100 protein-coding genes and 1 tRNA gene (1 of these 101 only partly in view) are annotated in these 114,882 nt (G+C 67.0%); 42 read left to right on the top strand and 59 right to left on the bottom strand.

Translation table 11 applies throughout. The features are described from left to right. A protein-coding gene (dnaK, locus tag P6144_RS17175) for a molecular chaperone DnaK (protein ID WP_277769038.1) crosses the window boundary here: on the bottom strand, positions 1-1,626 show its 5' portion. Its footprint begins 285 nt before the window's first position; 1,626 of the gene's 1,911 nt are visible here — the first part of the coding sequence; it begins with the start codon at positions 1,624-1,626; its stop codon lies off the left edge, out of view. Positions 1,627-1,786: 160 nt separating this feature from the next. On the opposite strand from dnaK, the gene P6144_RS17170 reads away from it, so the two are divergent. The 5 genes from P6144_RS17170 (at position 1,787) to P6144_RS17150 (ending at position 6,130) form a co-directional block, all read left to right on the top strand. Then, entirely contained in the window at positions 1,787-2,227 is a 441-nt protein-coding gene (locus tag P6144_RS17170; RefSeq protein WP_277769037.1) for a copper chaperone PCu(A)C, read from the top strand. Positions 2,228-2,335: 108 nt separating this feature from the next. After that, entirely contained in the window at positions 2,336-4,093 is a 1,758-nt protein-coding gene (locus P6144_RS17165; protein ID WP_277769036.1) for a TadE/TadG family type IV pilus assembly protein, read from the top strand. Next, the gene (locus P6144_RS17160) at positions 4,090-4,686 is read left to right on the top strand and encodes a TadE/TadG family type IV pilus assembly protein (protein ID WP_277769035.1); all 597 of its coding nucleotides are present in this window, start codon (positions 4,090-4,092) and stop codon (positions 4,684-4,686) included. Before P6144_RS17165 ends, P6144_RS17160 begins: the two co-directional genes overlap by 4 nt. Continuing rightward, positions 4,683-5,402: a hypothetical protein gene (locus tag P6144_RS17155; protein WP_277769034.1), complete on the top strand. Its 720-nt coding sequence runs from the start codon at positions 4,683-4,685 to the stop codon at positions 5,400-5,402. The genes P6144_RS17160 and P6144_RS17155 overlap by 4 nt, the downstream gene beginning before the upstream one ends. A gap of 191 nt (positions 5,403-5,593) precedes the next feature. Further along, positions 5,594-6,130: a PH domain-containing protein gene (locus P6144_RS17150; protein ID WP_277769033.1), complete on the top strand. Its 537-nt coding sequence runs from the start codon at positions 5,594-5,596 to the stop codon at positions 6,128-6,130. 4 nt (positions 6,131-6,134) lie between these two features. Here the strand turns inward: P6144_RS17150 and P6144_RS17145 are convergent, their stop codons facing one another. Continuing rightward, positions 6,135-6,812, bottom strand: a complete 678-nt coding sequence (locus tag P6144_RS17145; protein WP_277769032.1) for a CDP-alcohol phosphatidyltransferase family protein — start codon at positions 6,810-6,812, stop codon at positions 6,135-6,137. 97 nt (positions 6,813-6,909) lie between these two features. Then, positions 6,910-7,218, bottom strand: a complete 309-nt coding sequence (locus P6144_RS17140; protein ID WP_277769031.1) for a hypothetical protein — start codon at positions 7,216-7,218, stop codon at positions 6,910-6,912. A 135-nt stretch (positions 7,219-7,353) separates the two neighbouring features. Here P6144_RS17140 and P6144_RS17135 point away from each other — a divergent pair, with 135 nt between their 5' ends. After that, positions 7,354-7,821, top strand: a complete 468-nt coding sequence (locus tag P6144_RS17135; protein WP_277769030.1) for a vgr related protein — start codon at positions 7,354-7,356, stop codon at positions 7,819-7,821. Between the two features lie 194 nt (positions 7,822-8,015). Here P6144_RS17135 and P6144_RS17130 read toward each other — a convergent pair whose 3' ends face one another. The 4 genes from P6144_RS17130 to P6144_RS17115 form a co-directional block, all read right to left on the bottom strand. After that, entirely contained in the window at positions 8,016-9,563 is a 1,548-nt protein-coding gene (locus tag P6144_RS17130) for a hypothetical protein (RefSeq protein WP_277769029.1), read from the bottom strand. 91 nt (positions 9,564-9,654) lie between these two features. Then, positions 9,655-12,513, bottom strand: coding sequence for a M10 family metallopeptidase C-terminal domain-containing protein (locus P6144_RS17125; RefSeq protein WP_277769028.1), 2,859 nt, complete (start codon positions 12,511-12,513; stop codon positions 9,655-9,657). Positions 12,514-12,589: 76 nt separating this feature from the next. After that, positions 12,590-12,925 carry a hypothetical protein gene (locus P6144_RS17120; RefSeq protein WP_277769027.1) on the bottom strand — a complete coding sequence of 112 codons (336 nt, stop codon included), beginning with the start codon at positions 12,923-12,925 and terminating at the stop codon, positions 12,590-12,592. Positions 12,926-12,969: 44 nt separating this feature from the next. Next, the gene (locus P6144_RS17115) at positions 12,970-17,421 is read right to left on the bottom strand and encodes a calcium-binding protein (protein ID WP_277769026.1); all 4,452 of its coding nucleotides are present in this window, start codon (positions 17,419-17,421) and stop codon (positions 12,970-12,972) included. A gap of 227 nt (positions 17,422-17,648) precedes the next feature. Between P6144_RS17115 and uvrA the strand changes: the two genes are divergently transcribed. After that, the gene (gene uvrA, locus P6144_RS17110) at positions 17,649-20,693 is read left to right on the top strand and encodes an excinuclease ABC subunit UvrA (RefSeq protein ID WP_277769025.1); all 3,045 of its coding nucleotides are present in this window, start codon (positions 17,649-17,651) and stop codon (positions 20,691-20,693) included. A gap of 52 nt (positions 20,694-20,745) precedes the next feature. Here uvrA and P6144_RS17105 read toward each other — a convergent pair whose 3' ends face one another. Further along, positions 20,746-21,390 (bottom strand): hypothetical protein, encoded by a 645-nt coding sequence (locus P6144_RS17105; protein ID WP_277769024.1) that lies wholly within the window; start codon positions 21,388-21,390, stop codon positions 20,746-20,748. Further along, on the bottom strand, positions 21,387-22,352 hold the full coding sequence (locus P6144_RS17100) for a hypothetical protein (RefSeq protein ID WP_277769023.1): 966 nt from the start codon (positions 22,350-22,352) through the stop codon (positions 21,387-21,389). The genes P6144_RS17105 and P6144_RS17100 overlap by 4 nt, the downstream gene beginning before the upstream one ends. Before the next feature lie 236 nt (positions 22,353-22,588). Between P6144_RS17100 and P6144_RS17095 the strand changes: the two genes are divergently transcribed. The 7 genes from P6144_RS17095 to P6144_RS17065 all read left to right on the top strand — a co-directional run bounded on the left by P6144_RS17095 (position 22,589) and on the right by P6144_RS17065 (position 26,677). Then, a complete protein-coding gene (locus P6144_RS17095; RefSeq protein WP_277769022.1) occupies positions 22,589-22,765 on the top strand; it encodes a stability determinant in 177 nt (58 codons plus the stop codon). Positions 22,766-23,047: 282 nt separating this feature from the next. Beyond that, on the top strand, positions 23,048-24,109 hold the full coding sequence (locus tag P6144_RS17090) for a hypothetical protein (RefSeq protein WP_277769021.1): 1,062 nt from the start codon (positions 23,048-23,050) through the stop codon (positions 24,107-24,109). 207 nt (positions 24,110-24,316) lie between these two features. After that, the gene (locus P6144_RS17085) at positions 24,317-24,475 is read left to right on the top strand and encodes a hypothetical protein (RefSeq protein WP_277769020.1); all 159 of its coding nucleotides are present in this window, start codon (positions 24,317-24,319) and stop codon (positions 24,473-24,475) included. A 194-nt stretch (positions 24,476-24,669) separates the two neighbouring features. Then, positions 24,670-25,206 (top strand): DUF3617 domain-containing protein, encoded by a 537-nt coding sequence (locus P6144_RS17080; protein WP_277769019.1) that lies wholly within the window; start codon positions 24,670-24,672, stop codon positions 25,204-25,206. Between the two features lie 85 nt (positions 25,207-25,291). Continuing rightward, the gene (locus P6144_RS17075; RefSeq protein WP_277769018.1) at positions 25,292-25,702 is read left to right on the top strand and encodes a hypothetical protein; all 411 of its coding nucleotides are present in this window, start codon (positions 25,292-25,294) and stop codon (positions 25,700-25,702) included. 68 nt (positions 25,703-25,770) lie between these two features. Then, positions 25,771-26,178: a glycine zipper 2TM domain-containing protein gene (locus tag P6144_RS17070; RefSeq protein ID WP_277769017.1), complete on the top strand. Its 408-nt coding sequence runs from the start codon at positions 25,771-25,773 to the stop codon at positions 26,176-26,178. 73 nt (positions 26,179-26,251) lie between these two features. Further along, positions 26,252-26,677, top strand: a complete 426-nt coding sequence (locus tag P6144_RS17065; RefSeq protein ID WP_277769016.1) for an OsmC family protein — start codon at positions 26,252-26,254, stop codon at positions 26,675-26,677. Positions 26,678-27,727: 1,050 nt separating this feature from the next. On the opposite strand, the gene P6144_RS17060 is transcribed toward P6144_RS17065, so the two are convergent. Then, a complete protein-coding gene (locus P6144_RS17060) occupies positions 27,728-28,165 on the bottom strand; it encodes a cupin domain-containing protein (protein ID WP_277769015.1) in 438 nt (145 codons plus the stop codon). 104 nt (positions 28,166-28,269) lie between these two features. On the opposite strand from P6144_RS17060, the gene P6144_RS17055 reads away from it, so the two are divergent. From P6144_RS17055 to P6144_RS17035, 5 genes are all read left to right on the top strand, one after another. Further along, positions 28,270-28,629 carry a glycine zipper 2TM domain-containing protein gene (locus tag P6144_RS17055; protein WP_277769014.1) on the top strand — a complete coding sequence of 120 codons (360 nt, stop codon included), beginning with the start codon at positions 28,270-28,272 and terminating at the stop codon, positions 28,627-28,629. 105 nt (positions 28,630-28,734) lie between these two features. Next, positions 28,735-29,913, top strand: a complete 1,179-nt coding sequence (locus P6144_RS17050) for a glycosyltransferase (protein WP_277769013.1) — start codon at positions 28,735-28,737, stop codon at positions 29,911-29,913. Positions 29,914-29,967: 54 nt separating this feature from the next. Further along, a complete protein-coding gene (locus P6144_RS17045; RefSeq protein WP_277769012.1) occupies positions 29,968-30,117 on the top strand; it encodes a hypothetical protein in 150 nt (49 codons plus the stop codon). A gap of 77 nt (positions 30,118-30,194) precedes the next feature. Then, positions 30,195-30,878, top strand: a complete 684-nt coding sequence (locus tag P6144_RS17040) for a hypothetical protein (protein ID WP_277769011.1) — start codon at positions 30,195-30,197, stop codon at positions 30,876-30,878. Positions 30,879-30,920: 42 nt separating this feature from the next. Continuing rightward, entirely contained in the window at positions 30,921-31,547 is a 627-nt protein-coding gene (locus P6144_RS17035; RefSeq protein WP_277769010.1) for a TMEM175 family protein, read from the top strand. Positions 31,548-31,572: 25 nt separating this feature from the next. On the opposite strand, the gene P6144_RS17030 is transcribed toward P6144_RS17035, so the two are convergent. The 5 genes from P6144_RS17030 to yajC are packed head-to-tail and all read right to left on the bottom strand — an operon-like array spanning position 31,573 to position 36,010. After that, positions 31,573-32,694, bottom strand: a complete 1,122-nt coding sequence (locus P6144_RS17030) for a DUF3089 domain-containing protein (RefSeq protein ID WP_277769009.1) — start codon at positions 32,692-32,694, stop codon at positions 31,573-31,575. A 44-nt stretch (positions 32,695-32,738) separates the two neighbouring features. Beyond that, the gene (locus P6144_RS17025; protein ID WP_277769008.1) at positions 32,739-33,110 is read right to left on the bottom strand and encodes an Mth938-like domain-containing protein; all 372 of its coding nucleotides are present in this window, start codon (positions 33,108-33,110) and stop codon (positions 32,739-32,741) included. Positions 33,111-33,114: 4 nt separating this feature from the next. Beyond that, a complete protein-coding gene (gene secF / locus P6144_RS17020) occupies positions 33,115-34,065 on the bottom strand; it encodes a protein translocase subunit SecF (RefSeq protein ID WP_277769007.1) in 951 nt (316 codons plus the stop codon). A gap of 14 nt (positions 34,066-34,079) precedes the next feature. Beyond that, a complete protein-coding gene (gene secD / locus P6144_RS17015) occupies positions 34,080-35,672 on the bottom strand; it encodes a protein translocase subunit SecD (RefSeq protein ID WP_277769006.1) in 1,593 nt (530 codons plus the stop codon). Further along, positions 35,672-36,010 carry a preprotein translocase subunit YajC gene (yajC, locus tag P6144_RS17010; RefSeq protein WP_277769005.1) on the bottom strand — a complete coding sequence of 113 codons (339 nt, stop codon included), beginning with the start codon at positions 36,008-36,010 and terminating at the stop codon, positions 35,672-35,674. Before yajC ends, secD begins: the two co-directional genes overlap by 1 nt. A gap of 155 nt (positions 36,011-36,165) precedes the next feature. Between yajC and P6144_RS17005 the strand changes: the two genes are divergently transcribed. Next, positions 36,166-36,242 (top strand) — tRNA-Pro (locus P6144_RS17005). Between the two features lie 226 nt (positions 36,243-36,468). Here the strand turns inward: P6144_RS17005 and P6144_RS17000 are convergent. The 9 genes from P6144_RS17000 to P6144_RS16960 form a co-directional block, all read right to left on the bottom strand. Next, positions 36,469-39,189 (bottom strand): prolyl oligopeptidase family serine peptidase, encoded by a 2,721-nt coding sequence (locus P6144_RS17000; protein ID WP_277769004.1) that lies wholly within the window; start codon positions 39,187-39,189, stop codon positions 36,469-36,471. A gap of 105 nt (positions 39,190-39,294) precedes the next feature. Beyond that, positions 39,295-41,883 (bottom strand): TonB-dependent receptor, encoded by a 2,589-nt coding sequence (locus P6144_RS16995; RefSeq protein ID WP_277769003.1) that lies wholly within the window; start codon positions 41,881-41,883, stop codon positions 39,295-39,297. Between the two features lie 92 nt (positions 41,884-41,975). Continuing rightward, the gene (locus P6144_RS16990) at positions 41,976-43,004 is read right to left on the bottom strand and encodes a FecR domain-containing protein (RefSeq protein WP_277769002.1); all 1,029 of its coding nucleotides are present in this window, start codon (positions 43,002-43,004) and stop codon (positions 41,976-41,978) included. Next, positions 43,001-43,528: a sigma-70 family RNA polymerase sigma factor gene (locus tag P6144_RS16985; protein ID WP_277769001.1), complete on the bottom strand. Its 528-nt coding sequence runs from the start codon at positions 43,526-43,528 to the stop codon at positions 43,001-43,003. Before P6144_RS16985 ends, P6144_RS16990 begins: the two co-directional genes overlap by 4 nt. Before the next feature lie 104 nt (positions 43,529-43,632). Beyond that, on the bottom strand, positions 43,633-44,994 hold the full coding sequence (locus tag P6144_RS16980; RefSeq protein WP_277769000.1) for an ATP-binding protein: 1,362 nt from the start codon (positions 44,992-44,994) through the stop codon (positions 43,633-43,635). Next, on the bottom strand, positions 44,991-45,704 hold the full coding sequence (locus tag P6144_RS16975) for a response regulator transcription factor (RefSeq protein ID WP_277768999.1): 714 nt from the start codon (positions 45,702-45,704) through the stop codon (positions 44,991-44,993). The genes P6144_RS16980 and P6144_RS16975 overlap by 4 nt, the downstream gene beginning before the upstream one ends. Before the next feature lie 53 nt (positions 45,705-45,757). Continuing rightward, positions 45,758-47,158 (bottom strand): efflux transporter outer membrane subunit, encoded by a 1,401-nt coding sequence (locus P6144_RS16970; protein ID WP_277768998.1) that lies wholly within the window; start codon positions 47,156-47,158, stop codon positions 45,758-45,760. Then, on the bottom strand, positions 47,155-50,283 hold the full coding sequence (locus P6144_RS16965) for an efflux RND transporter permease subunit (protein WP_277768997.1): 3,129 nt from the start codon (positions 50,281-50,283) through the stop codon (positions 47,155-47,157). The genes P6144_RS16970 and P6144_RS16965 overlap by 4 nt, the downstream gene beginning before the upstream one ends. Before the next feature lies 1 nt (position 50,284). Beyond that, positions 50,285-51,331 carry an efflux RND transporter periplasmic adaptor subunit gene (locus P6144_RS16960; RefSeq protein ID WP_277768996.1) on the bottom strand — a complete coding sequence of 349 codons (1,047 nt, stop codon included), beginning with the start codon at positions 51,329-51,331 and terminating at the stop codon, positions 50,285-50,287. A gap of 267 nt (positions 51,332-51,598) precedes the next feature. Here P6144_RS16960 and P6144_RS16955 point away from each other — a divergent pair, with 267 nt between their 5' ends. Beyond that, positions 51,599-53,959, top strand: a complete 2,361-nt coding sequence (locus tag P6144_RS16955) for a TIM-barrel domain-containing protein (RefSeq protein ID WP_277768995.1) — start codon at positions 51,599-51,601, stop codon at positions 53,957-53,959. Between the two features lie 126 nt (positions 53,960-54,085). Further along, positions 54,086-55,435, top strand: coding sequence for a glycoside-pentoside-hexuronide (GPH):cation symporter (locus P6144_RS16950; protein WP_277768994.1), 1,350 nt, complete (start codon positions 54,086-54,088; stop codon positions 55,433-55,435). 138 nt (positions 55,436-55,573) lie between these two features. Here P6144_RS16950 and P6144_RS16945 read toward each other — a convergent pair whose 3' ends face one another. Continuing rightward, the gene (locus P6144_RS16945; RefSeq protein WP_277768993.1) at positions 55,574-57,859 is read right to left on the bottom strand and encodes a glycoside hydrolase family 3 N-terminal domain-containing protein; all 2,286 of its coding nucleotides are present in this window, start codon (positions 57,857-57,859) and stop codon (positions 55,574-55,576) included. 189 nt (positions 57,860-58,048) lie between these two features. Here P6144_RS16945 and P6144_RS16940 point away from each other — a divergent pair, with 189 nt between their 5' ends. Together P6144_RS16940 and P6144_RS16935 are read left to right on the top strand one after the other, a co-directional pair. Continuing rightward, positions 58,049-59,065 carry a LacI family DNA-binding transcriptional regulator gene (locus tag P6144_RS16940; protein ID WP_277768992.1) on the top strand — a complete coding sequence of 339 codons (1,017 nt, stop codon included), beginning with the start codon at positions 58,049-58,051 and terminating at the stop codon, positions 59,063-59,065. 170 nt (positions 59,066-59,235) lie between these two features. Beyond that, complete coding sequence (locus P6144_RS16935) at positions 59,236-60,678, top strand: glucoamylase family protein (RefSeq protein ID WP_277768991.1); 1,443 nt, start codon at positions 59,236-59,238, stop codon at positions 60,676-60,678. Positions 60,679-60,772: 94 nt separating this feature from the next. Here the strand turns inward: P6144_RS16935 and P6144_RS16930 are convergent, their stop codons facing one another. The 4 genes from P6144_RS16930 to P6144_RS16915 all read right to left on the bottom strand — a co-directional run bounded on the left by P6144_RS16930 (position 60,773) and on the right by P6144_RS16915 (position 68,218). After that, entirely contained in the window at positions 60,773-62,581 is a 1,809-nt protein-coding gene (locus tag P6144_RS16930) for a family 43 glycosylhydrolase (RefSeq protein ID WP_277768990.1), read from the bottom strand. After that, the gene (locus tag P6144_RS16925; RefSeq protein ID WP_277768989.1) at positions 62,581-63,252 is read right to left on the bottom strand and encodes a DUF6445 family protein; all 672 of its coding nucleotides are present in this window, start codon (positions 63,250-63,252) and stop codon (positions 62,581-62,583) included. Before P6144_RS16925 ends, P6144_RS16930 begins: the two co-directional genes overlap by 1 nt. 93 nt (positions 63,253-63,345) lie before the next feature. After that, positions 63,346-66,297, bottom strand: a complete 2,952-nt coding sequence (locus P6144_RS16920) for a carboxypeptidase regulatory-like domain-containing protein (RefSeq protein WP_277768988.1) — start codon at positions 66,295-66,297, stop codon at positions 63,346-63,348. Between the two features lie 397 nt (positions 66,298-66,694). Further along, complete coding sequence (locus tag P6144_RS16915; RefSeq protein WP_277768987.1) at positions 66,695-68,218, bottom strand: tryptophan halogenase family protein; 1,524 nt, start codon at positions 68,216-68,218, stop codon at positions 66,695-66,697. Between the two features lie 90 nt (positions 68,219-68,308). On the opposite strand from P6144_RS16915, the gene hslV reads away from it, so the two are divergent. The 4 genes from hslV to hslU all read left to right on the top strand — a co-directional run bounded on the left by hslV (position 68,309) and on the right by hslU (position 71,828). Continuing rightward, on the top strand, positions 68,309-68,860 hold the full coding sequence (gene hslV, locus P6144_RS16910; RefSeq protein ID WP_277768986.1) for an ATP-dependent protease subunit HslV: 552 nt from the start codon (positions 68,309-68,311) through the stop codon (positions 68,858-68,860). Positions 68,861-68,910: 50 nt separating this feature from the next. Beyond that, on the top strand, positions 68,911-69,282 hold the full coding sequence (locus P6144_RS16905; RefSeq protein WP_277768985.1) for a hypothetical protein: 372 nt from the start codon (positions 68,911-68,913) through the stop codon (positions 69,280-69,282). Between the two features lie 82 nt (positions 69,283-69,364). Continuing rightward, the gene (locus P6144_RS16900; RefSeq protein WP_277768984.1) at positions 69,365-70,474 is read left to right on the top strand and encodes an FAD-dependent oxidoreductase; all 1,110 of its coding nucleotides are present in this window, start codon (positions 69,365-69,367) and stop codon (positions 70,472-70,474) included. A gap of 61 nt (positions 70,475-70,535) precedes the next feature. Next, positions 70,536-71,828, top strand: coding sequence for an ATP-dependent protease ATPase subunit HslU (hslU, locus tag P6144_RS16895; protein WP_277768983.1), 1,293 nt, complete (start codon positions 70,536-70,538; stop codon positions 71,826-71,828). Between the two features lie 44 nt (positions 71,829-71,872). Here the strand turns inward: hslU and P6144_RS16890 are convergent, their stop codons facing one another. From P6144_RS16890 to P6144_RS16850, 9 genes are all read right to left on the bottom strand, one after another. After that, complete coding sequence (locus P6144_RS16890; protein WP_277768982.1) at positions 71,873-72,289, bottom strand: hypothetical protein; 417 nt, start codon at positions 72,287-72,289, stop codon at positions 71,873-71,875. Further along, positions 72,286-72,681 (bottom strand): hypothetical protein, encoded by a 396-nt coding sequence (locus P6144_RS16885; protein ID WP_277768981.1) that lies wholly within the window; start codon positions 72,679-72,681, stop codon positions 72,286-72,288. The genes P6144_RS16890 and P6144_RS16885 overlap by 4 nt, the downstream gene beginning before the upstream one ends. Before the next feature lie 51 nt (positions 72,682-72,732). Further along, positions 72,733-73,458 (bottom strand): hydroxyacylglutathione hydrolase, encoded by a 726-nt coding sequence (gene gloB / locus P6144_RS16880; RefSeq protein WP_277768980.1) that lies wholly within the window; start codon positions 73,456-73,458, stop codon positions 72,733-72,735. A gap of 72 nt (positions 73,459-73,530) precedes the next feature. Then, positions 73,531-73,863: a hypothetical protein gene (locus P6144_RS16875; protein WP_277768979.1), complete on the bottom strand. Its 333-nt coding sequence runs from the start codon at positions 73,861-73,863 to the stop codon at positions 73,531-73,533. A 44-nt stretch (positions 73,864-73,907) separates the two neighbouring features. Next, complete coding sequence (locus P6144_RS16870) at positions 73,908-74,936, bottom strand: nitronate monooxygenase (RefSeq protein ID WP_277768978.1); 1,029 nt, start codon at positions 74,934-74,936, stop codon at positions 73,908-73,910. Then, positions 74,930-75,385: a VOC family protein gene (locus P6144_RS16865; RefSeq protein WP_277768977.1), complete on the bottom strand. Its 456-nt coding sequence runs from the start codon at positions 75,383-75,385 to the stop codon at positions 74,930-74,932. The genes P6144_RS16870 and P6144_RS16865 overlap by 7 nt, the downstream gene beginning before the upstream one ends. A 156-nt stretch (positions 75,386-75,541) precedes the next feature. Beyond that, positions 75,542-76,300: a tetratricopeptide repeat protein gene (locus P6144_RS16860; RefSeq protein WP_277768976.1), complete on the bottom strand. Its 759-nt coding sequence runs from the start codon at positions 76,298-76,300 to the stop codon at positions 75,542-75,544. Then, positions 76,285-77,037 (bottom strand): alpha/beta hydrolase, encoded by a 753-nt coding sequence (locus tag P6144_RS16855; protein ID WP_277768975.1) that lies wholly within the window; start codon positions 77,035-77,037, stop codon positions 76,285-76,287. Before P6144_RS16855 ends, P6144_RS16860 begins: the two co-directional genes overlap by 16 nt. A gap of 108 nt (positions 77,038-77,145) precedes the next feature. Continuing rightward, positions 77,146-78,039, bottom strand: coding sequence for a neutral zinc metallopeptidase (locus tag P6144_RS16850; protein WP_277768974.1), 894 nt, complete (start codon positions 78,037-78,039; stop codon positions 77,146-77,148). Between the two features lie 119 nt (positions 78,040-78,158). Between P6144_RS16850 and P6144_RS16845 the strand changes: the two genes are divergently transcribed. From P6144_RS16845 to arr, 5 genes are all read left to right on the top strand, one after another. Beyond that, positions 78,159-79,298: a patatin-like phospholipase family protein gene (locus P6144_RS16845; RefSeq protein ID WP_277768973.1), complete on the top strand. Its 1,140-nt coding sequence runs from the start codon at positions 78,159-78,161 to the stop codon at positions 79,296-79,298. Between the two features lie 145 nt (positions 79,299-79,443). Further along, a complete protein-coding gene (locus P6144_RS16840) occupies positions 79,444-80,229 on the top strand; it encodes a 3-hydroxybutyrate dehydrogenase (RefSeq protein WP_277768972.1) in 786 nt (261 codons plus the stop codon). A 21-nt stretch (positions 80,230-80,250) separates the two neighbouring features. Beyond that, complete coding sequence (locus P6144_RS16835; RefSeq protein ID WP_277768971.1) at positions 80,251-80,877, top strand: DUF4893 domain-containing protein; 627 nt, start codon at positions 80,251-80,253, stop codon at positions 80,875-80,877. A 71-nt stretch (positions 80,878-80,948) separates the two neighbouring features. Next, the gene (locus P6144_RS16830; protein WP_277768970.1) at positions 80,949-82,256 is read left to right on the top strand and encodes an amidohydrolase; all 1,308 of its coding nucleotides are present in this window, start codon (positions 80,949-80,951) and stop codon (positions 82,254-82,256) included. Positions 82,257-82,387: 131 nt separating this feature from the next. Next, a complete protein-coding gene (gene arr / locus P6144_RS16825) occupies positions 82,388-82,774 on the top strand; it encodes an NAD(+)--rifampin ADP-ribosyltransferase (RefSeq protein WP_277768969.1) in 387 nt (128 codons plus the stop codon). 39 nt (positions 82,775-82,813) lie between these two features. Here the strand turns inward: arr and dmeF are convergent, their stop codons facing one another. From dmeF to blaOXA, 4 genes are read right to left on the bottom strand one after another with little or no spacing between them, the layout of a single operon-like run. Continuing rightward, entirely contained in the window at positions 82,814-83,731 is a 918-nt protein-coding gene (gene dmeF, locus P6144_RS16820; RefSeq protein WP_277768968.1) for a CDF family Co(II)/Ni(II) efflux transporter DmeF, read from the bottom strand. An 8-nt stretch (positions 83,732-83,739) separates the two neighbouring features. Continuing rightward, a complete protein-coding gene (locus tag P6144_RS16815) occupies positions 83,740-84,015 on the bottom strand; it encodes a metal/formaldehyde-sensitive transcriptional repressor (RefSeq protein WP_277768967.1) in 276 nt (91 codons plus the stop codon). A gap of 11 nt (positions 84,016-84,026) precedes the next feature. Continuing rightward, positions 84,027-84,311, bottom strand: coding sequence for a DUF1294 domain-containing protein (locus P6144_RS16810; protein WP_277768966.1), 285 nt, complete (start codon positions 84,309-84,311; stop codon positions 84,027-84,029). A gap of 30 nt (positions 84,312-84,341) precedes the next feature. Continuing rightward, on the bottom strand, positions 84,342-85,154 hold the full coding sequence (blaOXA, locus tag P6144_RS16805) for a class D beta-lactamase (protein WP_277768965.1): 813 nt from the start codon (positions 85,152-85,154) through the stop codon (positions 84,342-84,344). 108 nt (positions 85,155-85,262) lie between these two features. Between blaOXA and P6144_RS16800 the strand changes: the two genes are divergently transcribed. After that, on the top strand, positions 85,263-86,126 hold the full coding sequence (locus P6144_RS16800) for a LysR family transcriptional regulator (protein WP_277768964.1): 864 nt from the start codon (positions 85,263-85,265) through the stop codon (positions 86,124-86,126). Between the two features lie 174 nt (positions 86,127-86,300). On the opposite strand, the gene P6144_RS16795 is transcribed toward P6144_RS16800, so the two are convergent. The 3 genes from P6144_RS16795 to P6144_RS16785 form a co-directional block, all read right to left on the bottom strand. Next, positions 86,301-87,251, bottom strand: coding sequence for a cation diffusion facilitator family transporter (locus P6144_RS16795; protein ID WP_277768963.1), 951 nt, complete (start codon positions 87,249-87,251; stop codon positions 86,301-86,303). A 7-nt stretch (positions 87,252-87,258) separates the two neighbouring features. Continuing rightward, a complete protein-coding gene (locus P6144_RS16790) occupies positions 87,259-87,606 on the bottom strand; it encodes a hypothetical protein (RefSeq protein ID WP_277768962.1) in 348 nt (115 codons plus the stop codon). Positions 87,607-87,748: 142 nt separating this feature from the next. Continuing rightward, positions 87,749-88,507, bottom strand: a complete 759-nt coding sequence (locus P6144_RS16785; RefSeq protein WP_277768961.1) for a Bax inhibitor-1/YccA family protein — start codon at positions 88,505-88,507, stop codon at positions 87,749-87,751. 96 nt (positions 88,508-88,603) lie between these two features. Here P6144_RS16785 and thpR point away from each other — a divergent pair, with 96 nt between their 5' ends. Further along, positions 88,604-89,140: an RNA 2',3'-cyclic phosphodiesterase gene (gene thpR, locus P6144_RS16780; RefSeq protein ID WP_277768960.1), complete on the top strand. Its 537-nt coding sequence runs from the start codon at positions 88,604-88,606 to the stop codon at positions 89,138-89,140. On the opposite strand, the gene P6144_RS16775 is transcribed toward thpR, so the two are convergent. Next, positions 89,137-91,449, bottom strand: a complete 2,313-nt coding sequence (locus P6144_RS16775; RefSeq protein WP_277768959.1) for an ATP-binding protein — start codon at positions 91,447-91,449, stop codon at positions 89,137-89,139. The genes thpR and P6144_RS16775 overlap by 4 nt on opposite strands. A 106-nt stretch (positions 91,450-91,555) precedes the next feature. Then, positions 91,556-91,885: a YnfA family protein gene (locus P6144_RS16770; RefSeq protein WP_277768958.1), complete on the bottom strand. Its 330-nt coding sequence runs from the start codon at positions 91,883-91,885 to the stop codon at positions 91,556-91,558. Positions 91,886-92,118: 233 nt separating this feature from the next. On the opposite strand from P6144_RS16770, the gene P6144_RS16765 reads away from it, so the two are divergent. Further along, on the top strand, positions 92,119-92,964 hold the full coding sequence (locus tag P6144_RS16765; RefSeq protein ID WP_277768957.1) for a DUF2306 domain-containing protein: 846 nt from the start codon (positions 92,119-92,121) through the stop codon (positions 92,962-92,964). On the opposite strand, the gene P6144_RS16760 is transcribed toward P6144_RS16765, so the two are convergent. From P6144_RS16760 to P6144_RS16750, 3 genes are all read right to left on the bottom strand, one after another. Further along, on the bottom strand, positions 92,954-93,430 hold the full coding sequence (locus P6144_RS16760; protein ID WP_277768956.1) for a low molecular weight protein-tyrosine-phosphatase: 477 nt from the start codon (positions 93,428-93,430) through the stop codon (positions 92,954-92,956). The genes P6144_RS16765 and P6144_RS16760 overlap by 11 nt on opposite strands. Beyond that, the gene (locus tag P6144_RS16755; protein ID WP_277768955.1) at positions 93,427-93,876 is read right to left on the bottom strand and encodes a superoxide dismutase family protein; all 450 of its coding nucleotides are present in this window, start codon (positions 93,874-93,876) and stop codon (positions 93,427-93,429) included. The genes P6144_RS16760 and P6144_RS16755 overlap by 4 nt, the downstream gene beginning before the upstream one ends. A 139-nt stretch (positions 93,877-94,015) precedes the next feature. After that, positions 94,016-95,050, bottom strand: coding sequence for a hypothetical protein (locus tag P6144_RS16750; RefSeq protein WP_277768954.1), 1,035 nt, complete (start codon positions 95,048-95,050; stop codon positions 94,016-94,018). 140 nt (positions 95,051-95,190) lie between these two features. Here P6144_RS16750 and P6144_RS16745 point away from each other — a divergent pair, with 140 nt between their 5' ends. Both P6144_RS16745 and P6144_RS16740 read left to right on the top strand, forming a co-directional pair. Continuing rightward, on the top strand, positions 95,191-95,322 hold the full coding sequence (locus P6144_RS16745) for a hypothetical protein (RefSeq protein ID WP_277768953.1): 132 nt from the start codon (positions 95,191-95,193) through the stop codon (positions 95,320-95,322). Between the two features lie 180 nt (positions 95,323-95,502). After that, a complete protein-coding gene (locus P6144_RS16740) occupies positions 95,503-96,426 on the top strand; it encodes a hypothetical protein (RefSeq protein ID WP_277768952.1) in 924 nt (307 codons plus the stop codon). Between the two features lie 237 nt (positions 96,427-96,663). On the opposite strand, the gene P6144_RS16735 is transcribed toward P6144_RS16740, so the two are convergent. Both P6144_RS16735 and P6144_RS16730 read right to left on the bottom strand, forming a co-directional pair. Then, positions 96,664-98,379, bottom strand: a complete 1,716-nt coding sequence (locus P6144_RS16735) for a hypothetical protein (RefSeq protein WP_277768951.1) — start codon at positions 98,377-98,379, stop codon at positions 96,664-96,666. A gap of 289 nt (positions 98,380-98,668) precedes the next feature. Beyond that, the gene (locus P6144_RS16730; RefSeq protein WP_277768950.1) at positions 98,669-99,595 is read right to left on the bottom strand and encodes a hypothetical protein; all 927 of its coding nucleotides are present in this window, start codon (positions 99,593-99,595) and stop codon (positions 98,669-98,671) included. A 151-nt stretch (positions 99,596-99,746) separates the two neighbouring features. On the opposite strand from P6144_RS16730, the gene P6144_RS16725 reads away from it, so the two are divergent. From P6144_RS16725 to P6144_RS16715, 3 genes are all read left to right on the top strand, one after another. Then, positions 99,747-100,667, top strand: a complete 921-nt coding sequence (locus tag P6144_RS16725) for a hypothetical protein (RefSeq protein ID WP_277768949.1) — start codon at positions 99,747-99,749, stop codon at positions 100,665-100,667. A gap of 163 nt (positions 100,668-100,830) precedes the next feature. Then, positions 100,831-103,500, top strand: a complete 2,670-nt coding sequence (gene acnA, locus P6144_RS16720; RefSeq protein ID WP_277768948.1) for an aconitate hydratase AcnA — start codon at positions 100,831-100,833, stop codon at positions 103,498-103,500. A gap of 188 nt (positions 103,501-103,688) precedes the next feature. Next, the gene (locus P6144_RS16715) at positions 103,689-104,276 is read left to right on the top strand and encodes a porin family protein (protein WP_277768947.1); all 588 of its coding nucleotides are present in this window, start codon (positions 103,689-103,691) and stop codon (positions 104,274-104,276) included. A 59-nt stretch (positions 104,277-104,335) separates the two neighbouring features. Here P6144_RS16715 and P6144_RS16710 read toward each other — a convergent pair whose 3' ends face one another. From P6144_RS16710 to P6144_RS16695, 4 genes are all read right to left on the bottom strand, one after another. After that, entirely contained in the window at positions 104,336-107,392 is a 3,057-nt protein-coding gene (locus P6144_RS16710; protein WP_277768946.1) for a TonB-dependent receptor, read from the bottom strand. 280 nt (positions 107,393-107,672) lie between these two features. Next, positions 107,673-108,140 (bottom strand): FKBP-type peptidyl-prolyl cis-trans isomerase, encoded by a 468-nt coding sequence (locus P6144_RS16705; RefSeq protein WP_277768945.1) that lies wholly within the window; start codon positions 108,138-108,140, stop codon positions 107,673-107,675. Positions 108,141-108,149: 9 nt separating this feature from the next. After that, positions 108,150-109,019, bottom strand: coding sequence for an S-methyl-5'-thioadenosine phosphorylase (gene mtnP, locus P6144_RS16700; RefSeq protein ID WP_277768944.1), 870 nt, complete (start codon positions 109,017-109,019; stop codon positions 108,150-108,152). 3 nt (positions 109,020-109,022) lie between these two features. Next, a complete protein-coding gene (locus tag P6144_RS16695; protein WP_277768943.1) occupies positions 109,023-110,438 on the bottom strand; it encodes an amino acid permease in 1,416 nt (471 codons plus the stop codon). Positions 110,439-110,741: 303 nt separating this feature from the next. On the opposite strand from P6144_RS16695, the gene P6144_RS16690 reads away from it, so the two are divergent. Continuing rightward, positions 110,742-111,233, top strand: a complete 492-nt coding sequence (locus P6144_RS16690; protein ID WP_277768942.1) for a rhodanese-like domain-containing protein — start codon at positions 110,742-110,744, stop codon at positions 111,231-111,233. A gap of 113 nt (positions 111,234-111,346) precedes the next feature. On the opposite strand, the gene P6144_RS16685 is transcribed toward P6144_RS16690, so the two are convergent. From P6144_RS16685 to P6144_RS16675, 3 genes are all read right to left on the bottom strand, one after another. Beyond that, on the bottom strand, positions 111,347-113,401 hold the full coding sequence (locus tag P6144_RS16685; RefSeq protein ID WP_277768941.1) for a glycoside hydrolase family 97 protein: 2,055 nt from the start codon (positions 113,399-113,401) through the stop codon (positions 111,347-111,349). Between the two features lie 93 nt (positions 113,402-113,494). Continuing rightward, positions 113,495-114,310 (bottom strand): glutaminyl-peptide cyclotransferase, encoded by an 816-nt coding sequence (locus P6144_RS16680; RefSeq protein ID WP_277768940.1) that lies wholly within the window; start codon positions 114,308-114,310, stop codon positions 113,495-113,497. Between the two features lie 84 nt (positions 114,311-114,394). Further along, on the bottom strand, positions 114,395-114,595 hold the full coding sequence (locus P6144_RS16675; protein WP_277768939.1) for a hypothetical protein: 201 nt from the start codon (positions 114,593-114,595) through the stop codon (positions 114,395-114,397). Between the last annotated feature and the right edge of the window lie 287 nt (positions 114,596-114,882).

Genomic DNA, 114,882 nt, shown 5'->3' with positions numbered 1-114,882 from the left:
TTCGGTCGTGTGGACCAGGCTCTCGGCGTTGTTCTTCGCCTCGGCCGCGGCACGGCGCTTCTTGTCCTCTTCGGCGAAGCTCTCGGCGTCGCGGACCATCTGCTCGATGTCGCTGTCCGAAAGACCACCCGAGGCCTGGATGCGGATCTGCTGCTCCTTGCCGGTGCCCTTGTCCTTGGCCGACACGTTGACCAGGCCGTTGGCGTCGATGTCGAAGGTCACTTCGATCTGCGGCACGCCGCGCGGCGCCGGCGGGATGCCGACCAGGTCGAACTGGCCGAGCAGCTTGTTGTCCGCCGCCATCTCGCGCTCGCCCTGGAAGACGCGGATCGTCACCGCCTGCTGATTGTCATCGGCAGTCGAATAGACCTGGCTCTTCTTGGTCGGGATCGTCGTGTTGCGGTCGATCATGCGGGTGAACACGCCACCCAGCGTCTCGATGCCGAGCGATAGCGGAGTCACGTCGAGCAGCAGCACGTCCTTGACGTCGCCCTGGAGCACGCCGGCCTGGATCGCCGCGCCGATGGCGACGACTTCGTCCGGGTTCACGCCGGTGTGCGGCTCCTTGCCGAAGAACTCCTTCACGATCTGGCGGACCTTGGGCATGCGGGTCATACCGCCGACCAGCACCACTTCGTCGATCGCCGAACCCTTGACGCCGGCGTCAGCCAGCGCCTTGCGGCACGGCTCGAGCGTGCGCTGGATCAGGTCCTCGACGAGGCGCTCCAGCTCGGCGCGGTTGATCGTCTTCACCAGGTGCTTCGGCCCGTTGGCGTCGGCGGTGATGAAGGGCAGGTTCACTTCGGTGGTCTGCGCGCTCGAAAGCTCGATCTTCGCCTTCTCGGCCGCTTCCTTCAGACGCTGGAGTGCCAGCTTGTCCTTGGTGAGGTCGATGCCTTCGGCCTTCTTGAAGTCGTCGGCCAGGAACTGCACCAGCTTGGCGTCGAAGTCCTCGCCGCCCAGGAAGGTGTCGCCGTTGGTGGCCTTCACCTCGAACACGCCGTCGCCGATCTCGAGCACCGAGATGTCGAACGTGCCGCCGCCAAGGTCATAGACCGCGATCGTCTTGCCGTCGTTCTTCTCGAGGCCATAGGCGAGCGCCGCCGCCGTCGGCTCGTTGATGATGCGCAGCACTTCCAGGCCCGCGATCTTGCCGGCGTCCTTGGTCGCCTGGCGCTGCGCGTCGTTGAAGTACGCCGGAACCGTGATCACGGCCTGCGAGACGGTCTCGCCGAGATAGGCCTCGGCGGTTTCCTTCATCTTCTGCAGGATGAACGCGCTGATCTGCGAGGGCGAGTAGTCCTCGCCGCCGGCCTGCACCCAGGCGTCTCCGTTCGAGCCGCGCACGATGGTGTAGGGCACCAGCTCGGTGTCCTTCTTGGTCACCGGGTCGTCGAAGCGGCGGCCGATCAGGCGCTTCACCGCGAAAACCGTGTTGTCCGGATTGGTCACTGCCTGGCGCTTCGCCGGCTGACCGATCAGGCGCTCGCCGTCCTTTGCGAAGGCGACGATCGACGGCGTGGTACGCGCGCCTTCCACATTCTCGATGACCTTGGGCTTGCCGCCCTCCATCACTGCGACGCAGCTGTTGGTCGTACCCAGGTCGATACCGATAACTTTAGCCATGGTCCCTCGTTGGCCCCCAGTAAAATTCAAACACTTGGCCCCCACGCCCCTGCTTTGAGGCAGCGCGGAGAACCGATCACGTTGCCGGATATAGGTGCGCCTGCGCTTGCCGCAAGAAGCACGGCTTTCTACAGGCTTTCCCGAAATGGGAGTTACGCGGATGCGGCTGGTTCTCGCGATCGTTTCGGTATCGTTACTTTCGGCCTGTGCGCCCAAGGGGGAATTGGCGGCAGACGGCGGCTGGGTGCGCCTGCCGGCGGTCGCCGGACAGCCGGGCGCGGCCTATTTCACCGTCCATGGCGGGCCGGCGCAGGACACGCTGCTCGCAGTCTCCACCCCGGCGGCGATCCGGGCCGAGCTGCACGAGAGCATGAAGGGCGATCACGGCATGATGTCGATGGCGCCGCTCAAGGACGTCGCCGTCCCCGCCGGCGGCACGCTCGCCTTCGCGCCCGGTGGCCGCCACGTGATGCTCTTTTCGATCGGGCCGGCAGTGAAGCCCGGGCAGAAGATCCCGCTCAGCCTGTCGTTCGCCAGCGGCAAGACCTTGAAACTCGACGCGAAAGTCGTCGGCGCCGGCGATCCGGCACCGGGCGACTGAAGCCCTTAAGGGGCAACCCCTAGGGCGACGAAAACCCTCTCTTTATGTTTCCCGTATATTTCCGGAGTCCGGTAGGGCCTTTTTGGCCCGCCGAGTCCGGAGCGTTGGGTGAACGAGGATTTTCGGCCTTCGGGGTTCATGGCGCGGCTCGCGCGGGACCGCCGCGGCAATACCTTGGCGATGATGGCGGCGATGCTCGTCCCGCTGGCCGCCTTTTGCGGCTGCGCCCTCGATTCGGCGCGCATGTATGTGGTCAAGACGCGCCTCCAGCAGGCCTGTGACGCCGGCGTGCTCGCCGGCCGCAAGTTCATGACCGACAGCTCGCTGTCGAACACCACGCTGGACTCCACCGCCACCGCCCAGGCGCAGACCTTCTTCAACAACAATTTCCGCACCGGCTGGTTCAAGACCACCACCGCCAGCTTCACGCCGAGCAAGACCTCGAACGCCCAGGTCGCGGGCACCGCGACGGCGAACGTGCCGATGACCGTGATGTCGATGTTCGGCGTGCCGACCCAGGCGATCACCGTCACCTGCGAGGCGACCTATGACGTCGCCGACACCGATGTGATCTTCGTGCTCGACACCACCGGCTCGATGGCCTGCCTGCCGCAGGACGACGACACCGCGTGCAACAACTATGTCGGCTCGGCAGGCACGACGAGCTATTCTCGCCCGGCCGACGGCGCCGGCAGCGGCAACGACAGCGTCGCCGGCTATCCGGGCAGCACTGCCTATTATGTCCCCGAGAAGAGCGGCTCGCGCATCGCGGCGCTGCGCTCGGCGGTCATGAGCTTCTACGACACCATGGCCTCGGCCGCGGACCCGTCGACCCATATCCGCTACGGCTTCGTCACCTACACCTCGACGGTGAACGCCGGGAAGGCGATCGTCTCGATCTCGCCCGCCTATATGGTCGGCGGCTCGGGCAGCGCGAACACCCAGTGGAACTATGAGTCGCGCTACCAGACGGGCACGTCCTTCGGCACGCCCACCTGGCGCTACCAGCAGCTCGCCTTCGACGTGCGCAACTTCGTGGCGGGCAACGCCGTCACCGATCCCAGCAAGACCGGCAGCGCCACCAATCGCTGGACCGGCTGCATCGAGGAGCGCGCCACCACCGCGGGCACGACCAGCTTCAGCCAGTCTTCGCTGCCCTATGACCTCGATCCCGATCTGCCGCCCAATTCGAACATCGACACCCAGTGGAAGCCGATGTGGCCCGAGCTGTTCTACGCGCGCAACAACTACGGCAGCACCGCCACCGCCAATTCGACCGGCGACAGCTCGAGCCACCCCAATATCGGCACCACGCCCTATTACCAGGCGGGCTATGTCTCGTGCGGCAAGCCGGTCGCGCGGCTGGCAGTGATGTCGCGCACCCAGGTGTCGAACTATGTCAACGCCACCGATTTCCGGCCGATCGGCGGCACCTATCACGATACCGGGATGATCTGGGGCACGCGGCTGCTCTCGCCCACCGGCATCTTCGCCGCCGACACCGCCGCCTGGCCGGCGCGCCAGGCCCCCAACCGCGTCATCGTGTTCCTCACCGATGGCGACATGTCGCCCAACACCGGCGTCTATGGCATGTACGGCAACGAATTTTATGACCGCAGGGTCAGCGGCGGCGACTTCACCAACCTCAAGGCCTATCACAACGCCCGTTTCCTGGCCGAGTGCAGCGCCGCCAAGGCGCGCAACATCCAGGTGTGGACGGTGACGATCGACAGCTCGGCGACCACCGAGATGAAGAGCTGCGCCACCACCGCCAGCCAGGCGCTCGCCACCACCACCGGCTCGGGGCTCTCGACGGCCTTCGCCAACATCGCCAAGCAGGTGGCGATGCTCCGCGTGTCGCAGTGATCCGCCGGCGCCGCCTGGCCTCGCTCGCGCGCGACCGGCGCGGCGCCACGGTGATCGAGTTCGCGATCGTGCTGCCGGTGATGCTCGTGCTGATGATGGGGATGATGGAGCTCGGCTATCAGGCCTATGTCCAGTCGGTGGTCACCGGCGCGGTGCAGAAGGCCGGGCGCGACAGCGGCATCCAGGGCGCCACCCCGGCGACGATCGACGCGCGCGTGCTCACCCAGGTCAAGGCCGTCGCCCCCAGCGCCGTCTTCGCCAGCGGCTCGCCCACCCGGCTCAGCTACACCAGCTTCTCGGCCGTCGCGCCCGAGCCGTTCGTCGACAGCAACGGCAACGGCACCCGCGAGACCGGCGAATGCTATACCGACGTCAACGGCAACGGCCAGTGGGACGCCGATGCCGGCCGCGCCGGCCAGGGCGGCGCCAACGACGTCACCGTCTATACCGTCAAGATCACCTATTCGCGGCTGTTCCCGGTGGTGAAGCTGCTCGGCTGGGCGGGCACCGCGACGCTCAGCGCCGCCACCACGCTGATGAACCAGCCCTACGCCACCCAGAACACCCCCTCGCCCGCGACAGTCTGCACATGAAGCCCTTCCGCCTCCTCGCGCTCCTCCGCCGCGTCGCCGCCGATCGTTCGGGCCTGGCGCTGCTCGAATTCGCCTTCGCGCTGCCGGTGGTGCTTGTGCTCGGCTGCTACGGCGTCGAGACCGCGAACCTCGCCATCACCAATCTGCGCGTCAGCCAGCTTGCCTCGAACCTCGCCGACAACGGCTCGCGGCTCGGCCTGATGAGCAGCTCGAGCTCGGTGGTCCAGCTGCGCGAGATCGACATCAACAACGCGCTCCAGGCGACGCGCCTGCAGGGCAGTGCGATCAACATCGGCGCCAATGGCCGGGTGATCCTGTCGAGCCTCGAATATGTCCAGCAGAGCTACGATTCCGCGCCGGTCCAGCGCATCCACTGGCAGCGCTGCTTCGGCAGGAAGTCGGGCAGCGGCTATGACAGCAGCTACGGCACCACCAGCACCACCGCCGGCACCGATGCCACCCAGGGCAACGCCGGCACCGCAGTCCCCAATGGCATGGGCGATCCCGGCGCGATGGTCACCGCACCCAGCGGCTCGGGGCTGATCTTCGTCGAAGTGAACTATGATTATCAGCGGCTGTTCGGCTCCACCTTCATGGGACCGGCCAAGCTCCACTATGTCGCCTCGTTCATCGTCCGCGACCGCCGCGACTTCGCCCAGCTCTACAATCCCTCGCCCACCGCCACCCGCTCGACCTGCGACAAATATACGAGCTAGAAATCCTCCCCCGGAAGGGGAGGGGGACCAGCCGCAGGCTGGTGGAGGGGCTTGCCACAAGCGATGCCGCTGGCGGCGTTCCCTCTCAACCACCGGCCTCGCCGGCGGCCCGTCCCCGGCCAGGAAGGAATCCGCTTCACGCGCCGCCGATCCGCGCTATCCTCCGCTCGAATTCCCGACGGAGCGCTCGAATGCCGCAGATCCTGGACCGTTTCCGCTCTTCCACACTCGGCTGGCTGCTCGGCACGCTCGCCGGCTGGGGCACCTGCTTCCTGTTCCTCGCCGGGCTGATCGGCAGCTTCTACTTCCTCGCCCAGGGCACGCTGGTCGGCGCCGCCTGGGTTGCGCCACTGCTGCTCGCCGTCGCGATCGTGGTGCTGATCCTAAAATGGTTCGAAAATCTCGGCGTCGCCTATGAGATTACCGAGGACCGGCTGATCCTCCACAAGGGCATCCTCCAGAAGTCGATCGACGAGATCGAGCTCTACCGGGTGAAGGACGTCCGCATCGATTTCTCGATCATCAACCAGCTGGCCGACATCGGCACGATCAGCATCGCCTCGTCGGACGAGACCACGCGCGAGGCCCCGCTGGTGATCCGCGACGTCGCCAAGGCCCGCCTCCGCCGCGAGCGGCTGCGCGAGCTGGTCAACACCGCGCGCCGCAACCGCGGCGTCCGCGAGATCGACATGGTGCACGAGGACCTTGGCGAGCCCCCGCTGAGCTAGGGCCTCACCGCTTCTCGAGCAGTGCCAGCCGGCGCCCGATGATCGCGGTCTGCACCACGAACAGCGTGATCAGGATCGCGGCGATCGCGCCGACGAACGTGTCGAATGCCGGCACCGGCCCGATATGGTCGCGGCCCGGCCCGACGATCAGCATCGCCACGGTCATCGCGATCAGCATCAGGCGAAGCTCGGTCGGCCCGGCGGCGGCATAGGAAAGGCGCAGCTCGCCGGTCACCCGCGCCGAGAGGAAGGCGTGCACCGACATCAGCAGATATCCCGCCAGCGCGATCATCGCGATGTCCATCGTCACGAAGGGCGACAGCCCGATCCCCGCGACGATCATCAGATTGGCGAGCCCGTCGCAGCTATGGTCGATGAAATAGCCATAGGAGGGCCGCTCGATCTTGCGGAAGCGCGCCAGGCTGCCGTCCATCGAGTCGCCGAACCACTGCACCGCATAGCCGGCCAGCGACAGGATCAGCCAGGTCGAGGAAAGGTTGCTGGCGACATAGCCGGCAAAGACCATGAAGGCGCCGACCATCCCCAGCGCCGTCAGCCGGTCGGGCGTGACCGAGGGGGGCATCTTCGAGCAGAGCCAGATCAGCAGGCGGCGTTCGTGCCGTGCCAGCCAGTTTTCCTGAATCCGCGTCAACGCGGCACCGGTACGCGGGGTCGATGTCATGGCGCGCTATGGGGCATGCCGGGGTCTGCGGCAATCCGGCAGCGGTAACAAAAGCGTAATATGCCTCAAATGTGCGGCGATCCGTCGCGTGAAGGGCCTAGGTCAGGGCGAGCCAGGCGCACCCGCCCGCGGTCAGGCCATAGGCCAGGATAAGCCCCCAATATGTGAGGGGATCCTCGTCGCGCACGACAAAAGCCGCCTGCTGCGTCATCGTGGCGCTCGCCCAGACCTTCCCGGCCAGAAGGCCGTGCAGGCCAAAGGCTCCGAAGGCAAAGGCGAACAGCCCCGGCAGCAGGAAACCGTCGCGCGGATGCCCCATCGCCGCATCGCCGGCCATGGCGAGCCCGAACAGCGTCATGAAGCCCGCGAACAGCAGCAAACCCCAGAATACGGATCGACTCCACATGCGCGCAGACTAGGCGCCGGGTTCGAGGCAGGAAAGGCCGGGTCGGCAACCCGTCCGCCATGGTGCGAATAGCAGTGGCCGGAACCCGCGCCACACCCTAGCAATTTGACAGGTCGTAAGGGGGCGGGAGCGACGATGACCGAAAAGGGTGAAGCGCGGAAACTCACGGCCGGCGAGATCGCCATCGCCCGCTCGATCTATCACGACGCGATCGATCTGGACGGCGTCGAGATCCGCCGGCGGAAATGGTTTCCCTTCCAGCCGGTCAAGACGACCATGGCCCCCACAGGCCATATCCATTTCCACCCCGACAGCGACAAGTGGCGCGAGGACTACAGCAAGGAAGGCATCGGCTTTCACGGCCTGCTGCTCCACGAGCTCTGCCATATCTGGCAGACCCAGCAAGGCATCTACCTGCCGCTCAGGCGCCATCCCTTTTGCAGCTATTCCTATGCGCTCAAGCCCGGCCAGCCCTTCCGCAAATACGGGCTCGAGCAACAGGCCGAGATCGTCCGCCACGCCTATTTCCTGCGCAACGGCGTCGTCGTCGAAGGTGCGCCGGGCCGCGAAGCCTATGAGACGCTGATCGCCGTCTTCCGCTGAGGGCGCGCCCGGGGCCGGACTAACGCCTTCGCCTCGAATACCCATTCAACGTCGCGCCGCCCTTGTGCCGGGGTCCACCAGGCCGCCGGGGCTGCGCCTCGTGCGTCGCGGCCGTCGCTTGCCGCGCGAAGCCCCTCCCCCCCCTGGTGGGGGAGAGGCTCAGCGCAATCTCTGACTGCTGTTGCGTGCTCGCCCTAATCCACCTTGGTGGAGTCGTTCTGGATCTTGGGCGGCGGCGCCGGGCGCGAGGGCGGGCTCGGACGTGACGGCGGCGGCGAGGAGGCGCGCGGCGGCGGCGAATAGCTGGGCCGCGACGGCGCTGGGCTCGGCGTCGGCGGGCTGTAGCTCGGCCGTGACGGCGCCGCGCTCGGCGCGGGCGGCGTATAGCTCGGCCGCGGCGCGGGCGGGGTGAAGCCTGCCGGGGGCGTCGGCCGGGGGCGATATTGCGGCGTCGGCGCCGCATCGGGCGTCGGCGCACTGCTCGGTGCCGGGCGCGGGCGCCAGCCGCCTTCGGGCCGCGGACGCGGTGCCGGTGCGGGCGGCTCGGCCACCGTCGCCGGCGGCATCGGCGCAGCCCCGGTCACCGGCGGAGTCGGGGCCGGGCTCGGCCGCGGGCGCCAGCCGCCGTCGGGACGCGATCCACCTTCCGGGCGCGGGCGCGGCGGGCGCATGTCGGGGCGCGGCGCGGGAGCCGGGGCGGGCGCATCCGCCACGGGCACCGGCGCGTCGGTCACCGGCTGCTTCACCGGAGCGGGACCGCTCACCGGCACGGGCGGGCGGCCGCGGCGCCACTCGGGCGATCCGTCGGGCCGGCCCGGCACCGGGCGGGTATAGGGCGGCGGCGTCGGGCTGCCCCCGCCGGCCACCGGCGGGTTGCCCGGCCGCGGCGGCGGATTGGTGCCCGGGCCTCCCGGACGGCCCGGATTGCCGGGGCCGCCGGGTCGCCCCGGTCCACCCGGACGACCCGGCTGGTTCCAGCCCGATCCCGGCTGCGGCGGCCGGCCGGCGCCCGGCCGGTCGTAGCGGCCCGGCGGTGGGCCCTGGAAGCCGCCCTGGCGCCACTGGCTGAAACGCCATGCCTGGTCGCGCCGGCGGCGCTGCTCGGCCTCGAAGCGCCGGCGCCAGGCCGCCGCGTCGCTGCGCGCATGGTAGCGGCTCCAGCCCGGATAGCGGCTGCGCCCCTCGTCCCACAGCTGGATGAAGCCGAAGATATAGGGGCTGGCGTCGATCCAGGCATTGGTGTCGACCGGGCGATAGTCGCGCCCGGAAAGCGCCTCGAGAAGCCGCCGCCCGCGCCCGAACAGGTCGTGCGCGGCATCGTCATAATCGCCGAACTCGCTGCGCGGCGCCGCCTCGCCATCGGCGTCATAGACCATTGCCAGCCGCCCGCCCTGATAGGCGAAGCTCATCCCCGGCTCGACTGCGAGGAACGGGCTGGTCTCGCCCGGCGCGAAATAATAGCTGCGAATGCCCTCGGCGCCGGCATCCTCGACGATGATCGTATAGCCGTCCTGCGTCTGCCAGGCCCAGGGCTCCTGCCCCTCGAAGGCGAAGGCGAAGTCCGGCGGCGAGTCGCCGATCGCGTCCCACAGCGCATCGGCCTGGTCGATCCAGCGATAGTCGTCGGCGGATTGCGGCGAGGACTGGCCGGGCACCGCCACCGCTGCCGCCTGGGCAGCACCGGGCAAGGCCCAGGCCGCGCCCGTCAGCATCATCAGCCTGATCATCCGCTCGTACCGCATGGCCTTCCCCTCCTGTTCTGTCATCGCCGAATTTCCGCCCGCGTCGCTGAACGGCGCGTGAAACCGCGATGCAGCTTCCAGAAAGGAAAGCTCAGGCGAAGTGGAACGGGTTGCTCTCGAAGGGCGAATGGTGAGTCACGCCCGGGTCGAACGGGTCGAGGCCCTGCTGGTCGTTGGCGAACAACCCGGCCAGCTTGCCGCCCGTCACCGGCTCCGAATGCCATACCGCATCGGTATCGGGCAGCAGGATGGTCTCCGCCGCCACGCCCTTGCCGCCGCCATCGACTGCCATCACCGGCGCGCCCTTCACGCTCGCCTCGGGCGCCATCACGTCCTTGTCGGGCGCCTGCGCGGTGCTCGAAAGGATGAAGTCGCCCGCGCTCAGCTGCGCCTTGGCCACGCCGATCAGGATCACGTAATTCCCGCCACCCAGCGCGATGTTCATGATCCCGCCGCCCTGGTCGGTCATCGCCGCCTGCACCGCCGCGAAGCTGGCGAAGCCGTATGCCGAAAGGTCGATCTTGTCGGTGCCCGCCACGAAGTCGCCGATCGTGTCGATCCCGCTCGACGCACCGAACACGAAGGTGTCCGCACCGTCCTGGCCATAGAGCACGTCGTCGCCCTTGCCGCCGTCGATCCGGTCGTTGCCGGCGCCGCCCAGCAGCCAGTTGGTCGCGTCGCTGCCGGTGATCGTGTTCGCCAGCGCATTGCCCACGCCGTACAGCGTCGTTCCCTGCAGGATCAGGTTCTCGACATTGTCGAACAGGTAATAGGTCCCGCCGGCGATGTTGGCATACACCGTGTCGGTGCCGCCGTTCACGTCCTCGAAGGTGAAGTCGTTCTGCGCATCGACATAATAGCTGTCGTTGCCCGCCCAGCCGTACAGGAAGTCCTGCTCGCCATTGCCGTTCTCGCCGTGGAGCGTGTCATTGCCATTGTCGCCGACCAGATAGTCGGTGCCGCGGCCGCCCCAGAGGATGTCGTTGCCGTCCTCGCCCCAGATCCAGTCGTTGCCGGCGCCGCCAAAGACGGTGTCGTTGCCCAGCCCGCCGAGCAGGCGGTTGCCGCTGTCGTTGCCGGTGATGATGTTGTCGAGCTCGTTGCCCACGCCGATCGAGGCCAGCCCCGCGGCCGCCAGCGTCAGGTTCTCGACATTGGCGTAGAGCTGGAAATTGTCGGTGGCGAAGACGCTGTCGGTCCCCTCGCCCGCCGCCTCGTAGATCACGTCGCCCTGGCCGGTGACATAATAGGTGTCGTTGCCCAGCCCGCCGTTGAGCTTGTCGCTGCCCGCCCCGCCATCGAGGATGTCGTCGCCGGCCAGCCCGATCAGCGTGTCGTCGCCCAGCCCGCCGGTCAGCTTGTTGCCCACATCGTTGCCGATCATCAGGTCGACGCCGCTGCCGCCGATCGCATTCTCGATCACCGCGCCGCGCGCGATCGAGACATTGCCCGTCCGCCCGCCGACGCTGGAGAACTGCTCCTGGGTCAGGTTGATCGTCTGGTTCTGGCTGAATCCCGAATAGTCGAGCGTGTCGACGCCGCCATTGTCGAAGACCGTATAGGCAACCGTCGGATTCTTGGTCGCGTCATAGATGTCGCGCCCCGCGGTGCTGTTGAAGCCATAGACGGTGTCGCCGGTGCGGGTCAGCGTGTTGGTGCCGTAGAGCGCGGCGACCGCGATCCCGTCCGCCACCATCGGGCTCACCGTATATTGGCGGGTGAAGCCGAGGTTCTTGAAATAGGTGTTCTCGTTCTCGTCGAAATACGACATCACCGTCGTGATCCACGCATCGTTGAGATACGCGGCATCCTCCGGATAGTCGGCGGAGCCGTTGTACGGGCCGCCATGGCCCAGCCCCAGCGCGTGGCCGATCTCGTGGATGAAGGTCTGGAACGAATAGCTGTTCAGCCCGGTGCCATACTGGTCCACCCAGGCCTGCGAGACGTTGACCGTCGCGCTGGTGGTGATCCCGCCCGAATAGGCTGCGCTGGTCGAGGCGCCGTCGTCGGTGTTGGTGAACAGCAGCTGCCCGCCGGTGCTGACCTCGGCAAAGACGATCCCGGTCACGTCGGTCCACAGCAGCAGCGCCTGGCGCGCCAGGTTCGCCGCCGTGGTGCCAAGGCCGCTCATGTTGAAGGTCAGCGTGCCGCCCGGTGCCACGTTGAAATGGTGGCTGTTGCCGTTCCAGTAATCGGTGGTCAGCTGGTGGGCGATCTGGTCGTTGTTCCACACCTCGAGCGGCGGCGCAGTGACCATGTTGAGCTTGTAGGCGCCGGTCTCCTGGTCGTTCCAGCCGCCGACGTCGATATAATAGGTGCCGCTCGTCGTCGCGGTGAAGCGCACGCCCGAATAGGTGCCCGTGCGGTCGTCATTATAGGCAAGCTCGTTGCCGTTCGTGTCACGGATCGTGATCGTCGTGTCGACATCACCCGCGCCGCCGGTCGACAGCGTCTGGAACATGTAGCTCTGGCCGGCGGTCAGCGTCACGCGGTAGAAGTCGTGGTCGCCCGCCCGGTCGATGCTGCTGGTCTGGGTGCCGTCGAGCACGATCGTGCTCGTCGTCGTCGCATCGCCTGCGATCGTGTCGGGCGCCGTCGCCGCGGTGTCGGTCGCGCGGATCAGGAAGGTGCCGGTCGAGTCGTCGCTATAGGTGCCGCCGGCGATGTAATAGGTGCCGCTCGTCGTCGCGGTGAAGTGGATCTCGGAAAAGGTCCCCGCCCCGCCATCATCGTCCGACAGCAGCAGCGACCCGCCCGAATCGTAGAGTCGCAGATAGGTGTCGACGTCGTCGTTGTTCACCGAATTGGTGGCGAAGCTGTAATGATGCCCCGCGACCAGCGTCACGCGATACCAGTCGCGGTCGCCGGTAGTCTCGATCGTGGTGGTAACCGTGCTCCCTATATCGAGGACGGCAGTAGTCGAGCTGTCACCAGGAACCGTATCGGGCATGCGCTCTCACCAGAAAAAGGGCGTGAACTGACGGACTTGCTGCCATCAATTCTGCGCGTGGACAACGAATAAAGTCTTATCGCGTCGTCAGCCGCCCCGCAATCTCCCGCGCGAGGAGATCGATCGTGGATGGTCCCATCGCCCGGTCCGAGGTGGCGACCGAGATATCGGGCAGCCGCACCGCCTTGCCGCCGCTGGTGCGAGTCACGCTCGCCGTGGCGATGCCGGGCTTCTCGAAGCGCAGCGCCACCCGGATCTCGCCCCGGTCGAAGCGGATCCCGGCCTTGCCCAGCCCCGCCTTGAGCCGCGCGCACGCCACCTCGGGCGCCGTCGCGGGGACGAGCAGCTTGGCGCCCTGCGCCGAGCAAGTGAAGCCGGCGGGCTGGGCCAGGGCGAGGGCAAGCGCGAGCATGACCCGCTTCTACCCGATCGCAGCTGACCCGGCGATGTACCGGATCAGGCGAAGTGGAACGGATTGCTCTCGAACGGCGAGTGGTGGGTCACGCCCGGATCGAACAGGTCGAGGCCCTGCTGGTCGTTGGCGAACAGCCCGGCCAGCTTGCCGCCGGTCACCGGCTCCGAATGCCACACCGCATCGGTATCGGGCAGCGCGATGACTTCTGCCGCCACGCCCTTGCCGCCGCCGTCCACCGCCATCACCGGCGCGCCCTTCACGCTCGCCTCGGGCGCCATCACATCGGCCTTTTCCGGCTCGGCCTGCGCGCTCAGGATGAAGTCGCCCGCGCTCAGCTGCGCCTTGGCCACGCCGATCAGGATCACGTAATTCCCGCCGCCCAGCGCGATGTTCATGATCCCGCCGCCCTGGTCGGTCATCGCCGCCTGCACCGCCGCGAAACTGGCGAAGCCATAGGCCGAGAGATCGATCTTGTCGGTGCCAACGGTAAAGTCGCCGATCGTGTCGATCCCGCTCGACGCGCCGAACACGAAGGTGTCCGCTCCGTCCTGGCCGTAGAGCACGTCATTACCCTTGCCGCCGTCGATCCGGTCGTTGCCCGCGCCGCCCAGCAGCCAGTTGGTCGTGTCGCTGCCGGTGATCCGGTTGTCGAGCTCGTTGCCCACGCCGTACAGCGTGCTGCCCTGGAGCACGAGATTCTCGACATTGGCGTACAGGTAGATCGTCCCGCGCGACGCATTGGCATAGACGGTGTCGTTGCCGCCGCCGGCATCCTCGAAAGTCAGGTCGGCAGCATCGTCGACATAATAGGTGTCGTCGCCGGCCCCGCCATAGAGGAAGTCCTGGCCGCCGCGCCCTTCATGGGTAAGCCCGTCGATCAGCGCGCCCTGGAGCACGTCGTTGCCGTCGCCGCCGATCAGATAGTCGGTGCCGTCGCTGCCCCACAGCGTGTCGTTGCCGCCCATGCCATAGACCCAGTCATTGCCCTGACCGCCATAGATGGTGTCGTCGCCGTCATAGCCGAGCAGCAGATTGTCCTGCTCGTTGCCGGTGATGATGTTGGCGAGGTCGTTGCCCACGCCAAATTGCGCGGTGGTGCCGGTGACCAGCGTCAGGTTCTCGACATTCTCGTACAAGTAGAAGCTGACCGAGCTGTTGATCGTGTCGGTGCCCTGCCCGGCCTGCTCGAAGACCAGATCCTCCTGGCGGTCGACATAATAGCTGTCGTCGCCCAGCCCGCCCTGCATCCGGTCGATGCCGGCGCCGCCGTCGAGGATGTCGTTGCGGTCGCTGCCGATCATGATGTTGTCGAGCGCGTTGCCGGTGGCGCTGCCGCCTACCGACTGCTCGATATTGTCGGCCATCACCACGGCGACGCCATTGGCGCCCATCACCGTGTCGAAGCCGCCATTTGCGAACTCGATGACCTGCGTCCAGCCGTTGGAGACGACATAGACGTCGTCGCCGGCGCCCCCCATCAGGATGTCACCGCTCTCGGTCAGGCCGCCCGTCCCGCCGGTGCCGCCGTCGAGCCAGTCATTGCCGGCGCCGCCGATCAGCAGGTCGTAGCCCGCGCCGCCGATCAGCGTCGATCCGTCGGCGCTGGCATAGAGCGTGTCGTCGCCATCGGTGCCGGTGAAGGTATCGGTGCGCGTGGTCAGGATGTCGGCCATCGTCACGCCCGATGCCTGGATGGTCAGCACGCCCGCCCCGCTGGTCACCGTCACGGTCGAGCCGCTGATGCTCACGGCAGTGGGATGCAGCGCGGTCAGGTCGATCCGGTCGGTGCCGCTGACGAAGTCGGTGATCGTGTCGGTGCCGGTGCCGCGGGTGAAGGCGAAGATGTCGCGCCCCGCGCCGCCGGTCAGCGTGTCGCCGCCGCCGCCCACCAGGATATCGTCGCCCGCACCGCCTTCCAGCCGCTCGGCGGCGCTGCTGCTGCCCGCCAGATAGTCGCCGCCATCGCCGCCGTTGATCACGCCGGTCTGGATGCCGTTCGGGGCGTAGAAGATGTCGCGCCCGGTGCCCATCGACACGTTGCCGGTCAGCGTCCCGGTGTTGAAGATCCGGTCCTCGCCCGAATTGGAGAGCAGGTCGATCCGCCCCTCGATCCGGCCGCTATTGTCGAGCCACAGCTGGCCGCGGTTGACGTTGGTGTTGAAGGTGATCGCCACATCGGCGCTGATCAGCCCCGAATTGTGGATCGTCGAGACGAAGTCCTCCCAATAGAGGAAGACGCCGATGCTCTCGGCGCGGCCGGCGCCGGTCGTCGTCGCGCGGATCGTGCCGCTGTTGTCGAGGTTGAGCACATGCGTGCTCGCGGCCACGCCATAGGCGGCCAGCGCCGCGGTCGCCTCGATCGTGCCGCTGTTGATCAGCAATCCGCCATTGTGCGCGTACAGGCCGACGGCCATGAAAGCGCTCGAGCTCGCGCGGATCGCGCCGATGTTGATCGCCTCGTGCATCGACCAGTTCTGGTAGCCGATGGCGATGGTCTGCACCGAGCTGGCCAGTACAGAGCCTTCGTTTCGGAACTGCCACGAACCGCTGATCGAGCTGATCGCGATCACATTGCCCTGCAGCGACGTGGAGGAGTTGCTGATCCCATAGGTGTTCAGCGCCGCGATGTTGCTCGCCAGGTTCGCGGTGCCGGTGAAGGCGCTGGCGCTGATGTCGCCATAGTTGAAGAGCTGGTTCAGCGTGGCGGAAATGGCGATCGCGCCATTGTCGCCGCCGCTGCTCATCACCGAGCCGTAATTGTAGAGCGAAACGAACGCATCGTCGCCGGTCAGCACGGTTACGCCGCCGTTCGATTCCCAGCTCTCGCCGCGCTCGATCGTCAGCGTGCTGGTCAGGTAGTAGGCGTTGGCCGTCACATGATCCGGCGTCAGCACCGCGCCGGCGATCTGCCCGGCCACCGGCGCGGAATCGCCGCCCGCCACGCCGTCCAGGCCGCGATACAGCCCGGTCGCGTCGAAGCGGACGAGGAAGCGCGCGTCCACCAGCAGCGTCTCCGCGCCGCTCGCATAGGTCAGATAACGGACGCCGTCGCGGATCACGTCGGTGCCGAGCGTCCAGCTGCCGGCGAGGTCGATCGTGCCCGCGCCGCCGCCCGAGACGACCAGCGTGGCGGCATCGGTGAGCGCCGCCAGATCGCCGGGGCGGATCGCCAGCCACTGGCCCGATCCCAGCTCGATCTCGTCGATCCCGCTGACGCGGCTCGACGCCGCGACCTGGCTCAGCTCGACTATGCGCAGGTCGCCTGCCGGCAGCACCAGCACGTCATGCCCGATGCCGCCGCTGACGCTGGCGAAGCTGTAGTCGCCCAGCTCGATCCGGTCGTCGCCGGCGCCGGCAACCACCAGGTCGCCGCCCTGGGTGATGATCCGGTCGTTGCCGCCCTCGCCGTACAACCCGTCATTGCCGGCATCGCCCTGCAGCGTGTCGTTGCCCCAGCCGCCGAGCAGCAGGTCGTTGCCGCCGCCGCCAAGGATCGTGTCGTCGCCGCGGTCGCCGGTCACGGCGTCCGTCTGCGCACCGCCCCAATAGGTGTCGGCGCCCCAGCCCAGATTGGATACGCCGGTGATCACGCCGTCGCGATTGTCGATCCGGTCATTGTCCTCGCCCATGTCGATCCAGCCGTCGATCGTGCCATGGTTGGTGATCAGGTCCTCGCCTAGGTCGAGCCAGATCGCGCCGTCGATCACGCCGCCGGCCAGGTTGGTCACCTGCTCGTCCGGGTGGATCGTCGACGTCACCACCGAACCGTCGGCATAGATGGCGAAGTCGCCGCGGATCGTGCCGCTGTTGACGATCTCCATCAGCTCGCTGTCGAGATGCGTGACGTAGATCGCCGCCGAGGCGCCGCTGCCGGTGGAGATCGCCTCGATCAGCCCGGCATTCTCGATATCGGGATGATCCGCCCAGCCCGGCGGATTGCTGTGCCCGCGCCCGAGATAGATGCCCACTGCATCCTGCGACTGCGACAGGATCTGCCCGCCCGCGGCGTTGACCACGCGGCCGCCGTTGAAGCGCGCGATCGCGGTCGAGTGGAGGCTGGCCTGCGCGGCGAGTATCCCGCTGTTGACGATGTCGGCCGAGCCGAAGCCGGCCCAGTCCTGGATCGTCAGGGCGTTGAGGTTGCCGATCGCATAGATGCTGCCGCTGTTGGTCATCCCCTCGAAATGGCTGGTGACGGTGATGGCATAGGCTTCGCCATCGGCGGAGCGCGCAACCATCGTGCCGCTGTTGGTCACCGTGCCGAAATTCATGCCGTAGAGCAGCTGCACGCCGGCGGCATTGCTCGCCCACAGCGTGCCGGCATTGTTCAGGTCGGGATAAATGCCGTTCCAGCCGTCGCCGCTCGCAAGCATGCGCGACAGCCCGGTCGAGTAGCGGATCTGCCCCGAGGCGATGCTGGTGTCCTGGTCGATCGTGGCCGTGGACGTGACATTCGGTTCGCCCGTAGGCGCATCGATCGGCGGAATCGGCATTGGAACCCCTCTTATCCCCTCGGGCCGAGGATTATGTCCGTCCGTTTCCCGAAGATTTCCAGGCTACTGCACTGGAAAGGTTACAGAAGCGAGGATTTACACCGAAACGGTGCAACTCCGCCCGCGGCTTGCGATCCGCGCCTGCCGATCCCACATCCCGCATCGCGCGTTGACCTGCCCGGCGTGCTCCCTATACTCGGAACAAATCTGGAACAGTCGGACCCTCCATGCCCCTGACCACCATCTCCGTCCGCGGCGCGCGCGAGCATAATCTCAAGGGCGTGGACGTCGACATTCCGCGCGACACGCTCACGGTGATCACCGGCCTGTCCGGCTCGGGCAAGTCCTCGCTCGCCTTCGACACCATCTATGCCGAGGGCCAGCGCCGCTACGTCGAATCGCTCTCGGCCTATGCGCGCCAGTTCCTCGAGCTGATGCAGAAGCCCGATGTCGATCATATCGAGGGCCTCTCGCCCGCCATCTCGATCGAGCAGAAGACGACCTCGCGCAATCCGCGCTCGACGGTCGCGACGGTCACCGAGATCTATGATTACATGCGCCTGCTCTGGGCGCGCGTCGGCGTGCCCTATTCCCCGGTCACCGGCCTGCCGATCAGCGCGCAGACCGTGTCGCAGATGGTCGACCGCGTCCTCGCGCTGCCCGAGGGCACCCGCCTGCTCCTCCTCGCCCCGGTCGTCCGCGGCCGCAAGGGCGAGTATCGCAAGGAGCTCGCCGAGTGGCAGCGCGCCGGCTTCCAGCGCGTCCGCATCGATGGCGAGACCTATCTGATCGAGGAAGCCCCCGCGCTCGACAAGAAGTACAAGCACGACATCGAAGTCGTGGTCGATCGCCTCGTCGTCCGCGACGACATCGCCACGCGCCTGGCGGAAAGCTTCGAGACTGCGCTCAAGCTCGCCGAGGGCCTGGCCTATGTCGACCTGGTCGACACGACCGTCGCAGCCATGCAAAGCCCCTCCCCTTCAGGGGAGGGGTTGGGGGTGGGGGCTGTCCGTGAGGCACCCCAGGCGTTCGTCGCGGAAGGCATGCCCCACCCCAACCCCTCCCCTGAAGGGGAGGGGCTCAAGAAGAAGAACGCCACCGGCGGCCAGCTCAAGGGCGCCGGCATCCCCGACAACCGCATCGTCTTCTCCGAGAAGTTCGCCTGCCCGGTCAGCGGCTTCACCATTCCCGAGATCGAGCCTCGCCTCTTCTCGTTCAACGCGCCGCAGGGCGCCTGCCCGGTCTGTGACGGCCTGGGCGAGAAGCTGGTGTTCGACGAGGACCTCGTCGTCCCCAACCACGACCTGACGATCAAGAAGGGCGCGATCGTGCCCTGGGCCAAGTCCAACCCGCCCTCGCCCTATTACATGCAGGTGCTGGGGTCGCTCGCCCGCGAGTTCGGCTTCAGCCTCGACACGCCCTGGCGCGACCTGCCGGGCGAGGTCCAGCTGATCATCCTCCACGGCACCGGCGGCAAGCCGGTCACGCTGACCTTCGTCGACGGCAAGAAGAGCTACGACGTCCGCAAGCCGTTCGAGGGCGTGATCGGCAACCTCAACCGCCGCATGCTGCAGACCGAGTCCGCCTGGATGCGCGAGGAGCTGAGCAAGTATCAGGCCGCGCACCCGTGCGACACCTGCCATGGCGCCCGCCTCAAGCCCGAGGCCCTCGCCGTCAAGATCGCCGGCGAGGACATCAGCCACGCCACCCGCCTCTCGGTGGTCGACGCGCTCGGCTGGTTCCAGAAGCTGCCCGACACGCTCGGCCCCCAGCAGAAGGAGATCGCCCGCGCGATCCTCAAGGAGATCGACGAGCGGCTCGGCTTCCTCAACAATGTCGGGCTCGACTATCTCAACCTCGATCGCACTTCGGGCACGCTGTCGGGCGGCGAGAGCCAGCGCATCCGCCTCGCCAGCCAGATCGGCTCGGGCCTGTCGGGCGTCCTCTACGTCCTCGACGAGCCGAGCATCGGCCTCCACCAGCGCGACAACGACATGCTGCTCGCCACCCTCAAGCGCCTGCGCGACCTCGGCAACACCGTCCTCGTCGTCGAGCATGACGAGGATGCGATCCGCACCGCCGACTATATCCTCGACATGGGCCCGGGCGCCGGCGTCCATGGCGGCGAGATCGTCGCGCGCGGCACGCTCGACGAGATCCTCGCCACCACCGGCAGCGTCACCGCCGACTATCTAAACGGCACGCGCGAGGTCCCGCTGCCGGCCAAGCGCCGCAAGGGCACCGGCAAGAAGCTGACGGTCGAGAACGCCACCGCCAACAATCTGCGCGGCGTCACCGCCAGCATCCCGCTCGGCACCTTCACCTGCATCACCGGCGTCTCGGGCTCGGGCAAGTCGAGCTTCACGATCGACACGCTCTATGCCGCCGCCGCGCGCCAGCTCAACGGCGCCCGCCTGCTCGCCGGCAAGCACGACCGGATCACCGGCCTGCAATATCTCGACAAGGTCATCGACATCGACCAGTCGCCGATCGGCCGCACCCCGCGCTCGAACCCGGCGACGTACACCGGCGCCTTCACCAGCATCCGCGACTGGTTCGCCGGCCTGCCCGAGGCGCAGGCGCGCGGCTACAAGCCCGGCCGCTTCAGCTTCAACGTCAAGGGCGGCCGCTGCGAGGCGTGCCAGGGCGACGGCGTGCTCAAGATCGAGATGCACTTCCTGCCCGACGTCTATGTCACCTGCGACGTCTGCCACGGCGCCCGCTACAATCGCGAGACGCTCGAGGTGAAGTTCAAGGGCAAGAGCATCGCCGACGTGCTCGACATGACCGTCGAGGACGCGGTCGAGTTCTTCAAGGCGGTCCCGCCGATCCGCGACAAGATGGCGATGCTCGCCGAAGTCGGCCTGGGCTACGTCAAGGTCGGCCAGCAGGCGACCACCCTCTCCGGCGGCGAGGCCCAGCGCGTCAAGCTCGCCAAGGAACTCGCCCGCCGCGCCACCGGCAACACTTTGTATATTTTGGACGAGCCCACCACCGGCCTCCATTTCGAGGACGTCCGCAAGCTCCTCGAAGTCCTCCACGCGCTGGTCGAGCAGGGCAACACCGTGGTGGTGATCGAGCACAATCTCGACGTGATCAAGACCGCGGACTGGATCCTGGACTTGGGCCCGGAGGGCGGCGTCAAGGGCGGCGAGATCGTCGCGCAGGGCACGCCGGAGGACGTGGTGAAGGAGCCGCGGAGCTTCACGGGGAAGTACTTGGCGCCGTTGCTGGGGAAGGGGAAGGTTCGGGAGACTGAGGCGGCGGAGTAAAAGATCCTGCATCCGAGAGGCGGATTCCGGCTCCAATACCTCCGCTTAAGCGCTATGTTGTTTCCGACGGCGATGGGCTATTATCGTTGAAAACAAGAGAGCTTGCCAATTCTTCGAATATGGCATCCGCACCCCACGCCTGAGCGGCTGTAAATGCCACCTTCCGCCGCTCCTCGTGCGTCAAATCTCTAATAGACTTGTAGCCCAGATCGTGATGCGCCTCTGACCATGCATGCTGGAAAAGTGTTTTGATCTGAAGTTCAAAGAATTCTGGAATATCGTCTTCATATTCATCCGGAACAACCTCATCCGGAACGCTAATTATATAGTGAAGACCAAAGTACCCAAATTCATAATCTGAATTTGGCGTTTTATTTTCTACTTCAATAAATTTGAAGTATTTCTCGACTTCAATCTTAACGCGCTGAACATCTGATAAATAGAAGACAGTAATCCTAGCGCCGATTTGATCCTGTATTTCAAATAGGGGGTTAAGGTACTTCCTTTTTCCGTCGTCGTCGCGTTTATATGCCTTTTCTATAAACCGGTCCGGACTTTTTGCCCTCGCTGATATTCTGTCTATGCGGGGCAAGCTTTCCAAGTAGCCCTGAATGTGCCTCTCAAGCTGTTCAGCAACACTGCTCAAAAGGGGATAACGAGCCTTGTACTCAGCTTCGAATAGAGATTCCGAACTCATTTGCGCGCTAGCCGCTGGTCACTGACCCTGCCTCTAGTCGTGTATTCCACCACGCCATCAGATGCCTCTTTGGTTTCGAAAACCTTCTCAAAATCCTCATTTGGAGCCGTCAGTATTGCTCCATTGCTCATCTCAATGGTTCTAAACGGGGCCACATTCTTGAATTCATTGGGCTCAAATTGAAACATCTTTCCAAATAGACTCGGCTTAGATAGCTGATTCCTAATAGTTTCCTTTGCGGCGTTACTAAGCCCGAAGTGGTCACAGAAGTCCCCGATTGTAAGGGATTTACCAAGGAACACCGCTGGCGCTAGTGAGCTAGCATGCGCAATCTCAGCCTTCACCGAGAGGTTCGGATTTGCCTTAAGAGCCTGCTTGAGTGCGGTGGCGAGCCGCCGCGTGCCTGCAGCGGCAGTTTCGGAAAAATCGGCGTTTAGGAAATCTTTGAGCCAATAGTCTGAGATGTGCTCTCCCGACTGCCCCGCCTGGCGATCCGTCGCCATGCCTTTCCAGAACCCATCCTTAGGCGTTGGGTGCTGCAGCATGACCGCCTTGTAGGAAGAAAGCTTTTTGATAAAAACCTGCTCGAGAAATTCCACGTCCAATCCGGCCGAGCTCACTTCAGCTAGCACGGCTTGCTCCGTCGGGAAGCGAGAAACCACGACTCGTTTCTTGAGCCCTTGAGTGCCAGCAAGCAGAAATAGAAGCCCGATGCCACTTCGATTGTCGGTGACCCCTTGCAGTCTTTCAGCAATCAGGTGACCACTAGCCAAAGATGGACTTGCTTCGAATGCCACGAGCAAATCACGGCATTCATTTACCTGCCCTCCGTCCGGCGCCGCATTGAAGGTTATCTCAAAATCACGTGGCGAGGCTTCACCCGAGAATATGCCTGCAAGCATGTCAAAGAGCTTGCCAGTACCGCCAGCAATTTCCTTGCCCGATATCGAACTGCCGCCCACCGCACCTTTTCCCGGCGAGATTAGGTATGCAAACGCATTTGATATAGACAAATTCGTCTCCCCTTCTTCTAAGGGTGGACCCACTCAAACGCAAAAATCAATCCCTATCTTCTTTGGCCGAGCGGCCATCGCCCTCGCGTATACGTTAGCCTTCGGCCAAGTCTTACCCTCTCCATTCCGGACACATCCCGCCGCCCGCGCCTTCCCCACCCCACCCGCTTCGCTATATTCCCCGCATGGCAAAGCTCTCGCCCATCGTGTCCGAATTCGCGACGACCGAAGAAGCCGAAGCCTATGACGCATGGTTCCGCGCCAAGGTCGAGGCGCGGCTGGCGAGCAAGGTGCCGGGCATTCCGCATGACCAGGTGATGGCCGAGATGCAGGCCATCCTCGATCGCCGCGCCGAGGGCTGATGCTCCGCCTCCTCCGGCACCCCCGAGGCGCTGGAGAATCTCAGAACCATCGTCGATTTCATCGAGGTGATCGCCGTCTTCCACGCCCGCCAACGTTATCCATAGCGAATGCCATTCTTCACCAATCCTCCGCCGGAGGGAGAGGATTGCAGCCACACCTTCCCGCGCCCCTCCGCGTCTCCGTGTACACAAAAAGAACAAACCATAAACAAACCCCTGTCCTACAGCCCCCATTCCAGCATACCTAACCGGTCCTCACTCAAACCCGAGAGGACCACCCCGATGGCACTGCAATTCCCCCCGATCCCCGCCGGCATCCCGCACACCGAGAACCATCTCCCCGACACGCCCTTTCGCGAATACGCCACCTCCCCCTCCCAGCGCATCGCCGGCTGGTCGGGGGAGAAGCAGGCGGTCTTCCTCCAGGCCATCGCCGAGGGGCTTACTCCCGACCAGGCCTGCCGCCTCGTCGGCCTGTCCAAGCAATCCGCCTATGCCTTCCGCCTCTCCAGGAAAGGCACCCAGTTCGCGATCGGCTGGCAGGCCGCCCTCCTCCACGCGCGAGACACGCTGGCGGACTCGCTGATGGAGCGGGCGTTGCACGGCGTGGTCGATACGATCACCCGCGCCGACGGCAGCGAGATCGAGCGCCACCGCCACGACAATCGCCTCGGCATGGCGATGCTCGCCCGGCTCGATCGCATGGCCGACAAGGCGGCGAAGGAGACCACCCATGCCGCCGCCCGCCTCGCCGCGGAGGATTTCGCCGGCTATGTCGAGCTGATCGCGCAGGAGGCCGGCCCGGCCCGCGCCGCGCTGCTCCTCGCGCACGGCATTGGCCCCGCCAGTGAGGACGACCTCGCCCCGCTGCGCACGCTCGCCCGCGCCGACACCTGGCTGCGCACCCACACCGACCTCGCCGAGCCCATCGCCGATCTCGATCCCGCCGCCCGCGGCGACTGGTCGGGCGCCGACTGGAACCGTGCCGAGGCCGCCGGGCTGGTCGCCATCGCCCCGCTCCCCGCACCCGAGGCGAGTCAAGAGAATCAAGATTTTCCCGAGGCGGTGGAGGACGAGCCGGTCTGGTGGGACGAGGACAATGAGAGCTGGCGCACCCATTTCCCGCCGCCCGCCGATTTCCTCGGCGAGGAGGAAGGCGAATATGGCGCGGGCGATTACGCGCGCGAGCTCAGCCCCGAGGAAGAGGAGGCCGTCGAGGCCGCCGATCGCGCCGAAATCGAGGCGCGCCGCTGCGCCGAGACCGAGGCCCGCGATCGCTGGTTCGCCGCCTTGCTCGCGCCCCCGGCCGATGCCGGTCCCGGCCCCGCTGCGGAGGCTTCCTGATCCGGAAAAACGCGGGTCACTTGCATAATCGCGCAATGTTCTCTATATGGTCCCGAGGCGCTCGCTGCTGCAATGCGGCGAACCGTTTCCGGCATCCGGAACCGCAGCGCCTTTTCATCGCTTATGTGGAACTGCGCACGCATTGCGCCGTCCCGGCCGTGCATCCGCGCAAGTCCACTGGGCCAAGAACCAAAACAAAGGAAACACATGAACTTCTTCAACAAGATCCACGAAACCCAGATTACCCGCGGCGCCAGCCGTCCGTTCGAAGCCTTCGTCCCGACGCACCGCCGCCTCTTCCCCCTCGAAGCCAGCCAGCGTCAGCGCGCCATTGCCCGCGCCGCGGCGATCGAGGTGCTCGGCTAACAGCCGGGCATGTCCGGGGCCGGCATGCTGGCCTGGCCCCGGCCCATCCCCTTTTCCGTAACGCATCCGTCTATCCGGTCTTCCCCTGCGCCCAGCCGAGCGCGGCGGCGGGGCCGCACGGCGATGTCCGGCGTTCATCCCCCAGCCCCGTCCGGGGCAGGTCGGCCTGGAGAGGCCAAAATGAGGGGATATCCATGAATCGCTTCGCTCTGCTGCTGCCGCTGGCACTCGCCGCCTGCAACAACGGCCCCACCGTCACCGCGAAGAATGCTTCCGTCGAGGAAGTGTCGAACAAGGTCGCCGCGGCGCAAGGCTCCGGCAGCTTCATCTCGCCGGGCCATTGGGACGGCAAGGTCACCATCACCAAGATGGAGGCGCCGGGCATGGAGCAGATGCCGGCGGAAACCCGCAAGGCGATGCTCGACAAGATGGCCGCCGGCCAGAGCTTCTCGTCCTGCGTCACCGAAGCCGATGTCAAATCGCCCAAGGCCGGCATGTTCGGCGGCGACAAGAGCTGCCGCTACGATCATTTCACCATGGCCGGCGGCAGCATCGACGCCAAGCTCAGCTGCGAGAGCGCGGGGCAGAAGCGCGAGATGACGATCAAGGGCACCTATTCGGCGGACAGCTATCATACCGAAGTCACTTCCGATGGCGGCGCGGCGGGCAGCATGGCCGCCTCGGTCGATGCCAAGCGCGCCGGGGAGTGCACCGGCAAGGAAAACAGCTGAGGAGGGCGCGTGGGCGGCGCGGGCGGGAACGCTCGCCCCGCCCACCCGTTCAGGCCGAAATGCCTTGAACCAAAGAGGAATTCCGATGGCCACCACCCGCAAGACGACCGGCACCAGCACCACCACCCGCAAGCCTGCCGCCGCCCGCAAGACCCCGGCCCGCAAGCCGGCGGCGACGCCGCGCAAGGCACCTGCCAAGGCGAAAGCCCAGGCCAAGGCCAGCCCGGCGCCGGCGCGCACCGCCCATTCGGCGAGCATGGCGGCACTCGGCACGCTGGCGGCGGCGACGCTGGGTGCGCTGGCCTATGGTGCGTGGCGGCTGCTGCGCCGTCCGTCCGAGGGCACCGCGCCGACCGACCTGATGGGCGACGAACATCCCAACGGCTCGGACCGTGCGATCGACGCGTTCCGTCCCGATCCCACTGCCCCCGTCCCCGCCTCGGAGCGCGAGCAGTTCCGCCCGGCACTGGCGCAGCTCGGCAACAGCGTTTCATGATGCGGGCGAAACCTTTCCGGCCCCCTGCGCATTCCCCCGTGCAGAGTGGGTTCACGGAGAGAAAAGCCATGCGTATTCTGATCCTTGGAGCTGCGGCGGCGACCGCGGCGACGCTTGCCGGCTGCACCGATTATGGCGGCGGCCCCGGCAGCGGCTATGGCTATGCCAGCTACGACTATAACCGCCCCGATCCGGCCTATGGCGGCTATTATGCCGATCGCTACTACCGCGAGGGCCGCGGCTATCGTGAGTATCGGATGAGCCGCAACGACCGCGTCTATCGGGGCCAGGACGGCCGCTATTATTGCCGCCGCTCGGACGGCACCACCGGCCTGGTGGTCGGCGCCGCGGCAGGCGGTGTGCTCGGGGCGATCATTGCCCCCGGCGGCTCGGAAGTGCTCGGCGCGCTGATCGGCGCGGCGGCCGGCGGTGCGGTCGGCACCTCGGTCGACAAGGGCGAGATGCGCTGCCGCTAACCCGAAAGGGTAGCCTTCAAGCCGGGCTCCGGATCCCCTAGATCAGGGGCCCGGCAAGAAGGGAGATACTGGAATGACGACCCGCACCGCCACTGCCCGCTACGACGGCTTCGGCAAGGAAGGCAAAGGCCATATCACCACGCAATCGGGGGTGATGACCGACCAGTTCTACGGCTTCAACACCCGGTTCGGCGACGAGCCCGGCACCAACCCGGAAGAGCTGATCGCCGCCGCCCATGCCGGCTGCTTCACCATGGCGATGAGCTTCGCCCTGGCCCGTGCCGGCTTCAGCGAGGGTAGCCTCGAGACCAGCGCCGCCGTGAAGCTAGAGCAGGACGGCGACGGCTTCAGCATCACCCGCTCGGATCTGACCCTCAAGGCCTCGGTCCCCGGCCTAGCCCAGGAGCAGTTCGAAGCGCTTGCCGCCGGCGCCCACGCCAATTGCCCGGTCTCCAAGCTGCTCAAGGCAGAGAGCAAGCTCGACGCCACCTTGCTCTGAAACGGACCTGGTTCGGCTTGCAATGTAGGATTCCGCCTGCTGTCCCACTGGTATGGCGGAGGCTGACAGGCACCATGGCTTAGCACGGACAATCTGTTCCCCGGCGAAAGCCGGGGCCCAGGGTTTCTCTGCCTTGTCGCTTTGTTACCCTGGGCCCCGGCTTTCGCCGGGGAGCAGAATGCAGAACCCCTCCGCCCCGCCTCCCCCGCAACAGAAGACCCAAAAGCAAAAGGGGCCCGGCATTGCTGCCAGGCCCCGTGTCGCCGGACTTCTGCCGTGGATCCGGACGGACCGTCGGCATGGTTTCGGCGGCTCCTCGGTCCGCGCCGGCAAGGGCATGCGAACCTTGGGTCGGTCGTCGAGGCTGGCCGTTGTCCGCTCATCCCGAAGGAGAGCTGCGGTTACCAGCCTCGGCGGCCCGCTTCGTCCTCCCGGCCGGGGGCCGGAACTCGGAAGCCTTGCTGGACGCGGGTTTCTCCGTCCGATCCCTTCCGTACCCTCCGCTCGGCTTGCGCTCCGCATCGGGGCATCCGGCATCTCCGGCGGGCCGTTCCTTCGTTCCCGGATCCGGATGCTTGCGCACCGTCACCGCGAACCAGGGTATCGTCCCCTTTCCGTCTCTTCCTTCCGCCTCCAGCCATGCTTGCGCACCGCTTTCGGCCTGGACTTCGAGCAACGCTTGCGCGCCACCGTCCGCCTGCGTGTCGCCCGTCGCTTGCGCGCCGCGCGTCACTCTCGCTTCGCACCGCACTTGCGTGCCGTGCTCCGCTTCCGGTCGAGCCGTGCCCTGGCGTCCCTCGAAACAGCAGCAGCGCGTGGGCGGCACTTCCGTTTCGCAACTACCGGGGCTTTCGCATCCCCGAACCGTTCCCGAATGCGGTTTCCCGAAGGCACCTGCATCGTTCCCGGCCCGTGTAAGCATCTGATCTTGCTTTGGTTTCCCGCCGCCGGACCGTCTCGCTTACAGTCATGATGGTGTCACCGAACCCGAGTCGCGCAAAGCGGGAAATGCGCCTTCAGATATGTGAAGACTGTGGATAACGTGGAGAACTAGGCAATATTATTACGTGGAGACCAGTTGGGAGGCGCCAATTCGAACCCGGCGAAATCGAAGCCGGGAACGACGATGCAGCTCACCAGCGCCCATCCGTGCGGCGCCTCGGTCGCCTGCCAGCGATGCGCCGGGACCAGGCACTGGGGCGCATGGCCGCGGACCACGTCGCCGCCGAGCCGGGTGGTCGCCGGGTCGCGGCCCAGCGCATCGGCGATGTGCAGCTCGAGCGGACTGCCGGCGTGCCACAGCCACCATTCGTCGGCATCCACCCGGTGCCAGTGCGAGCGCTGGCCCGCCTCGAGAAGGAAATGGATCGCGGTGCCCAGCGCCCGCCCGTCCCCGCCCGGCGCCGCCCGCCAGGTCTCGCGGTACCAGCCGCCCTCGGGATGCGGGGCCAGCCCCAGTTGCGCGATGATTGCCCGTGCGTCGTCCATTGCTGCCCTTTCGCTGAACGGAACGTAGTTTTCCGTTCATGCAACCTGATCGAGATCAAGAACGTTTCGTTCCCGGTTTGCTGAAGAATATCGAGGAGTGAGACATGCGTAAGCTTATTCTGGCGCTCGGCGCGCTGGCCGTCGCGGTGCCCGCCGCGAGCGTGGTTCCGGTCGCCGCCACTGCCGCCCCCTATGCCAAGGCCGGCGTCGGCAGCGATTTCGCCCCGCAGCAGCGCTACCGCAAGCGCTATGCCTATCGCGAGTGGAAGGGCCGGGACGGCCGCCGCTATTGCCGCAAGCCCGACGGCACCACCGGCCTGGTGGTCGGCGGCGTGGCCGGCGCGCTGGTCGGCCGCACGATCGACACCCGCGGTGACCGCACCGTCGGCACGCTGCTCGGCGCCGCCGCCGGCGCCGTCGCCGGCCGCGAGATCGAGCGCAGCGGCAGCAAGAAGTGCCGCTGATCCCGTAGCGGATCCTAACGGCGGCCCGCCCGGCGATATGCGCCGGGCGGGCCGCTTCGTTTTGGCAACGCGGACATTAACCCTTGGGCGCTATAAGCCCTGGCCATGCTCCGCGTGCTCATCCTCTCGACGCTGTTCCCCGACGCCTCCCGGCCCAATTTCGGCATCTTCGTCGAGCGCCAGACGCTGTCGCTGGCGGAGCGCGACGATGTCGAGGTCCGCGTCGTCGCGCCGCGCGGCCTGCCGCCCTTTCCGCTCTCCCGGCTGGCCCGCTATGCCCGGCTCGCCACGCTGCCCGAGCGCGAGCAATGGAAGGGACTGAGCGTCCGCCGCCCCCGCTTCCTCAACCTGCCCGGCACCGGCGGGCGCTACCACGCCCGCGCCATGGCCGCAGCGGTGGCGCCGCTGCTCGAGCAGATCCGCAAGGACTTCCCCTTCGACGTGATCTCCGCCGAGTTCTTCTTCCCCGACGGCCCCGCCGCGGTGCTGCTCGGCAAGCGCTTCGGCGTGCCCGTCTCGATCAAGGCGCGCGGGTCGGACATTCATGACTGGGGCCGCCGCACGACCATCGGACCGCAGGTGGTTGCCGCCGGCCAGGCCGCGGACGGGGTGCTGGCGGTGAGCGAGGCAATGCGCGGCGACATGATCGCGATGGGCATCCCCGGCGACAGGATCGAGACGATCACCACCGGTGTCGACCTCGCCCGTTTTGCCCCGCGCGGCCGCGCCGAAGCCAAGGCCGAGCTGGGCGTCGCCGGCCCGCTGGTGCTCTCGGTCGGCGCACTGATCCCGCTCAAGGGGCACGACATCGTCATCGAGGCGGTGCGTACCCTGCCCGGCGTGACCCTGTGGATCGCCGGCGAAGGGGGCGACCGCAAGCGGCTCGAGGCGCAGATCGAGCGTCTCGCCCTGGGCGAGCGGGTCAAGCTGCTCGGCTCGGTGCCGCCCGACCGCCTCGCTGCTGCGCTCGCCGCCGCCGATGCGATGGCGCTCGCCTCGGAGCGCGAAGGGCTTGCCAATGCCTGGCTCGAAGCGATCGCCAGCGGCACGCCGGTGGTGATCCCGGATGTCGGCGGCGCACGCCAGGTGGTCACTGCCCCCGAAGCCGGCCGCATCGTCGCCCGCACCCCCGCTGCTTTCGCCGAGGCACTGGCCGAGATCATCGCCGCACCGCCCGCTCCCGCCGCCACGCGAGCCATCGCCGCCCCCTTCACCTGGGCGGCGAACAGCGCACGCTATCGCGGCTTCCTCCAGCACCTCGTCGACCGCCGCCGCGCCACCTGACGGAACCGCCCCGCTCTGCCGCCGTTTGTGTCCGAGGCGTTACGGAGTGAGAAGATGGATCCCATTCGCAATCTGCCCGAGCCCGCCGTCGAGGTGGCGCCTTTGGTCTATTACATCCTGCCGCAGGAAGAGCCGCAGATCGGCCCCGGCGATCTGGAGATCGAATTCGAGTTCGACCCCGATTTCGACGAGGATTCGGAATGATCGATTTCCGCGTTGACTAGCCCGCCCCGCTCCCTGACATTCATGACACTGAAGTTACCAGCGGCGGAGACCGAGTGATGGCGGGCAAGAAGGACAAGAAGGCGACCGAAGCGAAGCCGGAAAAGAAGGGCTTCCTTCCCAAGAGCATCGCCGGGATGAAGCTCCCCAAGGAGCTTCGCAAACAACTCGACGCACTCGCCAAGCATCCCGTGGTGAACGACCTGCTCGCCGCGGGCCTGGTGGCGCTCGCCGCCAAGCTCAAGCCCGGTGAAAAGACTGAGGAAGCCAAGCCGGCTGCCCCCGCGCCGACACCGGCTGCCACGCCTGCCGCCGCCAAGCCGGTGGTGAAGCGCGCGCGCAAGCCCGCAACGGCCAAGGCGCCGGCCAAGCCCGCTGCCGCTCCGGCGCCCGCGAAGACTGAGGCAAAGCCGGCCACGGCCAAGGCGCCCGCGAAAACTGCCGCAAAGCCGGTAGCCAAGGCACCCGCCAAGACCGCAGCGGCCAAGCCCGCGGTAGCCAAGGCGCCTGCCGCAAAGACCGAGGCCAAACCCGCCGCCGCGCCGAAGCCGACCGCCAAGGCCCCGGCCAAGCCCAAGGCCCCTGCCAAGGCGGCGGCGGTTCCCAAGCCTGCGACGACCGAGGCTGCGACACCCAAGCCCGCGCCCAAGCCGCGCAAGCCCGCCGCAGCCAAGGCGGCCGCCTCCACCCCACGCGCCACGACGCGCCGCACCAAGACGACGACGCCCAAGACGACGCGCTGATCCTCTGTTAGGGGGCCGGCAAACGGAGCAAGGGGGTATTCGATGACTGACAAGCCGCACGCCGATGGACCGGCGCACGGACTGGAGCGCATGGCGTTCTTCTCCGATGCCGTGTTCGCGATCGCGATCACGCTGCTGGTGATCGAGATCCATGTGCCGCACATCGAGCCGCCCTATACCGACCTCGCCTTTCTCGAGGCGCTCAACAAGCTGATCCCGAACTTCATCGGCTTCTTCGTGTCGTTCTTCGCGATCAGCATGTTCTGGATCGGGCACCACCGCGCATTCGATTGCGCGCGCCACTGGAGCCCCAGCCTGTTCGCGCCCAATCTGCTGCTGCTCTGCGCGATCGCGGCGATGCCCTTCTTCACCGCCTTCTCGTCCGACTATTTCGGCCACCGGGTGCCGACCGCATTCTATTGCGGCTGGATGGTGATCATCTCGATCTGCAACATCCTGGTCCAGCGCATCCTCACCGCGCCGCCGGTGGTGGGCGCGCATGTGCCGCCGGAGCAACGCCAGATGATCCGCCAGCGCGGGCTGGCGGCGCTGCTCGGCTCGCTCACCGCGTTCGTCGGGTGCCTGTTCCTCCCGTTCCTCGGCCAGATCCTGCTGATCACCATTCCGATCTGGCGCCAGCTGCTGACGCGGATCTGGCCCGCGGGCTGAGGCAAGAACCCGCGCGGCGGAGAGGCTAGCGCTTCTTCGCCCAGGCCGCGTACTGCCGCGCGGTGAGGTCGACGAGATCGCCCTGTGCCAGGTTCATGTCGATCAGGTGCAGTCCCCAGTCCTTCAGGATCGCGTTGCCGATCTTCACGTCACCCGCGATCGTATCGGTGCGCGGATCGGCGGGATCGGCGTTCACCGTCACCGCGAGATAGTTGAACCCGTCCTGCTTCACGCACTCGGCCGAAATCAGCCCCGGCACGCTGACGAAGGGCGTGGTCACCGCCGGCCCGTCCTTGCTCCAGGCATCGGCCGGGCCGGGCACCAGCATGTTGCCGCCCGCGTTCAGATAGGCGTGCATCCCCGCCTTGCCGCCGCCCAACGCCGCCGGGTTGGTGCAGCCGGCCTCGACGCCGGGCCGGTCGCCCTTGCCGAAGCGGGTATTGGCCGGCGGCGGGGAATCGGCGCGGAAGCTGGCATAGGTCACCACGCAACCGGCCTGGTCCGCGCTGCGGCACAGCGGGATCGTCGGGAACACGCCGCCCACGTCCTTGCCGATCGGCACTGGCACGGAGCTGCCGATCAGCATCGCCGAGACCAGCTGCTTCTGCGCCGGCTTGCCGTCGATCGCAGTGGCGACGAGGCGGGTGAGGATCAGCGAGCCCTGGCTATGCCCGATCAGCACCACGCCGCGGCCCTTGTTGTCATGGGCCATGTAATCATCCCATGCCGCCTTCACGTCGGCGAACGCCATCTCGCGGTCGATCTTGGGGCTGCCGCCGCCGATCACGCTGCGCAGCGCGCTGAGTGTCACCTGGCGATAGACCGGCGCGAACACCCGGCAGTGCCTGGCGAAGCGCGCGGCCTGGAATTGGGCGACGCGCTTCTCCTCGTCGCCAGGGATCAGGTCGCTGTTCGGCGTCGTGTCGAGCGAGATGGTGGGATAGACGTAGAAGCAGTCGAACTTGGGCGCGCGCGCCGCTTTGAACGGCTCGAGGCTGCGCTTGCCGTCCGCGGCGACCACCGTGGTCGACAGATCCATGCTGCACGCATCCTGGCGGCCCGGCCGGCACAGCCAGTTCGCCATGTCGCGATAATCGGGGGTATCCGGCCCTGCAGCCGCCGCCAGCGCCAGCGCGAGAATCATCATCCGAGCATCCTCCCTTTTAGCGGGAGCTTAGCTGCGGCCGGCGTTCAGTCCAGCGGGTAGAGCGCGCCGGCGATCCAGCGCAATTCGGCGCGCAGCACACCCCAGGCGCGTGCGGCCGCGCGGCTGTCCATCGCCTCGACGCCGATGCCCTTCGCCCCCAGCGCCGCGGTCAGCGCGCGCGGCGGGCGCACCAAAGTCGCGCCGGTGCCGAGCAGCAGGAATTCGGGCTTCGGATCGAGCGCGAGCAGCGGCGCCAGATCGACCTCACTCAGCTCCGCGATCGGCGGCGGCGACCAGCCATCGGCGCGCTCGGGGCTGATCAGCAGCCCTTCGTACACGCCTTCATCGACCCGGAAACCGCGCCCGGAGAAGCCGGAGATCAACGGCCCCTCCGCGCTGGCGCGCTTCACTTCCATGCGATCAGCCGACGCGCTCGGCGCCGCTCGCCGGCGAGGGCTTCTCCTCGCGCGGACCCGGCTTGAGGCCGAGGGTGATCAGCAGCGACGAGGAGACATAGATCGACGAATAGGTGCCGACGACGATGCCGAGCATCATCGCCGCGGTGAAGCCGAACAGCACCTCGCCACCGAAGATCAGCAGCGAGGCGAGCGCCAGCATGATCGTCAGCGAGGTCATCACCGTGCGGGGCAGCGTCTCGTTGACCGACAGGTCGATCAACTCGCTCATGCCCATCTTGCGGTACTTGCGCATGTTCTCGCGGATACGGTCGTCGATCACCATCTTGTCGTTAATCGAATAGCCGATGATCGTGAGGATCGCCGCGACGATGTTGAGGTCGAACACCAGGCCAGTCACCGCGAAGAAGCCCAGCGCCATCAACACGTCGTGCACGATGGCGACCGCGGTCGAGACGCCGAACTGCCACTCGTAGCGGAACCAGGAGAAGATCGCGATGCCGACGATCGCCAGGATCACCGCCAGCACGCCCTTGTTCACCAGCTCGCCCGAGACCTTGCCCGAGACGGTGGAATAGGTGGTGAAGTCGGCGTTGAACTTCGCCTTCATCTCCGCCTTCACCTTCTCGACCATCGCGTTGACCGCGTCCGGCGAGTTCGATTCGGGCACCGGCAGGCGGATGGTCACCGTGTTCTGGTTGCCGAGCTGCTGGAGCGCCGCGTCGCCGAAGCCGAGATGGTTCACCGTCGACCGGATCTCGTCGAGCTTCGGCTCGCCGGGGAACTTCTCCTCGATGGAGACGCCACCGACGAAGTCGACGCCCATGTTGAGCCCATGGATGCCGACCAGCGCGACGGCGCCGATGGTGAGCAGCATGGTGATCGCGAAGGCGATGTGGCGGACGCGCACGAACCCGATGTTCGTGTTGTCCGGGATGATCTTGAGGAGCCGCATGCGCGTCGCTTCCCTTAAATGTTGATTTCGGTCGGCCGGTTACGGCGCAACCAGATCGTGACGAGCATGCGGGTGAACACGACGGCGGTGAACACCGAAGTCGCGATGCCGATCAGCAGCACCACCGCGAAGCCGCGTACCGGGCCGGAGCCCAGGAACACCATGATCAGGCCGGCGATCGCGTGCGTCACGTTCGCCTCGAAGATGGTGCGGCTGGCTTCCTTGTAGCCCAGCTCCACTGCCTGCATCACGCTGCGTCCGCGTCGTCGCTCTTCGCGGATACGCTCGTTGATCAGCACGTTGGCGTCCACCGCGGTGCCGATCGTCAGCACGAAGCCGGCGATGCCCGGCAACGTCAGCGTCGCGTTGATCAGGCCCATCACCGCCAGGATGACCAGCACGTTGATCGTCACCGCCAGCGTCGCATAGATGCCGAAGCGGCCATAGGTCAGGATCATGAACGCGATCACGGCCACGACCGCGATGATCGAGGCAGTGATGCCGGCACGGATCGAGTCCTGGCCCAGTTCTGGGCTCACCGTCGATTCCTGCACCACCTTCAGGTCCACCGGCAGCTTGCCCGAGCGAAGCGCGATGGCCAGCTGGTTGGCGCTCTCCACGGTGAAGCCGCCGTTGATCACGGCGCTGCCGCCCAGGATCGGCTCGTTGATGTTCGGGGCCGAGATCACGACGCCGTCGATGATGATCGCGAAGGGCTTGCCGGTATTTTCCTGCGTCACCTTGGCGAAGCGCTTCGAACCGGCGCCGTTGAGCTGCAGCGTAACGCCCGGCTGGCCGTTCTGCTGGTCATAGCTCTGCTTGGCATCGACGAGCATGTCGCCGGTGATCATCACCTGGCGCTGCAGCGCGACCTTGCCGCCCTGCTGATAGGGCATCACGACATCGCCGGCGGGCACCTCGCCCGCCTGCACGGCATTGGGATCCACGGTCGTATCGACCAGGCGGAATTCGAGCTTGGCGGTCTTGCCGACCAGCGCCTTGAGCGCGGTCGGATCCTGGAGGCCCGGCACCTGGACGACGATACGATTGGAGCCTTCGCGGATCACGGTCGGCTCGACCGTGCCCAGCGCGTTGATGCGGGTCTCGATGATCTCGCGCGCATCGTTCATCGCGGTCTCGATCGCTTCGTTGACGCCAGCATCAGTGGGCGTCAGCACGAACTGCGACGAATTGACCACGGCGACGTCCCACTGGCGCTGGCCGGTGGTGCCCACGCCGGTGCCGGTGATCGCCAGCAGCTTCTCGCGCGCGGCGTCCACCTTGCTGGGGTCGCGCAGCATGAAGCTGACCTTGCCGCCCTGGATCGAGATGTCGCCGATGTCGATCTTGGGATCGCGGCGCATCTCGGCGCGGACCTGCTCCTGCATCTGGCTCAGCTTGGCCTGGCGCACGTCATCCGTGTTCGCCTCGAACAGCAGGAAGCTGCCGCCGGCAAGGTCCAGGCCCAGGTTGATCGCAGGCTTCGGGACCCAGCTCGGCCAGGTCTCGCGCGCGCTCTTCGGAAAGAAGCTCGGAACCGACAGCGCGATCATGATCGCGATGCCGGTCAGGATCGTAATGATCTTCCAGCGGGGAAAGTCGAGCATCAGTCGTTCGCGGGCTTCGCGCCGCCGGCCGGCTTCACGCTGGTGAGCGTCGCCTTGATCGCGCGGACCTTCACGTTCGGGCCGAGCTCGAGCTCGACTTCGTTTTCATCGACCTTGGTCACCTTGCCGATCAGGCCACCGCCGGTGACGACCTGGTCACCCTTCTTCACCGCGTTCACGGCGTTCTGAAGCTCCTTCATCCGCTTCTGCTGCGGGCGGATCATCAGGAAATAGAAGGCGATGAAGATCAGGACGAGCGGCGCGAGACCGAGGACGCCACCCATCGGGTTGGCCTGTGCCGCGCCTGCGGCCTGTGCATATGCTGGGGTGATGAACATGGGATCCCAATTAGCTTGATAGGGCCGGCGCGGAATCCGCTCCGTTCAAGCGCGGCGCGCTAACATGTGAACCCAGTACAAGCAACTATTGTCGCCGAGGTGCCGACTCTGGCTTGCATCCCGCGCCCGACCGGCCTAGAGGCCCCAACCTCGGTCGGGGCGTAGCGCAGCCTGGTAGCGCATCACACTGGGGGTGTGGGGGTCGCAGGTTCGAATCCTGTCGCCCCGACCATTTAAATCCGGACACCTGTCGCGTCTCCCCCCCGGTTTCGAACCGGCGCGAGATCAGGGCCCGGCAATTCCTCGGCAATCAGTGATTCGATCTCGCAGGACGCGCGACGGGTTCCGGCGCGAACCGGATGTCGTGACACGCCTGAAATCGCGCGACGACGAAAGAAGCGCCGGGCAACGACGTGCCCAGCGCTTCGACTTCGACTGATGAGAACCAGGCCCGGCGCCTAGCGGGAGCCGGGGCCTCCCGCCTTCGCCGCCGGCGTCGGGCCGCCCGGCCCGATATATTTCTCCAGCCACCCCAGGATCTCGCCATGGATGCTGCGGACATTGGCGGGCGACTGGCGAAGGCCGTGATCCTCGCCCCAATAGCGCAACAGCCGCGCGTCCTTGCCCTGGCGATAGAGGTTGAAGAAGAACTCCTCGGCCTGGCTCATCGGGCCACGGATGTCCTGCTCGCCATGGATGAGGAGCAACGGGGTGTTCACCCGGTCGACATAGTTGAGCGGCGAATTGCGCCAATAGTGCCAAAGGTCCTCATAGGGCGGCACCGTCAGCCCCACCTGGCCGGTCTCCGCCAGCCCCCAATTATCCGACTTCTCATGTTCTATCCCGGCAAAACCCCGCGCCGTGGGGTCGAACTGGCCGTAATTGGAAGTCCACTCGGTGAGGCCGGCGAGCGCGATGCCCGCCTTGAACCGGTTGGTGTAGGTGACGAGCGAATAGACGCTGAAGCCGCCATAGCTCTGCCCCATCACGGCAAGCCGGTCTGGATCGACCATCCCCAGCTCCACCACGCGGTTCACTGCCGGCATCACGCCCTTCGAAAGCTCGATGAAGTCGTCGCTCTTGCCGCGCTTCTGCAACGGCATCGACGGGATCAGCACCACATAGCCCTTCGCCGCATAGAGCTGCATGTTGTAGAAGCCGGGCCGATAGGCATCGAGCGAGGACGAGTTGAGATCGCGAATGATCATGCCCGCATAGACCCAGACCAGCGCCGGGTATTTCTTTCCGGGGACATAGTCCGGCGGCAGGATCACGCCCGCCTTCAGCGGCTGGCCGTCATCGCCAAGATAATCGACCAGCTGGATCTTGCCCCAGCGCACCTTCGCGAGATGCTCGTCGACTGACAACAGCTCGCGCGTCGTGCCGGCCCCGACGTCGCGCGCATTGATGCGCCACCCCTGCGCGGTGGGGTCGCTCGTTACCACCAGCTTGCGGTCCGGATCCGCGGCCACGACGATCGATCGCGGGCCGGTCATGGGAAGGTCCCTCACCACCGGCGATTGCGCCTTCAGGTCCACCAGCGCGTAGCGTGGCAGGCCGTCGCCGCCCTTGCCCGCAACCACGATCGACGAGACCGGACGGCTCCTGTCGGCGGGCCACATCAATGCCGGGCTGGGAGGCAGCGCAGCCGGAATGGCCTTGATCTCGCGCTTCGCGACGTCGAGGCTCCACAGCTTCCCACCGCCAAGGCCGCGGAACCGCTCGACGCCTTCATCGCGCCACAGCTCGGTCGGCGCCTTTTCGAGCGCGGCGGTCAGGTTCTCCGGGGCCGCATTAGCATCGAGCAGCCACCAGTCCTGCCGCGGCGCGGTCATGATGCCCACCGACACGCGGTACCAGTCAATGGGTTCCAGATCGGTGCCGGCGCGCACGGTGCGGGCAAGGATCCGGTTCTCGTCGAGCCAGAAGATCGGCGTGTCCATCGGCAGGCCGGTGACCCCTGCCGCCGCTCCCCCGACAGAGAGGCTATCGGGACTGAGCCGGCGGACCCGCCCGGTGTCGGTTGCCACGGCAAAGAGCGAGAGGTTGCGCGTGTTCAGGTTCGAGCGGCCGCGAAATGCGAGCTGGGTTCCGGACGGAGACCAGCCGAGCAGGTCGAGCACCAGCCCGGCGTCCTTCAGGTCGAGCCAGTGCGGCTTGGCGCCGGCGACAAGATCGACGATTCCAAACCGCTTTTCGGTGACCCAGGCCTGATAGTTGTACACGAGTTTTTCGTTGGCTTTGGGTTGAATGGCACCGGTATTCGTCAGCACCGCGACCTTTTTCCTGTCCGGCGCGATCAGGACCTGCAGGGCGCCGCGAAAGGGAAAGTCGGGAATGCCGGGAATGGCCACCGGCGCGCCGCCGGCAAGATCGAACACGGTGAGCGTGACGGTGCTCGACGCGCTGTCCGCAGGCACGACCCGCTCGGTGCCGCTGCCCGACGGGGTGAAGGTCGCCTCCTGACCGGTCCGCAGCCGATCGAGCGTCGCCGCGCCCTGCTTCAGCCCGCGCGAATAGGCATCGAGCAACCCTGAGGTCCTGCCTTCGGGCAAGGCGACCGCCAGCAGATGGCTGTTGTCGAGCCAGGTGAAGGGCGCATTGATCATCGCCCCACACTGCCGGCTGGCATCGCCGGCCGGTCCCCCGCGCAGGTCGACAGCATATTGCGGTGATCCGCCGAGGGTCTGGCTGGAGATCGCGATGTCGCTGATGCGGCGCAGCGTTCCCGTTACGCGCTCCCACACATAGAGGCGGACATTGTCCCCGCCCCGCGGCTCGTTCTTCTCCGGCCGCGTCGACAGCATCGCCAGCCGCTGGCCGTCGGGCGACCAGCTCGCGCACCAGAAGCCGGCGGCATCACCATGCCCCTGGGTCAGGTTGCGGCGCTCGCCCGTCCGGCGCGAGGTCAGCCAGATATCCGATCGGCCGGGGTCCATCTCGTAGAAGGTACGGCCATAGACTTCGCCGTTGCTTACCGGGCGCGTGGCGACCGAGGCCACCAGATCGCCATCGGGCGACAGCGCGACTTCGGTCACCTGGGTCGTGGTCAGCACGTCGTCGATCCCGAGCGGCGTCTGCGCGGCGGCACCGGACGGCTGCACCAGTGCCAATCCGGCGATCAGTCCCAGGACAGGAACCAGCAACGGGCGACGCGTCTTGGCTTCGTAAATGGGCATGGCTTCTCTCCCGCCCGGGACGCGCGGCACCGCGCCCCGGGCTGTTTGGTCAGGGTGTGAGGCGATGCCCGGCCGACACGCCGGCCGGGCCCCGGGGTCAGCGCGCTACCAGCGCTTCGCGATCTCGATCGAAAGGATCCGGCCGAGCGGCGACGCATTGGTCGGATCGAAGCCGACTCCGCTGATGAAGTTGAAGCTGTCCGCCGCGACATGCGGCGGCGCCTGGTTCAGCAGGTTCTGCGCCGCCACGGCGACCGAGATCCCCGATGCGAGCCCTTCCAGCTTCGGCGTGAACGACAGCCGGGCGTCCACCGTGGTCCAGGAGCCCACATGGTTCTGCTGGGTGGAGATGTTGTTCTGGTAGCCGCCGGTATAGTTGACGAACACGCCGGCGCCCATTTCGCCAGCCGACCAGTCGAGCCCGCCCCGGGCACGGAAGCTGGTCGGGTGGAACAGGCGGTTCGAAGTCTGCGTGACCGGGAATTCCGCGGAAATCTGCTGCTTCTCGATCAGATAACTGGCGGAACCGCTCAACGAGAAGCTGCTGATCCCGGACTTCCAGTCATAGCGGAAATCGACGTCGACGCCGCGCGACGTGACCCGTCCGATATTCTGGTAGAGCGAGTTCAGGATGAACGCGACGTTCGCCGGATCATAGGTCCCCGTGGTACGGTTCACCAGCTGGACGCTGCCGATCGCCGCGGCCTGCTCGGCGGCCGACGGGTTGTAGGTATAATAGGATGCGTAGAGCGTCGGGTTGTTTACGCCGATCGTATAGGGCGAGAAGGGAAAGCCCACCCGGTCGCGATATTTGATGACATATCCCGACACGCCGAAGCGGGCACCCTCGAGCCAGCTCGGCTTGTATTCGGCGCTCAGGTTCCAGGAATTGGAACGCTCGGGATCGAGGCGGCCATTGCTGCCGTAGAGCAGCAGGAAGGTCGACTTGCCGTTCACCGGCGTGGTCAGCGCGAACAGATAGCGTTGCGTCGCGCCATAGGTGAAATAGAGTTCCGAGGCACGGAAGGACGTGGACCAGCTCCCCCGCAGCGCCAGGTCCGGGACCGGCTTGTACAGGATGCCGATCTTCGGATTGGTCGTGCCGCCGAAATCGTTGAAATGATCGTAGCGGGCGGCAAAGCTCAGTGCGAGCTGGTTGAGCCCATCCCGATCCGCATCTTCACGGACGAGCGGCACATACATCTCGCCATAGGCAAAGGTGTCGCTGCGGGAGCCGCCGGAAATCGTCGTTGCCGACGGCGCCTGCGAGATCTGGCTGTACTGCGTCCAGCGATAGCCACCGCCGAGCGCGAGCTTCACCGGGCCCGACGGCAGCTCGAACAGCGTGCCGTTCGCGGTCGCTTCGACGCCCCGCACCCGGTTGCGATAGGTGAGCGGATTGAAATTGGTGAGGGTTCCCGCCGGCAGGGTTGTCTGCCGGCCAAGCGACACGGATTTGTCCTGTGCCAGCGTGCCCGTGACATTGCCGCTCCAGCCGCCGCCGATATCGACATTCAGCCCCGCGTTGATGCCATATTGGTCGACCTTGAAGGTCTGCGTGGCGAGATAGGCCGCGGCCGAGGACTGGCTGGTGTTCTCGCGCTTGGTGTAGAGCCCGTCGATCACCAGCGACACGCCCGAAAACAGGTCTTGCCGCAAGGCGCCGAACACCGAATGCCGGCCCTGCGCGGGCGACAGCGAATAGCTGTAGGGGCTGATCGCCGTTGTGTAGCTGCGCTGCGTGCGATCCAGTCCGTCGGTATTGGCATATTCATAGCTGAGCAGCACGCTGCCGGTCGCCCAGCGCGTGCCGCCGAGCGCGCTATATTGCTGCTGGAATGCGCCGCCATCGGTGGTGCCGGCGATGCGCGCGCGCGTCTCCAGCCCTTGATAGTCGCGTCGAAGGCGGATGTTGATGACCCCCGCGACGGCATCCGATCCGTAGATGGCGGACGCGCCGTCGGTCAGGACCTCGACGCTCTCCACCGCCGCCAGCGGGATCCCCGAGATATCCGAGCCGCCCTGATAGCCGTTGAATGCGAGCCGGTGGCCGTTGACCAGGGTCAGCGTCGAAGCCGTGCCGAGGCCGCGCAAATTGGGGCTCGATGCGCCCGTCAGGTCCTGATTGGCCGCACCGGCAGCGCTACCGACATTGCCGACATTCTGGCCGCCGCCGAAATTCTGCGGCAGCGTGCGAATGACGTCGGCGATGCTCCCGCGGCCCGAAGTCTCGATGTCTCGGCGCGTGATCCGCAGCACCGGCGACGTCGGCGAGGCACCGCGGATATTGGTGCCGGTGACGACGATTTCTTGATCCTCTGCCGGCGCATCGGCTTCCGCCAGCATGCTGTCCGCCGCTGTCGCCGCACTGCTCGCCGGCCGGATGATATAGATGCCCGATCGGCCGCGCTGCACCACGAGCCCCGATCCTTCGAGCAGCCTGGCCAGCGCCGCTTCGGAAGTGAACTCCCCCTTCAACGCGGGCGCGCTCTTGCCGCGCACCGAACCCGCATCGAACGAGACCTGCTGCCGCGTGGTGCGGGCAAAGGCCTTCAGCGCCTTGCCCAGATCCTGCGCGGGAATGTCGAAATGATAGGCGATCGTCTGGGCGCAGACCGGCACCCCCTGCGCGAAAGCCGCGATAGCTGTCAGCGCCGAGGCGCTCCGAAGTGCGACACCGATGAACTTCTGCATCTATTCCCCCCAAGCCGGGCGACCCTGCCCATGCCTAGTGAGACGTGCGGGGCGGGAGGGGAGACAGCGCAGCGCGTAAAATAAATGACGCATCACTTACGCCGGAACGTCACGATGCCGTCCGATGGCACCGCGCGCACCGGCGCCAGCGCGGTGACCGCCTCGATAAAGGCATCCACGTCCCCCGCCGTAAACACGCCGTTGACTCGTGCGGAAGCCGCCGCGGCATCGCCGACCGCAAGCTTCGTCGCCGAATAACGGTTCATCCGCAGTACCGCGGTCGACAGCGGTTCGTCGTCGAAATTGAGCTGGCCCGTTTCCCAGCTGAGCGATTGCGGAAGGTCCGCCTCTTCCACCAGTGCCTGGCTGGCGGCGCCTGCCGCTACCACCAGCTCGCGCCCGGGCAGCAGCTGATCGTCAGGCGCCGTGATGCCCGCCATGCGCTGCGGCACCGGCTTGTGGCTGGCGCGGTCGAGCACGACGACGCGGCCTTCGTACAGCAGCACATGCACCTGGCCGTCGAGTATCTCGACGCTGAACGAGGTTCCGGTCGCCACCACGATCTTGTCGCCGACGGTGACGCTGAACGGGCGCAGCGGGTCCTTTGCGACGTCGAATTTGGCCCGCCCCTGCGTCAGCGTCAGCTCGCGCCGATCCTTGTGCATGCGTACGTCGAGCCTGGTATCCGCATCGAGCGAAAGCTTCGATCCATCCTCGAGCATCGCCACGCGCCGTTCGCCCAGGCCGGTCTGATAGGCCTGGGCAGGATCCTGGAGCAGCACCAGCGACAGCATGAGCGTCATCACCAGGCAGGCGGCGACCGCACCGAACCAGTACCAGCGGGGTGCGATCCGGCGCGGCCATCGGTCTCGGCTGGCGCGGCCGAAGGAGTCGAGCGCGGCGCGGCGGAGCTGGATCAGCTCGGGGAGATTCGAAACCTCCTCCATGGCATTCCAGACCTGCGTCGCTTCGTCGAAGGCGCGGGCATTTTCCGGGTCGGCGATCCAGCGATCGAACGATGCCTGGCTCGCCGGGGCCAGCGCGCCTTCGGCGAGCGCCTGGCACCACAGGGCCGCCTGCTCGTCCCGATCGGACGACGAGGTGTCGAACGCAGTGGTCATCGATCGTCTCGCATCTTGCGGGCAAGCAGCGCCATCGCCTTGGCCACATGCTGCTTCACTGCGCTGCTGGATATGCCGAACGCGTTCGCGATGGTTTCCTGGCGCATATTCTCCACTCGGTAGAGCACGAAGATCGTGCGCGTGCGCTCGGGCATCTCGCCCAGCGCGCCGACGATCTTTGCCAGTTGATCCCGGCCCTCAACAAGCCGGTGCGGGTCGAAGTCATCCAGCTCGCGCCCCGCATCCGCCGCCACGCCGTGCCGATAGCGCTCGCGCACGAGATGCTTCCGGCTGCGGTCGATCAGCAGGTTCTGGGCGATCTGGAAGACATAGGCATCCGACGGGCGGTCCTCCGTGAGGTTCAGCATGCGCACGAAAACTTCCTGGGTCAGATCCTCGGCATCGGTCGGGTTCCGCACCCGGCGGAGAAAGAACGCCATCAACGCGGGCCGCCAGCGGCGACTGAATTGCTCCGCATTGGGGACGCTCTGTCGTTCCAAGCCAGACTCGCTCGTAGGATGCACCGTCGATTAGAAGGTAGGACGCACGAGCCGCGCGGAGGGACAGAGAAATATTTGCCCCCGACACCAGCCGCGTCGAAGCAGCGCGTTTTCGAGAGCGGGCGGCGCTACCGCGTGAGCCGCAACTCGACGAGCAATCCGCCCTCGGGGTGGTTGCGGATCGTCAGCTCGCCGTCGGTTGCCCGCGCCTGGGCCTGCGCGATCGTCAGGCCGATGCCCGTCCCCAGCGTGCCTTCCTGCCCCTGCCCGCGGACAAAGGGCTCGAACGCGTGCGCAATCAGCGCCTCGGGCATGCCCGGGCCGTGATCGCGGACGCTGACGATCGTCGCGCCATCGTCGCGGCGGCACGCAACTTCCGCGCCGCCGGCATAGCGGATCGCATTGTCGATGACGTTGCCCAGGCAGCGCGACAGCGCATCGGGCCTGCCCTGCACGCGCGCGCCGCACCCCCCGGCGAAGCGCACGGCATGGCCGAACTCGGCGGCATCCTCGACCATTGCCGCCAGCATCGAATCGAGATCGATCACCGACCATTGCTCGGCACTCTCGCTGGCCCGCGCGAGATCGAGCCCGCGCCGGACCATCGCCAGCGTCGCCGACAGGTCGGTCACCAGCCGCTCGCGCAGCGCATCGTCCTCGACCTGCTCGAGCCGCAGCCGCAGCCGGGTGAGCGGCGTCTGGAGATCGTGGCTGATCGCGGCGAGCAGGCGCGTCCGTTCGCGCAGCCCTTCGCGCACCCGGTCCTGCATCGTGTTGAAGGTCGCCAGCGCCTGTCGCACGTCCTCCGGGCCGCTCTCCGCCACCGGATCGGCATCGATCGACCGGGCAAAGGCGCGCGATGCCGCCGCGAGCCGCCGGATCGGCGCGGTAGCCAGGCTGGCGACAAGGATCGACAGCAAGGTGCTGGCCGCGATGATGAGCACCAGGAACAGCGGCTGGGTTATCGGGCTGGGCGGACGGGCAAGCCGCGGCAGGTCGATGGTGATCCGCAGCGTCTCGCCCTGCCCCGTCGCGGTCATCAGCCAGCATTCGGGAGTGATGGGGAACTTGAACCCGGCGACGCGCGGCCGCTTCCAGAACGGGTCGTTCGACATGCACACCGCCGGCGTGACATCGAGCACGGCGATTTGGAGGTTCGCTGGGGCACGCGCCCGCACCATCTCGGTCAATGTCGCGTCGGGCGAAGCCGGGAAGGCCAGACCCGCCGGTAGCAGCTTGACGCCCACCAGCCCGCGCGCCTCGAGCAGCGCGATCGTGCCCGCCCGGTCCCGCGCGAGCCGGTTGGCGACGTCCGCCGCGCTCAGCACCACCTGCTCGCTGCGCCAGCGCTGATAATCCGCCTGGCGCACCTGATCGGCGACGAACAGCGCGCCGATCGCCGCGCAGGAAATGCCGATGGCCAAGATCAGCGCGATCCGCCCGGCCAGCGAAGTCGCGAAGCGCCGCAGCCCGAGCAGGAGCCGCTTCATTCGAAGGTCACATCGGCAGCGAGCAGATAGCCCTGGTTGCGCACGGTGAGGATCAGGTCGTCGCCTGCCGCGGCGAGCTTATGCCGCAACCGGCTGATCTGGTTGTCGATCGTCCGGTCGAACGCGGCGGTGGCGGCGCGGCTGGGCAGCAGGACCTCGCGCGAGAGCGGCTGGTGCGGTGCCTCGACGAAACGATTGAGGATGTCGAACTCGGTCGACGACAGCATGACCAGGCTGTCGTCCGGCGCGATCAGCCGGCGCTTGACCAGATCGAGCCGCCAGCGGCCGAACCGCGCGATCTGCATGCCCCCCGGCCGCGCTGCGGGCGGACGCCGGCGCAGCAGGTTGCGCACGCGGGCGCTGAGCTCGCGCGGCTCGAACGGCTTGGTCAGGTAATCATCGGCACCCAGTTCGAGGCCCAGCACCCGGTCAATCGCGCTGTCGCGCGCAGTGACCATGATGATCGCGCCGTCATGCCCTTCCGCACGCAGCTGGCGGCAGAGCGCCAGCCCGTCGCCGTCGGGCAGGCCCAGATCGAGCACGATCAGGTCGATCGGCCCAGCGGCGAGCGCGGCACGCACGCCCGCCACGTCCTTGGCCGCCTGCAGCGCATAGCCCTCGCGGGCGAGCTGCTCGATCACCAGTTCGCGGATGTCCGGATCGTCATCGACGACCAGCAGCCGCGGCACATGCCCCAAATCGTCGACCAAGCCTTCCTCCGCCATCGGCTATAGCGCCTCGACGGTCAGGGCCAAAGGGGGGCTCACAGCGAGGCGTCCGATCCGATCGCCTGGTAGAGGGTGATCCGGTTCGAGATGTCGGTGAGCATCAGGCTCACCGCGCCCTGCCGTGCCGAATAGAGCGTACGCTGCGCGACGAGCGCGGTCAGGAAATTGTCGATGCCCTGCTTGTAGCGCGCATCGGCAACGGTCCAGCTCTTGTCCGCGGCGGCGACGAGATCGTCCTGCGCCGCGCGCTGGCGAACGATGGTGCCGCGCCGGGCCAGGCCATCGGCGACTTCCTTGTACGCGGTCTGCGCAGTCTTGCGGTAAGTGGCGAGATAATAGCTCGCCTGCGCCTTGGCATATTCGAGGTTGCCGCGATTGGCGCCGCCCAGGATCGGCAGGCTGACCGACGGGCTGGCCGACCAGGTCGTCGTCGATCCGCTGAACAGGCTGGAGAGCGCATTGCTCGCCACGCCGACCAGGCTGGTGAGCGAGATCGTCGGGAAGAAGGCCGCGCGCGCCGCGCCGATATTGGCGTTGGCGCCCTTGAGCTGATGCTCGGCCTCGACCACGTCGGGCCGGTCGAGCAGCACCGTCGAGGACAGGCCGGCGGGGACATTGGCGACGCTGGCGTCGAGCGCGGCCAATCCGCTCGGCAGCAGCGCATCGTCGATCTTGCCGCCCGCGAGCAGCTCGAGCGCGTTGCGGTCCTGCGCGACCTGGCTGGTATAGGATTCGACGTCGGCCTTGGCCTGGGCAAGGATCGTCTGCGCGTCGGCGACATCGCTGCCGCTGACCAGCCCGACATCGTGCAGCTTGTTGGTCAGCCGCACCGTCTCTTCGCCGCTGGCCACCTGCTGCCGGGCGATCGCCAGCAGATCCTGATCGGCGGCAAGCGTCGCATAGGCGGTGGCCGTCTCGGCAACGATCGTGAAGCGCGTCGATCGCGTGCCCGAATCGCTGGCGAGATATTGTTCGAGCGCCTGGCGCGACAGGTTCTTGAGCCGGCCGAACAGATCGATCTCGAAGCCGCTGACGCCGATGTTGCCGGTGAACTGCGTCGTGTCACCGGTCGTGGCGGTCTGCGGGCCGGTCAGCGTGCGCTGGACGGTAGCCCCCGCGCTCGCCGCGAGCGTGGGCAGCTGGTTCGAGCGCTGGGTGCGATATTGCGCGCGCGCCATCTCGGCATTGGCGACGGCGGCGGCCAGGTCCTGGTTGCGGGCCAGCGCCTGCTCGATCACCTGGCGCAGCTTGTCGTCGCCGACCAGGCTGCGCCACGGCATGCCGGCGGCGCCCTCCTGTGCCGGCGCATAGGCTGCGCCCTGCGGCCATTCGGGCGGCACGAATTCGGAGACCGAGCGCACATATTTGGGCGCCATGTTGCAGGCGGTCAGCGAAGCGGCGCCGGCCAGCAGCACCAGGGTACGAAACGGGCTCACGATTGTGCCTCCTGCGCCTTGGGCGCGCGGCTGTGGAAGAGTTTGGCGATGACCACGAAGAACATAGGCACGTAGAAGATCGCCAGCGCCGTCGCGGTCAGCATGCCGCCGATCACGGCGGTGCCGATCGCGATGCGGCTGTTGGCGCCGGCACCGGTGGCGATCGCCAGCGGCAGCACGCCGAAGATGAACGCCAGGCTGGTCATCAGGATCGGGCGCAGCCGCAGTCGGGCTGCCTCCAGCGCCGATTCGACCAGGTCCTTGCCCCGGCGCCGCGCATCCTCGGCGAACTCGACGATCAGGATCGCGTTCTTCGCCGCCAGGCCGATCGTGGTGATCAGGCCGACCTGGAAATAGATGTCGTTGCTGAGGCCGCGGAAGGTGACCGCGAGCACCGCGCCGATGATGCCGAGCGGCAGCACGAGCAGCACCGCGATCGGCACCGACCAGCTTTCGTAGAGCGCAGCGAGGCAGAGGAACACGATCAGGATCGACGCACCGTAGAGCATCGGCGCCTGGCCGCTGGTCTGGTTCTCCTGATAGGACAGGCCCGACCAGGCATAGCTGGTGCCGGGTGCCACCTGCTGCTGCAGTTCGATCATACGCTGCATCGCCTCGCCCGAGCTGGTGCCGCTCGCCGCCGAACCCTGGATCTCGTAGGACGGCAGGCCGTTGAAGCGCGAGACGCTGTTCGGCCCCTTCTCCCACGACAGGGTGGCGAAGGCCGAGAAGGGCACCATCTCGCCGGTGCTCGAATTGCGCACCTGCCACTGGTTGATGTCCTCGGGCAGCATCCGGAACGGCGCATCGGCCTGCATATAGACGCGCTTCACCCGGCCGCGATCGACGAAGTCGTTGACATAGGTACCGCCCCAGGCGGTGCTCAGCGCGCTGTTCACGTCGCTCTCGCTCAGGCCCAGCACGGCGAGCTTGGCCTCGTCGAGCGTGACGTTGAGCTGCGGCGTATCGGGCAGCGTCGAGGCGCGGACGGCGGAGAGCTTCGAGTCCTGGTTCGCCGCCGCGATCAGCTTGTCGCGCAGCGCGACGAAGTCTGCCTGGGCCATGCCGCTCGAATTGAGCAGCTCGAAGGTGAAGCCGTTGGACTGGCCGAGGCCTGAGATCGCCGGCGGCGTCATCGCGAAGACCTGCGCGTCGCGGATCTTCGAGAAGGTCGCCATCGCCTTGCCGTTGATCGCACCCGCCGAATGGGCGGCGCCGCTGCGCTCATCGAACGGCTTCAGCGTGGCGAAGCCCATGCCCGCATTCTGCCCCGACCCGCCGAAGCTGAAGCCGGAGATGGTGAAGACGCTGTCGACATCGGCCTGGCCCGAATAGAAATGCTGGACCTGCTTGCGCACCTTGTCGGTCCGCTCGGCAGTGGCGCCGGCGGGCAGCGTGTACATCACCATCGACGTGCCCTGGTCTTCCTCGGGCAGGAAGCTGGTCGGCAGGCGCAGGAACAGCACCGCCATCAGCCCCGCGATCACGACGAACACGCCGAGATGCAGCACCCGGCGGCGGATCACCGAATGGGCGCCGCCCTCGTAGCGGCCGGTCGTCCGCGCGAACCAGCGATTGAACTTGCCGGCCAGCCCCTTGCGCTCGAGCGGATCGTGATGGCCCGGCTTGAGCAAAGTGGCGGTCAGTGCCGGGCTCAGCACCAGCGCGACGATTACCGACAGCACCATTGCCGAGACGATCGTCACCGAGAACTGGCGATAGATGACACCCGCCGATCCGCCGAAGAACGCCATCGGCAGGAACACCGCCGACAGGACGAGCGCGATGCCGACCAGCGCCGATCCGATCTCGCCCATCGACTTGACCGTGGCGTCGTGCGGGGAAAGCCCCTCCTCCGCCATAACGCGCTCGACATTCTCGACCACGACGATCGCATCGTCGACGAGCAGGCCGATCGCCAGCACCATCGCGAACAGCGTCAGCGTGTTGACCGAATAGCCGGCCACCGCGAGCACCCCGAAGGTGCCGAGCAGCACCACCGGCACCGCGATCGCCGGGATCAGCGTGGCGCGCCAGCTCTGCAGGAAGACGAACATCACCACGACGACGAGGATGATCGCCTCGACCAGCGTCTTGATCACTTCCTTGATCGACAGCTTGACGAAGTCGGTCGTGTCGCGCGGGAAGGCAATGGTGTAGCCCGCCGGCATGTTCTTCGAGAGTTCGGCGACACGCGCCTTGACCGCGGCCGCGGTCTTGAGCGCGTCGGCACCGGTGGCGAGCTGGATCGCGATGCCCGATGCCGGATGGCCGTTGAGCTCGGCCGAGGAGCTGTAGCTTTCCTGCCCCAGCTCGACGCGCGCGACGTCGGACAGGTGGACGACCGATCCGTCGGTCTCGGTCTTCACCACGATGTTGCGGAACTGGTCGACCGAGGTCAGCCGCGACTTGCCGCGCACCACGGCGTTGAGCATCTGGCCCTTCACTGCCGGCAGCGCGCCGATCTGGCCGGCCGAGATGTCGGTGTTCTGGGTCGTGAGCGCGCTCGAGATGTCCGACGGCATCAGCTTGCGCGCGGCAAGCTTGTTGGGATCGAGCCAGATGCGCATCGCATATTGCGCGCCGAACACTTGGGTCTGGCCGACGCCGTCGACGCGGCCCAGCGTGTCCTGGAAATTGGTGACGAGATAGTCGGCGATGTCGCTGGCGCTGCTCTTGTCGCTCTTGTCGTAGAGCGCGACGATCATCAGGAAGTCGCTGTTCGACTTGGTGACGGTCACCCCCTGCGAGGTCACCGCGGTCGGCAGGCGCGAGGTCGCCTGCTGCACCTTGTTCTGCACCTGCACCTGCGCGGTATCCGGGTCGGTGCCCTTGGCGAAGGTGGCGGTGATCGAGGCGCTGCCCGAGCTGTCGGACGAGGAGCTGAAATAGAGCAGCCCGTCGATACCGGTGAGCTGCTGCTCGATGATCTGGGTGACGCTGGTCTGCAGCGTCTCGGCCGAGGCGCCGGGATAGGTGGCGCGGATGCTGATCGTCGGCGGCGCGACGTCGGGATATTGCGCGACCGGCAGGGTGCTCAGGCCGAACACGCCCGCGAGCATGATCACGATCGCGATCACCCAGGCGAAGATCGGGCGATCGATGAAGAAGCGGCTGATCCCCATCTCAGTTGCTGCCCGCCGCGACCGGCTTCACCTGCGTGCCTGCGCGCGCCTTGTCGGTGCCTTCGACGATCAGCCGGTCGCCGGCCTTGAGGCCACCGGTAACCAGCCACTTGTCGCCGATCGCCTGCGCCACGGTGACGGTGCGCTGCTCGACCTTGTTGTCCTTGCCCACCACCAGCGCGGTGGCATTGCCCTTGGCGTCGCGGGTGATGCCCGCCTGGGGCGCCAGGATGCCGTTCTGCACCACCGCCTGCGGTGCCTTCACGCGCACGAACATGCCGGGCAGCAGGACGTTGTTGGGATTGGGGAAGCGCGCGCGCAGCGTCACCATGCCGCTGCTCTCGTCGACCGTGACTTCGCCGAACTCGATCGTGCCGGTCTGCGCATAGGTGCGGCCATTGCCGAGGATCAGCTGCACGCTGGTGCTGGCCGGCAGCATGTCGCCCTTGGCCAGGCTCTCCCGGAGTGCCAGCAGCGCGTCGCTCGATTGCTGGATGTCGACATAGATCGGGTCGAGCTGCTGGATCGTCGCCAGCGCAGTGGTCTGTGCCGCGCCGACCAGCGCGCCCTGCGTCACGCTCGAGCGGCCGATCCGGCCCGAGATCGGCGCATAGACGCGCGTGAAGCCCAGATTGACCTTCGCCGTGTCGAGCGTCGCGGCATATTGGCGCACGCTCGCCTGCCCCGCCCGCGCGGTGGCGACCGCGTCGTCGATCTCCTGCTTGCTCACCGCGTCGGCGGTGCCGAGCTGGCGGTAGCGCTCGACCTTGGCATTGGCGGTGATCACCGATGCCTGGGCGCTCGCCAGCTGCGCCGCTGCCTGGTTGCGCGCCGCCGTGTAGAGCCGCGGATCGATCTGGTAGAGCGGCTGGCCGGCGCGGACATAGGACCCCTCCTGGAACAGCCGCGCCTTGATGATGCCGTCGACCTGCGGCCGGATCTCCGCCACCGCCGTCGCCGTGGTCCGCCCGGTAAGCTCGGAGGTCATCGTCACCGGCTCGGTGCGCAGCGTGACCACGCCGACTTCGGCGGGTCCCTTCGCCGGCATCTGCTTGGCGCCCCCGCACCCGACGAGCAACAGGGCTGCAGGGAGGGCTATCGAGTTTCGCAGCGGCATGATCGGGGGCCTTTTGTGGAGGAAGGCGCCCGCCTAGCGATGCTGCACTGCCCAAAACACGCGCAGTTGGTAAGCGATTGTAACCGCGTGTAACCGCCCCGGCTGGCACAATCGCCGTTTTCGGCGCCTTCGGCCCACGCTATGGCTCGGCAGCGCTGTAATCGGTCCCAGATCCGGGCAGCGGAGAGGAGTATCCCCATGCGCATGCTGGTAGCCCTATGCCTGCTCCTGTGGACCCTGCCGGCCGTGGCGCAGACCCCGGCTTCGGGCGGCGGCGAGTTCGTCCGCGGCGCGGCGGTCCTCCGGATAACCGCGCTCACGCCCGAGATCCTCCGCGTGCAGATCGCCCCCCAGGGCCGGTTCCCCGAGGATGCCAGCTGGGCCATTCCCGCTTCCGTTCGCAGCCGGCGCGCCACCGTCACCCCGCGTACCGACGGCTTCGAGACCGCCGCGCTCGTCGTCCATGTCGATCCGGCTACGCTGCGCCTCACCGTCACCGACAGGGCCGGCAAGACCATCGCCGCCGACGCTGCCGATCCGCTCAGGCTCGAGGGCGATGCCTTCACGCTGCGCAAGGCGCTCCCGCTCGGCGAGCATTATTTCGCGCTCGGCGACAAGACCGGCCCGTTCGATCGGCGCGGCGCCAGCTACGTCAACTGGAACACCGATGCGTTCGGCTATGAAGGCACCACCGATCCCATCTACAAGTCGATCCCCTTCGCGCTGTCGGTCGGCGGCGCGGGCGGTGCCTATGGCCTGTTCCTCGACAACACCCGCCGCAGCTGGTTCGATTTCGGCCACCGGGAGGAAGGCGTGCTGGCGATCGGCGCGCCCGCCGGCCCGATCGACTATTATCTGATCGCCGGCCCCACGCCCGCCGAGGTCGTCCGTCGCTATACCGATCTCACCGGCAAGGCGCCGCTGCCGCCGCGCTGGGCGCTCGGCTATCAGCAGTCGCGCTACAGCTACATGTCCGATGCCGAAGTGCGCGACATTGCCGGCAAGGCACGGGAGAGCGGCATCCCGCTCGACGTGATCTGGCTCGATATCGATTTCCAGGACCGCAACCGCCCCTTCACCACCAATGCCGCGGCCTATCCCGATCTCAAGCGCCTCGCCGCCGACCTGCGCAGCACCGGTATCCGGCTGGTCGCGATCACCGATCTCCACATCGCCGCCGCGCCCGATCAGGGCTATGCCCCCTATGACAGCGGCAAGGCCGGCGGCCATTTCCTCACCAATCCGGACGGCAGCCTCTATGTCGCCCCCGTCTGGCCGGGCCCGGCCGTGTTCCCCGATTTCACCCGCGCCGCCACGCGTGCCTGGTGGGGCGGGCTCTACAAGGGCCTGGCGGACGGCATCGCCGGCTTCTGGAACGACATGAACGAGCCGGCGATCTTCGAGACGCCGAGCAAGACGATGCCGCTCGACATTGTCCACCGGATCGACAGCGACGATTTCGCCCCGCGCAGCGCTTCCCACGCCGAGATCCACAATGTCTATGGGATGGAGAATGCCCGGGCGACGCATGACGGGCTGCTGAAGCTCCAGCCGGACGCCCGCCCCTTCGTGATGACCCGCGCCGCCTATGCCGGCGCCCAGCGCTATGCCGTCACCTGGACGGGCGACAACAGCTCCTCGCCCGAGCATCTGCGCCTCTCGGTCCAGCAGCTGCTCAACCTGGGCCTGTCGGGCATGGCCTGGTCGGGGGCGGACGTGGGCGGGTTCGTCGGCGGCGCCAGCCCCGAGCTGCTCACCCGCTGGGTGGCGATCGGCGCGTTCACGCCGATATTCCGCGTCCATGTCACCAAGGACGGCCCACGCACCGAGCCCTGGGCCGACAGCCCCGAGCATCTCGCCATCCGCCGCAAGTTCATCGAGGCGCGCTACCGGCTGCTCCCCTATCTCTATGCGGTGGCCGAAGAGACTGCGCGCGCCGGCGATCCGGTGATGCGCCCGGTCTGGTACGACTATCCGTCCCAGCTCGCCCCGGCCTGCGACCAGTCGATGAGCTTCACGCTCGGCCGCGACCTGCTCGTCGCCGCGCCGCCGCGCTACGAGACCGGCCGCGCCTATGACGTGTGCCTGCCCTCGGCCGGCTGGTACGATTATTGGAGCGGCCTGCCGGTCGCGGAGAAGCACAAGGAGATGCCCGCGCTCGATCGCCTGCCCGTCTATGTCCGCCCGGGCACGATCCTCCCGCGCCAGCCGCTCGCCCGCAGCACGGCCGAGGTGCCGCAGGGCCCGCTCGAGCTGCACGTCTATCCCGGCCCCGATTGCCACGGCGCGCTCTATTGGGACGACGGCGCCAGCCTGCACGGCGCCACGCTGCGCCAGGAGATCACCTGCACGGTCACGCCCCAGGGCCTCACCCTCGACTTCGGCAAGCGCGCGGGCGCATACAGGCCGTGGTGGAAGGAGATCGCAGTGACGATCCATGGCTGGGACGGGGATGGCAGGGTGAAGGGTATCCGCACGACACGCGACGTCTCGGCCCGCACCCTGTCCTTCACGCTGAAAGATCAGCCAGGCGCGAAGCGGATCGAGATTGTCCGATAAGCCTTCCCGCAACCGTCACCCTGAACTTGTTTCAGGGTCCAACGCGCCACAGGGGATATCGCCGGGGGAGAGTTGGATGCTGAAACAAGTTCAGCATGACGGACCTTGCGGAAGGGCGTCGCCAGAATGATCGCCCGCCTCCGTGCCGCGCCGGCCCGCGCGCGGCTGCTGCTCTTCGCCTTCGGGGACTTCGCCTTCAATCTCTACTGGCAGAGCATCATGCTCTTCCTGCTCTTCTATTATACCGAGGCGCTGGGCCTGCCGGTGGCGACCGCGGCGGCGATCTACACGGTCGCGTCGGTGTGGGACGGGCTCGCCAATTTCATCGCCGGCGCGGTCGCGGACCGCCGCGAGCCCGGGCGCGGCTATGGCCGCTTCCTGATGCTCGGCAGCATCCCGCTCGGCCTTGCCTTCGTCCTCACCTATGCGCCGCCGCTCGCCACCGGTTGGTGGAGCATCGCGAGCATCTTTATCGGTCATCTGCTGTTCCGCACCGCCTATGCCGCGGTCAACGTGCCCTATCTCGCAATGAGCGCGCGGGTGAGCAGCGACAGCCGCGACCGGGCCTTCCTCGCCGGCATGCGCATGCTGTTCGGCACGATGGCGGCGGTGCTGGTCGCGCGCGGCACCCTGCCGCTCGGTGCCTGGCTCAGCGGCAGCCAGGTCGCTGCCCAGTCCTATCTCGGCGCGGCGATCCTGTTCGCGATCCTCGGCACCGCGATCCTGATGCTGGTCGGCGTTTCCTATCGCGAGCAGGTCGTGCCGGCGCGCGCCGTGCCGCCCTCGATCCTCGCCAGCCTGCGGAGCCTCGCCGCGAACCGCGCCTTCGTCACGCTCAACCTGGCGATGATGGCGATGATCGTCGCAGTGACGATCCTCAACAAATCGGTGCTCTACTATTTCAAATATTTCGTCGGCGACGATGTCGCGGGACAAAGCGCGCTTGCCTGGATGGGCGTCGTCGGCGCAGCGGCGGTGCCGGGCTGGATGCTGCTCCAGCGCGTCTTCGGCACGCGCGGGCTGTGGTTCTTCGCTGCGAGCGCCTGCATGGCCGGGCTGGCGCTGTTCGTCGTCGTGCATATCGACCGGGCCGGACCGATGCAGCTCTTCCTCGTCGCGATGCAGGCGCTGATCGTCGGGCTGCACTTCGCCTATTGGGCGATGCTGCCCAACACGGTGGAATATGGCGAGCAGGCGACGGGGTTGCGCGTGGAAGGCGCGGTGTTCGGCATGGCCGCGCTGCTCCAGCGCATCGCGATCGGCCTCGCCACCGCGCTGCTCGCCACCGGGTTCGACGCCGCCGGCTATGTCGCCAATGTCCGCCAGAGCGATGCCACGCTCGCCGCGATGCGCGGCACGATCGCGCTGGTGCCGCTGGCGTTCCTCGCGCTGTCGGTGGTGGGGATGTGGCTCAACCCGCTCGGCAAGGGTGCGCACGCGAAGATCGTGAAGGACCTGGAGGAGCGGGCCAATTAAATCCTCCCCCGGAGGGGGAGGGGGACCAGCAAAGCTGGTGGAGGGGGCTTGCCGCAGGCGATATCGCTCATGACATTCCCTCTCCACCACGCCCTTCGGGCGCGGTCCCCCTCTCCCTCCGGGAGAGGATTTGATGCCTCAGGCCACCAGCGTGAACTGCGCCTTCACGCCTTCGGCCTCGGCCGAGGGCGCGATCCAGACGTCGAACAGCCCCGGCTCGACGGTCGGCTTGTTCTCGCGGCCGATGAACAGCAGCTGCGCGCGGCTGAGCTTGAACGTCACCGTCTCGCTCGCCCCCGGCGCCAGCGCCAGCTTGCGGAACGCCTTGAGCTCGCGCACCGGCCGGGTCACGCTTGCCACCCGGTCGCGGATATAGAGCTGCACCACTTCCTCGATCGCGCGCGATCCCGAATTGGTGATCTTCGCCGAAACGGTGATCTCGCCGTCCCAGGCGAGCGTCGCCGGCACCGACAGGTCCGAATAGCCCACCTTGCCATAGGTCAGGCCGTGGCCGAACGGGAACAGCGCCGAGTTCGGGATGCCGCGATAATGCGCCTTGTAGGGCTGGAGCGGCCCTTCGGGATTGGGGCGGCCGGTCGGCTTATGGTTGTAATAATAGGGCTGCTGCCCCGGCGAGCGCGGGAAGCTGCACGGCAGGCGCCCGGCCGGGCTATAGTCGCCGAACAGCACGTCGGCAGTGGCGTTGCCGCCTTCCGAGCCGAGGAACCAGGTGACGAGGATCGCCGGCGCGTTCAGCACCGCGCCTTCAAGCGCCAGCGCGCGGCCGTTCTTGAGCACCACCACGATCGGCTTGCCGGTCTTGGCCACCGCTTCCGCGAGTTCCATCTGCGGCGCCGGGATCACGATCTCGGTGCGCGACTGCGCCTCGCCCGACATGTTCTCCGCCTCGCCGATCGCCAGGATCACCACATCGGCCGCGTTCGCCGCGGCCACCGCCGCCGCCACGCCGCCGGCCAGCGGCTCCTCCACGCCCGAGCCGAGCGTCACGCTCACCGCGCCCTTGTCGGCCACCGCCGCCTTCACGCCGGTCGCCAGGTCGATCGCCTGGGCATTGTCGCCATAGACCACCCAGGGCCCGTTGATGTCGTGCGGCCCCTCGGCGAACGGGCCGATCAGCGCGATCTTCTTGCCGCTCTTGGGCAGCGGCAGCAGATCGCCGTCGTTCTTGAGCAGCACGATCGACTTGCGCCCGCTCTCGCGCGACAGCGCGATTGCCGCCTTGGTACGCGAACGCGCCTTTTCGCGCTTCAGGTCGATGCGGCGGAACGGATCCTCGAACAGGCCCAGACGCGCCTTCATCGCCAGCACCTTGCGCACCGAATCGTCCAGCGTCGCCATCGGCACTTCGCCCTTGGCGACCAGATCGGGCAGGTGATCGCGGTAGAAGCCGCTGGTCATGCTCATGTCGACGCCGGCGAGGAAGGCGATCTTGGTCGCCTCGCGCGCATCGGCGGCGAAGCCATGGTCGATCATTTCCATGTCGCCGGTATAGTCCGACACCACGAAGCCTTCGAACCCCCATTCGTCGCGCAGCAGCTTGCGCATCAGCCAGTCATTGCCGGTCGAGGGCACGCCCGAGATCTCGTTGAACGAGGCCATGCCCGCCAGCGCGCCCGCGTCGAGCGTAGCCTTGAACGGCGGCAGATAGACTTCGCGCAGCGTCCGCTCGGAAATATCGACGCTGTTGTAGTCGAGCCCAGCCTCGGCAGCGCCATAGGCGGCGAAATGCTTGAAGCAGGCCAGCATCGCGTCGTTCGCCTTCAGGTCCTTGCCCTGGAAGCCGCGCACGCGCGCCGCAGCGATCAGCTCGCCGAGCAGCGTATCCTCGCCCGCGCCTTCCATCGTGCGGCCCCAGCGCTGGTCGCGGGCGATGTCGACCATCGGCGCGAAGGTCCAGTCGATGCCCGCCGCGGCGCCTTCGTACGAGGCCATGCGCGCAGTACGCTCGCACAGGTCGGGCTCGAACGACGCCGCCTCGCCCACCGGCACCGGGAAGATCGTGCGGTGGCCGTGGATCACGTCGGCGGCGAAGAGCAGCGGGATCTTGAGGCGCGACTTGGTCATCGCCACGGTTTGCATGCGGCGCGCCATCTCGGCGCCATTGCCGTTGAACACGCCGGTCAGGCGGCCCTTCTCGACGTCGGCCAGCTGCTCCTCGAAGCTCGGGCCGTTGGTCGGCGGGTTGAGCGCGGTGGCGACGCCGCCGCCCCAGGCCGCGGGCAGCAAGGTGAGCTGGCCGGCCTTTTCCTCCACCGTCATCCTGGCGATCAGCGCATCGATGAAGGCGGGCACCGGCAGGCTGCCTGCCGCCTGCAGCATCGCGCGCGCCGGGCTCGCGGCCCAGGCCGCAACCGCACCGGCTCCCAACAGCGCCGCGCGTCGCGAAATCCTGGTGTCGAACATCGTGTTTCCTCTCCTGAACCCCCGGCACCACCCATGCCGGGATTTGATATCGAACATGCCCGGCGCGAAACTTTTTTGCTTGTGAGCGCCAACCGTAACCGGTTACATACTCCTGAGACAGCTTGTATTGCAATCGCCGAAGCGGTGTTAAACGCAGGAAACATGCGTGACCCGGGGAGAAGGGACTAAATGGGCGAGGCCACCATTCGCGACGTTGCACGGCGCGCCGAAGTATCAGTGGCATCGGTATCGCGCGCCCTCAACGGTCTCGACAATGTCCGCGCCGAAACGCGCGACCGGGTGATCAAGGCCGCGGCCGAGCTCGGCTATGTCCCGCATGCCGGCGCACGCAGCCTCAGCCTGGCCCGCGCGCATGCGATCGGCGTGGTGCTGCCCGATCTGCACGGCGAGTTCTTCTCCGAATGCGTGCGCGGCATGGACAAGGAAGCCAGCCGCCGCGGCTATCTCCTCCTGCTCTCCAACATGCACGACGACGGCGATCAGGCCGCGGTGGCGCTCCGGGCGATGCGCGGCCGCGTCGACGGACTGCTGGTGATGGCCCCGCACATCGCGCCCGCCACGCTCGAAAGCGCGCTGCCGCCCGCGCTGCCCTCGGTGATGATCAACAGCCATGCCGAGCTGCCCGGCCGCCCGGCGCTGCGCTTCGACAATCGCTCGGGCGCCGAGGCGATGGTCGCGCATCTCCATGCGAATGGCTATCGCCACATCGTCCACATCGCCGGCCCGCAGGGCAATGTCGATGCGCGCGAGCGTGCCGACGGCTACCGCGCCGCCTGCAAGCGGCTGGGCCTCACGCCGCATATCATCGCGGGCGACTTCAACGAAGAGGCGGGCGAAGCCGCCGCGCAGGAGATTCTCGCCGGCGCCATCCCCGTCGACGCGGTATTCGCCGCCAATGACAGCATGGCGATCGGCTGCCTCCACATCCTGCGCACCAGCGGCAAGCGCGTGCCGGAGGACATCGCCGTGGCCGGCTTCGACGACGTTCCCCTCGCCCGCTATCTCGCGCTCAGCACGGTGCGCGTGAACATCGCCGAGATGGGCGCCCGCGCCGTCGCCCGGCTGATCGACATGATCGAGGGCAAGGACCAGGTCCGCGCCAGCGAAACCCAGACCCCCGAGCTGGTGATGCGCGCCACCACGGCGCCGCGCACCGCTTCCCCCGGCGGAGCCGCATATGCGTGAGTGCGGCTCCGCTTCTTTTTGTCCTGAAACTGTAACCGGTTTCAGTCACGGCCCTTCGCTGGTTACACCCCCCCTGGGGGGCGGCGCCCCATGCGCTGCCCCCGATTTTTTGGGCTGCGGCTAGGTCCGGGGCAGAACCCTTTTCCGTTCTCGTGTATGAGGCTTTGATCATGATCGACCGGCGCGCGCTCCTTTCGCGGTCTTCGCTCCTGCTTGCCGGCGCGGCGCTGCCCGGCGCGGCCGCCGCCCAGTCGCGCGGGAAGCCTGCGCCCGCCGTGCGCACGCTGCCGGCCTGGTACGCCGACATCGAATACCGCACCTTCCGCTGGTTCTGGGAAACCGCGCGGCGCGATAATGGCCTGGTCCCGGATCGCTATCCCTCGCCCAGCTTCTGCTCGATCGCCTCGGTCGGCTTCGCGCTCACTGCCTATCCGATCGGCGTCGAGCGCGGCTGGATCACCCGGGCCGAGGCGCGCGACCTCACGCTCACCACGCTGCGCTTCTTCTGGGAATCGCCGCAGGGCCCCGAGCCCGAGGGCCGGATCGGCCACAAGGGCTTCTTCTACCATTTCATCGACATGATCAGCGGCGCCCGCTTCCGCGACGTCGAACTCTCCAGCGTCGACACCACGCTGCTGCTGATGGGCGTGCTGTTCGCCGGCCAATATTATGACCGGGCAGATGCGAAGGAGCGCGAGATCCGCGACCTGGCGCACAAGCTCTATGCCCGCGCCGACTGGAACTTCTTCCGCTCCGACGGGCGCAAGGCGGTGTCGATGGGCTGGCATCCCGGCCGCGGCCTGATCGAGCGCAACTGGGACGGCTATAACGAGGGGATGTTCGTTTACATCCTGGGCCTCGCCGCCCCGGAGCATCCGCTGCCCGCCGACAGCTGGGGAGCCTGGACGGCACCCTATGACCGGTTCTGGCGCGGCGAGGGGCCGACCCGCCGCCTCGCCTTCGCGCCGTTGTTCCCGGGCCTTTACAGCCATATCTGGATCGACTTCCGCGGCATCCGCGACACCGCGATGCGCCAGGCCGGGCTCGACTATTTCGAGAATGCTCGCCGCCAGACGATCGCCAACCACGCCTATTGCATCGCCAATCCGATGGGGTGGGACGGCTATGGCGCCCGGAGCTGGGGCCTCGCCGCGTGCGACGGACCGGGCAATTTCCGCAAGCCGTTCAAGGGCAAGGACTGCGAATTTTTCGGCTATTCCGCGCGCGGCCCGATCGACGAGCCCGATGGCCGGGACGACGGCACGATCACCCCCAGCGCCGCACTCGGCTCGCTGCCCTTCGCGCCCGAGATCGTCATTCCCACGGCCGAAGCGCTGATCCGCGACCATGGCGACCTGCTCTATGGCAAATACGGCTTCTACGATGCCTTCAATCCCAGCTTCCGCTGGCCGGGGCAGCCGCTGGAAAAGGGCCAGGTCGATCCGGCCAAGGGCTGGTACGACACCGACTATATCGGCATCGACCAGGGCCCGATCCTGCTCCAGGCGGCGAACTACCGCAGCGACTTCGTCTGGAAGCGGATGCGGGGCTCCCCGGCGATCCGCAAGGGGCTGGCGCTGGCCGGGTTCCGGGGCGGCTGGCTGGGCAAATAGCCGTCATCCCGGCGAAAGCCGGGATCTCAGGCGAAGGCGCGGGGGAAGGAGCCGCACGAGATCCCGGCTTTCGCCGGGATGACGGTTGTTGTCCCTACCTGACCCGCACCGCCTTGGTCCGCTTCGAAACCCCATTCTCGTCGAACGCCTCGACCGCCACCCAATAGTCGACGCCCAGGTTCAGCGCGCGGATGTCGAGCGCCGCGCCCTGGTCGGCCCAGCGCTGATAGGTCAGCGTCAGGCGGTCGGGCCGTACACCCCACAGCACGTTATATCCGACCGCACCCTTCACCGGCTTCCACGTCACATGCGCGTTGCGGGCGTCGGTGTCGCGCACCGCCGTCACCCCGGCCGGCGCGGTCGGCGCCTTGCCCCCCGCGCTGCCGAACACGCGCAGGTCGCTGATCGCCAGGTTGGCCCCGCCGACATGGCCATGGACATAGCGCACGTACCGCGCCTGCACCGGCGCCGGCAGCTGGAAATAGGCATTGGGCCGGTCGCGCCGCGGCGCCTCGGTCTTCGCGAGCGGGGACCAGGACTTCCCGTCCAGCGACGATTGCAGCGCGAACTCGGTATAGATGTCCGGCGCATCGCCGAAGCGCCCGGCCTTGTAGTCGGCGAAGTTGACCTGCACCGCGCGCAGCGTCTTCGCCGTGCCCAGATCGACCGTCAGCGTCTCGCCCGGCTTGTTCGCCCCCGCCACCCAGAAGCTGCGCGGATCCTCGTCGGTCACCCGATCCGCGGCGAATTCACCCTGCGTCGACGAAGCCGTCGCCGCCTTCTTGTACGAAAGCAGCATCCAGCCAGTGAACAGGCTTTCCGGGTCCTCCACCTTCGCGGTCGGGGCATAATGGGGAAAGTCGCCGAAGCGGGTCGAGACCGCCATCTGCCCGTCCGCCCAGAACTTCGCCGGCCACATGCCGATGCGCCGCTCGAAGGTCCAGTTATAGCCGATCCACGGCGTGCCGGTGTTCCACCAATTGCCGTTGACGTCCTGGAAGGTCGAGCCGTGCCCCGCGCCCTGCACGAAGCCGCCGGGCTTGTAGGCGACCGGATTGTACGGCGCATATTCGAACGGCCCCAGCGGCTTGTCGGAGACATAGGTGCCGTTCGAATAGGCGTTATATTCGGTGCCCGGCGCGCCGTACTGGAGATAGTAGCGCCCGTTCACCTTGGTCATCCAGGCGCCTTCCATGAAGGGCTTGATCGGGGTGCCGTTGGGCAGTCCGCCGCTATGGTCCTGGCCGAAGCGCTCCCAGCCATGCTGGTCCGGATGCAGCGCGAGCATCGTCTGCGGATGCCCCTTGTAGATCAGCTTGCCGTCCTGGAACGCGATCTCCATCCCGTAGAGCGGGAACACGTTCGACGAGTTCCAGTACAGGTACCATTTGCCGTCATCGTCCTTGAACAGCGCGGGGTCCCAGGGGCCGGGCGGGATCTTGCCCGAACCCGGCTCGGGCACATTCCCCTCCCCCACCGCATCGGTAAGCTCGGGCATCCGCCGCACCCAGAAATCGAGCTTGCCGCTGTCGGGATCGCTGGTCGACAGGATCGATTCGGGCCGCGTCATCGAAGGCTGGATCAGGATGCGCTCGCCGTCGCTCCACACCGCCGGCGCGACGATCGAATTGAACGGCCAGCGGCTCGGCGTGATGAAGGTCCAATGGACCAGGTCGCTCGACGACCAGTATCCGTCCGCCAGCGTCTGGAAGAGGTAGTATTTGCCCTTGAAGGTGACGATCGCCGGGTCCGCGCCGGTACGGTACGAAATGCCCTGGTTCACCTGCTCGAAATTGTAGCGGTAATCGATGTCGATCGGGTTGGCATAGGTCTGCCGCGTGTCCTGCGCATGCGCGGCGCCCGAGGCGATCAGGCTGGCGGCGAGAAGAAGCTTGGTACGCATCATCTTTTTCCCCGAACGAAGAGATTGAGGGTCAGCCGGCCCACGCGGGGATCAGCACTGAAATCTTGGGTCGCGGGGATGATCCCCGAATGGAGCAGCCGCCCCTGGTAGAGCGCGAGTCGCCCGGCATGGCCGGCCACCGCACCGATCTGCTCGAAATGCGCGTTGGAGCCGGCGGTATAGCCGGAGAGCCCGGCGCTCTCGCGCTTCGCGGCCTCGATGAACACCGGCAGGTTCTCGGCATTCACCGCCTCGATGCCGGTGGCGCGCTGGCGGTAAAAGGCGGTGCCCGGCGTCTCGTTCAGATAGAGCAGCAGCGCGAGATAGGCCGGATCGGTCGAATCGAAATGCGGCGCGCGCTGCGCCGGATCGAGCGTCTCGGGCTGCGCGGTAACCATCGAAAAACTCGCCTCGATCAGGTCGAACCCCTCGAAATCGAAGCCGCCGCCGATGAACGGTGCGGCACCCTCGAGCAATTGCGCGGTCATCTCCCAGGCCGCGACGTCCGTCGCCCCGATCACCCGCCGGAGCCCGGGATAATAGGTCCCCTTGCTCGACGGGAAGGGCGCCATCTCCGCGGCCAGCGCGATCCACGGCGCCGGATCGGCGAACCCGTCGATCGTCACCACCGGGCTGCGGCTCGTACCGATGTGAAAGCGCGCGGGTTTCATAAAGCCTTTCTCCCTCTCCCCGAGGGGGAGAGGGAAACAAAAAGGGGAGGAAAGCCAAGCTCCCCTCCCCCCATTTCGCCAAGCCCTGTGGGCTCAGAACTTGTACTTGGCGCCCACCTGGAAGCTGCGGGCATTGCCGACGGTGCCGTTCTCCTCGAACGTGGGGTTCTCGCCGCTGCCGGCGCCCCATGCCGAATAGTTGCGGTTGACCGTGTCGAACACGTTGAACGCCGCGAAGCTCACTTCCAGCTCATGGCTGTTGGCGAACGGCATCTTGAACTTCTTCGCGATGCGCAGGTCGAGGTTCGAATAGGCAAAGGTCTCCTTCGGGAAGAACACGCCGCCCATATTGCCGTAGCAGCAGGCGTTTTCCGGCGGGTTCGCCTTGAAGATGATGTTACCGAAGGCCGGGCCCGAGCTCAGCGTCAGCGTGCCCGAGAGCACCGTGTCGAACGGGCCGCGGACGATGCCGGTGCCGACGAAGCGATACTTCTCGACGCCCTGCACATAGTTCCAGCCATAGGCATCGACGCGCGGGCCATTGTAGAACTCGTCATTGTTGGCGAGTTCCTGCGCCACGTTGGTGCGCGCCCGCTGCAGCGTGATCGAGGTGTTGAAGCCCCAGGTGCTGTTCGCGGTGAACGGCTTCTCCGCGGTGATATAGACCGCGTTATAGACCGCCTTGCCGTGGTTGTCGCCGATGTTCAGCTTGCCGCTGAAGCCCGGCAGCTGGCCGGCGGCAGGGAAGTTGTCTTCGATCCACTGGTCGCCCTGGCTGGTATAGGTGCCGTTGGGCAGGCGGTTGCCGCGCACGTAGCGGAAGATGTTGTGGCTGCGGACGTGGCTGAACGCGATCGAGGTCTGGATCTGCCCGAAGCGCTTGCGGATGCCGATGTTGAACTGATCCGAGAAGGGCAGCTTGGTGTCGTTGTTGAGCAGCCACACATCGCCGCCCAGGCCGGTCGCGGTCGCCGCGGCGCGCAGCGCATCGACGTTGCGCAGCCCTGCGCTCCACGGGATCATGTTGGCCGGCAGCACGCCCGGGCAGACCGGGGTCGCGGTGCCCGGACCGCAGAAGTTGAGCGTCACCACCTTCTGGTAGTAGCTCTTCACCGTCTCGATGCCCGAGGTGATGAACAGCGGACGGTCGTAATAGCGGCCGGCACCGGCGAAGAACACCAGGTCGCGGTCGCCGTTCACGTCATAGCTCACGCCCAGGCGCGGCTGGATCGCGCCCCAGAAGGCATGCCGGTTCTCGCCGGTCGAGATATAGTCGTTCGGGTTGATGCCCGCGGCCTGCCAGCCCGGATAGTTCATCAGCGCAGTGCGGATGTTCTGCGGGGTGACGAACTTCTCGTTCTTGGCGTTGGTCTCGAAGTCCCAGCGCAGGCCGAGGTTGAACGTCCAGTGCTCGTCGGGCGTCCAGTCGTCCTGGACGAATGCGCCGATCTGGGTGTTGTTGGCGGTCGCCGGGCGGAAATCGATCACCGAGACGCGCGCACCGTAGGGCGTGCTCGAATCGAAGCCGGTATAGCCCGCCGCGTTGAAGAAATAGCCGCCGTTCGAATAGCTGTCCTCGGTCCGCTCATATTTGTTGAACGAGACCTTGGCGCCCATCTTGAAGACGTGGTTGCCGCCATAGAAGGTGACGTTGTTCTTCACCGTGAACGATTCCTGGTGGTCGTTCTGCTCGAAGCTGTTGGTGCCGAGCGCGGCGATCGTGCCGAAATCGGTGCCGTTCGAGAGGACGATCTCCGGGCCGTCGGTGGTGCGCGGCGTGCCGTTGTCCACCTTCGAGTACGAGATCTGCATCTCGTTCAGCCAGTTCTCGCCGCGGTGGTTCCAGTCGGCGATGAAGTTCTTCACATTGTTGTTGAGATAGTGGCCATGGCTCGGAACGGCAGTGCCGCCGAAGTCCGCCAGGTTCTTCTCGTTACGGATGAAGGCCGACAGGTTCACCGTGTCGTTCGCCGTGGCGAAGAAGGTCAGCTTGCCGAAATAGAGGCGCTGCTTGAAGTCCTGCGGATAGCTGCCGTTATACTGCGAGATGATGCTCGCCGGCACCGGCGCCGAGAAGTTCACCGTGGTCGACGGGCTGGTGCGGTTCATGCCCTCGAACGCGCCGTAGAAGTGCAGCACGTCCTTGATGATCGGGCCGCCCAGATCGGCGCCGAACTGCCAGCGGTTATAGTCCGGCTTGGCGATCGTGCCGTTCGGGTTGTTGGCGTTGCCCGGGCGATCGAAATAGGGGCGGCCGACGAACGACTTGGGCTGCCACTCGCCGAACAGGTCGCCGTGGAATTCCTGGCCGCCGGTCTTGGTCACCGCGGTGATGATCGCCGAACCGGCCTGCTCGTACTCGGCCTTGAAGTTCTGCGTGCTGACCGCGAACTCCTGCACCGCCAGCTGCGGGAAGGGATTGCCCTGCGAGAAGTTCTGGCCCGAAAGGCCGCCATGGTTGATCGGGTTCTTCAGGCTGAACCCGTCGATGAAGGTGTTGGTGTTGTCCGGGCTCACCGCGCCGGCCTGGACCTGGCGGTTCGAGCCCGGCGGCGAGACGTTCACGCCCGGCGCGAGCGCGGCGAAGTTCAGGAAGTTGCGGTCGCTCTGCGGCAGATTCTCCATCTGCGCCGGCGTCACGTTGGTGGTGATCGTCGCGGTGCGCACTTCGGTGCGCCCCTTGGCGCCGGTCACCACGATCTGGTTGCTCGAGTCGGTCGGCGCGGCGATGTCATAGACCACCGTCTGGCCCACCGGCACCACCACGGTCGCGGCATCGGCACCCGGCGCCTCGACATTGTAGGTGCTCGGCCGCAGGCCCGGCACGAAATAATTGCCGTTGGCGTCGGTCGTCGCCGTCACCTTCTGGCCGGTGTTGTTGTCGGTGATGGTGATCGTCGTGCCCGCGGTGGCGCCGTCGACATGGCCGCGCAGCGACGAGCTGGTCTGCGCCATTGCCGGTGCCGCTACGGTGAGCGCCGCGGCAAGCGCCGCTGCCGAGATACCACGCGCCAGGACCACGCGCTTAGCGTCGAGCTTCTTCATTCATTCCTCTCCCCAACCCATGCCAGGCTGTAACCGGTTACAAATCAGGACATGTTCTGTTATGTTTTGTTATGTTCTGTAACAGCGTCTGAAACCGGTTCCACAAACGATTGTCAAGCGCTTCTGTCAGCGCTGTCGGATGTGTCCGGCAGCTTTCCGGAGCCGCTGTGCCTATCCGGCAACAGTCGGGTAAGCCCGATGATGTCTCTAATCTAAGCCCCTCCCCCGAGGGGGAGGGGCTTATGAGCGCACTACCCTTGCAATGTAGGATTTCGCCTGCTTGGCTTCCCGCATGGCTTGGCCGGCATCCCGATTCCGCCCGGATTCGCAGCAGGCCCGCCCGAGACCGGGCAAAGTGAAACGATTTGCCCCGAGTCCCTTCACTTTGCCGCGCGGCTCAGCCCATCGCGGGCAGCGGCGGCGCCTTGCAGTTGCGGTCGATGAACTCCTGCTGGGTCGGCATCGCCTTCGCCACGTCGGCGATCACCTCGACCATGTCGTCCATGAAGCGCGCCAGTTCGCCCGGATCGATCATGTCGACCATCGGGTCATGGCGCATCTTCAGCCCCTGCCCGATCAGCACCTGCACCCAGCTTTCCTCGCGGAACAGCTCGGCCTTGCCGTGCTGGAAGAAGCGCGCCGAGCTCTCGAACAGCGCCAACCGCTCAGCCAGGCTGTCGGGCACGTCCATGTGCTTCAGATAGCGCCAGAACGCGGTGTCCTCGCGCTCGGTCACCTTGTAGTGCGCGATGATGAAATCGCGCACGTCGGTGAATTCGAAATCGTGCTGGCGGTTGTACTCGGCGATGTCCGCCGCGTTGAACCCCTGGCCCGGGAACAGCGCCACCAGCCGCAGGATGCCAGTCTGGATCAGGTGGATGCTCGTCGATTCGAGCGGCTCGAGGAAGCCGCTGGCCAGCCCGATCGCGACGACGTTCTTCTCCCAGGCCCGGTCGCGCTTGCCCGGCGCGAACTTCACCGGCCGCGGATCGGCGAGCGGCTTGCCGTCGAGATTGGCGAGCAGTGTCTCCGCGGCATCCTCATCGCTCACATGCGCGCTCGAATAGACATGGCCGTTGCCGGTGCGGTGCTGGAGCGGGATCCGCCATTGCCAGCCGCCACCATGCGCGGTCGATCTGGTATAGGGCGTCAGCGGCGCCACGCTCTCGCACGGCACCGCCAGCGCGCGGTCACACAGCAGCCACTTGTTCCAATGCTCGTAGCCTACGCCCAGCGCCTGCCCGATCAGCAGCGCGCGCATGCCCGAGCAGTCGACGAACAGGTCGCCGTCGACCGTCCGCCCGTCGCTCAGCACGACATGGTCGACGAACCCGTCCTCGCGCTGCTTGGCCTCGACGATCCGTCCCTCGATCCGGGTGACGCCGCGTGCCTCGCTCTGCCCGCGGAGGAACTTCGCATAGAGCGAGGCATCGAAGTGGAAGGCATAGTCCAGCCCGGCGATCGGCGAACCCGGGTTGCGCGGATCGGGGAAGCAGAACCGGTCCTGCCGCGCCGCCACACAGTTGAGCGCATAATGGTCGAAGTGCTTCGCCTTCCCCAGCGCCTGCATCTTGAGCCAGAGCTGGTGCGCGTGCAGCCACCACACGTCCTGGCCGATCTTGCCGAAGCCATGGATGTAGCTGCTGCCGATGTCCTTCCAGTTGCGGAACTCGATGCCCAGCTTGAAGGTCGCCTGGGTCGCCTTGACCATCTCGACATAGTCAACGCCGGCCAATTGGTTGAACTCGCGGATCGCCGGGATCGTCGCCTCGCCCACCCCGACGATGCCGATTTCGTCGCTCTCGATCAGCCGTATCTCATAGCCGCGGACGAACAGCTTGGAGAGCATCGCCGCGGTCATCCAGCCCGCGGTGCCTCCGCCAACGATGGTGATCTTCCTGATCGGCGCGTTGTCCGCCATGTCTCTCTCCCGTTCGCGCCCTGCTATCATCGTAACCGGTTACGGGTCACCCCCTTGCGCGCATTGCCGCTCCCTCCCCATATCCGCGCCATGAGCGAAACAAATGCGTGGCACGGCACGACCATTCTATCCGTGCGCAAATCCGGCAAGGTGGTGATCGCGGGTGACGGCCAGGTCTCGGCCGGCAACACCGTGATGAAGCCCAACGCGCGCAAAGTGCGTCCGTTGGGCGATGGCAAGGTGATCGCGGGCTTTGCCGGCGCCACCGCCGATGCCTTCACCCTGTTCGAGCGGCTCGAGGCCAAGCTCGAGCGCCATAATGGCCAGCTGCTCCGCGCCGCGGTCGAGCTCGCCAAGGACTGGCGGACCGACAAGTATCTCCGTAATCTCGAGGCGATGCTGATCGTCGCCGACAAGGACGTGACCTTGGTCGTCACCGGCAATGGCGACGTGCTCGAGCCCGAAGGCGGCGTGGCGGCGATCGGCTCGGGCGGCAATTTCGCCCTCGCCGCGGCGCGCGCATTGGTCGATTACGAAAGCGACCCCGAGAAGATCGCACGGGCTGCGATGAAGATCGCCGGCGAGCTCTGCGTCTATACCAACGACCGGCTGACCGTCGAAATCCTCGACAGCGCGACCTGAGCGTCGCCGCTCCCTTACCAACCACCCAATGATCCGCCGGGGGCGACTGCGTGAAGAAGTTCGAGTTGGAATATGATGCCGGTCGCAACCGCATGCTGGTCGTCATGCGCGATTTCTGGACCCTGGAGACGATCCGCGATTTTGCCACCGCCGCCGGCGCCAAGGCGCAGGAAGTGCGGCAGATCCGCGACGACTATGACGTGCTGCTCGACACTCGCGACTTCCCTGTCCAGGCGAACGACGTCGCCGATCTGCTGCCCAGCATTGCCGAGGGCGGGCTGCGGCTCACCTCGGGCCGCGCCGCATCGGTGGTCGGCAGTCTTCTCAACAAGCTCCAGGCCGAACGCACCCAGTCGCATCCCCGGCTGCGGATCTTCATGACAATGGACGAGGCGGAGGCCTGGCTGGCCGAGCCGCACTAGGCTGCGGCCATGAGCTCCGCTCATACCTCCCCCAATCCAAATCAGGGTTGAGCCGCGCGCGCCTGCGCCTACCCTGCGCACCATGCTGATCGCCCGCCGCCCGCTGATCGCCTCCGCCGCGCTCGCCTTGCCCGCCTGCACCGCGATGCCCCGGCCGGCGGCAAGACCCGATCCGACGCGCGGGCCCAAATGCCTGCCCGCCGTCCAGGTCGCGCCGGCCCGCGTCATCCGCACCGTCGCCGGCCTGCGCCCCTATCGTGCCCAGGGCTTCGTCGTCCGCGCCGAGCCGCTCGGCGACAAGCGCCTCGTCCATAATTACGGCCATGGCGGCGCCGGCATCACGCTCAGCTGGGGCACGTCCCGCCTGGCGGTCAACCTCGGCCTGCCCGGCCATAGCAGCCCGGTCGCGGTGCTCGGCTCGGGCATCGTCGGGCTCACCACCGCCCGGCTGCTCCAGGAGGCCGGCTGCCAGGTCACGCTCTACGCCGCCGCGCTCCCGCCGCACACCACCTCGAACATCGCCGGCGGCCAGTGGCACCCCGCCAGCCTCTACGAGCCCGGCCAGGTCACCCCCGAATGGCTCGCGCAGTTCAAGCTGGCGATGGACTATAGCTGGCGCCGCTTCCAAATCATGGTCGGCGAGGAATATGGCATCCGCTGGGTGCCGACCTACCTCCAGATGCCCGCCGCGGACGATGCCGAGCCGGACCTGTCGAACCTCTACGAGGCGGATCGGGTCGTCCTCGGCCCCGGCGAACATCCCTTCCCGGTCCAGCGCGTCCGCCGCTTCTCGACCATGTATGCCGAGAGCGGCCATCTCCTGCGCCAGCTGATGCGCGACGTGCAGATCGCCGGCGGCAGGTTCGTCCTCCGCGATTTCGCCACACCCGCGGACATTCTCGCGCTGCCCGAAACGCTGGTGTTCAACTGCACCGGCCTGGGCGCCGGCAAGCTCTTCGGTGACACCGGCATCGAGCCGGTGCGCGGCCAGCTTGCCGTGCTGCTGCCCCAGAGCGAGGTCCAGTACGCCTATGCCGGCCGCATGGGATATATGTTCCCCCGTGCCGACGGCATCATCTGCGGCGGCACCTTCGAGCATGGCGAATGGGATCCCACCCCCCAGCCCGAGCGGATCGCGAAGATCCTCGACAAGCAACGGGCCTTCTTCGCAGGCTTCCGCTGCACGGCTTGAAGCGGCGGCCCCGACACCCGACATCCGGGGTCGAAACAATGCCAGAGACCCAATTCCCCCAATGAACGAGAATCTCACGCCCAAGGCGATCGTCGCCGCCCTCGACGCGCACATCATCGGCCAGAAGGACGCCAAGCGCGCCGTCTCGGTGGCGCTGCGCAACCGCTGGCGCCGCCAGCAGCTCAGCGCCGATCTGCGCGACGAGGTGACGCCGAAGAACATCCTGATGATCGGGCCGACCGGCTGCGGCAAGACCGAGATCAGCCGCCGCCTGGCGAAGCTCGCCGACGCGCCCTTCGTCAAGGTCGAGGCCACCAAGTTCACCGAGGTCGGCTATGTCGGCCGCGACGTCGAGCAGATCGCCCGCGACCTCGTCGAGGAGGCGATCCGGCTCGAGAAGGAGCGCCGCCGCGCCGCGGTGAAGGACAAGGCCGAGGAAGCCGCGATGCAGCGCCTGCTCGATGCGCTCACCGGCAAGGACAGCAGCACCGCCACCCGCGAGGCCTTCCGCCAGCGCTTCCACGAAGGCACGCTCGACAATTCGGAGATCGAGATCGAAGTCGAGCAGGCGCCCTCGATGCCCTTCGACATCCCGGGCGCCGCCCCGCAGATGATCAACCTGGGCGAGATGATGAAGGGCCTGTCGGGCTCGCCGCTCAAGCGCCGCAAGCTCAACGTCCGCGCCGCCTGGGAGAAGCTCGTCGAGGAAGAGGCGGACAAGCGCCTCGACCAGGACGAGGTCAGCCGGGTTGCCCTGGCCGATGCCGAAGCCAACGGCATCGTCTTCCTCGACGAGATCGACAAGATCGCGGTGAGCGACGTGCGCGGCGGCTCGGTCTCGCGCGAAGGCGTGCAGCGCGATCTGCTGCCGCTGATCGAGGGCACCACGGTCGCCACCAAATATGGGCCGATGAAGACCGATCACATCCTCTTCATCGCCTCGGGCGCCTTCCATGTCGCCAAGCCGAGCGACCTGCTCCCCGAGCTTCAGGGCCGCCTGCCGATCCGCGTCGAATTGAAGGCGCTGACCGAGGCCGATTTCGTCGCGATCCTCTCCGACACCAAGGCGAGCCTGGTGCAGCAATATGCAGCACTTCTCGGCACCGAGGGTGTGCAGATCGACTTTACGGAGGACGGCATCCGCGCCGTCGCGAAGATCGCTGCCGAAGTGAATGCCGAGGTCGAGAATATCGGCGCCCGCCGGCTCCAGACAGTGATGGAGAAGCTGCTCGAGGACATCAGCTTCGACGCCGAGGACCGCAAGGGCGAGACGCTGGTGATCGACGGCGCCTATGTCGACGGCCAACTGTCGGCGGTGGCGCGGAATACGGACCTGAGCAGGTACGTGCTCTGACCCAAAATTCCTCCCCGAGCTTGCCTCGGGGAGGAACTAGGGACCTATTTCGCCATCTCGTACGGCGTGAACTTGCCGAACATGCAATAGGCGCTGGGGATCGTCGTCCCCGGATCGAGCACGCGGAAACGGTCGTTGCGGCAGATCTGCGATCCGTGCACCTCGACGATCAGCGTGGTGTAGGGCCGCAGCCCCGGGCAGCTCGCCGCCAGGTCGTTGCGCCACAAGGTTCGGCCCACCGGCTTGTAGAGGATGGTGTGGTCGTCGATCACCTGCGGCGCATCGGAATCGCTGGTAGAGATGCAATCGCGCGGCGTGCCGGGTGTGCGGTCGCCCAGCGCCTGGGTCAGCTCCTTCGCCGCCTCGGCCTGCTCGCTCGCCTGCATCTGGGCGCTCGGCATGCACCCGGCCAGTGCGATCGCGCCGAGGATCGCGACGACGCCGACCGCGCGCCCCTTCACTTCGCCCTCGTATAGGGCACGAACGGGCCCAGCGCGCAGCTGCTCGTCAGCATCCCGCCCAGCCGCGCCCGGGTGCTCGCCCGGTCGCCGCGGCAGATCCGGCCCGACATGCTCTCCACCACCAGCAGGTCGCCCTGCGCCAGGCCCGAGCAGCTGCCGATCGGATCGTTGCGCCAGATCTTGTTCCGGCCGCCGACGTAGAGGATCGTGTCGCGATAGCCGCGGACCTCGCCCACCCGGGTCCGGTCGATGCAATCCTGCGGCGCGCCGGCGGTGAGCCCCTCCAGCGCCCTGGCGATCTTGGCGTCGTCCCGGTTCGACGTCTTTTGCGGCAATGCTGCATTGGCGGCGCAGGCGCCCAGGATCAGCACGGGCAAGGCGAAGCGGATCATCTCTAGTCTCCCGTCGCCCCCGACATTGCGATGCTTATACCGCGCCGTCGATCAAAAAGCATCCTTGGCGGCGCGGCGCTCGGCAAGCTGCTCGGCGCTTTCGGCACGCAGGAACGGGTTGGTCGCCAACTCGGCGCCGATCGTCGTCGGCACCGTCGGTTCGCCGGCTTCGCGCAGCGCGTCGACTTCGGCCATCCGCGCCTGCAGCGCTTCGTTGTCGGGCTCGATGGTCAGCGCGAAGCGGCCGTTCGCCTGGGTATATTCGTGCGCGCAGTAAACCTGGGTCTCGGGCGGCAGCTTGGCGAAGAGCTGCATGTTGCCGAACATCTGCTCCGCGGTCCCCTCGAACAGCCGGCCGCAGCCCATCGCGAACAGCGTGTCGCCCACGAACAGCATCTGGTCGTCGGCGAAGTGATAGGCGATGTGCCCGGCGGTGTGCCCCGGCACTTCGAGGATGTGCGCCACGTGCTGGCCCACCTTGATCTTGTTGTTGCCGCCCGCCAGCCAGTCGGCGCCCGGGATGCGTGTGCCTTCGCCCGAAGGCGCGATGATCACTGCGCCGGTCTCGGCCTTGAGCGCCGCGTTGCCGCCGGTGTGATCCGGGTGCCAATGCGTGTTGAGGATCGCGTTGAGCTTCCAGCTGCGCCGCTTGAGCTCGGCGAGCACGGGCGCGGCCTCGCCGGGATCGACCACGGCGGTCTTGTCCGCGCGCTTGTCGTGGATCAGCCAGATATAGTTGTCGCTCAGCGCGGGGATGCGCACGATCTCGAGTGCCATTTGAACCTCCTCCCCCGCTGGCTTTGTAGCCGGTTAACCAGGCTTTGCACCAATTTCGCGTAATTTAGGGGTTCAGCCGACCCGATTGTAGCGCCCCTTGCGGATCCGCGCATAGCCCGCTGCGAGCGTCACCGGCTCGCACCGCGCCAGGTCGGCAAGCTCGGCAGCGATGCACACCACCGTGCCCGGCCGGACCTGCGCGAAGCTGCGCATCTCGCCCGGCTGCAGCGTCGTGCGCACCGCGCCAGCGCCACGAAATTCGATCTGGCAGGCGCCGCCGCTCGAGGCGATGCACTTGGCGCTGGACCGCCCGCCGTCGTCGTCGACGTCGAACGCCATGTCGACGCCCACCTGCTGCGCGCCGTGGCAGCCCGCCAGTGCCAGCAACAGCAAAACTGCATGCACGCGCATCTACGCAACCCCGCAACTGTATTATCAAAGCAATACAGTCAGGCACGTGCCGACGCAAGCTCCTCCACCAGCTGCCCGACGAGCAGCTCGGCCGCCATCGCGCGCGCCCGCGCCACCCCGGTGCCCGCCCAGAGCGGCGAATAGTCGCCGCGCCCGTCCGCCTCCGCCGCCTTGCGCAGCGGCGCCAGCGCGGCCGAGGCAAAGGGAAAGGCCGGCGCTTCGCTGCGGATCGGGCCGAGCTCGCGCATCAGCCGGTTGACGATCCCCCGCGCCTCGCGGCCCGAGAACAGGTTGGTGAAGCCGGTGGGCACATCGGCGCCCAGCAGCGCGCGGAACGGTGCCGCGATGCTGCTCTCTGCCGCGGCGAGGAACGCCGTGCCGATCTGCACCGCGCTCGCTCCCGCCGCCAGCGCCCGGGCGATGTCCGCGCCATCGGCGATTCCGCCCGCCGCGATCACCGGCACCCCGAGCGTCTCGGCAAGCAGCACGGCAAGCGGCGTCGGCGCATGCGCCTCGCCCAGGAACCAGCCCGAATGCCCACCCGCCTCGGCGCCCTGCGCGATCACGGCATCGACGCCCTGCGCCGCGAGCCAGCGCATCTCCGCCACCGTCGTCGCATTGCCCCATAGCTGCGCGCCGGTGCCGCGCACCCGTGCGAGCAGCGCCGCATCGGGCAGGCCGAAATGGAAGCTGACGATTGCGGGCCGCGCCGTCTCGACCGCTTCGCACAAGGCCGCATCGAACGGCCGGCGCAGCGGCGGCGGTGGGCCGGGTTCGACGCCCTCGGCGGCATAATAAGGTGCGAGCAGCGCCCGCCATGCCATCTCGTCGGGCGCCGGCTCGGGCAGATGGTGGCAGAAGAAATTGAGGTTGAGCGGGCCTTCGGCGCTCTCCCGCACCGCGGCGACCTGCGCGGCGATCTCAGCCGGCGTCAGCATCGCGCAGGGCAGCGATCCCACCGCGCCGCCGCGCATCGCCGCGATCGCCAGGGCAGGGCCGCCGGCGCCGGCCATCGGCGCCTGCACGATCGGGGCGCGTGCCCCGATCCGCGCGAGATAGCCTACCACGCCCCCGTGTTCGGCATCGATGCCCAGGGCTCGGCCGGCGGCAGCGGATCGCCCGCCTGGAGCAGCTCGATCGAGATGTTGTCGGGGGTGCGGACGAACGCCATGTTGCCGTCGCGCGGCGGGCGGTTGATCGTCACCCCGCCGTCCATCAGCCGCTGGCAGCTCTCGTAGATATTGTCGACGCGGTAGGCCAGATGCCCGAAATTGCGCCCGCCGGTATAGACTTCCGCCGGGCTGCCGTCCTCGGCCGGCCAGTTCCAGGTCAGCTCCACCTCGGCATCGGCACGCTTGCCCTCGCCCTTCGAATCCTCATCGGCGGCCAGGAAGATCAGCGAGAACCGCCCCGCTTCATTGTCCATCCGCCGGACCTGCTTGAGGCCGAGCAGCTCGAAAAAGGCGATGGTGGCGTCGGGATCCGTCACGCGGATCATCGTATGGAGATAGCGCATGGGCGGGGAGATAGGGCGCGGTGCCGGCGAGTGCAATTCTGTAAGCCCCTCCCCCTCGGGGGAGGGGTTTGGGGTGGGGCAGAGTCTCACCGAGACCGAAAGCTGGCGGACAGGCCCCACCCCAACCCCTCCCCTAAAGGGGAGGGGCCTGGAGGCCTACTTCTCCGTCGCCGAGAACTGCGCCAGCGCGTTGCGCGCGGCGGTGGCGAGCGCGGTGCCCGGCGCCAGCTCGATCACCCGGCTCCACGCCGTCCGCGCGTCCGCCTCGTTGCCGCTCGCCGCGGCGATATTGCCCGCCTCGAGCTGGACAGAGGGGTCGTCGCCCGAGCGGCGCAGCGCCTCGGTGATGTCGCTCGCCGCACGCGGCAGATCGCCCCCGCGCCGCGCCAGCGTCGCCGAGAGCAGCCAGGCGAGCGGATCGCTCGCGGCATAGGTCAGCGCCTTGTCGATGTCGCTGCGCGCTGCCTCCATGTCGCCCAGCGCGACCATCGCGCGCCCGCGGTCGAGATGCGCCTCGCCCAGCTCGAGCCCGGCCAGCGTGCCGGCCGCCAGCGCCGCGTCGATCGCCGCGCGCGCCTTGGCCGGCTCGCGCGCTGCGATCCAGGCATTGCCGGCGGAGGCCCAGAATTGCGGCGCGCGCGCATCCTTGGCGATTTCCGCCTCGCGTGCGGCATCCTCGAACGTGCCCGCCGCGGCGGCCCACTTCCCTTGATTGGCATAGGCCACGCCCAGGCATTGCCGCGCCAGGAACCCGCCGCCTTCGGAACGCCACTGCACTGCGTCGGTCAGCGCCTTGGCGGGATCGCCGGTGGCAAGGTCCATGCACTGGGTGAAGCGCGGCGGCTCCTTTTCCGGTGCGGCGGGCGCAGCCTGCGCCGGGGCGGTCTGCAGGGCGAGGATCAGGAGGGGGAGCATATCGACAGGACTTCCTCGAGCGCACGCACGATCAGGGCCAGGTCCTGCTCGCGCGAGAAACGGTGCTCGGCGTCCTTGACCAGCAGAGTCTGCACCATGTCTGAACGGATCACCGCCGCCAGCCGCGGCGCATGCTCCCACGGCACTTCCTTGTCCTTCTGTCCCTGGAGCAGCCGCACCGGACCGCCCCAGGCGATCGGCTGGACGAGCACGCGATTGGCCTCGCCCGAGGCCCAGAAGGCGCGTGTCGTCACCGTCGGCTGATCGCCATAGTCGTTGGGCGTCTCGATCCGCCCGCTCTGCAGCAGCGCCAGCTTCTGCTCCATCGTGAAGCCCCAGTCGGTGAAGTCGGGCGCCGCGGCGATGCCGACCAGCCCGGCGACCAGCTCGGGCCGCGCCTTGGCGATCATCGCCATGATCCAGCCGCCCATCGACGAGCCGACCAGCACCACCGGCCCCTTCACGACCTCCTCGATCATCCGGATCGCATCGTCGCGCCAGCTCGCGAGCGTCTCGTCCTCGAAATTGCCTTCGCTCTCGCCGCAGCCCGCATAATCGAAGCGCAGGAACGCCCGGCCGTTCGCCTTCGCCCAGGCCTCGAGGTGCAACGCCTTGGTGCCTTGCATGTCGGAAGCATAGCCGCACAGGAACATCACCGTCGGCCCGGCGCCGGGGGTGTGGTGATAGGCGAGTTTGGGGCGTTCGGGGGCTTCGGGAGCGATGGTTTCTTCGGTCATGGGGTCGGGAGATAGCCATTTCGTCACCCCGGCGAAAGCCGGGGTCTCGGGCGGCTCCTTCCGCGCCATCGCCTGAGATCCCGGCTTTCGCCGGGATGACGGATTACCTCAAATCCCCCCCGAAAACGTATCGCACACCGCCGGATCGCCGCTCTCCAGCCCCTTGCGCAGCCAGGCCATGCGCTGCGCCGAGGTGCCGTGCGTGAAGCTCTCCGGCACCACCGTGCCCTGGGCCTGGCGCTGCAGCGTGTCGTCGCCGATCGCGTTCGCCGCGGTCATGCCTTCCTCAATGTCGCCCGGCTCGATCCGGTCCTTGTTCTTCGCCGCCCAGACGCCGGCATAGCAGTCCGCCTGCAGCTCGAGCCGCACCGACAGCGCATTGCCCTCGGCCTGGCTGGCGCGCGCCTGGCGCCGCGAGACTTCGGTCGAGACGCCGAGCAGATCCTGGATATGGTGCCCCATCTCGTGCGCGATCACATAGTCGCGGGCGAAGTCGCCCTTGGCACCGAAGCGCTGCGCCAGTTCCTGGAAGAAGCTGGTGTCGAGATACACGCCCTGGTCCGCCGGGCAGTAGAAGGGGCCCACCGCCGAGCTCGCCGCGCCACAGCCCGATTGCACGCTGCCGGCATAGAATTTGATCGTCGCCGGCTGATATTGCTTGCCCTCGGCTCGGAAGATCGCTGCCCAGGTATCGTCCGCCGAGCGCATCACCCGGCACGCTTCCAGCCGGTCGCCGGTGCAGACCTGGCGCCCGCTCTGGCCCGCGGTGGTCGACTGGCCGGTGCCGCCGCCGCCCGCGCCGCCCAGCAGCCCGCCGCCACCGCCGCTCATCGCGAAATAGGCGATGGCGATCAGGCCGATGATCGCGATGCTGCCGCAGCCCATGCCGCGTCCCAGCAGAAGCGGCAGCAGCCCGAGCAGGCCGAACCCGCCACCACCGCCGCCCCCCCCGCTTCCCAGGTCCTGGGCGTTGTCGGTGGGATCGATATCGTCGAGCCGCATGGGGCACATCCTCCTCGTTGGCGCTTCGCAACAATGCCTCAAGCCGCGCCCGGTTGCACGCCGTCAACCTTACGAAAGTTACACTTTCCTCCGCCCGGCGTTTCGGCCAAGGCAGGGGCATGGCAGACGCCGAGTCACGCCCCCGCCGCCAAGCGCCCGGCCTGCCGCTTCCGGATACGGTCGCATTGGTACTGCAAGGCGGCGGTGCGCTGGGTGCCTATCAGGCCGGCGTGATCGAGGAACTCCACACCGCCGGGATCGAAGTCGATTGGGTGGCGGGCATCTCGATCGGCGCGGTCAACGCCGCGCTGTTTGCCGGCAACCCGCCCGAGAAGCGCCTCGCCGCGATCAAGGCCTTCTGGGACCAGGCGACTTCCGCCCTGCCCGACGTCTCGCTGCCGCTGAACGATGCCGCGCGCGAGTTCAGCCATGAATGGGCCGCCGGCATGGTCATGCTCGGCGGCGTCCCCGGCTTCTTCCGCCCGCGCCTGCTTCCCCCCGGCTTCGCCGTGCCCGGCACGCCCGAGGCGCTGAGCTTCTACGACACCGCTCCGCTCAAGGAGACGCTCGACGGCCTGGTCGACTGGGACCTGCTCAACCATGGCCCAGTCCGCCTCTCGGTCGGCGCGGTCGAGCTGCAGAGCGGCAATTTCCGCTATTTCGACACCCGCGACGAAACGCTCGACGCGCGCCACATCATGGCCTCGGGCGCCCTCCCGCCGGGCCTGCCCCCGGTCAAGATCGACGGCTGCTGGTATTGGGACGGCGGCCTCGTCTCGAACACCCCGCTCACCCACATCCTCGATCGCCAGGATGCGGCGACGCTGATCTTCCAGGTCGATCTCTTCCCCGCCGCCGACGAGCTGCCGCGCACGATCACCGACGTGATCGCCCGCGAAAAGGAGATCCGCTTCTCCAGCCGCACCCGCGCCGTCTCGGACGAGCGGATGCGCCTGCGCCAGGAGCGCCAGATGGTCTGCCGCCTGCTCGACAAGCTGCCGCCCGAGTTGCTCGCCGATCCCGAGGTTCAGGAGATCCGGCAGCGCGTTTCCGAATATCCGGTCAGCCTCGTCCAGCTGATCTACCGCGCCAATGCCTGGGAAGGCGGCTCGCGCGACTTCGAATTCTCGGCGCGCTCGATGCACGAGCATTGGCAGGCCGGCCGCGCCGCGGTGGCCGAGACCATGGCCAATGCCCAGATCGTCGCCCGCAACATCCTCGACGGCCACACCGCCGCGTTCGACCTGACGCAGAAATGAGCTGCTCTTCCCGTTTCCCCTTCCTCGTCATCCCCGCGCAGGCGGGGATCCATTGTGGCTGTCCCATCGACAAGAACGAAACGGCAGCGCGAATGGATTCCCGCCTTCGCGGGAATGACGGCAGTTAGCCAAAAAGGAGTCCCCCATGTTCCTCAAGGGCAAGTCCGCCATCATCACTGGCTCCACCTCGGGCATTGGCCTCGCCTATGCCAAGGCGCTGGCAGCCGAGGGCGCGAGCGTGATGATCAACGGCTTCGGCGACGCCGCCGCGATCGAGAAGGAACGCGCCGCGCTTGAGGCGACCAGCGGCGCCAGGGCGCTCTACGACGCCGCCGACATGACCAGGCCCGATCAGATCGCGGCGATGGTCAAGCGCTGCCACGACGAGCTGGGCGGCCCGCACATCATCATCAACAATGCCGGCATCCAGCACGTCTCCCCCATCGAGGATTTCCCGCCCGAGAAGTTCGACGCGATCATCGCGATCAACATGTCCTCGGCCTGGCACATGACGCGCGCCGCGGTGCCGTTCATGAAGGCGCAGAAATGGGGCCGGGTGATTTCCACCGCCTCGGCGCACAGCCTGGTCGCCAGCCCCAACAAGTCGGCTTATGTGATGGCCAAGCACGCGATCGCCGGCCTCACCAAGACGATCGCGCTCGAAGTCGCCACCTCGGGCATCACCGTCAACTGCGTCTCGCCCGGCTATGTTTGGACGCCTTTGGTCGAGAACCAGATCCCCGACACGATGAAGACGCGCGGGATGACCCGCGAGCAGGTGATCAACGACGTCCTGCTCGATGCGCAGCCCACCAAGGAGTTCGTCCAGCCGGAACAGGTCGCCGCGCTGGTGCTTTTCCTTTGCCGGGACGAAGCGGCGCAGATCACCGGCGCCAATTATTCGATCGACGGCGGCTGGACCGCCGCCTGATCGGAGTTAAAGGTCGAAGGCATGATGAAGGGGATCTCCGCCGCCGCGCTGCTCGCGCTCGGCCTCACCGGCTGCAGCGTCTATCGCGACGCCACCAGCACCGAGCCGCCCGCCGGCTGGGGCTGGCGCAAGGTCGTCACCGACAATGACGCCGATCGGCTGCGCAACTGGCGCAAGGCCTGGGACGATGCGCTCGCCCCCGCCAAGGCGGAGAACCCGGCGGCGATCGCGGCCGATCCGCAGCTCTTCGATCCGGACGTCGCGCTGGGCCAGGCGATGCCGCCCGCGGGCAATTATCTCTGCCGCACCTTCAAGCTCGGCTCGCAGCAGCCGGTGACGCGCTATTTCACCGCCTATCCCACCGCCCAGTGCCGGATCACCCCGCGCGGCGACGCGCTGCATCTCTCGAAGCTCGGCACCGAGCAGCGCCCGGACGGGCTGATCTATCCCAACACCGATGCCCGGGCGATGTTCGTCGGCACGCTCGTCCTCGGCGACGAGACCGCGCCGCTGCGCTACGGTGTCGATCCGCGCCGCAACATGGTCGGTTATGTCGAGCGCATCGGCGAAAGCCGCTGGCGCCTCGTCCTCCCCTATCCGGGTTTCGAATCCAAGCTCGACGTCATCGAACTCATCCCGGCGGGTTGAAATCGCGGGCGGGCGTTTGACAGCCCGCCCACCCCAAGCGACACTCCCCGCTCCATGCAGGGGGGAACCAAATGCTCCGAACGCTTCTTCTCGCCAGTGCGATGAGCCTGGCAACGCCCTCCTTCGCCGATCCGGTGCACGACGCGACCCAGGCCGCGCTGCCCCAGCTCATGGAATTCTACCGCGACTTCCATTCGAACCCCGAGCTCAGCCTCCACGAAGTGAAGACCGCCGCCAAGCTCGCCGAGGAAGCGCGCAAGGCTGGCTACAAGGTCACCGAGAAGGTCGGCGGCACCGGCGTCGTCGCGGTGCTCGAGAACGGCCCCGGCCCGGTCGTGCTGATCCGCGCCGACATGGACGGCCTGCCCGTCACCGAGGCGACCGGCCTGCCCTTCGCCTCCACCGTTCGCACCACCAATGACGACGGCGTCGAGAGCGGCGTGATGCATGCCTGCGGGCACGATACGCACATGGCGAGCTGGATCGGCACGCTGCGCAACCTCGCGGCAATGAAGGCCAAGTGGCACGGCACCCTGGTCATGATCGCCCAGCCCGCCGAGGAGCGCGGCATGGGCGCCAAGGCGATGCTCGACGACGGGCTGTTCACCCGCTTCCCCCGGCCGCAATATGCGCTCGCCTTCCATGACAGCGCCAGCCAGCCCGCCGGCCAGATCGGCGTGACCGCCGGCTATGCGCTGGCGAACGTCGATTCGGTCGACATCCAGGTGAAGGGCGTCGGCGGGCACGGCGCCTATCCGCAGACCACCAAGGACCCGATCGTCCTCGCCGCGCGCATCGTCACCTCGCTCCAGACGCTGGTCAGCCGCGAAGTCGACCCGCAAGAAGCCGCGGTGGTCACCGTCGGCATGATCAAGGGCGGCTCGACGCACAACATCATCGGCAGCGACGTGACGATGCTGCTCACCGTGCGCAGCTTCAAGCCCGAGGTGCGCAAGCAGCTGCTCGACGGCATCGCCCGCATCGCGAAGGGCGAGGCGATCGCCGCCGGCGTCCCCGAGGACCGCATGCCCGAGATCAAGGTACGCGACAATTTCACCCCCGCCACCTTCAACACCCAGCCGCTCACCGACCGGATGAAGGCGCTGTGGACCGCCCGCTTCGGCAAGGACCGCGTGGTCGAGACGCGCGCGGTGATGGGCGGCGAGGATTTCGGCCGCTACTGGCTGGCGGACGAGAAGATCCAGAGCCTGATCTTCTGGGTCGGCGGCGTGCCGGCCGACAAATGGGCAGCCTCGGACAATGGCAAGAAGCCGCTGCCCTCGCTCCACAGCGCCTATTGGGCGCCCGATGCCGAGCAGGTCGTCGGCACCGCCACCGAGGCGATGACCGCGGCGGCGCTGGATATCCTCAAGAAATAGGAGCTGCGGGGGCGCCTCGAGTCGAAGCGTCTCTTCCCACTATCATTGTCTAACCCGGAACCGGGCTTGCGGCAAGCCGGGGTCCCTGTTCCATGAAGCCGCCCTCGATTCGCAGACGAGGGAACAGGCACATGATCTATTACCACGGCACCCGCGCGTACCTGGCGGCCGGCGACCTGATCGCCGCCGGCTACAGTTCGAACTACGGCCACCGCAAGGCCGCCCCCTGGGTCTATTTCGCCGGCACGCTCGAAGCCGCGATCTGGGGCGCGGAACTGGCACGGGGCGAAGGCCGCGCGCGCATCTACATCGTCGAGCCGACCGGGGCGTTTATCGACGATCCCAACCTCACCGACCAGAAATTCCCCGGCAATCCCACCCTCTCCTATCGCTCGCGCGATCCGCTGCGCGTCACCGGCGAAGTCGCCGAATGGCAGGGCCATCCGCCCGAGCAGCTCCAGCACATGAAGGACGCGATCGCCCGGCTCGAGGCGCAGGGCATCTTCGCGATCGACTGAGCGCCCGTACACCGCACCCGGTTTCGGCCGGGTGCGGCGTCAGCGGCACTCGACGGTGAGGTGCGCCAGTTCGTGCACCGGCGCCAGCCGGGCGCGCACCGTCTCGGCATCCAGCCCGGTCACGCTGACGATCGCCGCTCGCGCCTCGGGGCCTACCCGCCACACATGCAGGTCGACCAGCTGCACATCGCCGAGCAATTCGCGCACTTCCCCGGCGACATGCGCGTCGGTCCGGTCGAGCAGCACCGCCGCGGTGTCGCGCATCAAGGTCCACGACCAGCGCGCGATCACCACCGCGCCGACGATCCCCATCGCCGGGTCCATCCACCCCCAGCCGAGATAGCGTCCGGCAAGCAGCGCCGCGATCGCCAGCACCGACGTCAGCGCATCGGCGAGCACATGGACATAGGCCGAGCGCAGGTTGTTGTCGTGCCCGTGACCATGGTGGTGATGGTGGCCATGGTCATGATCATGGTGGTGGTCGTGCCCGTGATGATGCCCGTGCCCGAGCAGCACCGCGCTCGCCAGGTTCACTGCCAGCCCCAGCACCGCGACGATCGCCGCCTCGCCGAACGCCACGGTGATCGGCTCGAACAGCCGCAGCACCGATTCCACGCCGATCGCCAGCGCGATCAGCCCCAGCACGATCGCCGAGGCGAAGCCGGCCAGGTCACCCACCTTGCCCGTGCCGAAGCTGTAGGCCGGGCTCCGTGCATGTTTGCGCGCATAGGCATAGGCGGCGGCCGCCACCGCCAGCGCCCCGGCATGCGTCGCCATGTGGAAGCCGTCGGCGAGCAGCGCCATCGATCCGGTCCAGTATCCGGCGATGATCTCGCCCACCATCATCACCGCAGTGAGCAGCACCACCCACAGGGTCCGCCGCGCATTGTCGTCATGCGCGGCGCCCAGGAACACATGCTCGTGCGCCAGCGCATCGATCTCGGGAAGCGTCGCCATCGGATATCCTATTTCGAATAGCGGCGGATCACCGCCAGCAGCTCTTCGGCGCCCTGCGCCCGCTCGGCATCGCTCAGCCCGGGGGCCGCGACATGCGCCTCGAGATGATCGGCGATGATCTCGTCGAGCAGCCCGTTCACCGCGCCGCGCACGGCAGCGACCAATTGGAGCACTTCGATGCAGCCGGCATCGCCCTGCAGCGCCCGCTCGACCGCGCCGACCTGCCCGCCGATGCGGCGCACGCGCGCCAACAGCGCGCCATTGTCATGGGAAAGATGAGCCATACCCATACCCCCTATGGGTATAAGCGGATCTCGTAAACCCCCAATCCGATCGCCGCCCCGGCCTGCGCCACCGCGATCAGCATCAGGTACAGTGAGAAGGGCTGCTTGCGCGTCTTGTGCCGGAACAGGTGCCGCGCCGCGAACGCGCCGGGCGAGCCGCCGAGCAGCGCCAGCCATAGCAGGTCGGCCTCCGGGATCCGCCGTGCGCCCGCGATCGCGCGGCTTTTGTCCTGCCAGAAGCGCAGCACCGTCCACAAGTTGATGAGCAGGAGCCAGGCGAGCGCGGCGATCAGCATGCCGCGCCCTTACCCGGTCTCCGCGCCGGGCTACACCCCCGCCAGGCCGCCGATCTCGGCGAGCAGCGCCGCGCGCATCTGCCTGCCGCCCGCGCTCGACATGCCCGCGCCCGCACCGAACCGTGCGAAGACGATGCGCTTTCCGCCCTTGTCCGCCCAGCCGACGAACCAGCCGAGCAGGCTGCCGTCGGGCAGCGCGCCGCTGCCGGTCTTGCCGCGCACATGCCAGCCGCCGCTGCCGGTGAATGCGGGGATGATCCGCTCCGCTTCGGCATGCGCCCGCGCCGAAACCAGCCTGTGCGCCAGCATCCGCCGCAGGAACGCCACCTGCTCGTCGGGCGAGATGGTGAGCGAGCTGCCCAGCCAGGCGCGGGTCAGCCCGTCGCCCTTGCCGGGCGTGCCGCGCAGGTCGCGATTGCCATAGCCGAAGCGGTCGACATAGGCCTGGAAGCGCTGCATCCCCAGCTTGCGGGTAAGCTCCTGCGAATACCAGACCACCGACTCCGCTTCCCAGCGCGTGGGATCGGTGCGCGCGCGCTCGACGTCGCGGTGCGCGGCGTGGCGCTTGGGGTCATAGTCCCAGGCCGGATGGTGTGCGTCGATCAGCACGCCGCTGTCGAAGCCCATCAGCGCCAGCGGAACCTTGAAGGTCGAGCAGGGCGTGAAACGCGTCGCGCAGGCGCCGGAACGGTGCAGCGCCCGCCCGCTCGCGGCGTCGAGCACCACTGTCGCACGCAGCTTGCGCTGCGCGCCCACCGCCTCCGCAGTCCCCGGAAACCCGGCCAGTGCGGCGCCCCCGCCCAGCAGCAAGGTCCCGCCAAATGTCCGCCGATCGAGCTTCATCGTTCATCTCCCTTGTCGATGCGGCGGAAGAAGTAAGCCGCGGTGCGGCCTGCGCACAAAGGATCAAAGCTGGCGCGAGCCATTAGCTTTTCTTATGCTCGGTGCCGCATGGTCCGCCCTCACCTCCCCCTCAACGCCCTGCGCGCCTTCGAGGCCTCGGCCCGGCATCTCAGCTTCACCCGCGCCGCGATCGAGCTGTGCGTGACCCAGGCGGCGATCAGCCATCAGGTGAAGGGGCTCGAGGAGCGGCTCGGCGCGCAGCTCTTCCGCCGCCTGCCGCGCGGGCTGGCGCTCACCGACGAGGGGCAGGCGCTGTTGCCGGCGCTGGGCGACAGCTTCGATCGCATCGCCGAACTGGTCGAGGGGATCGCCAGCGGCACCGCCGCGCAACTTCTCTCCGTCGCTGCGGTCGGCACCTTCGCCACCGGCTGGCTGCTGCCGCGCCTGCCCGGCTTCCACGCCGCGCATCCGCGCATCGACTTGCGCCTGTTCACCAACAACAACCGCGTCGACCTTGCCGGCGAGGGGCTCGACTATGCGATCCGCTTCGGCGCGGGCGCCTGGCACGGCACCGAGGCGGTACCGCTGATCGAGACGCCGCTGACGCCGCTCTGCACGCCCGAACTGGCCGCCGGCCTCTCCGCGCCGGCGGGCCTGCTAGCCCTGCCGCTGCTGCGCTCCTATCGCGCCGACGAATGGCCGCGCTGGTTCGCCGCGGCGGGGATCACGCCGCCCACGCTGCGCGGCCCGGTGTTCGATACTTCGCTCGGCATGGCAGAGGCAGCGATCCAGGGACTCGGCATCGCACTCGCCCCGCCGGCGATGCTCTCGCGCCATCTCGCCGAAGGCCGCCTCGTCCGCCCCTTCGCACTCGAAGTCAGCACCGGCCGCTACTGGCTCACCTGGCTCCAGTCGCGCACGCCCAGCCCGGCAATGCAGGCGTTCCGGGAATGGCTGGTGGGGGAAATTTGATTCACGCGAAGGCGTGGCGCCAATAAGCCACGAAGGCTGTCAACGGACCGTCATCCCGGCGAAAGCCGGGATCTCAGGCGAGGGCGCGACACGGCATGAGATCCCGGCTTGCGCCGGGATGACGGATTTTGCCGCAGACGGGCTTTCTCTGCGCCTCTGCGTGAGAAATCAGCCTCACCCCATCGCCACCGCGTCCACCGCGTCTTCCTGCTTCTCCGGCCGGATATAGATCGAGCTGAGCTTGGGCTCGGCAGCCTTCAGCCGCTGTTCGATCCGCTCGATCAGGCTTTCCGCCTCGCCCATCGGCAGCGCGTCGGAAAAGTCGGCGCTGATCGCCACGAAGATGCGGTCGGGCGCGGTGTGGATTGTGCGGACATGGTTCACATGGGTGATGCAGGGCTCGGCCTCGAGCAGCGCGCGGATATGCGCCACCATGTCGAGATTCGCCCGCTCGCCGATCAGCAGCCCCTTGGATTCGCGCGCGAGCAGGCTCGCCACTGCGGCCAGGATCACGCCGATCACGATCGATGCCCAGCCGTCGATGCGCGGATCGCCCCAGTGATGGCTTGCCCATACGCCGATGCCGGCGACGACCAGCCCGGCCAGCGCCGCCGAATCCTCGAACAGCACGATGAAGCCCGACGGATCCTTGGAATCGCGGATCGCCTGCCACCAGCCATGCTCGCCCTTGGACTTGGCGAACTCGCGCATCGCGATCCACCAGCTCGTCCCTTCGAGCGCGAAGGCGATGGCGAGCACGATATAGTTGATCGTCGGGTCGTGCAGCGGCTCGGGCTCGCTGATGTGCTTCCAGCCTTCATAGACCGATACGCCAGCGCCCAGCCCGAAGATCAGGATGGCGACGATGAAGGCCCAGAAATAGAGCTCGCGGCCATAGCCGAACGGATGGTCGCGGTCGGGCGCGCGCTTGGCGCGGTGCTGGCCGTAGAGCAGCAGCCCCTGGTTGCCCGTATCGACCAGGCTGTGCACGCCTTCGGTGAGCATCGACGACGACAGGGTAATCGCGGCCGCCACGAACTTGGCGACCGCGATTCCGAGGTTTGCGGCGAGCGCCGCGTAGATGACGATGTTGGCGCGCCAGCCGGACGCGGGCGAAGCCGCCATTCCGGGCTTAGCCCAGGCCGATCTTCGACAGGATCTTGCCGATCACGCCCTGTTCCTCGCCCTTGGCCAGCTTGGCCTCGGCCTTGGGATCGTAGCCCGAGCTTTCGGGAAGCTCGCTATGGCTATGGTTGTGCACCGGCTGGGTCGATGCGGGCGGGTCCGACGCGTCCATCGACTCGTCGAGCGCCCGGTCGAGCCGCGCTTCCTTGCTCTCCGGGTTGCGGTAGAGCCGTTCGGCGATCGATTCGTCGGTGCCCGCATCCGCCGCGTGCGCGAGCGGACGGTTGGTATCTTCGTCGGGTCCCGGTGCCACCGACATATGGTCCAGAGCCGGGTCGATCGGGTTCGCTTCCATGACTTCACTCTCCTGAGCGTTGCCCTGCTGAAACGAACGCCCCGCGATTCGTGTTCCCGCGCTCCGGTCGCCCGGGCGCAAAAGAAAACGGCCCGGCGAGTTTCCCCGCCGGGCCGTGCTTTCTCTCGTCCGATGTCGGAACTTAGTTCCGCTGGCTGCCGAACAGGCGCAGCAGGAACAGGAACATGTTGATGAAGTCGAGGTAGAGCGTCAGCGCGCCCATCACCACCGCCTTGCCCACCACGTCCGTGCCCTGGACGTAGAAGTACATGCTCTTGATCTTCTGCGTGTCATAGGCGGTCAGGCCCGCGAACAGCAGCACGCCGATCACGCTGATCGCCAGGCTCAGCGGGCCCGAGCCGACGAACAGGTTGACGATCGACGCAACGATCAGGCCCACCAGGCCCATGATCAGGAAGGTGCCGAAGCCCGAAAGGTCGCGCTTGGTGGTGTAGCCCCACAGGCTCAGGCCGGCGAAACCGGCGGCGGTGCCGAAGAACACCTGCGCGATCGAGCTGTCGGTGTACTGGAGGAAGATCGTCGACAGCGACAGGCCCATCACCGTGGCATAGACCCAGTACAGAACCTGCATCGCCGGGGTGGACAGGCTGCGCTGGCCGAAGCTCATCACCAGAACGATGCCGAGCGGGGCCAGCATCACGATCCAGCCGAGCAGGTTGGGCGCGATGCCCACGCCGCGCGCGGTGGCGACTTCGGTGAACAGCGACGCGATCGCGCCGCTCTTGGCGAACAGCAGCGCAACGAAACCCGTCAGCAGCACGCCCGACGCCATGTAATTATAGACGGACAGCATGTACGACCTGAGCCCCGCGTCGCGTGCATCCGCACCCGCGCCGGCGGTCACATAGGCGCCCGTCCGGGGATCCGACCAATTCGCCATTTGAAACTCCTTTTCCCGGCCCGTGCCGGTCACGGTGTAATATCGCCCTCAGACGGGGTGTTTTCAAGCGAAACCGGGCAGGCTACCGCGGGGGGCATGCTCCGCTTGTTCGTCGGCCTTCGCCCGCCCGCCGCCATCCGTGCCCAGCTGCTCGCGCTGATGGGCGGCATTCCCGGCGCGCGCTGGCAGGAGGACGAACAGCTCCACATCACGCTGCGCTTCATCGGCGAGGTCGACGAGCGCGCCGCCGAGGATGCCGCGCTCGCGCTCTCCGCGGTCCGCTGGCCGCCGCTCGAAGTCGCGCTCGACGGCGTCGGCACCTTCGACACGCGCGGCCGGGTCAACGCGGTCTGGGCCGGGGTCCGCCCCAGGGAGGGGCTGGCCGGCCTCCACCGCAAGATCGACCAGGCGCTGGTCCGCGCGGGCCTCGCCCCGGAGCGCCGCGCCTATCTCCCGCACGTCACGCTTGCCCGGATGAACGCGCCGGGCGAAGCCGTCGCCCGCTTCGTCGAGGCGCATGCCGGCCTCGCCAGCCCGGCCTTCCCGCTCGCGCATTTCTACCTGTTCGAAAGCCATCTCGGCCACGAAGCCGCGCGCTACGAGGCGGTGGAGCGCTATCCGCTCGAGGCCTAGCCCTTCTTCGCGGCCTTCGCCTCCAGCACCGCGCGCACCTTCCTGGCAAGCTGCTCGCGCGAATAGGGCTTGGAGAGCAGCTCCACCCCGGCATCCAGCCGCCCGTCATGGACGATCGCGTTCTCGGTATAGCCCGAGGTGAACAGCACCGCGAGTTCGGGAAGCCGCGCCCGCGCAAGCCGCGCCAGCTCGGGGCTCTTCAGGCTCCCCGGCATCACCACGTCGGTGAACAGCAGGTCGATCGCCATCCCGCTCTCGATCACGCTCAAGGCGCTGGTCGCGTCATTGGCGCGCAGCACCGTATAGCCCAGCTCGGTGAGCAGCTCGACCACCGTCGCCTGCACGTCGGGATCGTCCTCGGCGACCAGGATCGTCTCGGTGCCGCCGCGCATCGGCACCGTCTCATGCGACGCAACCAGCACTTCCTCGCGCTTGCGCACCCGCGGCAGGTACAGCTTCACCGTGGTGCCGTGGCCGATCTCCGAATAGATCTTCACATGGCCGCCCGACTGCTTGACGAAGCCATAGACCATCGACAGCCCCAGCCCCGATCCCTGCCCCTCGGGCTTGGTCGAGAAGAAGGGTTCGAAGACCTGCTCGATTAATTCGGGCGCGATGCCGCTGCCGGTATCGGTCACCGCCAGCATCACATATTGCCCGGGCGGCACATCCTCAAGCCGGTGGGTATAGTCGTCGTCGAGCGAGGCGTTGGCCGCCTCGATCGTCAGCTTGCCCGCTCCGCCCATCGCGTCGCGCGCGTTGATCGCCAGGTTGAGGATCGCATTCTCGAGCTGGGTCGGGTCGGCCTGGCAGTTCCACAGCCCGCCCGACGTGATCACTTCGATCCCGATCGCCTCGCCCAGCGCGCGGCGCAGCATGTCCTCCATCCCGCCCAGGAAGCGCCCGACATTGAGCACCCGCGGCTCGAGCGGCTGGCGCCGGCCAAAGGCGAGCAGCTGGCTGGCCAGCTTCGATCCGCGTTGCACGCCCGCCAGCGCATTGGCGACGCGGCGCTCGGGCTTCTCCTGACCCTGCACGTCGCGCGCGAGCAGCTGGAGATTGCCGGAGATCACCTGGAGCAGGTTGTTGAAGTCGTGCGCCACGCCGCCGGTCAGCTTGCCGATCGTCTCCATCTTCTGCGCCTGCTGGAGCGCCGCGAACGCCGCCTCGCGCTCGAGCAGCGCCTCAGCCACGCGGATCTCCAGCCGCTCGTTGAGCACGCGCAGCTCTTCCTCGGCCTGGGCGCGGCGGACCAGCTCTCGCGCCACCGTCTCGAACAGCCGGGCATTGTCCATCGCCAGTGCCGCCTGGCCGGCCAGGCTCGCCAGGCTCGCCTCGGCCGCCGCGCCGAACATGCCGGGCTCGGGATGGCCGTAGAGCAGCCCGCCGATCACGTCGCCCGCCGGCGTGCGCACCGGCACCGCCAGATAGGAGCGCACCGGCAGGTGCCCCTTGGGCATGCCGTGGAACGGCCCGGCCAGGCCATAGCGTTCGTCCGCAGTGATGTCGTCGACGCGGATGATGCCGGTTCCGGCAAAGGTCGGCTCGAACAGCTTGGTGATCCGCGGCATCGGGAACTTGTCGAAGGCCGATCGCGGTGCCCCGGCCAGCGCATAGAGCATGTAGCGCTCGCCCTCGGCCTCATCGGTATTGTTGTAGAAGAAGGCGCCGAATTTCGCGCCGATCAGCGCCACCCCGGCGTCCACCGCGGTCTGCGCCACCCGCGCGCTGTCGCGCTCGCCGGTGATCTCGGCACCCGCCGCATTCACCACTTCCAGCGTCCGCGTCTTCTCCTCCAGCCCGGCGCGGGCCTCGCGCTCGCGCGCCTGGATCTCGTAATGCTCGGTGCGGTCGGCGCTGGTGCCCAATATGCCCAGCACCCTGCCGTCGGTCGCGCGGATCGGCGTCATCGACAGGTCGACGCGGATGTCGATCTTCTCGCCATTGCCGCGCACGCTCTCGACGTGCAGCCCGGGCCGCAGCACCGCCTCGCCGGCATAGGCCCGCTCGAAATAGGGCCCCACCGATTCCCACACCTTCGGCCAGCTGTCGCGATAGGAGCGCCCGAAGATGCGGCTGTTCTCGTCGCGATAGGCGTCGAGGATCCGGTCGTTGTAGAAGAAGGTGTAGTCGGCGCCCCAGGTGACGAAGGCGCGCTGGGGCGAAGCGAGCATCAGGTCGATCGCCACGCGCAGCTCGGCCGGCCACTCGGCCACGGGCCCGAGCCCCTGGGCCTCGAAGCCCGGGGCACGCAGCATTTCCCCTGTCTCTCCGCCATGATCGGGCCAGGCGGCACCGGCTCTTGCCATTCAGCGTCCCTTGGGCCCCCGCCCGGAGAGGCGGTTATACAGGCTTACCCGCAGAGGGAAAGCCGGGGGTGTAACGGAAAGGCTTGCCCGCGACTTGGTTCGCGCGTCACCCGCCCCCGCGCGGCCCCAGCAGGATCACCGCCGATCCCGCCAGGCAGATCGCTACGCCGATAATGTCCCACCGATCCGGCGCGGTCCCCTCGGCAAGCCAGAGCCAGAAGATCGCGCACAGGATGTAGATGCCGCCATAGGCGGCATAGGCGCGCCCGGCATGCTCGCTATCGACGAGCGTGAGCAGATAGGCGAAGACGATCAGCGATCCGACGCCGGGCACCAGCCACCAGATCGACTTGTCCATCCGCAGCCATGCCCAGAATGCGAAGCATCCGCCGATCTCGGCAAGCGCGGCACCCAGATAGAGGATATAGGCCGTCACCGGTCGTCCCCCTCGCGTTCGACGGGCGCGAAGATCGTCAGACCCATTGGCGATTGCTCCTCAAGCGACTTGAGGATGTATCTGGCGCGCCGCCAAACCGCAAATGAAGCATGGCGTGGGCAACCCCGCACTTGCCGCCCGTCACGCGCGCCAAGCTGGCGGCGGCACCGGCCAGGCCCTATGCTCTCCATGGGGGGCCGCCCGCGCGGCGGCCGGGGTGAAGGAGTTGGAGCGTGGCGACACTGGCGGATGTGGCGGCAAGGCCGTCGTCGCGCACGGGCGAGGCGGCGCTGCGCGGGGCCGCGATCTTGCTCGTCGCCGCGAGCTGGGTCAGCGCCGGGCTGTTCGGCGCCTTCATCCTCGCCTTTTACGGCGGCACCGCCGCGGGCGGCGCGGCCGGCCGCTGGAACGAGACGCTGCCCAATCTCCACAGCGCCAACCTGGCTGCCACGCTGGCGATCGGCGCGCATTTCGTCACAGGCGGAACGCTGCTGCTGCTCGGCCCGGTCCAGCTCGTCGCCGCGATCCGCAACCGGGTGCCGGCGCTGCATCGCTGGCTCGGCCGGCTTTACGTCCTCTCCGCCGCGCTCGCCGGCACCGGCGGGCTGGTCTTCATCGCCACCCGTGGCACGATCGGCGGCCCGGCGATGGATATCGGCTTCGGCATCTACGGCGCGTTGATGGTGCTGTGCGCCGGCCTCGCCTATGCCCATGCTCGCGCCCGCCGGATCGAGCGGCATCGCGCCTGGGCGATCCGCCTGTTCGCGCTGGCGATCGGTTCCTGGCTCTACCGGATGGACTATGGCTTCTGGTTCCTCGCCTTCGGCAAGGCGGGCCATACGCCCGATTTCCGGGGGGGATTCGATCTGGCGATGGACTTCGCCTTCTACCTGCCCAATCTCGCCATTGCGGAGCTGTTCCTCCGCGCGCGCCGTACCGGCACTGCGCCGGCGCTGCGCTATGCCGCCGCCGCGCTGCTGCTCGGCGCATCCGCCTTCATCCTGCTGGCGACCTGGTTCTTCGCCACCCGGATGTGGTTCCCGGGCATGGCCGCCGGCTGGCAGGCGCTCAGCGGCTGATCCGCGCCACCAGCGCCTCGGCCGCTGCGCTCACATCGCCCCACGTCACGTCGAAGTCGCTGTCGTCGCCATAATAGGGATCGGCGACCGAGCTGCCCTCGCGGCCGGGCACATAATCCATCAGCAGCCCCAGCTCGGCGGTCGCATCCGCCGGGCGGATCGCAGCCAGGTCGCGCAGGTTCTGCGTGTCGAGCGCCAGCACATAGTCGAAGCGGCGGAAATCTTCCGCGCGCGCCTGCCGCGCCCGCAGCCCGGAGATATCGGTGCCGTGCCGCCGCGCCGCCGCCTGCGCCCGGCGGTCGGGCGGCTCGCCGGCGTGCCAGCCGCCGGTCCCCGCCGAATCCACGGTCAGGTCGATCCCGGCACGCGTCGCCGCCGCCCGCAACGCGCCCTCGGCAAGCGGCGAACGGCAGATATTGCCCAGGCACACGAACAGCACCGAAGCCACGCCCCCGGTCTTCCTCACATCGCGTGGAAGACGCCGCAGGCGATGCGCCCGCCCGAATTGCCCGAGGGATCGGTCTTGTAGTCGTCGGCCGTGGCATGGACGACCAGCGCGGCGCCGTCCTCGTCCATCAGCCCCTGATAGGTGCCGCCCGGCAGCGTGAAGATCGTGCGGTCGCGGCCGTCCTCGCCCACCGAGAGATTGGGCATGTCGCCCGCATGCGGGCCCATCGGATTGTCCTTGCCGTGCTGGTGCGCGGTCGGGTTCCAATGGCCGCCGGCGCTGGCGAAGTCCGGCCCCTCGCACTTGCCGACGGTGTGGACATGGGTGCCGTGCACGCCCTTGGTCATGCCGTGCACTTCCACCATCACGCGGATCGCGCCGTCGACTTCCTCGGCCACTGCCTTGCCGACATCGGTGCCGTCGGCCATCTTCAGGTCGGCCTGGGCGCGGAAATGGCCGGCCATGTAGCGGGCCTCCTTCTCCGGGCTCGCGCAGCCTGCCACCGCCAACAAACCCGCTACCATCACAAGACCGCGCATTGCCCACACTCCGGATAAATGTTCCCGTCACGTAATGGCTGGCCGGGCCGCCGGTTCCAAGGGGTCAGCGCAAACATTCTCCGTCCGTCTTGCCGGCGACGCTGCCCACCCCAAGAATGATTTTCGCGCGCCTTTCGAAGGTCAGCGCCTGCCACCGGCCCGAATTGCCGATCGCGGTACGGCTCCGCAGGAAGGTGAGATGGAGCATCTCATATTGCTCGGGATCGATCCGCCGCGTCTCGAGCATGCAGCGCCAGCGATCGACGTTCCAAGTCCAGTCGCGCTGCACCCCGTCCTGGTCGATGCTGCGCGCCAGCGCGCCATACCATTGGAAGATCGCCGCCAGCCGGTCCCAGCGTTCGCCCTCCGGCATCGCCGCCAGCTTGCGCCGCAGCCGCGCCAGATCCTCGTCGAGCGGGAAGCCGCCCTGCTGCACCTTGGTGTCGACTGCCCAGCGCACCTTGCGCGGCGTGATCGGCTGGCCGGGAAACACGCGCAACAGGTCCTGGCGCACCCCTTCGAGCAGCACCAGATAGGCGTCGAGCTGCACCTGCATCATGCCGTCGCTCTCGAACAGCGCGGCCAGCTCGCCGCGGATCACCGGGTTCAGCTTTCCGTCGGGGCCGTGCGCCGCCAGGATCCTTGCGCGGCACTTGCCCTTCACCGGCACCGCCAGGCAGTCACGCGAGAAGAGCGTCCTGCCATAGGCCGGCATCAGCGCCTTGCGCGCGTGCCCGAAACGGCGCTGCCCCTTTTTCCACGCCTTGAGCAGCGGCTGCAGGCTGCCCGTTCCGAAATTCCACTGCGACATGCCGACCGAGATCAGCTGTCCGTCGAAATTGCCCGTCGGATCTGCCCAGCAGCCCGAAGTCTCGGGGATCGAGGTCTCGTGCATCTGGGCGAAGATCGCCGCGCGATCGAGCCCGATCGCTCCCAGCCGCGCGGCGCTGTCCGCGTCGATCACCAGCACGGGCACATCGCCTACCTGGCGGCACGGCGCGGGTGCTGGCGGAGGTGTTGCCCCGGGGGTGGTCTGTGCCATCGCCGGTGACGCCGCCAGCAGCACCGCCAGCCCGATCCCCCATCCCGCTCCGCGCATCGCCGGCCCTCCCTTGCCGAAAACAGCCTAGCGGCGGAGCCATTTGCCGCGCCATTCATTGATGTTGGCATGGCCATGCCCTGGATGCCTCGCCGATGCGGCGGCACCGGCGGGCCGGGCAATCGCAGTGGAGCCGGCCGATGTCCGTGAAACTGTCTTCCGTCGTCTATGCGATCCTCGCGGCGCTGCTGCTGTCGGCGCCGATCCTGGCGATCGAGGTCCAGACCGAGGCCGAACCCGCCTTGAGTCCCGCGATCGCGATAGAGCGCTAAACCTCGTTGCCGTGCGCAAAAGGCCGTGCCGCGCCCGGCACTGTGCGGCCGATTGTTCACAGAACCATGCAAATCACGCCAACCCCGTGCAAAACCACGGATTCCTTCTACTCAAAATGGCGATTCGGGTGTTAACCATCTTTCCGCCTGCGTTACCGTCCCCCAGATATCGGGGAGAAGATGCCGACCCATCTACCACTCGACCCGCCGCCGATCCGCCTGATGACACGGCTACTTTCCGAGTTGCAGACGACGATTCTCGCCCATGCGATGCGCCTGTTCGACGGCGATCTCGATCGGGTCACCATCTTCGCGCTGATCACCCGCGACACCTATGGCTTCGAGCAGGAAGGCCAGCCGCCGCCCACCGGCATCTCGGCCCATTCGCTCGCCATGTCGCTGTCGCGCCCGTACGAAACTGTCCGTCGCCACGTCCATGCCCTGGTCGATGCCGGCTGGTGCACGCGCGGTGACAGCGGTGTCCATGCCAGCCCGGCCGAGCTGGCCCGGCCCGAGCTGGTCGCCTTCTCCACGCTGATGCACGATGCGGCAGTGCGCTTCGTCGCCGATCTCGCTTATGCCGGGGTGCCGATGCCCGAAGTCGGCAGCGCTCGCCCCTATCACCATTCGGCCGGCGTCCAGGCGGCGATCGACATGATGCTGGCGGTGATCGACAGCAATCGCCGCGTCCATGGCGACTGGCTCGAACTGGTGGTGTTCTCGACGATCTACTGCGCCAATTCGCGGCTGCTCAATCGCGACCAGGCGCTGTCCCGCCTCTATGCCGACGGCCGCAACGCGCCGCCGCCCGATCTGCGCCCGCCGGTGCGCACCAGCGCCGTGGCCCGCGCCCTGGGCCTGCCCGAGGCGACGGTGCGCCGCCGCGTCGCCAGCCTGTGCGGCGATGGCCGGGTCGAGCGGCTGGGCAAGAAGCTGGTCGTCTCCGAGGTCTGGCTCAACCGCCCCGAATCGATCGCCACCAGCACGCAGAGCTTCGCGATCGTCCGGCTGCTGCTCGCCCGGCTCGGTGCCAACGGCTTCCCGCTCGAGGATCCCTCGCGCGCCTATCTCGCGCGCCGGCCCGAGGTTCTCGCCTTCGACTGACCCGATCCCGGCGCCCCGGGCCGCGCCGCTTCGTCAAAATGAGCAGCGCGCGGCTTGAGCCGCCGCGTGCCCGCCCCCTAGGGGCGGGTGGACAGCGTATCGGGGCGGCATGACGCCACTCCCTCCGCCGCACTGCCCTCGTTCCCAATGCGGGGGCATGCAGACCGCCGGCTCCCTCCGTCGGTCACCATCGGTGGGCGCGGGCCCCCAAGCCCGCGCCCTTTCCGATTCTCCGGCCTAGGGCGCCGGGTTCCAGCCGACCGTGCCGTTCCACTGCGCGAAAACCTTGGCGCGGGTGTTGAGCGCCGAAAGGTCCGCGGTGCTGCTGCCATAGGTGGTGTTGCGTCCGGTCATCGACAGCGCCGTGCCCGCCGCGTTGAGCGAGCCGCTCTCGCGCCAGCCCTCGGCATTGCTCGGCAACAGGTTGGGGATCGGCGTGATCCACCAGCCGGCGGTGGCGACATGCCCGCCCATCCGCACGCCGATGAACGAGACGTTGTCGCAATATTGCGTCGCGTTGCTCGCCGATCCGCCGCCCAGCACCAGCATGGTCTGGCAATAGCCGCCGGCCTGATAGACGCCGCCCGAGCGCGCCAGATAGGTCGATCCGCTCGGCACCGTGCTTTCCGACGTCAGCGAGCCGCCCAGCACCACGAAGCCCGGATAGCCCTTGGCCGAGCGCGCCTGGAAGATATATCCGCCCGAAGTCGGCGCCGACGGGTCATAGACCGTGCGCAGCTCCGAATTCTCGATCGCCATCGCATAGGGATAGCCCCAGATGAAATCGACGTCGCCGGCGATCAGGCTGTTGTAGATCCACACCCAGCCTTTCATCTGCAGCGTGTCCTGCGTGCTGAGGAAGTTCATGTCGGTGCCGACGAAGCGCGAGCCGTTGATGTTCGCCGAGTTGAAGTAGATCACCTCGGCCTGGCTGTTCTGGGTCGCGTCCTTCACATGCGTGTTCCGCATCGTGAAGTTGGTCACCTTGATCTGGTCGCCGCCCTCGATCAGCATCACCGCGCGCCCGCCGCCCAGCGACAGCCGGTTGCCCAGCGCCGAGGCGCCGCCGATATTGGTGAAGGTGGTGTTCGGCGCCGTCCGGCTGCCGCCCACGCCGGGGTTGAACGCGTCCCAGTTGCTGCTCGTCACCACCGTGCCCGCGCGGCTCTCGCCCACCAGGGTCAGGTTGCTGGTGTTGCGCAGGAACAGCTGCTCGTCATAGGTGCCGTTCTTGATCGTGATCGTCTTGGCCGCGGCCGAGCCCGCGCACGAGGTGCAGCCCACCGTCATCATGTAGTTGAGCGCGCCCTGCACCGAGCGGAAATCCGCCGCCCCGTCATCGTCGACCGTCACTGCCGTGGTCGAGGTCGGCGCCGACTTGGTCTTGAACGTCCAGGCCGTGGTGCCGCTGATCCCCTGGAAGGTGCTCGATCCGTTGAACTCGCCGTTGAACGTGCTCTTGTCGATCGTCACATAATAGGAAGTATCATAGGCCAGCACATTGTCGTGCAGCTTGATCGACACCGTGTTGCCCGCGATCCGGATCGGCCGGTAATAGGTGAAGCGCCACTGGGTCAGGCTCGGCACGCCGTTGCCGATCTTGTCGATCTCGGTGTTGCCGTTGCCCAGCGCCACCTGCGTCTCGCCGCCGGCCGCGACCACGTCCGCCGAGGTGTCGATCGTGTCGACCAGCGTGCCGTCGCTCTTATAGACGCGGATCTTGCCGCTGCCGGTCGCCACCGGGGCGCTGGCGAAGGTCAGCTTGAGCAGCGTGTCCTTATATGCCGCCGTCTCGCCATTGGCGGGCAGCACGCCCGAAACCGCAGCCCCCGGCGACGGCGTCGGGGTTGCCGACGGTGCCGGCGTCGAAACCGATCCGCTGCCGCCGCTGTCGCATGCCGATAATGCCAATAGCAGTGCGACGCTCGCACCCGTGGCGCAAAGTCCCTTCATCTTGCCTCTCCCCTTGGATGGCCGGGTTGACCCGGTCCATTACTCCGGCGCGCATCTTGATACCGGTGTCAGACACAGTCAAGACACAGTTGCGCGCGGCAATTTCACGCCAAGCCCATGAAAATACACCGCTAAGCCACACCCGGCATTTCGCCGTCCGTGCCGTGTCGGCGCAATACGCCCCACCGCGCCCTATGCCAGCGGTATCAATTGGGCCGCCGAACCGACGCAGCGCCCCGCTTCTTCTCGCCTGCCTTTCCCCCGGCCTTCGCCGGGGAACAGGATGCACTCAGGGACAGCCGGTGATCCGCGGCAAAGCCTGGCGCGGACGCGCGGGCCACGCCGCCTCCGCCGTTTCCCGATCCCGATCCCGATCGTCCCCGTCCTCCGGATTCGCCCCCTCGTTCGCCTCCGCCTCCGCATCCATCCCCACAGCAGAAGCCGTTTCCTGCTCGGCGCGGTGCCGGGCCTCGATCGCCCGTGCCTTGTCGATCATGTCGAGCTGCCGCATGATCGCGGCATCGGTATCCTCGGGCCGCGCCCGCTGGCCGAAGAACCCGCCCGCGGCCTTCGCCGCTTCCTTGGCGAAGGCGACCAGTTCCTTCTGGCTCGCCCCGCGCCGCGCCTGTCCCGGATTGCCGCGCGACAGCAGGAACTTGAGCAAGCCGTCCGAATAGCGCCGCTTGCGCGAAACCTCGACGCCGTCCTTCCACACGATCTCGTCCCAGCCCTCGACCGCGCGCTCGAAGGCAGCCTGCTCGAGCGTCGGCGCGGCGGTATCGAGCGCCTTCTCCCAGGCACGCGCGAAGTTCAGGTCGCGCTTGCGCATCCGATAGGCCGACTGGTTGGAGATGTTCGCCCGCGCACAGGCATCGCGCACGCAGCCGGTCTCGGAGAGCGCGCGCAGGAAGATGCGGGTGCGCACCGGGGTCCAGCCGTCGCGGCGCTGGCGATAGTCGCCGAACATGCCGTCGCGCCGCGACACCTTGGCCGCCGCCTCGGCCAGCCGCGCCGCCCGCGCCTCGCCCGCCCGGGCGACTGCCTTCAGCCAGAGCTTCTCGAAATCGGGATCATGCTTGCGCACCCAATAGGCGCCGGGAGCGCTCATCCCCGTCTCGCGGCACGCCCGCCGCACCGAACCATGCGCCGCCAGCCCGCGCAGGAACGCCTCCCGCACCGCCCCCGACCAACGCAACCGCCCAAACTCGCCCGCCATCGCGACTCGCTCCGTGGTTATGGAGCGGAATCAGTTATGGGGGATTTTCCTACATTGGAAGAACAAAAGATAAACATCGAGAGTTGCGGAGCCGTTGCACCGCCTTCGCATCCTGATAAGCTTTGTCCTTGTCTGCTCGGGGGAGGGGATGATGAACGCTACGGAAAAAGCGGAGCCGTATTTCAAGGCGGCGCAACTCGCGAAGGATCGACTTCACACGCTGCAATCGACCGAGTGGAACATGTATTATGCCGTCTGGCTGGTCCTGCTGGCGACGATGTACGGGATCATGACTGCCTTTGGTGGCGTATTACCTATGATTGGGGATGGCCTGTACAAGCTGATGCGATATATAGTAATTGAGGATATTACTCGATCAATACTGTCAAGATTTATTCGATCTGCTCTTTTTTCGAGCCTTGTCTGGATATTTTTTAGACAAATAAAATCATATTATCTTACTGATTTCTACAAAGCCAATTACAAGAGCCTGGTAACCCAACGCATATTATATTATCTATACTTGGGAAAAGCGCTCCAGATTGCCTATGGGAAGGATCTACCGAACATCCCTCCACCGCTAAGATATCAGATCGGGAGTGGCCTCCCCCTGTCCCTGGATGACCTCGCGAAAGACGAGGAACCCAATGAGACCAGTGGTGGCAATATCGGAACGGAGCAACCTGACCCGAAGCTCGCGAAAGACGAGGAACCCAATAAGGCCGGTGGTGGCAATACCGGAACGGGGCAACCTGACCCGGAGAAAGCCCGCCGTCGGCGAAGCCGCCTGCTTGCGCGTTTCCGCGTAGAGTTGCGAAAGCTCGTGGAGTTCAGAGCCTCGAAATGGATGCGAAAACACTGGCTGGGTGACCCGATCCACATGCCGCAGAAGTCCGAGTTTCGCGTGGAGGAGATCCTGCTTCCCAAGAGTCTACGGGACGCAACCGACGATTATCGGAAGTCGGGGGTATATAGCGGACGGGCCATGGTGATGCTTCGCGTCACAAGGCTCGGCGTGCTGATGGCAGCGCTGATCAGTTTCTTCGCGCCGATCCATCCCGCGGCGCATTGACATTTCCTCCTACACCCTCCCCTTCCCCTCTCCCCACACCCGTGCTAGCGGCACCGGCGAATCTTCGCATTCGCAGCACCCGTTGCGCCCGCGCGGCCTACAAAGAGGCTAGCGTCCCCCGAGCGCCCGGGACCGGACAGACTGGGAAAGGACCCCGCGCCACATGACCGCCATCGGCAACGATACCCTCGGCACTCGCGACACGCTCACCGTCGGCACCGCCAGCTATGACTATTTCTCGCTGCCCAAGGCCGCGAAGAAGCTCGGCGACATCAGCCGCCTGCCCTTCTCGATGAAGGTGCTGCTCGAGAACATGCTGCGCTTCGAGGACGGCACCACCGTCACCAAGGACGATGCCCAGGCGATCGTCGACTGGCAGAAGGACGCGCGCTCGAACCGCGAGATCCAGTATCGCCCGGCGCGCGTGCTGATGCAGGACTTCACCGGCGTGCCCTGCGTGGTCGATCTCGCCGCGATGCGCGATGCGATCACCAAGCTCGGCGGCGACGCGCAGAAGATCAATCCGCAGGTCCCCGTCCACCTCGTCATCGATCACTCGGTGATGGTCGACGAGTTCGGCACGCCCAAGGCGTTCGAGGATAACGTTGCCCTTGAATATGAGCGCAATGCCGAGCGCTACGAATTCCTGAAGTGGGGCTCGAAGGCGCTCGACAATTTCTCGGTGGTTCCGCCGGGCACCGGCATCTGCCACCAGGTGAACCTCGAATATATCTCGCAGTCGATCTGGTCGTCGAAGACCGGTGACGGCGCGAACATCGCCTATCCGGACACGCTGGTCGGCACCGACAGCCACACCACGATGGTCAATGGCCTGGGCGTGCTCGGCTGGGGCGTCGGCGGCATCGAGGCCGAGGCTGCGATGCTCGGCCAGCCGGTGTCGATGCTCATCCCCGAAGTCGTCGGCTTCAAGCTGACCGGCAAGCTCGGCGAGGGCATCACCGCCACCGACCTGGTGCTCACCGTCACCCAGATGCTGCGCGCCAAGGGCGTGGTCGGCCGCTTCGTCGAGTTCTACGGCCCGGGCCTGCACGCGATGACGCTGGCGGATCGCGCGACGATCGCCAACATGGCGCCCGAGTACGGCGCGACCTGCGGCTTCTTCCCGATCGACGACAAGACGCTCGATTACATGCGCCTCACCGGCCGTCCGGACGAGACCGTCGCGCTGGTCGAGGCCTATGCCAAGGCGCAGGGCATGTGGCACGACGTGAACGGCCCCGAGCCGATCTTCACCGACACGCTCGAGCTCGACATGTCGAGCGTGCGCCCGTCGCTCGCCGGCCCGAAGCGCCCGCAGGACCGCGTCAGCCTCGACAGCGTCGACGAAGTGTTCAACGGCGACCTGACCAAGGTCTATAAGAAGGACCATGCCGCGCGCGCCGATGTCGAGGGTGTCGATCACGGCATCCGCGACGGCGACGTGGTGATCGCGGCGATCACGTCGTGCACCAACACCTCGAACCCCTCGGTGCTGATCGCGGCCGGCCTCGTCGCCCGCAAGGCGCGCGAGAAGGGCCTGACCCGCAAGCCCTGGGTGAAGACCTCGCTGGCGCCGGGCTCGCAGGTGGTCACCGACTATCTCAACAAGACCGGGCTGACCGAGGATCTCGATGCGATCGGGTTCAACCTGGTCGGCTATGGCTGCACGACCTGCATCGGCAATTCGGGCCCGCTCGCCGAGCCGATCTCGGCGGCGATCAACGGCAACGACATCGTCGCCGCCTCGGTGCTGTCGGGCAACCGCAACTTCGAGGGCCGCGTCTCGCCGGACGTGCGCGCCAACTTCCTCGCCTCGCCGCCGCTGGTCGTCGCCTATGCGCTCAAGGGCACGGTGACCGAGGACATGTACGAGACGCCGATCGGCGAAGGCACCGATGGTCCGGTGTTCCTCAAGGACATCTGGCCCTCGAACGAGGAAGTCGCCGGGCTGATCACCGCCAACATCGACGATGCGATGTTCCGTTCGCGCTACGCCAATGTCTATGCCGGCGACGCGCACTGGCAGAAGATCGACGTGACCGGCTCGGACACCTATCGCTGGCCGACCAGCTCGACCTACATCCACAACCCGCCCTATTTCGAGGGCATGTCGATGACCCCCGCCCCGGTCACCGACATCATCGAAGCCAAGCCGCTCGCCATCCTCGGCGACTCGATCACCACCGACCACATCTCGCCGGCCGGCTCGATCAAGGCGGACAGCCCGGCAGGCACCTTCCTGCAGGAGCATCAGGTCTCGAAGAAGGACTTCAACAGCTACGGCGCGCGCCGCGGCAATGACGAAGTCATGGTTCGGGGCACGTTTGCCAATATTCGCATTAAAAATGAAATGGTTAGCGGAATAGAGGGTGGCATGACGCGCTATGGCGGTCAGGTCATGCCGATCTACGACGCCGCGATGCGCCACAAGGCGGACGGCACCGCGCTCGTGATCGTCGCGGGCAAGGAATATGGCACCGGCTCGTCGCGCGACTGGGCAGCCAAGGGCACCAACCTGCTCGGCGTCCGCGCCGTGATCACCGAGAGCTTCGAGCGCATCCACCGCTCGAACCTGGTCGGCATGGGCATCCTGCCGCTGCAGTTCGCGGAAGGCGTGACTCGCGAGACGCTGAAGCTCAAGGGCAGCGACACCTTCACGATCAAGAACGTCGCGGGCCTGCGCCCGCGCCAGGACGTCGAGGTCGAGCTCACCCGCGAGGACGGCACCAAGGAAACCTTCCTCACTCGCTGCCGGATCGATACCGTCAACGAGCTGGAATATTTCCTCAACGGCGGCATCCTGCACTACGTGCTGCGCAAGCTCGCTTCCTGATCGCAAGCGATCGGCTGAAACAGGAAAGGGAGGGTCCGCCGGATCCTCCCTTTTTTGTTGCACGCTCGCAACCAGACGAAGCCGAAGCGCGATCCCGTTGCAATCGCCCGAAAATCCCTCGTGACGCCCCGCCTCCAGCACTGCCGTCGCGCCGCCGCCCCCTGCGGCGCCAGTGCATGGAGTAGACAATGAACAAGTTGCGTATCGCCCTCATCGCCGCCGCAGGCCTCGCCGCCACCCCGGCGCTGGCGCAGGATGCGAGCGAATTCACCGGCCCGCGCGCCGAAGCGACGATCGGTTTCGACCAGATCCGCTTCGACCTCGCCAGCGCGACCGACGGGCGCGAGAAGCAGGCCGATCTCGGCTACGGCGTGGCGATCGGCTACGACGTCGCGGTGGCACCGAAACTGATCGCCGGCGTGGATGTCGGGGTCAATCTCGCCGATACCGGCTACAGCTATGGCGACGCCACCGACGGCGGCGAACTGCGCAAGCGGCGCGAGATCACCGCGGCCGCACGGCTCGGCACTCCGATCACCTCCAACACCCTGCTTTACGGCAAGCTCGGCTATGCCAATCTGCAGCTGCGCGAGGACCTCACCTCCGCCGGCGTCACCAGCAGCAGCCGCAACAATCTCGACGGCGTGCTGCTCGGCGCGGGCGTCGAGGTGAAGCTGCTCCCCAATGCCTATTGGAAGAGCGAATATCGCTACACCGACTATGCCCGCGGCATCGTCACCAACAATGTGACGACCGGTGTCGGCATCCGCTTCTGAACGAAAAAAGGCGGCCTCCCGAAGGAGGCCGCCCCGTTTTCACGATCTTCAAGCCGCTGTCAGAACTTGAAGGTCGCGCCCGCCCGGAACTGGCGGCCGATCAGGCCGGAATAGTGCCAGGTGGTAAGGAAGTTCGGCGCGCTGGCATAGGCGGCCGGTGCGACCGGAGCTCGCGCATCGAGCAGGTTCTTCACGTTCAGGAAGAAGGTGAAGTCGTCGGCGACGCGGAAGGTCTGGTTGAGATCGACGCTGATGAAGCTGTTGACATAGCAGAACTTCTCATAGCCCGGCGCCGATGCCGCCACCTTGTAGAGATTGGCGGTGCAGGCCGTCGACAGATTGCCCTGGTCGGTGGCGACTTCCTTGATCCGGCCGACATAATAGGTAGTCGCGCTGATCGTGTAGTTGCCGAAGTCCAGCGTGTTCTGCCAGTTGCCGCGGATGCGCGGCGTGCCGTTGCCGGAGGACAGGTCATAGGGCCCGAACGTGCCGGCGAAGCGCTGGATGCCCGCCGCCGTGTCACGATCGTAGCGCAGGACATAGGTCGCCTCGACGCGGCTGGTGAACTTCACCCCGCTGCTGATCGGGGCCGAGAACGTCGCCGAGAAATCGAGGCCTTCGGTCTTGTCCGAGTTCACGTTCACGAACGGCGCATTGACGATCAGCACGCGCGGCAACGCGTTGGGGAACAGCGGATCGACGCCGTCGATCAGGTTGCACGAATAGCCCGCGCCCACTGCCGCCACCGCGGCACAGCCCGCCGCCGACGCTGCCGCCGCCGACGCATAGCTGTTGCCGGCAACCGAATAGTAGGCGTTGATCGCGGCGCCCGCGAGCGGGCCGTTCGCCACCAGATTGCTCTTCTTCACATTGTAATAGTCGACCGTGGCGCTGAACCACTTCGCCGGCTGGAAGATCACGCCTGCGGTGAAGCTGCGCGACTTTTCCGGCTCGAGATCGGGGTTGCCCGCGAAGCCGCGGCCGACCGAATATTGGAAGTTATACGGATTGCCGCCGTTCACGCAGGCGCCGGCATTGTTGCTGCCGCCATGCTGCGCGCAGAAGGCGCCCGGCGGCGTGATGGTGACGAACCCGGCATATTGGCTGCGCGGCCCGGCTTCGGCGAAGGTCGGCGCACGGAAGCCCTGCGAATAGGTACCGCGAACCGCGAATTCCTTGACCGGCGCGAACTTGATGCCGACCTTGGGCGAGAAGCGGCCATAGCCTTCCGAATAATGGTCGTATCGGCCGGACAGGTTGACGTCGAGCGTCGACAGGATCGGCGCGTCGAGCTCGGCGAAGGCGGCATAGACAGTATGCGCACCGAATGCCGACGACGTCGTCAGGCCATAGGTGTCGAGCGCCGCGTTCTGGTTGTTGTTCTCCAGCTTCTCGCGCCGCACCTGGCCGCCGACCGCGAGCTGCAGCGGTCCGCCCGGCAGCGTCGCCAGCTCGCCGGTGAGCGAGGCGTCGAGCGAGTACATTTCGGAATAGGACGGTGTGGTCTTGTCCGGCGCAAGCTGGTTGCGCACCGCCTGGCTGTTCTGGCTCGGATTGACGAAATTGTACGCGCCCGTGTTGATCACCTGGCGTAGCGCGGCGATGTTGATCAGGCCGTGCTGCGTGATCTCCAGATTGTCACGCGCATAGACGCCCTCGAGCCGCCAGTTCCAGCGATCGTCGCCGAAGCTGCCGTTGAGGCCCGCGCTGAAGCGATACACGTCGTTGGTGCGTTCGCTGCCGCCGGGAATGTCGCCGAACAGATAATAGATGCGCGCGGCGTTCGCGGCGGCAATCGCCGGGGTTGCCGCCGCGTTGGTGGCATAGGGATTGTTCGGGTTCAGGCGCCGATCCGCCGCGGTGGCGCAATTCGTGCCCGCCGAGCAGACGAAATAGGGCAGCACAATGCCCGGGTTGCTCGTCGCGACGAGCGGGCTGCCACCGAACGGCTGGGTCTGGCGGATCGCCGAGGGAAAGGCGCTGGTGATCGAGACATAGCTGCGGCTGAAGCTGCCGGTGACATAGCCTTCGACATTCTCGCCCAGGCGCACGCTCAGGCGGCCATTGAGCGAATAGCGCTCCTGCAGCGGCTGGATCTGGCGGTACAGGTCGGTGAGGTCATAGGGGCAGCCGACGCCGCGCGCCGCGCCGGTGGTGACCGTGTAGGTCGGCCGCGCGCAGTTGGCGATGCCCAGCGCGGTGTAGGTCGCATAGGTCTGGCCGGGATCGTTGGTGACCGCAGTGCCGCCGCTCAGCGGATTGTTCAGGTCGCTCTGCGTGGTGCGCACGACATAGGCCGTGGGCGTGTTGACCGTCAGGCCGCTGTCGGCGGTGTTGTTGTCGTTGCCGCCGATCGCAGTCAGGTCCTGCGTGTTGTACGGGAAGCCGCGGTCGTGGTTCGAAACGCGGTCGTCGCGCTGATATTCGCCGTTGAGGTAGAAGTTGAAGCCCGACTTCTCATAGTCGCCGAAGCCCACGGTGAGGTCGGCGCGGATATGGCCCGCATCGCCGCGCTCGGCCACGCCACCCTCGACGGTGCCGGCAACGCCGTTGAACTGCTTCTTCAGGATGATGTTGACCACGCCGCCGATCGCATCCGCGCCATAGGTCGAGGACGCACCGTCCTTCAGCACTTCGACGCGGTCGACCAGGCTGAACGGAATCGAGTTGAGGTCGACATAGGCGTTGTGGCCGTCGTCGTTGATCGGGAAGTTGGTCGAACGCAGGCCATCGACCAGCACCAGCGTCGAGGACACGCCCAGGCCGCGCAGCGACACGGCCGAGCCACCCGCGGAGAAGCCGGTCTGGAAGCCGGTGCCGATCGAGCCGGCGCTGTCGGCCGAGATCGAGCGGATCGCGTCGCTCATCGTGGTGATGCCCGCCTTGGCAAGCGAGTCCGAGGTCAGCACGGTGACCGGCGACGGCGTCTCGGTGTCGGTGCGGCGCAGCAGCGATCCGGTGACGACGATCGAATCGCCTTCCTCGGCAGCCGGCTTGTCCTGCGGCGCGGCAGGCGTGGTCTGCGCATGCGCCGGCGCGGCGATCATGCCCAGCGCGAGCGCAAGCGGCGCGGCGCTGCGGGCAAGGCGCCGCAGATTGGTGGTCGGGTGCAGCATGGAATATCCCTTCGCTCTCTCCCGGATCTTGTCCGGATTGTTTCGAGCAGCCCTACTCCCCGAAGGGCCTCTCTAGGCTAAGGGTGTTTCACTCTGTTGCAGTTGTAAAGAACCAGAAACATTAATCGCAACCTTTGGAAACGTTTATCCGGACGTGTGCCACAAAGGCAACACAGTGGCAGGCAGGCGCCTGTCCGCTGCCCGAACAAGTCGAACCATGGAAAGCCCGGACGATCACGATCGCCCGGGCCACGAGTTTCTGGGGAAATCTGGAGTGGACCTACTGCGCCGCAGGAATGTCGAGCAGCTCGATCTTGAACATCAGCGTCGCGCCGCCCGGGATCGGCCCCTTGCCCTTGAAGCCATAGCCAAGGTTGGCGGGGATCGCGACTTCGAACGTGTCACCTACGCCCATCAGCGGCACCGCGACCTGCCAACCCTTGATCAGCATGCCGAGCGGGAAGGTCGCCGGCTCGCCGCGGTCGTACGAGCTGTCGAACTTCTCGCCGTCGATGAAGCTGCCGGCATAGTGCAGCGTCACCGTGTCCGCCACGGTCGGGTGCTTGCCGCTGCCATCGCCCTTGATCCGGCGCCAGCGCAGCCCCTCGGGCGTGCTGTGCCAGCCATCGGCGCCGTTCAGCTTGGCCAGAGCCAGCATCTGCTGGCTCTGCCAGGCCATGTCCTGCGAGCGATCGGGCGCGGGCGCGTCCTGCGCGGCGAGCAGGGCAAGGGCAGCGAGAAACGACATGATGGTTCCTTAGTTGGAGAGCGCGCGGCCGGCGATGGCGTCGAGCTTGCGCAGGAGATGCGGATCGCGGGCGTTCGGCGCAGTGATCAGCGCGAAATCGAGGCAGGTGTCGATCGGCGAGGACGGGCGCTCCTCGGGCAGGTTGGTGAGCAGGTGCATCACCAGCTTGCGCGCCTTGTCGGCATTGGTGCCGAGCTGCGCGATCACCGTGGCGACGTCCACCGCCTCCTCGCCCTCACGCCAGCAGTCATAGTCGGTGACCATGCCGACCAGCGCATAGGGCAGCTCCGCCTCGCGGCACAGCTTGGCCTCGGGCATGCCGGTCATGCCGATGATGTCGCAGCCCCAGCTGCGGTAGAGATTGCTCTCGGCGCGGGTCGAGAATTGCGGGCCTTCCATCGCCAGATAGGTGCCCCCGACATGCGTCGTCGCCCCCGCCGCCTTCGAAGCCTCGGCCGCCAGCGCGGAAAGGCGTGGGCAGACCGGATCGGCCATCGAGACATGCGCGACCATGCCCTCGCCGAAGAAGCTCGAGGGCCGGCCCTTGGTGCGGTCGATGAACTGGTCGGCGATCGTGAAGGTGCCCGGCGCGCGCTCCTCCACGAGCGATCCCACCGAGGAGATTGCCAGCACGTCGGTCACGCCCAGGCGCTTCAGCACGTCGATATTGGCGCGGACGTTGAGATCGCTCGGCGAGACGCGGTGCCCGCGGCCGTGACGCGGCAGGAACACTACGCGGACATGGCCGACCCGACCGACGAAGCAGTCATCCGAAGGCTTGCCCCAGGGGCTCTCGGTCGAGATCCACTCGCCCTCCTCGATGCCCTCCACATCGTAGAGCCCCGAACCGCCGATGATCCCGATCGTCCAGCCCGCCATCGCTCACCCCTTTGCTGCGTTGCGGCGTGCATAGGCGAAATAGACGACCAAACCCAAGAGGTTCCAGCAACCGAACCAGATCTGCGTGCGCTCTGGCAGGCTGATGAACAGATAGGCGCAGCCGAAGATCGCCCCCAGCCCGACCAGCCAGGGCGCCGGCGTGCGGAACGGGCGCGGCGCGTCCGGCGAACGGCGGCGCAGCACGAGCAGGCACAGGCCGACCGCAGCAAAGGCGAGCAGCGTGCCGGCATTGGCCAGCGCGGCGATCTCGTCGATCGGCAGGAAGGCGGCAAAGATGCTGACTACGCATGCCGTGAAGATGGTGATGCGCACCGGCGTGCCGCGCTTCGAGACCTTGGCGAGGCTCTGGGGCAGCATGCCGTCGCGTGCCATCACGAAGAAGATCCGGCTCTGGCCGAACAGGAAACCCAGGATCACCGTGGGCAGCGCGATGATCGCGCTCAGCGCCAGGAACTTGGCGACGCCGGGCTGGCCGATCTCGCGCAGGATCAGCGCCAGCGGCTCGGGGCTGTCGGCGAAGCGCGTGTAGCTCAGCGCCCCCACCGCGGCGACTGCGACGATCATGTAGATGGCGACGCAGGCGATCATCGATCCGACGATGCCGATCGCCAGGTCGCGCCCGGGATTCTTGGCTTCTTCCGCCGCCGTGGAGATCGCGTCGAAGCCGTAGAAGGCGAAGAAGATGATCGCTGCCGCCGCCATCACGCCGCGCTCCACGCCACCTTCGGTCATGTGCTTGGCAAAGCCGAACGGTGCGAAGGGATCAAAATTGGCGGCGTTGAAATAGGGCAGCGCCACCGCGACGAACACCGCGAGCGCGACCAGCTTCACTACCACCAGGATCGCGTTGAGCGTCGCGCTCTCGCGGGTGCCGAGGATCAGCAGGCCCGAGACCAGCCAGACGACAAACAACGCCGGCACGTTCACGCCCCAATGCGCGATCTGCCAGCCCGCCATCTGCGGCCCGTGCGTCAGCTCCACCGGCACGCCGATCCCGGTCAGGAACGGTGTCGCATAGCCCGACCAGCCCACCGCCACTGTCGCCACGACGAGCGTATATTCGGCGAGCAGGCTCCACCCCACCACCCAGGCGACGATCTCGCCGAGCGTGGTATAGCTATAGGTATAGGCGCTGCCCGACGTGGGGATCATCGTCGCCAGCTCGGCATAGGCGAGCGCGGCGCAGGCGCAGATCGCGCCGGCAACGACGAAGGAGAGGATCACCGCCGGTCCTGCACGGTCCGCGCCGACGCCGATCAGCGTCAGGATGCCGGTGCCCACGATCGCGCCCACTCCCAACGCGACGAGATGCGGCCAGGACAGCGTGCGCGCGAGCCGATGCTCGGGCGGCCGATCCTCCTCGGCAGTGATCGGCTTCAACCGGAACAGGCTGGACATGCTGCTAATCCCCTCTCGCTTTGGAGACGGGTGTAGCGCGGTGTGAAGCCCGCGCAACTTTGTTTCCTGCCGATCCCGGCGCTTGCAATGTAGGATTCTGCATGATCATGTCATCGGCATGTTGACCGACTCCGCCTCGCCCGTTTCAGCCGGCGGCGGGGAGCGGCGGCAAAGTGAAATAATGTTGGTCGACTCCCTTCACTTTGCCGGTGCCGGCGCCGTCTCTCGGCCTGCCGGTTGTTCAGCGCAGGTGCAGCCCCGCGGGGAGATCGTTGCGCATCCGATTCGCATGGGAGAAGGCCGATGCTGCTTTTCACTGCCCTGGCACTCAGCCTGGCCGCACCGCAGGACCCGCCCGCCAATCCGCAGATCGACTATGCCGGCTTCGCCACACTGACCCGCGACGTCCGTGCGCTGCGCGCCAAGCGGCTGCTCGCCTTCGACAAGTTCCAGGCGATGGCAGCCGGGAAGGACGTCCTGCTGCTCGATGCCCGCTCGAAGGATGCCTTTGCGCGCGGCCATATCGCCGGCGCGGTCAACCTGCCCTTCACCGATTTCACCGCGGAGGCGCTGGCCGCTGTGGTCGGCCCGAACCGCGACCGCCCGATCCTGATCTACTGCAACAACAATTTCTCGAACCACCGCAGCCCGGTTCCGCTCAAGAACCCGCAGCTCGCGCTCAACATCCAGACCTTCATCAACCTGGTCGGCTATGGCTATGCGAACGTCTGGGAGCTGCGCGACGTCGTCGACTTCAACGATCCCAAGGTAGGCTGGGTGACGACCGCCGGCTGATGCATAACCGTCATCCCGCACCAATCCGTCATCCCGGCGAAAGCCGGGATCTCATGCGAAGGCGCGGGGAAGGCGCCGCCTGAGACCCCGGCTTTCGCCGGGGCAACGGGCAGTCAAAGCGCCTTGAACCGGATCGCCTGCCCGCCGCCCGGCGCCAGCTTGAGCACCAGCGTGTCCTCGGCGGTAACCCGCTTCTTCTCGATTGCGATGGAGAAGCGCTTGTCACCGCGATAATCGGCATCGTCGCCGTCGCGGTAGATCTGCGCCTCGTAGCGCTTGCTGGGCGTCAGGAAGTCGAGCTTCACGCTCAGCGTGCGCGCCTGCTCGTCGCCCACCGCGCCCAGATACCAGTCCGGGTCGTCCCGCGCCTGGCGCGCGAAGGTCACATAGTCGCCCACCTCGCCGTTGAGCACGCGCGTGTCGATCCAGTCGGTCGGCACGTCCTTGATGAAGCGCATCGGCCCGGGGAAGCGGGCATAATTCTCCGGCAGGTCCGCCGCCATCTGCACCGGCGAATAGATCACCACGTACAAGGCGAGTTGCTTGGCGATCGTCGATTCGATCGGCGTGTCGCCCTTGCCGACCAGGCTCAGCACGCCGGGGGTGAAGTCCATCGGCCCGGCGAGCATGCGGGTGAACACCAGGTTCGCCTCATGCTCGGGCGGGTTCTTGGGATTGCCCCAGCCATTATATTCCATGCCGCGGGCATGCTCGCTGCTGATCCAGTTGGGATAGGTGCGGCGCAGGCCGGTGTCCTTGATCGGCTCGTGGCTGTCGATCGCGATCTTATACTTGGCGGCGGTGGTGACCACCTTGAGATGGTGGTTGGCGCTGTACTGGCCGTCATGCCATTCGCGCAGCTGGCGGCCGTCGGGCTCGACCCGCTCGAGCTGCCCGGCATCGGTGACATAGCCCGTCTTCACCACGCTCTCGCCATGCGCCTGGGCAAAGGCGAAGGCGCGGTCGAGCTGCTGCTCGTAATGGGTAGTCGATCCGCCGGTCTCGTGGTGGCCGATCAACTGCACGCCCTTCTTCCTGGCATAGGCGGCAAGCGCATCGGCGTCGAAATCGGGGGTCGGCTTGTCGAACTGGAAGTCGTTGCCATTGGCGAACCAATGGCCGTCCCACCCGACGTTCCAGCCTTCGGCCAGCACGCCCTTGAAGCCGTTGGCGGCGGCGAAATCGATGTAGTGCTTCACGTTCGCGGTGGTCGCGCCGTGCTTGGCCCCTGTCGACCAGGTCGCCTTGTCGAGATGCATCTCCCACCACACGCCGACATATTTGCCGGGCTTGAACCAGCTGACGTCGCCCAGCTTGTTGGGCTCGTTCAAATTGAGCTCGATGTGCGAGCGATAGAGGCCCGGCGCATCGTCGGTGATCACGATCGTCCGCCACGGCGTGGCGAAGGGCAGCACGCGGCTCACCTTCGGCCCCATCGCGCCGGGCTCGAGCACCGCCTTCAGCTTGGTGCCGCCCTCGGTGCCCTGCAGCCACATGCCCGAATAGTCGACCAGCGCCGCCTCGTGGATCGCGACATGGGTGCCGTCGTCGAGCTTCAGCGTCAGCGGCGTATGCGCGAGCGGGACCTCGCGGATCGGCGTCTTGTGCCACAGATATTCGTCGCGGTTCCATTCGGCGCCCGGAATCCACCAGGCTGTGCCGTCCTGCGCCAGGTCGAACTCGGTCAGTTCGTCGGCGATGTGCATCGTCTTGAGGTTGGGCTGGGCGGGCAGCTCGTAGCGGAAGCCGATACCGTCGTCGAACAGGCGGAACACCACCACCATTTCGCGGCGGAGCGCGATCTGCTCCTGCAGCCGAACGCGCAGCTCGACATGGTTGTCGCGGATCGTCTTCCATTCGCCCCAGGGCTGGTCCCAGCTGCTGTCGGACTTGCTGGTCTCCTGCCCGATGATCGCGAAGTCGCGCTCCAGCTTGGGCGCGTCGCCGAGCAGGAAGCCCAGCCGCGAGGGGCGGATGACGATCTTGCCGCTGCGCGACACCGAGTAATAGGGCCGCCCGTCGCCGTCGGTGGTCACCGTCACTTCGATGTTGCCGTCGGGCGAGGTGGCGCGGACGGCAGCCGGACCGGTGGCAGTCTTCTGCTCAACCTGGGCGGGCGCGGGAACAGCCAGGAACAGCGCGGCAAGCGCGGCCAGGATACGCAGCATGATCACCTCTCCTGGGGCGATTCATGCCGATGTAACCGGTTTCGCCCGCAGCGAACCGATAGCGCGCCGCGGCGCGCCGCGTCCAGTCCGGGGTTATTTGCTGCAGGTGGTGAGCTGGGTCGCCTGGGCGCTGTTGCTCACCGCAGCGCCCTGCTTGACTTCGAAGAGCTGCGGCCAGCGCTTGCCGACGACGAACACCCGCTTGGATGCGGCGTCATAGGCGATGCCGTTGGGCACCACGTCGGGATCGTCGCTCTTGGGAGCGATGCCGGTGACGTCGAGGAAGCTCTTCACCTCGCCGTTGGCGGGGTCGATGCGCGCGATCAGGTTGGTCTGCCAGATGTTCGCCCAGATCTCGCCATCGACCCATTCGAGCTCGTTGAGCTTCGCGACCGGGCAGCCATTGGCGGTAACCGTCAGCGTCGAAGCGACCTGCATGGTCTTGGGATCGAGGAAGCGCAGCTCGGGCGTGCCGTCGGACAAGATGATGTTCTTGCCGTTCTCGGTCATGCCCCAGCCCTCTCCGGTGTAGGAGAAGGTGTCGCCCAGCGCGAAGTCCTTGAGGTTGTAGGTGAAGCCGGTCTTGTCCTGCCAGGTGACCTGGTAGAGCTTGTCGCCGAACGCGATGATGCCCTCGCCGAAATAGGGGGCGGGCAACTCGGCCTGCTGGAGGATCTTGCCGGTGGCGAGGTCGACCTTGCGGATCGTCGAGCTGCCGATCTCGCCGGTGCTCTCGTAGAGCGCGCCGCCCTTGAAGAAGAGGCCTTCGGTGAAGGCCGTCGGGTCGTGCGGATGCGTTGCGGCGATGTTCACCGCATAGACGGGAACCCCGCTGGTCCGCAGGAAGAAGAACCACGCGCCGACCGCGATCACGGCCAGGGCAACGACTGCGAGGAGAATCCGCTTCATCGCGGCGGAGAAAGCCGTGCGAGGGCGTCGCTGTCAACGGCGAAGCCGCGATAATGGCGTCTCCGCGACGATCGGCGGGCGGAGCTAGCCCTTGGGCGTCACCCACACCGCGACCGGCACCACCACCTTGCCCGGCGCCGGCTTGCCCACGTCGATGCGATCGGCAGTCACCAGCTCGCCGGTCTCGAGCGTGAACGACGCCCAGGGTTTCGGCATGCGCCCGAAAGTGAGTTTCTGAATGGGCTGACCGGTGGTCGAGTTCATGATCGTGGCGACGATAGGCATGGCGCGCGGATAGCGGCCGGCTTCGAAGGCCGTCCAGCACCCGGCGCCAAGATGTCGTGGACAAATGACGCGCTGGTTCGTCCGCCGAAACTACTTACACGAGTGTTAGTCGGAATTCCCACGTCGGAGCCGTCGGAATGCGGGTGCGATTTCGAGCGCGAACAGGCAAAATTAAACCCGCTAAGTTGCTCACCTAGCGGGCTTCTATTGTGCGGGGTTGTTGGTTGCGGGAGTAGGATTTGAACCTACGACCTTCAGGTTATGAGCCTGACGAGCTACCGGGCTGC

The organism is Sphingomonas sp. HITSZ_GF (assembly GCF_029543155.1).
Classification (GTDB): domain Bacteria; phylum Pseudomonadota; class Alphaproteobacteria; order Sphingomonadales; family Sphingomonadaceae; genus Sphingomonas.
Note: the sequence above shows the minus strand (reverse complement) of the source record. Positions and strands in the feature narration are given on the sequence as shown.

Bases quoted from the DNA above. Each gene is read 5' to 3' on its own strand.
- P6144_RS16795 (WP_277768963.1), bottom strand. From the start codon at position 87,251: ATGGCGGCTTCGCCCGCGTCCGGCTGGCGCGCCAACATCGTCATCTAC.
- P6144_RS16830 (WP_277768970.1), top strand. From the start codon at position 80,949: ATGCTCCGAACGCTTCTTCTCGCCAGTGCGATGAGCCTGGCAACGCCC.
- P6144_RS17090 (WP_277769021.1), top strand. From the start codon at position 23,048: ATGGCACTGCAATTCCCCCCGATCCCCGCCGGCATCCCGCACACCGAG.
- P6144_RS16955 (WP_277768995.1), top strand. From the start codon at position 51,599: ATGCGCATGCTGGTAGCCCTATGCCTGCTCCTGTGGACCCTGCCGGCC.
- P6144_RS16850 (WP_277768974.1), bottom strand. From the start codon at position 78,039: ATGCGGCTCGACGATATCGATCCCACCGACAACGCCCAGGACCTGGGA.
- P6144_RS16930 (WP_277768990.1), bottom strand. From the start codon at position 62,581: ATGCGTACCAAGCTTCTTCTCGCCGCCAGCCTGATCGCCTCGGGCGCC.
- P6144_RS16950 (WP_277768994.1), top strand. From the start codon at position 54,086: ATGATCGCCCGCCTCCGTGCCGCGCCGGCCCGCGCGCGGCTGCTGCTC.
- P6144_RS16920 (WP_277768988.1), bottom strand. From the start codon at position 66,297: ATGAAGAAGCTCGACGCTAAGCGCGTGGTCCTGGCGCGTGGTATCTCG.
- P6144_RS16680 (WP_277768940.1), bottom strand. From the start codon at position 114,310: ATGAAGCGGATTCTCCTCGCAGTCGTTGCCCTGGCCGTGATCGCGGTC.
- P6144_RS17000 (WP_277769004.1), bottom strand. From the start codon at position 39,189: ATGCCCATTTACGAAGCCAAGACGCGTCGCCCGTTGCTGGTTCCTGTC.
- P6144_RS17140 (WP_277769031.1), bottom strand. From the start codon at position 7,218: ATGTGGAGTCGATCCGTATTCTGGGGTTTGCTGCTGTTCGCGGGCTTC.
- P6144_RS16925 (WP_277768989.1), bottom strand. From the start codon at position 63,252: ATGAAACCCGCGCGCTTTCACATCGGTACGAGCCGCAGCCCGGTGGTG.
- P6144_RS17145 (WP_277769032.1), bottom strand. From the start codon at position 6,812: ATGACATCGACCCCGCGTACCGGTGCCGCGTTGACGCGGATTCAGGAA.
- P6144_RS16855 (WP_277768975.1), bottom strand. From the start codon at position 77,037: ATGACCGAAGAAACCATCGCTCCCGAAGCCCCCGAACGCCCCAAACTC.
- P6144_RS17025 (WP_277769008.1), bottom strand. From the start codon at position 33,110: ATGGAAGTGAAGCGCGCCAGCGCGGAGGGGCCGTTGATCTCCGGCTTC.
- P6144_RS16965 (WP_277768997.1), bottom strand. From the start codon at position 50,283: ATGGGGATCAGCCGCTTCTTCATCGATCGCCCGATCTTCGCCTGGGTG.
- P6144_RS16755 (WP_277768955.1), bottom strand. From the start codon at position 93,876: ATGGCCGGCCATTTCCGCGCCCAGGCCGACCTGAAGATGGCCGACGGC.
- P6144_RS16840 (WP_277768972.1), top strand. From the start codon at position 79,444: ATGTTCCTCAAGGGCAAGTCCGCCATCATCACTGGCTCCACCTCGGGC.
- mtnP (WP_277768944.1), bottom strand. From the start codon at position 109,019: ATGGCGGGCTGGACGATCGGGATCATCGGCGGTTCGGGGCTCTACGAT.
- P6144_RS16960 (WP_277768996.1), bottom strand. From the start codon at position 51,331: ATGCCGGCGAAGGGACCCGCCGAAGTCGGCGTGGTCACGCTGCGCACC.
- P6144_RS16900 (WP_277768984.1), top strand. From the start codon at position 69,365: ATGCTGATCGCCCGCCGCCCGCTGATCGCCTCCGCCGCGCTCGCCTTG.
- P6144_RS16980 (WP_277769000.1), bottom strand. From the start codon at position 44,994: ATGAAGCGGCTCCTGCTCGGGCTGCGGCGCTTCGCGACTTCGCTGGCC.
- P6144_RS16915 (WP_277768987.1), bottom strand. From the start codon at position 68,218: ATGGCGGACAACGCGCCGATCAGGAAGATCACCATCGTTGGCGGAGGC.
- secD (WP_277769006.1), bottom strand. From the start codon at position 35,672: ATGCTCGACTTTCCCCGCTGGAAGATCATTACGATCCTGACCGGCATC.
- P6144_RS17045 (WP_277769012.1), top strand. From the start codon at position 29,968: ATGGATCCCATTCGCAATCTGCCCGAGCCCGCCGTCGAGGTGGCGCCT.
- P6144_RS17170 (WP_277769037.1), top strand. From the start codon at position 1,787: ATGCGGCTGGTTCTCGCGATCGTTTCGGTATCGTTACTTTCGGCCTGT.
- P6144_RS17135 (WP_277769030.1), top strand. From the start codon at position 7,354: ATGACCGAAAAGGGTGAAGCGCGGAAACTCACGGCCGGCGAGATCGCC.
- P6144_RS17105 (WP_277769024.1), bottom strand. From the start codon at position 21,390: ATGAGTTCGGAATCTCTATTCGAAGCTGAGTACAAGGCTCGTTATCCC.
- P6144_RS17085 (WP_277769020.1), top strand. From the start codon at position 24,317: ATGAACTTCTTCAACAAGATCCACGAAACCCAGATTACCCGCGGCGCC.
- P6144_RS16730 (WP_277768950.1), bottom strand. From the start codon at position 99,595: ATGGCGGGCGAGTTTGGGCGGTTGCGTTGGTCGGGGGCGGTGCGGGAG.
- P6144_RS17075 (WP_277769018.1), top strand. From the start codon at position 25,292: ATGGCCACCACCCGCAAGACGACCGGCACCAGCACCACCACCCGCAAG.
- P6144_RS16835 (WP_277768971.1), top strand. From the start codon at position 80,251: ATGATGAAGGGGATCTCCGCCGCCGCGCTGCTCGCGCTCGGCCTCACC.
- P6144_RS16935 (WP_277768991.1), top strand. From the start codon at position 59,236: ATGATCGACCGGCGCGCGCTCCTTTCGCGGTCTTCGCTCCTGCTTGCC.
- P6144_RS16690 (WP_277768942.1), top strand. From the start codon at position 110,742: ATGCTGCTTTTCACTGCCCTGGCACTCAGCCTGGCCGCACCGCAGGAC.
- P6144_RS16775 (WP_277768959.1), bottom strand. From the start codon at position 91,449: ATGGCAAGAGCCGGTGCCGCCTGGCCCGATCATGGCGGAGAGACAGGG.
- hslU (WP_277768983.1), top strand. From the start codon at position 70,536: ATGAACGAGAATCTCACGCCCAAGGCGATCGTCGCCGCCCTCGACGCG.
- P6144_RS16810 (WP_277768966.1), bottom strand. From the start codon at position 84,311: ATGCTGATCGCCGCGCTCGCCTGGCTCCTGCTCATCAACTTGTGGACG.
- P6144_RS16725 (WP_277768949.1), top strand. From the start codon at position 99,747: ATGAACGCTACGGAAAAAGCGGAGCCGTATTTCAAGGCGGCGCAACTC.
- P6144_RS16815 (WP_277768967.1), bottom strand. From the start codon at position 84,015: ATGGCTCATCTTTCCCATGACAATGGCGCGCTGTTGGCGCGCGTGCGC.
- P6144_RS16995 (WP_277769003.1), bottom strand. From the start codon at position 41,883: ATGCAGAAGTTCATCGGTGTCGCACTTCGGAGCGCCTCGGCGCTGACA.
- P6144_RS16790 (WP_277768962.1), bottom strand. From the start codon at position 87,606: ATGGAAGCGAACCCGATCGACCCGGCTCTGGACCATATGTCGGTGGCA.
- P6144_RS17080 (WP_277769019.1), top strand. From the start codon at position 24,670: ATGAATCGCTTCGCTCTGCTGCTGCCGCTGGCACTCGCCGCCTGCAAC.
- P6144_RS17030 (WP_277769009.1), bottom strand. From the start codon at position 32,694: ATGATGATTCTCGCGCTGGCGCTGGCGGCGGCTGCAGGGCCGGATACC.
- P6144_RS17055 (WP_277769014.1), top strand. From the start codon at position 28,270: ATGCGTAAGCTTATTCTGGCGCTCGGCGCGCTGGCCGTCGCGGTGCCC.
- P6144_RS16705 (WP_277768945.1), bottom strand. From the start codon at position 108,140: ATGTCGTTTCTCGCTGCCCTTGCCCTGCTCGCCGCGCAGGACGCGCCC.
- P6144_RS16865 (WP_277768977.1), bottom strand. From the start codon at position 75,385: ATGCGCTATCTCCATACGATGATCCGCGTGACGGATCCCGACGCCACC.
- P6144_RS16860 (WP_277768976.1), bottom strand. From the start codon at position 76,300: ATGCTCCCCCTCCTGATCCTCGCCCTGCAGACCGCCCCGGCGCAGGCT.
- P6144_RS16885 (WP_277768981.1), bottom strand. From the start codon at position 72,681: ATGATCCGCTTCGCCTTGCCCGTGCTGATCCTGGGCGCCTGCGCCGCC.
- P6144_RS16750 (WP_277768954.1), bottom strand. From the start codon at position 95,050: ATGCGCGGAGCGGGATGGGGGATCGGGCTGGCGGTGCTGCTGGCGGCG.
- P6144_RS17115 (WP_277769026.1), bottom strand. From the start codon at position 17,421: ATGCCGATTCCGCCGATCGATGCGCCTACGGGCGAACCGAATGTCACG.
- uvrA (WP_277769025.1), top strand. From the start codon at position 17,649: ATGCCCCTGACCACCATCTCCGTCCGCGGCGCGCGCGAGCATAATCTC.
- secF (WP_277769007.1), bottom strand. From the start codon at position 34,065: ATGCGGCTCCTCAAGATCATCCCGGACAACACGAACATCGGGTTCGTG.
- P6144_RS17130 (WP_277769029.1), bottom strand. From the start codon at position 9,563: ATGCGGTACGAGCGGATGATCAGGCTGATGATGCTGACGGGCGCGGCC.
- yajC (WP_277769005.1), bottom strand. From the start codon at position 36,010: ATGTTCATCACCCCAGCATATGCACAGGCCGCAGGCGCGGCACAGGCC.
- P6144_RS17070 (WP_277769017.1), top strand. From the start codon at position 25,771: ATGCGTATTCTGATCCTTGGAGCTGCGGCGGCGACCGCGGCGACGCTT.
- P6144_RS17095 (WP_277769022.1), top strand. From the start codon at position 22,589: ATGGCAAAGCTCTCGCCCATCGTGTCCGAATTCGCGACGACCGAAGAA.
- P6144_RS17120 (WP_277769027.1), bottom strand. From the start codon at position 12,925: ATGCTCGCGCTTGCCCTCGCCCTGGCCCAGCCCGCCGGCTTCACTTGC.
- P6144_RS16990 (WP_277769002.1), bottom strand. From the start codon at position 43,004: ATGACCACTGCGTTCGACACCTCGTCGTCCGATCGGGACGAGCAGGCG.
- P6144_RS16685 (WP_277768941.1), bottom strand. From the start codon at position 113,401: ATGCTGCGTATCCTGGCCGCGCTTGCCGCGCTGTTCCTGGCTGTTCCC.
- P6144_RS17050 (WP_277769013.1), top strand. From the start codon at position 28,735: ATGCTCCGCGTGCTCATCCTCTCGACGCTGTTCCCCGACGCCTCCCGG.
- P6144_RS16740 (WP_277768952.1), top strand. From the start codon at position 95,503: ATGCCGACCCATCTACCACTCGACCCGCCGCCGATCCGCCTGATGACA.
- P6144_RS16710 (WP_277768946.1), bottom strand. From the start codon at position 107,392: ATGCTGCACCCGACCACCAATCTGCGGCGCCTTGCCCGCAGCGCCGCG.
- dmeF (WP_277768968.1), bottom strand. From the start codon at position 83,731: ATGGCGACGCTTCCCGAGATCGATGCGCTGGCGCACGAGCATGTGTTC.
- P6144_RS16845 (WP_277768973.1), top strand. From the start codon at position 78,159: ATGGCAGACGCCGAGTCACGCCCCCGCCGCCAAGCGCCCGGCCTGCCG.
- P6144_RS16785 (WP_277768961.1), bottom strand. From the start codon at position 88,507: ATGGCGAATTGGTCGGATCCCCGGACGGGCGCCTATGTGACCGCCGGC.
- hslV (WP_277768986.1), top strand. From the start codon at position 68,309: ATGAGCGAAACAAATGCGTGGCACGGCACGACCATTCTATCCGTGCGC.
- gloB (WP_277768980.1), bottom strand. From the start codon at position 73,458: ATGGCACTCGAGATCGTGCGCATCCCCGCGCTGAGCGACAACTATATC.
- P6144_RS16945 (WP_277768993.1), bottom strand. From the start codon at position 57,859: ATGTTCGACACCAGGATTTCGCGACGCGCGGCGCTGTTGGGAGCCGGT.
- P6144_RS17150 (WP_277769033.1), top strand. From the start codon at position 5,594: ATGCCGCAGATCCTGGACCGTTTCCGCTCTTCCACACTCGGCTGGCTG.
- P6144_RS16745 (WP_277768953.1), top strand. From the start codon at position 95,191: ATGTCCGTGAAACTGTCTTCCGTCGTCTATGCGATCCTCGCGGCGCTG.
- P6144_RS16715 (WP_277768947.1), top strand. From the start codon at position 103,689: ATGAACAAGTTGCGTATCGCCCTCATCGCCGCCGCAGGCCTCGCCGCC.
- P6144_RS16675 (WP_277768939.1), bottom strand. From the start codon at position 114,595: ATGCCTATCGTCGCCACGATCATGAACTCGACCACCGGTCAGCCCATT.
- blaOXA (WP_277768965.1), bottom strand. From the start codon at position 85,154: ATGAAGCTCGATCGGCGGACATTTGGCGGGACCTTGCTGCTGGGCGGG.
- acnA (WP_277768948.1), top strand. From the start codon at position 100,831: ATGACCGCCATCGGCAACGATACCCTCGGCACTCGCGACACGCTCACC.
- P6144_RS16695 (WP_277768943.1), bottom strand. From the start codon at position 110,438: ATGTCCAGCCTGTTCCGGTTGAAGCCGATCACTGCCGAGGAGGATCGG.
- P6144_RS17035 (WP_277769010.1), top strand. From the start codon at position 30,921: ATGACTGACAAGCCGCACGCCGATGGACCGGCGCACGGACTGGAGCGC.
- thpR (WP_277768960.1), top strand. From the start codon at position 88,604: ATGCTCCGCTTGTTCGTCGGCCTTCGCCCGCCCGCCGCCATCCGTGCC.
- P6144_RS17040 (WP_277769011.1), top strand. From the start codon at position 30,195: ATGGCGGGCAAGAAGGACAAGAAGGCGACCGAAGCGAAGCCGGAAAAG.
- P6144_RS17065 (WP_277769016.1), top strand. From the start codon at position 26,252: ATGACGACCCGCACCGCCACTGCCCGCTACGACGGCTTCGGCAAGGAA.
- arr (WP_277768969.1), top strand. From the start codon at position 82,388: ATGATCTATTACCACGGCACCCGCGCGTACCTGGCGGCCGGCGACCTG.
- P6144_RS16940 (WP_277768992.1), top strand. From the start codon at position 58,049: ATGGGCGAGGCCACCATTCGCGACGTTGCACGGCGCGCCGAAGTATCA.
- P6144_RS17060 (WP_277769015.1), bottom strand. From the start codon at position 28,165: ATGGACGACGCACGGGCAATCATCGCGCAACTGGGGCTGGCCCCGCAT.
- P6144_RS17155 (WP_277769034.1), top strand. From the start codon at position 4,683: ATGAAGCCCTTCCGCCTCCTCGCGCTCCTCCGCCGCGTCGCCGCCGAT.
- P6144_RS17125 (WP_277769028.1), bottom strand. From the start codon at position 12,513: ATGCCCGATACGGTTCCTGGTGACAGCTCGACTACTGCCGTCCTCGAT.
- P6144_RS16800 (WP_277768964.1), top strand. From the start codon at position 85,263: ATGGTCCGCCCTCACCTCCCCCTCAACGCCCTGCGCGCCTTCGAGGCC.
- P6144_RS16735 (WP_277768951.1), bottom strand. From the start codon at position 98,379: ATGAAGGGACTTTGCGCCACGGGTGCGAGCGTCGCACTGCTATTGGCA.